Annotated in this window: 91 protein-coding genes and 3 pseudogenes (2 of these 94 running past the window's edge); 44 read left to right on the top strand and 50 right to left on the bottom strand. The window is 73.5% G+C overall.

The genetic code is table 11. The features are described from left to right. Positions 1–1265, bottom strand: partial view of a S1 family peptidase gene (locus D9753_RS02630; protein ID WP_121785533.1) — the 5' portion only. It extends 130 nt beyond the left edge of the window; the window shows 1265 of its 1395 coding nt (coding positions 1–1265); it begins with the start codon at positions 1263–1265; its stop codon lies beyond the left edge, outside the window. A gap of 321 nt (positions 1266–1586) precedes the next feature. Here D9753_RS02630 and D9753_RS02625 point away from each other — a divergent pair, with 321 nt between their 5' ends. Next, positions 1587–2765: a MalY/PatB family protein gene (locus D9753_RS02625; protein WP_121785532.1), complete on the top strand. Its 1179-nt coding sequence runs from the start codon at positions 1587–1589 to the stop codon at positions 2763–2765. A gap of 71 nt (positions 2766–2836) precedes the next feature. Beyond that, positions 2837–3223, top strand: a complete 387-nt coding sequence (locus D9753_RS02620) for a PPOX class F420-dependent oxidoreductase (protein ID WP_121785531.1) — start codon at positions 2837–2839, stop codon at positions 3221–3223. Positions 3224–3244: 21 nt separating this feature from the next. Here the strand turns inward: D9753_RS02620 and D9753_RS02615 are convergent, their stop codons facing one another. The 3 genes from D9753_RS02615 to D9753_RS02605 all read right to left on the bottom strand — a co-directional run bounded on the left by D9753_RS02615 (position 3245) and on the right by D9753_RS02605 (position 7671). Then, positions 3245–6010 carry an alpha/beta hydrolase family protein gene (locus D9753_RS02615; RefSeq protein ID WP_121785530.1) on the bottom strand — a complete coding sequence of 922 codons (2766 nt, stop codon included), beginning with the start codon at positions 6008–6010 and terminating at the stop codon, positions 3245–3247. Between the two features lie 334 nt (positions 6011–6344). Further along, on the bottom strand, positions 6345–6761 hold the full coding sequence (locus tag D9753_RS02610; protein WP_121785529.1) for a Zn-ribbon domain-containing OB-fold protein: 417 nt from the start codon (positions 6759–6761) through the stop codon (positions 6345–6347). A 163-nt stretch (positions 6762–6924) separates the two neighbouring features. After that, a complete protein-coding gene (locus D9753_RS02605; protein ID WP_121785528.1) occupies positions 6925–7671 on the bottom strand; it encodes a TetR family transcriptional regulator in 747 nt (248 codons plus the stop codon). 213 nt (positions 7672–7884) lie between these two features. Here D9753_RS02605 and D9753_RS02600 point away from each other — a divergent pair, with 213 nt between their 5' ends. The 3 genes from D9753_RS02600 (at position 7885) to D9753_RS02590 (ending at position 10389) form a co-directional block, all read left to right on the top strand. Further along, positions 7885–8733: an ATP-grasp domain-containing protein gene (locus D9753_RS02600; RefSeq protein ID WP_121785527.1), complete on the top strand. Its 849-nt coding sequence runs from the start codon at positions 7885–7887 to the stop codon at positions 8731–8733. Positions 8734–8866: 133 nt separating this feature from the next. Next, a complete protein-coding gene (locus D9753_RS02595; protein ID WP_121785526.1) occupies positions 8867–9661 on the top strand; it encodes a peptidoglycan-binding domain-containing protein in 795 nt (264 codons plus the stop codon). Between the two features lie 218 nt (positions 9662–9879). Next, the gene (locus tag D9753_RS02590) at positions 9880–10389 is read left to right on the top strand and encodes a flavin reductase family protein (RefSeq protein ID WP_121790861.1); all 510 of its coding nucleotides are present in this window, start codon (positions 9880–9882) and stop codon (positions 10387–10389) included. A 25-nt stretch (positions 10390–10414) separates the two neighbouring features. Here D9753_RS02590 and D9753_RS02585 read toward each other — a convergent pair whose 3' ends face one another. The 5 genes and pseudogenes from D9753_RS02585 to D9753_RS02565 form a co-directional block, all read right to left on the bottom strand. Continuing rightward, positions 10415–12877 carry a SpoIIE family protein phosphatase gene (locus D9753_RS02585; RefSeq protein WP_121790860.1) on the bottom strand — a complete coding sequence of 821 codons (2463 nt, stop codon included), beginning with the start codon at positions 12875–12877 and terminating at the stop codon, positions 10415–10417. A gap of 235 nt (positions 12878–13112) precedes the next feature. Next, positions 13113–13493, bottom strand: coding sequence for a hypothetical protein (locus tag D9753_RS02580; protein ID WP_205614036.1), 381 nt, complete (start codon positions 13491–13493; stop codon positions 13113–13115). Positions 13494–13881: 388 nt separating this feature from the next. Next, positions 13882–14799: a MurR/RpiR family transcriptional regulator gene (locus D9753_RS02575; RefSeq protein WP_163010600.1), complete on the bottom strand. Its 918-nt coding sequence runs from the start codon at positions 14797–14799 to the stop codon at positions 13882–13884. 76 nt (positions 14800–14875) lie between these two features. After that, positions 14876–16720, bottom strand: a complete 1845-nt coding sequence (locus tag D9753_RS02570; protein WP_121790858.1) for a phospholipid carrier-dependent glycosyltransferase — start codon at positions 16718–16720, stop codon at positions 14876–14878. Between the two features lie 203 nt (positions 16721–16923). After that, positions 16924–17584, bottom strand: a pseudogene (locus D9753_RS02565) (nucleoside/nucleotide kinase family protein). Between the two features lie 86 nt (positions 17585–17670). Here D9753_RS02565 and D9753_RS02560 point away from each other — a divergent pair. Continuing rightward, entirely contained in the window at positions 17671–18408 is a 738-nt protein-coding gene (locus D9753_RS02560) for an HAD family hydrolase (protein ID WP_121785524.1), read from the top strand. Next, positions 18405–20762: a glycoside hydrolase family 65 protein gene (locus tag D9753_RS02555; protein WP_121785523.1), complete on the top strand. Its 2358-nt coding sequence runs from the start codon at positions 18405–18407 to the stop codon at positions 20760–20762. Before D9753_RS02560 ends, D9753_RS02555 begins: the two co-directional genes overlap by 4 nt. Positions 20763–20889: 127 nt before the next feature. On the opposite strand, the gene D9753_RS02550 is transcribed toward D9753_RS02555, so the two are convergent. After that, positions 20890–21273 carry a BlaI/MecI/CopY family transcriptional regulator gene (locus D9753_RS02550; protein ID WP_121785522.1) on the bottom strand — a complete coding sequence of 128 codons (384 nt, stop codon included), beginning with the start codon at positions 21271–21273 and terminating at the stop codon, positions 20890–20892. Between the two features lie 171 nt (positions 21274–21444). On the opposite strand from D9753_RS02550, the gene D9753_RS02545 reads away from it, so the two are divergent. After that, the gene (locus tag D9753_RS02545) at positions 21445–22938 is read left to right on the top strand and encodes a hypothetical protein (RefSeq protein ID WP_121785521.1); all 1494 of its coding nucleotides are present in this window, start codon (positions 21445–21447) and stop codon (positions 22936–22938) included. Positions 22939–23242: 304 nt separating this feature from the next. Beyond that, the gene (locus D9753_RS02540) at positions 23243–23728 is read left to right on the top strand and encodes a DUF5709 domain-containing protein (RefSeq protein ID WP_121785520.1); all 486 of its coding nucleotides are present in this window, start codon (positions 23243–23245) and stop codon (positions 23726–23728) included. 103 nt (positions 23729–23831) lie between these two features. Here the strand turns inward: D9753_RS02540 and D9753_RS02535 are convergent, their stop codons facing one another. Then, a complete protein-coding gene (locus D9753_RS02535; protein WP_121785519.1) occupies positions 23832–24041 on the bottom strand; it encodes a hypothetical protein in 210 nt (69 codons plus the stop codon). 248 nt (positions 24042–24289) lie between these two features. Here D9753_RS02535 and D9753_RS02530 point away from each other — a divergent pair, with 248 nt between their 5' ends. After that, positions 24290–26125 (top strand): glycoside hydrolase family 15 protein, encoded by a 1836-nt coding sequence (locus D9753_RS02530; protein WP_121785518.1) that lies wholly within the window; start codon positions 24290–24292, stop codon positions 26123–26125. Positions 26126–26217: 92 nt separating this feature from the next. On the opposite strand, the gene D9753_RS02525 is transcribed toward D9753_RS02530, so the two are convergent. Beyond that, positions 26218–28956: a SpoIIE family protein phosphatase/ATP-binding protein gene (locus D9753_RS02525; protein WP_240468009.1), complete on the bottom strand. Its 2739-nt coding sequence runs from the start codon at positions 28954–28956 to the stop codon at positions 26218–26220. Positions 28957–29073: 117 nt separating this feature from the next. Further along, on the bottom strand, positions 29074–31644 hold the full coding sequence (locus tag D9753_RS02520; protein WP_121785516.1) for a SpoIIE family protein phosphatase: 2571 nt from the start codon (positions 31642–31644) through the stop codon (positions 29074–29076). Positions 31645–31930: 286 nt separating this feature from the next. Between D9753_RS02520 and D9753_RS02515 the strand changes: the two genes are divergently transcribed. Then, entirely contained in the window at positions 31931–33217 is a 1287-nt protein-coding gene (locus D9753_RS02515; RefSeq protein WP_276209411.1) for a hypothetical protein, read from the top strand. A 293-nt stretch (positions 33218–33510) separates the two neighbouring features. On the opposite strand, the gene D9753_RS02510 is transcribed toward D9753_RS02515, so the two are convergent. From D9753_RS02510 to D9753_RS37515, 4 genes are all read right to left on the bottom strand, one after another. Continuing rightward, on the bottom strand, positions 33511–33801 hold the full coding sequence (locus D9753_RS02510; protein ID WP_121785515.1) for a DUF1232 domain-containing protein: 291 nt from the start codon (positions 33799–33801) through the stop codon (positions 33511–33513). Between the two features lie 159 nt (positions 33802–33960). Continuing rightward, positions 33961–35172, bottom strand: coding sequence for a hypothetical protein (locus D9753_RS02505; protein ID WP_121785514.1), 1212 nt, complete (start codon positions 35170–35172; stop codon positions 33961–33963). Positions 35173–35614: 442 nt separating this feature from the next. Continuing rightward, on the bottom strand, positions 35615–36979 hold the full coding sequence (locus D9753_RS02500; RefSeq protein ID WP_121785513.1) for an FAD-dependent oxidoreductase: 1365 nt from the start codon (positions 36977–36979) through the stop codon (positions 35615–35617). Between the two features lie 190 nt (positions 36980–37169). Continuing rightward, positions 37170–38738 carry a C40 family peptidase gene (locus D9753_RS37515; protein ID WP_240468008.1) on the bottom strand — a complete coding sequence of 523 codons (1569 nt, stop codon included), beginning with the start codon at positions 38736–38738 and terminating at the stop codon, positions 37170–37172. A gap of 360 nt (positions 38739–39098) precedes the next feature. Between D9753_RS37515 and D9753_RS02490 the strand changes: the two genes are divergently transcribed. Both D9753_RS02490 and D9753_RS02485 read left to right on the top strand, forming a co-directional pair. Then, the gene (locus D9753_RS02490) at positions 39099–41168 is read left to right on the top strand and encodes a DUF1996 domain-containing protein (protein WP_121785512.1); all 2070 of its coding nucleotides are present in this window, start codon (positions 39099–39101) and stop codon (positions 41166–41168) included. Between the two features lie 152 nt (positions 41169–41320). After that, positions 41321–41959 carry a GNAT family N-acetyltransferase gene (locus D9753_RS02485; RefSeq protein ID WP_121785511.1) on the top strand — a complete coding sequence of 213 codons (639 nt, stop codon included), beginning with the start codon at positions 41321–41323 and terminating at the stop codon, positions 41957–41959. Between the two features lie 24 nt (positions 41960–41983). Here D9753_RS02485 and D9753_RS02480 read toward each other — a convergent pair whose 3' ends face one another. Then, on the bottom strand, positions 41984–42670 hold the full coding sequence (locus D9753_RS02480) for a lipoprotein (protein ID WP_121790855.1): 687 nt from the start codon (positions 42668–42670) through the stop codon (positions 41984–41986). Positions 42671–42938: 268 nt separating this feature from the next. On the opposite strand from D9753_RS02480, the gene D9753_RS02475 reads away from it, so the two are divergent. Beyond that, a complete protein-coding gene (locus tag D9753_RS02475; RefSeq protein ID WP_121785510.1) occupies positions 42939–44267 on the top strand; it encodes a lipase family protein in 1329 nt (442 codons plus the stop codon). A gap of 6 nt (positions 44268–44273) precedes the next feature. On the opposite strand, the gene D9753_RS02470 is transcribed toward D9753_RS02475, so the two are convergent. Then, the gene (locus D9753_RS02470; protein ID WP_240468007.1) at positions 44274–44915 is read right to left on the bottom strand and encodes a class I SAM-dependent methyltransferase; all 642 of its coding nucleotides are present in this window, start codon (positions 44913–44915) and stop codon (positions 44274–44276) included. A gap of 123 nt (positions 44916–45038) precedes the next feature. Here D9753_RS02470 and D9753_RS02465 point away from each other — a divergent pair, with 123 nt between their 5' ends. Continuing rightward, positions 45039–45506 (top strand): flavodoxin family protein, encoded by a 468-nt coding sequence (locus tag D9753_RS02465; protein ID WP_121790854.1) that lies wholly within the window; start codon positions 45039–45041, stop codon positions 45504–45506. A 114-nt stretch (positions 45507–45620) separates the two neighbouring features. Here D9753_RS02465 and D9753_RS36315 read toward each other — a convergent pair whose 3' ends face one another. Next, positions 45621–45800, bottom strand: coding sequence for a hypothetical protein (locus D9753_RS36315; protein WP_163010599.1), 180 nt, complete (start codon positions 45798–45800; stop codon positions 45621–45623). A gap of 2064 nt (positions 45801–47864) precedes the next feature. On the opposite strand from D9753_RS36315, the gene D9753_RS02450 reads away from it, so the two are divergent. Beyond that, entirely contained in the window at positions 47865–48641 is a 777-nt protein-coding gene (locus tag D9753_RS02450) for a bestrophin-like domain (RefSeq protein WP_240468006.1), read from the top strand. Between the two features lie 29 nt (positions 48642–48670). Here the strand turns inward: D9753_RS02450 and D9753_RS02445 are convergent, their stop codons facing one another. Next, positions 48671–49666: an acyl-CoA desaturase gene (locus tag D9753_RS02445; RefSeq protein WP_205614035.1), complete on the bottom strand. Its 996-nt coding sequence runs from the start codon at positions 49664–49666 to the stop codon at positions 48671–48673. Positions 49667–49914: 248 nt separating this feature from the next. Between D9753_RS02445 and D9753_RS02440 the strand changes: the two genes are divergently transcribed. Both D9753_RS02440 and D9753_RS02435 read left to right on the top strand, forming a co-directional pair. Further along, complete coding sequence (locus D9753_RS02440) at positions 49915–52083, top strand: acetoacetate decarboxylase family protein (RefSeq protein ID WP_121785508.1); 2169 nt, start codon at positions 49915–49917, stop codon at positions 52081–52083. A gap of 34 nt (positions 52084–52117) precedes the next feature. Beyond that, positions 52118–52378, top strand: a complete 261-nt coding sequence (locus tag D9753_RS02435; protein ID WP_121785507.1) for a hypothetical protein — start codon at positions 52118–52120, stop codon at positions 52376–52378. A 101-nt stretch (positions 52379–52479) separates the two neighbouring features. Here D9753_RS02435 and D9753_RS02430 read toward each other — a convergent pair whose 3' ends face one another. Then, entirely contained in the window at positions 52480–53082 is a 603-nt protein-coding gene (locus D9753_RS02430; RefSeq protein ID WP_121785506.1) for a TetR/AcrR family transcriptional regulator, read from the bottom strand. A gap of 159 nt (positions 53083–53241) precedes the next feature. On the opposite strand from D9753_RS02430, the gene D9753_RS02425 reads away from it, so the two are divergent. Then, positions 53242–54801: an MDR family MFS transporter gene (locus tag D9753_RS02425; protein ID WP_121785505.1), complete on the top strand. Its 1560-nt coding sequence runs from the start codon at positions 53242–53244 to the stop codon at positions 54799–54801. A 232-nt stretch (positions 54802–55033) separates the two neighbouring features. Here D9753_RS02425 and D9753_RS02420 read toward each other — a convergent pair whose 3' ends face one another. Then, positions 55034–56653, bottom strand: coding sequence for a peroxidase family protein (locus D9753_RS02420; protein ID WP_121785504.1), 1620 nt, complete (start codon positions 56651–56653; stop codon positions 55034–55036). A 78-nt stretch (positions 56654–56731) separates the two neighbouring features. Beyond that, on the bottom strand, positions 56732–58015 hold the full coding sequence (locus tag D9753_RS02415; protein ID WP_163010598.1) for a cytochrome P450: 1284 nt from the start codon (positions 58013–58015) through the stop codon (positions 56732–56734). 271 nt (positions 58016–58286) lie between these two features. Between D9753_RS02415 and D9753_RS02410 the strand changes: the two genes are divergently transcribed. After that, positions 58287–59534 (top strand): beta-ketoacyl-[acyl-carrier-protein] synthase family protein, encoded by a 1248-nt coding sequence (locus D9753_RS02410; RefSeq protein ID WP_121785502.1) that lies wholly within the window; start codon positions 58287–58289, stop codon positions 59532–59534. Positions 59535–59890: 356 nt separating this feature from the next. On the opposite strand, the gene D9753_RS02405 is transcribed toward D9753_RS02410, so the two are convergent. Next, positions 59891–60547: a GNAT family N-acetyltransferase gene (locus D9753_RS02405; RefSeq protein WP_121785501.1), complete on the bottom strand. Its 657-nt coding sequence runs from the start codon at positions 60545–60547 to the stop codon at positions 59891–59893. Positions 60548–60899: 352 nt separating this feature from the next. Beyond that, positions 60900–61673: an ATP-binding protein gene (locus D9753_RS37510; RefSeq protein WP_121785500.1), complete on the bottom strand. Its 774-nt coding sequence runs from the start codon at positions 61671–61673 to the stop codon at positions 60900–60902. 312 nt (positions 61674–61985) lie between these two features. On the opposite strand from D9753_RS37510, the gene D9753_RS02390 reads away from it, so the two are divergent. The 3 genes from D9753_RS02390 (at position 61986) to D9753_RS02380 (ending at position 64601) form a co-directional block, all read left to right on the top strand. Continuing rightward, positions 61986–62861, top strand: coding sequence for a helix-turn-helix domain-containing protein (locus D9753_RS02390; protein WP_121790852.1), 876 nt, complete (start codon positions 61986–61988; stop codon positions 62859–62861). Between the two features lie 63 nt (positions 62862–62924). After that, positions 62925–63740, top strand: a complete 816-nt coding sequence (locus D9753_RS02385) for an SAM-dependent methyltransferase (RefSeq protein ID WP_121790851.1) — start codon at positions 62925–62927, stop codon at positions 63738–63740. A 360-nt stretch (positions 63741–64100) separates the two neighbouring features. Further along, on the top strand, positions 64101–64601 hold the full coding sequence (locus D9753_RS02380; RefSeq protein ID WP_121785499.1) for a hypothetical protein: 501 nt from the start codon (positions 64101–64103) through the stop codon (positions 64599–64601). 66 nt (positions 64602–64667) lie between these two features. Here the strand turns inward: D9753_RS02380 and D9753_RS02375 are convergent, their stop codons facing one another. Beyond that, positions 64668–65759 (bottom strand): glycerophosphodiester phosphodiesterase family protein, encoded by a 1092-nt coding sequence (locus D9753_RS02375; RefSeq protein ID WP_121785498.1) that lies wholly within the window; start codon positions 65757–65759, stop codon positions 64668–64670. A gap of 149 nt (positions 65760–65908) precedes the next feature. Then, the gene (locus D9753_RS02370; RefSeq protein WP_121785497.1) at positions 65909–67057 is read right to left on the bottom strand and encodes a PP2C family protein-serine/threonine phosphatase; all 1149 of its coding nucleotides are present in this window, start codon (positions 67055–67057) and stop codon (positions 65909–65911) included. 248 nt (positions 67058–67305) lie between these two features. Between D9753_RS02370 and D9753_RS02365 the strand changes: the two genes are divergently transcribed. Genes D9753_RS02365 through D9753_RS02355 form a run of 3 tightly spaced genes read left to right on the top strand, consistent with a single transcriptional unit; the run spans position 67306 to position 68992 of the window. Continuing rightward, entirely contained in the window at positions 67306–67992 is a 687-nt protein-coding gene (locus D9753_RS02365; RefSeq protein WP_121785496.1) for a nucleotidyltransferase family protein, read from the top strand. Continuing rightward, positions 67989–68264 (top strand): BON domain-containing protein, encoded by a 276-nt coding sequence (locus tag D9753_RS02360; RefSeq protein WP_121785495.1) that lies wholly within the window; start codon positions 67989–67991, stop codon positions 68262–68264. Before D9753_RS02365 ends, D9753_RS02360 begins: the two co-directional genes overlap by 4 nt. Beyond that, positions 68261–68992: a metallophosphoesterase family protein gene (locus D9753_RS02355; RefSeq protein ID WP_121785494.1), complete on the top strand. Its 732-nt coding sequence runs from the start codon at positions 68261–68263 to the stop codon at positions 68990–68992. The genes D9753_RS02360 and D9753_RS02355 overlap by 4 nt, the downstream gene beginning before the upstream one ends. On the opposite strand, the gene D9753_RS02350 is transcribed toward D9753_RS02355, so the two are convergent. The 3 genes from D9753_RS02350 to D9753_RS02340 form a co-directional block, all read right to left on the bottom strand. Next, positions 68950–69498, bottom strand: a complete 549-nt coding sequence (locus D9753_RS02350; protein WP_394346676.1) for a hypothetical protein — start codon at positions 69496–69498, stop codon at positions 68950–68952. The two genes, D9753_RS02355 and D9753_RS02350, sit on opposite strands and share 43 nt — an antisense overlap. Before the next feature lie 213 nt (positions 69499–69711). After that, positions 69712–70701 carry an aldo/keto reductase gene (locus tag D9753_RS02345; RefSeq protein WP_121785493.1) on the bottom strand — a complete coding sequence of 330 codons (990 nt, stop codon included), beginning with the start codon at positions 70699–70701 and terminating at the stop codon, positions 69712–69714. A 163-nt stretch (positions 70702–70864) separates the two neighbouring features. Next, a complete protein-coding gene (locus D9753_RS02340) occupies positions 70865–71203 on the bottom strand; it encodes a hypothetical protein (protein WP_163010540.1) in 339 nt (112 codons plus the stop codon). A gap of 93 nt (positions 71204–71296) precedes the next feature. Between D9753_RS02340 and D9753_RS02335 the strand changes: the two genes are divergently transcribed. From D9753_RS02335 to D9753_RS36305, 9 genes are all read left to right on the top strand, one after another. Then, positions 71297–71500 (top strand): hypothetical protein, encoded by a 204-nt coding sequence (locus tag D9753_RS02335; protein ID WP_121785491.1) that lies wholly within the window; start codon positions 71297–71299, stop codon positions 71498–71500. 3 nt (positions 71501–71503) lie between these two features. Further along, entirely contained in the window at positions 71504–71863 is a 360-nt protein-coding gene (locus D9753_RS02330; RefSeq protein ID WP_121785490.1) for a hypothetical protein, read from the top strand. A 914-nt stretch (positions 71864–72777) separates the two neighbouring features. Next, positions 72778–73419, top strand: coding sequence for an HAD family hydrolase (locus D9753_RS02325; RefSeq protein WP_121785489.1), 642 nt, complete (start codon positions 72778–72780; stop codon positions 73417–73419). 99 nt (positions 73420–73518) lie between these two features. Then, entirely contained in the window at positions 73519–74706 is a 1188-nt protein-coding gene (locus D9753_RS02320; RefSeq protein ID WP_163010597.1) for a helix-turn-helix domain-containing protein, read from the top strand. Between the two features lie 384 nt (positions 74707–75090). Continuing rightward, positions 75091–75297 (top strand): hypothetical protein, encoded by a 207-nt coding sequence (locus D9753_RS02315; RefSeq protein ID WP_121785488.1) that lies wholly within the window; start codon positions 75091–75093, stop codon positions 75295–75297. Then, positions 75294–75659 carry a hypothetical protein gene (locus D9753_RS02310; protein WP_240468005.1) on the top strand — a complete coding sequence of 122 codons (366 nt, stop codon included), beginning with the start codon at positions 75294–75296 and terminating at the stop codon, positions 75657–75659. The genes D9753_RS02315 and D9753_RS02310 overlap by 4 nt, the downstream gene beginning before the upstream one ends. Further along, positions 75656–76129, top strand: a complete 474-nt coding sequence (locus D9753_RS02305) for a hypothetical protein (protein WP_121785487.1) — start codon at positions 75656–75658, stop codon at positions 76127–76129. Before D9753_RS02310 ends, D9753_RS02305 begins: the two co-directional genes overlap by 4 nt. 784 nt (positions 76130–76913) lie before the next feature. Further along, positions 76914–77357, top strand: coding sequence for a glycine-rich domain-containing protein (locus D9753_RS02295; RefSeq protein ID WP_121785485.1), 444 nt, complete (start codon positions 76914–76916; stop codon positions 77355–77357). A gap of 335 nt (positions 77358–77692) precedes the next feature. After that, positions 77693–77860 carry a hypothetical protein gene (locus D9753_RS36305; protein ID WP_163010596.1) on the top strand — a complete coding sequence of 56 codons (168 nt, stop codon included), beginning with the start codon at positions 77693–77695 and terminating at the stop codon, positions 77858–77860. 214 nt (positions 77861–78074) lie between these two features. Here D9753_RS36305 and D9753_RS36300 read toward each other — a convergent pair whose 3' ends face one another. The 7 genes and pseudogenes from D9753_RS36300 to D9753_RS02260 all read right to left on the bottom strand — a co-directional run bounded on the left by D9753_RS36300 (position 78075) and on the right by D9753_RS02260 (position 84557). Next, positions 78075–78464 (bottom strand): helix-turn-helix domain-containing protein, encoded by a 390-nt coding sequence (locus D9753_RS36300; protein ID WP_163010595.1) that lies wholly within the window; start codon positions 78462–78464, stop codon positions 78075–78077. 366 nt (positions 78465–78830) lie between these two features. Beyond that, positions 78831–80078: a cytochrome P450 family protein gene (locus D9753_RS02285; protein WP_121785483.1), complete on the bottom strand. Its 1248-nt coding sequence runs from the start codon at positions 80076–80078 to the stop codon at positions 78831–78833. 124 nt (positions 80079–80202) lie between these two features. Then, positions 80203–81414 carry a cytochrome P450 gene (locus D9753_RS02280; RefSeq protein ID WP_121785482.1) on the bottom strand — a complete coding sequence of 404 codons (1212 nt, stop codon included), beginning with the start codon at positions 81412–81414 and terminating at the stop codon, positions 80203–80205. Further along, positions 81411–82037, bottom strand: coding sequence for a GTP-binding protein (locus D9753_RS02275; protein WP_394346675.1), 627 nt, complete (start codon positions 82035–82037; stop codon positions 81411–81413). Before D9753_RS02275 ends, D9753_RS02280 begins: the two co-directional genes overlap by 4 nt. After that, positions 82018–82365 carry a DUF742 domain-containing protein gene (locus tag D9753_RS02270; RefSeq protein ID WP_121785480.1) on the bottom strand — a complete coding sequence of 116 codons (348 nt, stop codon included), beginning with the start codon at positions 82363–82365 and terminating at the stop codon, positions 82018–82020. The genes D9753_RS02275 and D9753_RS02270 overlap by 20 nt, the downstream gene beginning before the upstream one ends. 11 nt (positions 82366–82376) lie before the next feature. After that, positions 82377–82785 (bottom strand): annotated as a pseudogene (locus tag D9753_RS02265) (roadblock/LC7 domain-containing protein). Beyond that, positions 82782–84557 carry a sensor histidine kinase gene (locus D9753_RS02260; RefSeq protein WP_121785478.1) on the bottom strand — a complete coding sequence of 592 codons (1776 nt, stop codon included), beginning with the start codon at positions 84555–84557 and terminating at the stop codon, positions 82782–82784. Before D9753_RS02260 ends, D9753_RS02265 begins: the two are co-directional and overlap by 4 nt. 467 nt (positions 84558–85024) lie before the next feature. Here D9753_RS02260 and D9753_RS02255 point away from each other — a divergent pair, with 467 nt between their 5' ends. Continuing rightward, entirely contained in the window at positions 85025–86026 is a 1002-nt protein-coding gene (locus D9753_RS02255; protein ID WP_240468526.1) for a hypothetical protein, read from the top strand. A gap of 223 nt (positions 86027–86249) precedes the next feature. After that, positions 86250–89624, top strand: a complete 3375-nt coding sequence (locus tag D9753_RS02250; RefSeq protein WP_121785477.1) for a pyruvate carboxylase — start codon at positions 86250–86252, stop codon at positions 89622–89624. Positions 89625–89895: 271 nt separating this feature from the next. Here the strand turns inward: D9753_RS02250 and D9753_RS02245 are convergent, their stop codons facing one another. From D9753_RS02245 to D9753_RS02230, 4 genes are all read right to left on the bottom strand, one after another. Continuing rightward, positions 89896–90876: an SMP-30/gluconolactonase/LRE family protein gene (locus D9753_RS02245; protein ID WP_121785476.1), complete on the bottom strand. Its 981-nt coding sequence runs from the start codon at positions 90874–90876 to the stop codon at positions 89896–89898. A 159-nt stretch (positions 90877–91035) separates the two neighbouring features. Next, positions 91036–91491 (bottom strand): hypothetical protein, encoded by a 456-nt coding sequence (locus D9753_RS02240; RefSeq protein WP_121785475.1) that lies wholly within the window; start codon positions 91489–91491, stop codon positions 91036–91038. 142 nt (positions 91492–91633) lie between these two features. Next, positions 91634–92863 carry a carbohydrate-binding protein gene (locus tag D9753_RS02235; RefSeq protein WP_205614034.1) on the bottom strand — a complete coding sequence of 410 codons (1230 nt, stop codon included), beginning with the start codon at positions 92861–92863 and terminating at the stop codon, positions 91634–91636. 120 nt (positions 92864–92983) lie between these two features. Continuing rightward, positions 92984–95155 (bottom strand): glycoside hydrolase family 31 protein, encoded by a 2172-nt coding sequence (locus tag D9753_RS02230; RefSeq protein ID WP_394346795.1) that lies wholly within the window; start codon positions 95153–95155, stop codon positions 92984–92986. Positions 95156–96050: 895 nt separating this feature from the next. On the opposite strand from D9753_RS02230, the gene D9753_RS02225 reads away from it, so the two are divergent. Beyond that, positions 96051–97148, top strand: coding sequence for a GNAT family N-acetyltransferase (locus D9753_RS02225; RefSeq protein ID WP_121785474.1), 1098 nt, complete (start codon positions 96051–96053; stop codon positions 97146–97148). Between the two features lie 230 nt (positions 97149–97378). Here D9753_RS02225 and D9753_RS02220 read toward each other — a convergent pair whose 3' ends face one another. Continuing rightward, positions 97379–98383, bottom strand: coding sequence for a Ppx/GppA phosphatase family protein (locus D9753_RS02220; RefSeq protein WP_163010594.1), 1005 nt, complete (start codon positions 98381–98383; stop codon positions 97379–97381). Between the two features lie 277 nt (positions 98384–98660). Here D9753_RS02220 and D9753_RS02215 point away from each other — a divergent pair, with 277 nt between their 5' ends. Further along, complete coding sequence (locus D9753_RS02215) at positions 98661–101201, top strand: discoidin domain-containing protein (protein WP_121785473.1); 2541 nt, start codon at positions 98661–98663, stop codon at positions 101199–101201. 42 nt (positions 101202–101243) lie between these two features. On the opposite strand, the gene D9753_RS02210 is transcribed toward D9753_RS02215, so the two are convergent. Further along, positions 101244–102197: a helix-turn-helix transcriptional regulator gene (locus tag D9753_RS02210; protein WP_121785472.1), complete on the bottom strand. Its 954-nt coding sequence runs from the start codon at positions 102195–102197 to the stop codon at positions 101244–101246. 133 nt (positions 102198–102330) lie between these two features. Here D9753_RS02210 and D9753_RS02205 point away from each other — a divergent pair, with 133 nt between their 5' ends. The 3 genes from D9753_RS02205 to D9753_RS02190 all read left to right on the top strand — a co-directional run bounded on the left by D9753_RS02205 (position 102331) and on the right by D9753_RS02190 (position 106468). Further along, the gene (locus D9753_RS02205; RefSeq protein WP_121785471.1) at positions 102331–102675 is read left to right on the top strand and encodes an ANTAR domain-containing protein; all 345 of its coding nucleotides are present in this window, start codon (positions 102331–102333) and stop codon (positions 102673–102675) included. A 616-nt stretch (positions 102676–103291) separates the two neighbouring features. Further along, on the top strand, positions 103292–103741 hold the full coding sequence (locus D9753_RS02195; protein WP_121785470.1) for an Orn/Lys/Arg family decarboxylase: 450 nt from the start codon (positions 103292–103294) through the stop codon (positions 103739–103741). A 447-nt stretch (positions 103742–104188) separates the two neighbouring features. Then, the gene (locus D9753_RS02190) at positions 104189–106468 is read left to right on the top strand and encodes a catalase (protein WP_121785469.1); all 2280 of its coding nucleotides are present in this window, start codon (positions 104189–104191) and stop codon (positions 106466–106468) included. Between the two features lie 112 nt (positions 106469–106580). Here D9753_RS02190 and D9753_RS02185 read toward each other — a convergent pair. From D9753_RS02185 to D9753_RS02160, 6 genes and pseudogenes are all read right to left on the bottom strand, one after another. Next, positions 106581–108303 (bottom strand): annotated as a pseudogene (locus D9753_RS02185) (PP2C family protein-serine/threonine phosphatase). After that, positions 108287–109345, bottom strand: coding sequence for an ATP-binding SpoIIE family protein phosphatase (locus D9753_RS02180; RefSeq protein WP_205614032.1), 1059 nt, complete (start codon positions 109343–109345; stop codon positions 108287–108289). Before D9753_RS02180 ends, D9753_RS02185 begins: the two are co-directional and overlap by 17 nt. Continuing rightward, positions 109342–109788 carry an anti-sigma regulatory factor gene (locus D9753_RS02175; RefSeq protein WP_121785467.1) on the bottom strand — a complete coding sequence of 149 codons (447 nt, stop codon included), beginning with the start codon at positions 109786–109788 and terminating at the stop codon, positions 109342–109344. The genes D9753_RS02180 and D9753_RS02175 overlap by 4 nt, the downstream gene beginning before the upstream one ends. Beyond that, the gene (locus tag D9753_RS02170; RefSeq protein WP_121785466.1) at positions 109788–110168 is read right to left on the bottom strand and encodes an STAS domain-containing protein; all 381 of its coding nucleotides are present in this window, start codon (positions 110166–110168) and stop codon (positions 109788–109790) included. The genes D9753_RS02175 and D9753_RS02170 overlap by 1 nt, the downstream gene beginning before the upstream one ends. Next, complete coding sequence (locus tag D9753_RS02165) at positions 110165–111058, bottom strand: STAS domain-containing protein (RefSeq protein ID WP_163010593.1); 894 nt, start codon at positions 111056–111058, stop codon at positions 110165–110167. Before D9753_RS02165 ends, D9753_RS02170 begins: the two co-directional genes overlap by 4 nt. A 585-nt stretch (positions 111059–111643) precedes the next feature. Continuing rightward, positions 111644–112882 (bottom strand): acyltransferase family protein, encoded by a 1239-nt coding sequence (locus D9753_RS02160; protein ID WP_121785464.1) that lies wholly within the window; start codon positions 112880–112882, stop codon positions 111644–111646. Positions 112883–113587: 705 nt separating this feature from the next. Here D9753_RS02160 and D9753_RS02155 point away from each other — a divergent pair. Next, a complete protein-coding gene (locus tag D9753_RS02155) occupies positions 113588–114025 on the top strand; it encodes a Fur family transcriptional regulator (RefSeq protein ID WP_121785463.1) in 438 nt (145 codons plus the stop codon). A gap of 33 nt (positions 114026–114058) precedes the next feature. After that, positions 114059–115343 carry the 5' portion of a catalase/peroxidase HPI gene (katG, locus tag D9753_RS02150; protein WP_121785462.1) on the top strand. The gene runs 950 nt beyond the window's last position, so the window shows 1285 of its 2235 coding nt (coding positions 1–1285); the start codon lies at positions 114059–114061; its stop codon lies off the right edge, out of view.

The following is a 115343-nucleotide window of genomic DNA, read 5'->3' as shown; positions in this document are numbered from 1 at the left end:
TCCGTCAGCCGCGCCAGCAGGGTGCTGCCCTCGGACGTTCCGGTGACCGGCGCCGAGGTGCCCGGCGAGGCCGCGTTCGGAGCCATCGCGCCCTGCGCCGCGGAGGCCGACGGCGCGGGCGAGGGCGCCGAACTCGCACCGCCACCCGCACCGCCCGCGTCCTGCGCCGACACGAGCAGCCGCACACCGAGTGCCGTCAGCGCCTTGGTCACCGGCTGGAAGAACGTCGTCCCGCCCGCCGTGCAGTCCCCGTTGCCGCCCGAGGTGACCCCGAGCGCGATGCCCTCCGAGAACAGCGGGCCGCCGCTGTCACCCGGCTCGGCGCACACCGTGGTCTCGACGAGCCCGGTGACCGTGCCCTCCGGATAGTTGACGGTCGCGTTCAGCGCGGTGACCCGGCCGTCGTGCAGACCGCTGGTGCTGCCGCTGCGGAACACCCGCTGCCCCACCGTCGGATCGGCCACCCCGGTGATCCGCACGCCCTTCCCGCCGCCGGTCGCGACGACCCCGGCACCTGCGCCGGCCTTGCCGGAGGCGTACTGCACGAGCGAGAAGTCACTGCCGGGGAAGACACTGTTCACGGTGTTGCCCAGTTGCCGGTCACCCTGGCTGTCGGCGAACCAGGTGGATCCGGCGGGCCCGCAGTGGCCGGCCGTGAGGATGAAGTCGGACCGCCCGTTCGTGACGTTGAACCCCGCCGAGCAGCGACCGCCGGTCGACAGGATCGGCAGGGCGCCGTTCAGCCGCGTGGTGAACGCGCCCTTCATGCGCTCCATGTGCACGAAGCTCCCGATCCCCGCGGCCACCCGGGTCAGCCGGGACCAGTCACCGGCGGACACCGTGCGGTCCGCCCGCACCACGACCCGGTTGGTCCGGTAGTCCACCGCCCACGCCGTGCCCGGCACCCGTGGCGCCGAACCCAGCGACGCGGTGGCCGACTTCAGCTCGTCCATGCTGTGGGGCACGACCTTCGCCTCGGCCCCGGCCCGCCGCACCGCCCGCGCTGCCGCGTCGTCGGTCACCGCCACGACCGGCCGCCCGTCGGCGCCGACCCAGTCACCCGCCGTACGGGCGGTGCCGAGCCGCGCCACCAGGGCGGACCCGGTGTCCGTGGTGCCGCCGCCGGCGCGGAGCACTCTGGCGGAGCCGGGCGGTGTCTCGCTCGCCATGGCCGCCTGGGTGACCATCGCGCCTCCCAGGAGGAGTCCGCCGACGGCCGTCAGCCGTGTCAGTCGCCGGACGACCCGTCGTCGTGCGTGCCGCATGCATGGCTCCCGAAGCCGAACCCGAACGCACGCCACCCCTACCGGCAGCGCGGGGCACCCAGGTCGTCGGGGGCCCGCCCCTCCATACGGCCCCCGGAGCCACGGCGTTCACCCCCACCGACGAACTCCCCGCCCGGCCGGCGCCCGTGCTCCACCCCGCCGGCCACGACCATGTGCTCCGGCCACGATCATGTGCTCCGGCGCCGGCATGCACTCCGCGCCGCCATGGACTCCGCGCCGGCACCGACTCCGCCCCCCGGCCGCCCGTCCGTCCCGGCGGACCCGTTTCCGCTCACGCGCCGAGCCCCTATCTTGAGCCTCATGACCAGCATCCCGCACGGCACCCCCGGCGAGCCGGGTCCGCTGCGCACGCTCGGCCTGGAGCGGCTGCGACGCCGTACGAGCATGAAGTGGCGCACCTACCCCGACGACGTGCTGCCGCTGTGGGTGGCCGAGATGGACGTGCCGCTCGCCGAGCCCGTCGTCCGCGCCGTCACCGACGCGCTCGCCCTCGGCGACACCGGGTATCCGGCCGGCACCGCTTACGCGGAGGCCCTCGCCGTCTTCGCCGCCGAGCGGTGGAACTGGGACGGGCTCGCCGTCGAGCGCACCGCGATCGTGCCGGACGTGATGCTCGGCGTGGTCGAGATGCTCAAGCTGGTCACCGGGCCCGGTGATCCGGTCGTCGTCAACCCGCCGGTGTATCCGCCGTTCTTCCAGTTCGCCGAGCGCATGGACCGCCGGGTGGTGCAGGCCCCGCTCGACGCCGGTCTGCGCATCGACCTGGCCGGTCTGGAGGAGGCGTTCCAGGAGGCGGCCACCGGGCCCGGACGTGCCGCGTACCTGCTGTGCAGCCCGCACAACCCCACCGGGACCGTGCACACCGCGGCCGAGCTGACGGCCGTCGCCTCCCTCGCCGAGCGGTACGGCGTCCGGGTCGTCGCGGACGAGATCCACGCCCCCCTCGTCGCCCCCGGCGTCACCTTCGTGCCGTACCTCGCCGTGCCCGGCGCCGCCCGCGGCCTGTCCCTGTTGTCGGCGTCCAAGGGGTGGAACCTGGCCGGTCTCAAGGCCGCGCTCGCCGTCGCCGGACCGGAGGCCGCGGCCGACCTCGCGCGGCTGCCCGAGGAGGTGAGCCACGGTCCCAGCCACCTCGGCGTCATCGCGCACACCGCCGCCCTGCGCGACGGAACCGCCTGGCTGGACGCCCTGCTGGCCCAGCTCCGCGACAACCGGCGCCTGCTCACCGGCCTGCTCGCCGAGCACCTGCCGGCGATCCGCGCGTACCCCGCCGAGGCCACCTGTCTCGCCTGGCTCGACTGCCGGGCCCTCGGCCTCGGCGACGACCCCGCCCAGGTCTTCCTCGACCGCGGCCGGGTCGCCCTCAGCCCCGGTCCTCCCTTCGGTGCCGGCGGCGCCGGGCACGCACGCCTGAACCTGGCGACCTCGCCCGCGATCCTCACCGAGGGGGTGCGGCGGATGGCGGCGTCCCTGCGCTGAGCGGGCGCGCCCCGCCGGCCCGCCGTCCCGGGGCCTCCCCGGGCGGCGGACGGACTCCTAGACTGCCGGGCATGGACGACACGCGGCTCGACCGGCTCGGCTCCGGCAAGTACCTGCTGGTGACCAGCTACCGCAAGAACGGCACCCCGGTCGCCACCCCGGTGTGGGTGGTCCGGGACGGCGACACGCTCGGCGTGTGGACGGCCGCCGACAGTTGGAAGGTCAAGCGGATCCGGCGCCGCCCCGACATCCTCGCCGGACCCTGTGACGTACGCGGCAACCCAACCGGCGACCAACTGCCGGCCACCGCCGAGATCACCGGCCCGGAGACCACCGACCGCTACCGCGCCCTCATCGCCCGCAAGTACGGCATCCTCGGCCGGCTCACCCTGCTGGGCAGCCGGCTGCGGCGCGGCAGGGACGGCACGGTCGGCATCCGGGTGACCCCCGCCCGGTGAGGGCCACCCGCGACCGGCGTCCTACGACGCGTTGAGCACCGACCCCGACAGCTCAAGACCGCCGGACCGCGGCTTCCCGGTCTGCGGGTCGATCTGCCCGAACCGCACGGACTCCGCCTGCTCACGGACCCGGTCCTTCACCGTCGGCACGGTGATGTCGGCGCTGGTGTGCCCGGGCGCGATCTCCGCCCACAGGTACAGGCCGTCCACCTCGGACAGCGGACGCGCCGGATCGGGCGACGCCCCGGCCGTGTCCCGCAGCCAGCGCGCCGGGACGTCCTTGGTGGACAGCTCCGGCGCGGTCGCCCGTACGACCCCGAAGAACGCGCTCATGTCCACGTCGACCGCCTCCGACAGGGACACCCGCCACTTCAGCGTCTGTCCCTCGGTCACCTTGCCGGCGACGGGCGTCACGGTCATCGTGGGCGCCGGATCGTCGTCGTGGACGGTGATCCCGCCCCGGTAGGAGCCGACGACCGCCCCCCGCACCGCCTTCACCAGCACGTCGTACGACACGTCGGTGCCGTACCGCGTGTTGCCCTTCACCTGGACCGGTACGTCGACGCCCTGACCGCCCGGACGGACCGTCACCAGGCGGTCCTTGGCCCTGCCGGTGGCGGGGTCGACGACGTACACCCGCACCTGACCGCTGCCACCCGTGCCCGTGACCTGGACGGGCACCCGGTAGGTGCGCACGCCCGTGTCACCCTCGTCCACGGTCGTCCGGCCGACGTCCACGCGCGGCAGCGCGTCGGTGCGCACAGCGGGTGTCCCGGGCCGCCAGCCCCAGGCGTCCATCAGCCAGGCCCGACCGGACGCCGAACGCGGCGTCAGCTCCATGGACTTGACCGAACCCAGAGCGAGTCCGGCACGGGTCGCCGCCGTCAGCGGCACCCGGATCTCCCGCGCCCAGTAGGAGGCGGTCCGTTCACTGCCGGGCAGCCCGTCCACGTGGACCCGGCCGATCTTCGCCTTCCGGCCGGAGGCGTCGGTGAGCGACACGTCCAGCTCCGTACCCCGGGAGTTCGGGGGCACGAACAGCCGCAGCGCCAGCGCCTTGGACCCCGACAGGGACACCGGCTTCGCCGCGGTCACCCGGACCGGGGCACCGGCACGCGTCCAGTGCAGCGCGACCGCGTGCCGGCCGGCCTCCCGGTCGGTCGCCCACTGCGCGAAGTGCGGTGACTGCCCGTGCGCGCCCTGGCCGAGGCAGGCCTCGGCCGCGGTGGGCGACACCGCGTCGCACAGCCGGCCACCGGTCACCGACACGCCTGCGTCCGGCAGGAGACCGCCGCCCCGGCGGGCACCCACCGCGTGGCTCAGCACCCGCGCCGGGTCCGCCGACGGCGCCCGTTTCCCCGAGCCGTCCAGCAGCGGACGCACCCGGTCGTCCCCGGCGAGGAACAGCCGCGCGGCGGCGGCGATGTATGTCGAACCGGCCCGGTGCTGCTGGTCGGCGGTCAGCCGGGTCGCGGCCCGCTTGGCGCACACCGGGTCGCGCTGCCCGGGGTCGTCGGAGAAGTCGTCCTCGGCGGGCGCCGCGGCCTGGCCGGGCGTCCACTCGGAGTTGAAGAAGTTGTGGTTGGCGCCGATCACGTACACGGCGCTGTGCAGGGCGGTGCCGTTGCCGACCGTGCGCGTGCCGTCGACGTACACCTCGCCCTGGAGGTCGGAGACGTCACCGTCGCAGCCCGGCAGGATCGTCACCGACGGCACGTCGGGCACCGGGTTCTGCCCGAAGACGGTCGGACCGATGAGGACGGTGCCGCGGACCTTCCAGCGCACCGGCCCGCGGTAGCCGTCCTGGTCGGCGGGCGGCGGCGTGATGCTGTCCAGGGCAGCCCGGTTGACGCCCTCGCCGCCCCGCGAGTGGCCGACCAGCAGCACCCGGGACAGATCGGCGCGGGGTGCCTCGCGCACCACGGCCGGTGCCGTCGCGGGGTGTTCGGTCCAGTCGGCCCAGCGGGCCAGGTGCAGCCGCACCAGCGAGGACCGGGCCTGCGCGCCACCGTCCTCGGCGGCGTAGTCCTGCCCGTTGATGCCGTTGGCGGCGACCGACACGGTCATGTAGCCCTGGGAGGCGAGGAGTCGCTGGTCCCGCAGGTAACCGCGGTGACTGGGCACCGGCTCGGTGCCGGCCGGGCACGGCCAGTCCCCGGTGGTGTCGTCGCGGCCCTTGTAGCAGACGGAGTGGCGGCCGTGCAGGAACAGCGCGAGCGGGCGCTTCCCGGAGGCGCCGACCGGCGCGACGACCACCGCGCGCATCTCCACCGGCTTCGGGAAGCCCGGCAGGCGCACGGACTTCAGCGTGTACTCGCCCGTCCTGGTGCGGTACGAGCCGGGCTTGCCCGGGTCCACGCCGTTCGCGGGGAGCGGGGCCGGCAGCCGTGCCGCCGACGCGGTCCCGGCGCTGTCCCGCGCGTCCAACCGCCGTCCGCCGGACCAGACTTCCAGCCCGCTAAGCCCCGATGGCCGCCGTCCGTCGAGCGGCAGCCGGAAGGTCCGCCCGTCCGTGCCCGGCCGCGGCACGCCCAACAGGCGTCCGCCGGAGCGGAATTCGACCCGCGCGTCACCCATCGGCACCGGCCGGTCCGACCGCCACACCAGTTGCGGCGCCGGACCCCGGCCGGCCAGCCGCCATCCCGGCGGGAGCGGCCCGTCGTCCGCGACCGCCGACATCCCCTCCGGCAGACCTCGTTGGGGCTGCGCGACCGCCACCCCCGGAGATGCTCCCGCCACCGCGAGTAACGCGGCGGCGGCCACCCATATGTGCCGGGCACGGACCACTGTTCCTCCTCGGACCCCGACCTCGGGCGCCCGGGCCCGCCGGGACGCCCCTCGCCCCGGGAGGATGAACGGCGGAGGCTGCGGGTTGCCTGTGCGCGGGAGGTGATGGATCACATCAGGGACGGCGGGGCGCGCGGGTGTGTGCGGCGGGGGTGCCGAGGTGTGGGTGCGGCGGGGTCCGGAGGCGGCTACGACGGCTTCCGGTGCCGGTGCGTGTCACCGGCAGGGGGCCTGGGAGGGGCGGTGGCGGTGTGCGGCCGTCAGGTCCGAGTGCGGGGGCGGTCAACCGCGGGTGCCGGGTGCGTGTGCCCGGTGCCGCCGGGTCCAGGGGCCGTCAGGTCCAGGCCCGGTAGGGCTCGTCCAACAGTTGGAAGACCGGTTCACCGCGCACGGGGTCCTTCGCCGTGGACAGCCGGACCCGGTCCCCGCTGTGGATCCCGACCGGCGGTCCCATGACCCGGCCCCGCACGACGAATCCCTCGGCCATCTCGATCAGCGACACGTTGCGCGCCGCGGGCGTGTTGCGGTGCACCACGGTGGAGTGGCGGACCGTGCCGACGCCCTCGCTGCGCTCCGTGCGCAGTTCGCTGCCCTGGCACACCGGACACAGCAGCCGGTGGTACGTCGCCGTGCCGCACCAGGTGCAGCGCTGGAAGAGGATGGCGTCCTGGGAGTCCGCGGAGACGGGGTCGAGAACACCCGTCGCGGAACCGGCCACCGGATGCGCGGTGCTTGCTGAGTGGTGGTACACGCTGTCAACTCCCTGCGCTCGGCCGGAATCCGGGTGCACGGGGCGGACCGCGCACGTGGGTGCGCGGTTGCCGTGCCACCGCGCACGCCGACAGAGTATGGCACTCAGTGTCACTCGTAAAGGCACTCCGTACCCAGAATGGTGAGCGGCGGGCACGCCTGGGTCAGCCGCGGCCGAGCGCCGTCTCCAGTTCCTGGACCACCCGCCACAGCGGGGCGTCCCGGCGGGAGACCAGCACCACCACCTCGTCGGACCGTCCCGCCCGCTCATCCGACCCCGCCGGACCGGACCGGGCGGCCGCCACCGCGGTGTCCGCCGGCCGGCCGTACGTCCTGTGCACATAGCCCAGCGCGTGGTCCACCGCCGTGCCCGGATCGCCCGCGCCGTCCGACCGCAGCCAGGAACGCAGGGCGTTGTTGTGCGCGGCGACCACGGCGGCCGCGATCACGTCGGCCCGCAGGGTCCCGTCGGGCCGCCCGGCGAACCGGCCGCGCAGATAGTCGGCGAGGGCGCGCTCGTAGCGCCACACCACCGACAGCTCGTAGGCGCGCAGGCCCGGTACCTGCCGGGTGAGGCGGTAGCGCTGCACGGAGAAGGCCGGGTTCTCGGCGTACATCCGCAGCACCAGCCGGGCCGCGTCGCACACCCGCCGCACCGGCTCGTGCTCCGGGCCGCCCGTGCCGAGGAAGGCGGTCATGTCGGCCAGGCAGCGCTCGTGGTCGGGGAAGACCACGTCCTCCTTGGAGGGGAAGTAGCGGAAGAACGATCGCCGGCCGACGCCGGCCAGGGCCACGATGTCGTCCACGGTGGTCTGCTCGTACCCGCGTTCCACGAAGAGCCGGAAGGCCGCCGCCACCAGGGCGTCCCGCATGGGCGGCTTCGCGGCCGGCGCCGCGCTGCTGGAGCTCATGAACGGGAACGTAGCACCCGGAACGCTGCTGTGACACTCAGTGCAGCATCGGGGGTCTACTGGGGGAACTGAGTGCTTTCGCGGTGGACGGCCGGCCCGTGACGCACCGCGCTCGGGGCGGCTGACGGGGGCGGCCTCGAACGCCCGTGGCCTGCGGCGTAGCCTTTCTCCACCCCGCTGGCACCGGCCGCGCACGCCCCGAGGAGATCTCCCATGCCCGCCGCCCGCCCCCGCCTGCTCTACGTCACCGACCTGGCGTACCGGGCCCGCGGGCGCCGCTACTGCGACGAGGACATCCACCTCACCTCCCGGCTGCGCGCCCACTTCGACCTGGCCCTGTGCCACCCGCTGGACGCGGCGGCCCTGATGGCGGACCACGACGCCGTCGTCGTCCGCAACAGCGGCCCCGTCCTCGGCTACCCGCGTGAGTACGAGGCCTTCCGCGCCCGGGCGCTGGCCACCGGTGCCCGGGTGTACAACCCGCTCACCGGCAAGGCGGACATGGCCGGCAAGCAGTACCTCCTCGATCTGACCGCCGCCGGCTTCCCCGTCATCCCGACCGTCGACAGCGTCGAGGGCCTGCACCGGCTGCCGCCCGCCACGCGGTACGTGGTCAAGCCCAGGCTCGGCGCGGACTCCCTCGGCCTGCGGACCGTCCCCGGGAGCCGGATCGCCTCCCTCACCGCGAGCGACGTACTGATCCAGCCGCGCGTCGACTTCGTCCACGAGGTGTCGTTCTACTTCGTCGACGACGACTTCCAGTACGCCCTGTACGCCCCCGACCCCCGGCGCCGCTGGGAGCTGCGGCCCTACGCGGCCACCGCCGCCGACCTGGAGTTCGCCCGGCGCTTCATCGACTGGAACGACCTCGGACACGGTATCCAGCGCGTCGACGCCTGCCGTACGGACGACGGCGGCCTGCTGCTGGTCGAACTGGAGGACCTCAACCCCTACCTGTCCCTGGACGCGCTGCCGGAGGAGGCCCGGGACGCCTTCGTCACCGCGTTCACGGCGTCCCTGAACCGGTTCGTGCAGGCAGTGCCGAGCCCGGTCCTGGGGTGATCGGACGTCCGTGCCGTTCGCCGGACGGACGCGCGGCGGGGGAGGAGCGAGCCTGAACGGGTCCGCCGCGGGCCCCGTATCCCCGTGCGGGAACCGCGCGAGCCCCGTACCCGGGGGACGGAAGGAGAGCCAGGTGCCGACACCGCCCCACCCCGAACAGCCGCCGCCGGCAACGGAGTCGGAACCCATCCATGTGCTACGGCTCCGCCGCTTCGACGCCCTCGCCGAGCTGATGCGGGAGTTCCGGCCGGACCCGGTGACGTGGGAGCCCTCCGGCACGGCACCCGGCCCGCACCCGCCTCCCGCCGAGGAGGACACCCGGGAACTCCCGCCCGTGCCCTCGGCCCGTGCCCCGAAGGCCCCAACCCCGGACGTGTCCGGCCCCCGCCCGGCCCGTCCTGCGAAGGCCCCCACCCGGGGCGCGTCCGGTCCCGGCTCGGGACCTCCGGAACACCTTCGCACCGGACGTGCACACCTTCGCCGGGCCGTCGTAGGTGCCGCTGGTGGTGCCGTCGCGGCGGCCGCCCTCGCCGGTTTCGGCTGCGCCCTGCTCCTCCCCGGCCGACAACAGGCCGCCGCGGCTCCGCCGGCCGCCCCGCCGAGCACGGCCTCCGCGCCCACCACGGCCGCCCCACCCGCCACCGCGTCCGTCCCGCCGCCCGCCGCCACCGCGCCCGATCCCGACGGCCCCGGCACCCTCCGCCAGGGCGACACCGGACCCCCGGTCACGGAACTGCAGCGGCGCCTGCTGCGCGTCCCGGACGTCTACCGCGACGGCACCACCAGCGGCACCTACGACGCCATCCTCACCGAGGCCGTGGCCCGCTTCCAGCTCTGGTACGGCATCAGCGGCGACGAGAAGGGCGTCTACGGCGACGACACCCGCCGCGCACTGGAGTCACGGACCGGCGCCGGCGAGGAGTCATGAGCGGCACACCGGGAACAAGCAGCGACGGCCGCACCCTTGTCCACCGCGTCCACCGCGGGCCGGGGGACCGGGACCGGGCAATGGGGGCGGCAGCGCAGGACGGTGGGGCGGGACGGCAGCGGAACGGTATGGCGGACGGAGGTGCCGGGATGGACCGGGCGGACGAGGGTGCCGGCGTGGACGGCAACGGGCAGACGGACGGCAACGGCCAGGAGGGCATGGGCGGTCAGGGAGACGCGGAGCGCCAGGGGGACGTGGAGGACTTCTTCGCGCGGCTGGATCCCGACATGTGCGTGGTGACGGCGGTCGCGGACGGCGAGCGGGCCGGCTGCCTGGTGGGTTTCGCCTCGCAGTGTTCCCTGAAGCCGCCCCGGTTCGCCGTGTGGCTGTCCAAGGCCAACCGCACCTACCGGGTGGCCCGGGCCGCGCAGCACCTCACAGTCCATCTGCTCACCCGCGACCGACGGGACCTCGCGGAGCTGTTCGGCGGCGAGACGGGCGACGAGACCGACAAGTTCGCGGGGCTGGCCTGGCGGGAGGGGCCCGGCGGCACCGCCGTCCTGGCGGACGCCGCGGCCTGGCTCGTCGGCACCGTGCTCCACCGCACCGACGGCGGCGACCACGTCGGCTTCGTGCTCGACCCGGTCCAGTGGGGCACGGGACGGGAAGGACCGCTGCTGCGGCTCTCCGATGCCGTCACCATCGAGGCCGGCCATCCCGCGGACTGACGCCCCGGCGGCAGGGGCGGTACCGCTAGCCGCCCGCGGTCCCCGGCGTGTCCTGCGCGTCCTGCGCCGGCATGCGGATGTCGAGCACACACACGTCGTCCCGCCGCTCGTCCGCCAGCATCGTGGCGAGCAGCGCCTCCAGCGAGCCGGACTCGTCGCGGCCGTGGGCGCGCACCGCCGCGGCCAGCCGGTCGAAGCCCGCGTCGAGCCCCTCACCGGGACGCTCCACCAGACCGTCGGTGTACAGCAGCAGCCGGTCACCGGGTTCCAGACGCAGCTCCGCCGAATCGTAGACGGATGAGCCGGTCGCGCCGAGCAGCATGCCGCCGGGCCGGTCGAGGTAGCGCACCTCGCCCCGGCGCACCAGCAGCGGCGGCGGGTGCCCGGCCTGGGCCCAGGCCAGGACGTGTTCCCCGGGGTCGTAGCGGGCCAGGACCATGGTGGCGGTGGTCTGGCCGTCGCGGGAGTGCAGCAGCAGCCGGTTGAGCCGTGCCAGCGCCCCGGTCAGCGAGGAGCCGGTGCTGACCATGCCCTTCGCGGTGAACCGGAGCTGAGCCATGGTGGCCACGGCGCCGATGCCGTGGCCCGCCACGTCACCGACCACGAACAGCGCGTCGGAGTCGGGAAGCTCGATGGCGCTGAACCAGTCACCGCCGACGTGGACCCCGGCCTGCGCGGGCAGGTAGGCGACCTCGACGCGCAGCCCGGCCAACTGCACCGGCTTGCTGGGCAGCGGCAGCAGGGCGTGCTGGAGCCGCGCCGCCAGCGCCCGTTCGGCCTGAAGGATGCCGCGCTGGAGCAGCATCGCGCGCTCGCTCTCCACCAGCGCCAGCTCCGCGCTGCGCTGCGCGGTGAGGTCCTGCACGAAGCCGTGCACCTCGACGGGGGTGCCGTCGGGTGCCGTGACGGCCTCCGCGACCATCCGCAGATGCCTGACGCCCGCGGACGTCTCGACGCGGAACGGCACGTCGAAGGGGCGCGCGTGGCGTACGAGTCCGGCGATCGCGTGGGCCAGCGGGCCCGCGTCCTCCGGTACGGCCAGGCTGGGCAGCTTCTCCAGCCGGACCGGCCGCCGCCCGGGAGCCCGGCCCAGCACGGTGTACGTCTGCACGGCCCAGGAGATCTCCTGGGTGATCAGGTTCCAGTTGGCCCAGCCGAGGTTGCCGAGACGCTGCACGTCGGCCAGGCGCTGCTCCTGCCGGTCCACCCCGTCGTGCCGCAGCCAGGTCACCACCAGGCCGTCGCCCAGCGGGGCCGCCCGTACCGAGTAGGTGGCGGTGACCGGCACGCCGTCGATGACGTCCCGGTGGGCGAAGGGCTCGCCCTCGAACGGCACGCCGGTCCCGAGCGCCTGGAGGCAGCCCTGCCACAGCGGTTCCCCGGCGACCGACGGATAGCTCTCCAGGAGGTGGCTGCCGACCATGTCGCGGCCGGTCCGGCCGAACACGTCGACCGCCCCCGGGGTGGCGGCGTCGATGCGGTAGTCCGCCACCTCGCCGGAGGAGTCCCGCAGCGGGGTCAGCAGGGTGACCGCGCCCGGCAGCGCGTCGAACACCGCCTGCACGGTCCGGGAGACGCCCTCGGCCGCACGCTGCCGCGGGCCGTCGAAGGCCCGCAGCCGGCCCGCGCTCAGCCGGGCCATGGCCCGCAGCAGCTCCCGCTCGCGCGCGGTGAACGGCCCGCGGCGCCGACGCAGCACACCGAGGGCTACGGACGCCGCGTCCCCGGCCGGCACGGGCAGCCAGGCGCGGGAGAGCCAGCGCTCCGGGGGGCTGCCGATGATCTGGTACCGCTCGCCGTCCGCGGCGGGGTCCTCCAGCCAGCGCGGCTCCCCGGACCGCAGGACGTCCAGCGCGGCGACCCCGGTCACCGGCGGCACGTGACGCCACTGGGCGGCGACGGTGGTGTCGACGCCGGCGTGCCCGATCAGCCCGAGGCCGCCCTCGGGCAGCCGCTCGTAGAGCATCACCGCGTCTGCGCCCAGCTCGGGTGCGAGGTGTTCCAGGAGGCATTCGGCCAGTTCTTGCGGCGAGCCGACCCGGACCAGGTCCCGGCCGGCGTGCCCGAGCACCTCCGCGAGGTCCATCGTGCCGGCGGGCGGGGTCGCCCAGGATCCGGCACCGGCCGGTGAGGCGGGTGCCATGGTGCCGGGTGGGGCCGGAGCCGGTGAGGCCGGTTCCGTGGCGGCGGGCCGGCCGGGGCGCGGCAGGCCGCCCAGGGTGATCCAGCACTGTTCGAGGAGGGTGCGGTTGCCGTCCTCGGCCCGCCGCGTCAGCTCCGTCTGCGCGGCGTCCGGCGTGCACCCGGTGAGGGCCATCAGCACGCCCTTGGCCCGCTCCAGCACGGCGGAGGTCGCCGCCCGGTCCCGCAGCCGCTCCATCTCGGCACGCTGCCGGGCCACGACCTTGGCCAGCGCCGCCACATCGGTGCTGGTGCCGGGGGCCACCGGGGGTACGGGCTCGCTCGTCACGCGACGAGCATTGCACATCAGGGGCCGTTCGATCACTCGTCTGCCAGGTGCAGGTTCATGTGACCGTCGCACAAGATTTCTGACCGCGGGGGCGGGTCGAGCGAATGGGGGCGAACAGGGTCGGAGCAGGGGCGGAGGGAGGTGCGCAGGCCGATGGCGACGGGCGGACTGGCGAGGCGAGGAGCGGGGGGTGGGACACTCCTGAGCCACTGGCGCGAGCTGCGCGGACGGGCTCGCGGAGCGGGCGGAGGGGTCAGCGGCTCGTGCCGCGGGCGGCCAGTGCCTCGCTCACCACGCGCACGCTGCGGGCGATGTGCTGGAGCTGGAGGACCTCGGCGGCGTACATCTTGATCGTGTGTTCGATCACCGATTCCGGCAGCCCGAGCACCGGCAGTTCCGCCCGCGCGGTCTGGAGGGCGGTCCGTGCGACCCGGATCTCCTGCTGTACCTGGATCTGCGCGTGCCGGGCGAGCAGGACGGGGTGCCGGATGAGCGCCGGATAGCTGGAGTAGCGCGCGGGGATCAGTTCGCGCAGCCACTTGGCCGCCGAGCGTTCCCAGTCGTACGAGCCCGGAGTCTTGACCTGACAGGGCCAGTCGGGACTGATGCGCGTGCTGGTCAGGGGCATGATCATCGCTTCCGGTGTGCGGCGTCGGGAGGTGGTCGACGGGTTCGTGGCGGCCCCGGCCCAGGGGATGGCCGGGGCCGCCACGGGCGCCTCGCGCAGGCGACGCGCCCCGGAACGCCCCGGGCGCCGACGTGGGTAGGGGACGGCGGCTGGGGGTGTCCGTGCGGGGGCCCCGGGCGTCGGGTGCTGACCGTGCCCGGAGTCGGCCGGGTGCGATCCGTGAGCAGTATTTATATATGCGGTCCAGTTTGCAAGACGTATGAAAAAATTCATGCGCGGTCTGTGGCGAATCATCCCCGTTCGCGGGGTGGGAGACCGCAAGATCTTCACTTATGTGCGGCCCGCGCGGAAGGATCGGTCGCCGTACCAGCGCCGCGCCTGCGGGAGGACCGGTTCAGTCCCGGAGGAAGAACTGGTGGTGGTCCGAGAGCTGCTCGTACTTCTCCAGCCGGGCCTGGGTGCGCTCCGGATCGGCGTCGGTCATGGCCTGGAGCAGCGCGGCGGCCAGCACCCCGGGGGCGGAGTACGAGTCGAACACCAGCCGTGAACCGGTGCCGGTGGCGAAGGCGATGTCGGCCTCGTCGGCCAGCGGTCCGAGCGCCAGGTCGGTCACCAGGGCGACCCGCAGACCGGCACCGCGTGCCACCTTCAGGGCGTTGAGCGTCTCCTGCGAGTGCCGGGGCATGGCGAAGGCCAGCACCCAGCTCCCGCCGGCCTCGCGGGCCTGGAGCAGCGCGTCGTAGGCCACGCTGCCGCCCCGCGTCACCAGCCGCACGTCGGGGTGGATACGGCGGGCGGCGTAACCGAAGTACTCGGCGAGCGACACCGAGATGCGCAGGCCCAGCACGGTCAGCGGGGTGGACCGGGACAGCTCGCGGCCGGCGCGGATCACCCGGTCGGGGTCGGCGAAGTCGCGCCGCAGGTTCTCCAGGTTCTGGATCTCGGCGTCGACGGCCGCCTGGAGCTCGTTGGCCCGGTTCTCCTCGCCGGGCCCGCCGGCCAGGCCGCTCAGCGCGATCGACTGGAGCCTCTCCCGCAGCGCGGGGTAGCCGCTGAAGCCGACGGCGGCGGCGAAGCGGGTGACGGAGGGCTGGCTGACCCCGACCCGGTCCGCCAGCTCGGTGATCGGCAGGAACGCGGCTTCGGTGATGTGCTCGATCAGGTACTGGGCGATGCGCCGCTGTCCCGGCGACAGACGGGGCCCGTCGAACAGTTCCCGGAGCCGGGAGGTCGGGGAGGCCTCGGCCTCGGGCACGGTCTTGCCCGACGTGATCGCTGATGCCTGTGCGCGTGCCTGCTGCGGCGAGGGCACCGGTCGGCCTCCTTTGTCTGCCCGAGCACTCAACATAGCTCACCGACCCCGTGACCAGGGGGTTGAGCCAGCGGGCTCACCGCCGAAAGAGGCTGATGGAATGACCTACTTCGCCGGCCGGCCGGCTGCCGGCGATCAGCTCGGCGAGCCTGCCGCGCGCCTTGGCGACCGCGGAGTCGGACACCACCAGCAGTCCGCGCACACGCTCCGGCGGCACCCGGCGCGGATCGGCGGCGTGGATGCCGTAGTACGACGGCACTCCGCTGCCCTTGTACACCAGCCACACCCGCTCGCCCGGGTACCGCTGCCGGAGCCGGTCGGCGAGCCGGCCCAGGTCCTGTCCCCAGTCGACGTTGGAGTCGTGCAGCAGACGGTGCGTGTGCGCCGGGCCGCCGAAGGCCTCGTTCGCGTACGGCAGGTAGTACGGGAACGTCCGCAGCGAACTCACCGCCACGTACAGCACGAGCGCGCCGGTCAGGAACCCGCCCCAGCGCCTGCCCGCGCCCCGGTTCCGGTGCGGCACGGGCAGGCAGCCCGCCGCCACCGCGAGGAACATCGGCACGAACAGGGCGTACCGGGTGCCGAAGTCCCGCGCCCCGGTCATCGCCACCGCCAGCAGGACGAGGGGCGGCAGCAGCAGGTACGGCGCCGCGGGCCGCAGCCGCCGCACCGCCACGACCGCCACCGCGCCGGCCGCGCCCAGCGCCGCCAGCCCGAGCGGCGTCTTCACCAGCAGGGCGGCCGGCAGGTAGTACCAGAGCGAACCGGTGTACACGTGCCCGAACAGATAGCCCTGCCAGGGATAGTCCTCCAGCCCGAACTGCATCCGCATCCCCGCCCGGTACGCCTCGGGCACCGGCAGCAGGTCCACCAGACGCCCGCGCAGCCCGTGGACGGCCGGGACGGGCTCGGCGGGCGTGAACCGCAGCCAGGGATCGACGGCCAGATACGCGGCCCAGACGACGGCGAGCGCAACGAATGCCACGACGGCGGCACCCAGCAGCGCCGCCCCGACCGTCGGCAGCCGCATCCCGGACCATGCAAGAGCCTGCCGCTCCGGCCGGCCCGCCGGGGTCGGTCGGTCCGGCGGGGCCGGCCGGGTCGATACGGTCGGGCGGAAGGCCGGGAGAAACCGGCGCCGGACCGGGTCGGGCCTCGTGGCCTGAGCGGATCGGTGGGCGGACACCATGGACAGCGCCGCCAGCACCGTCAGTACCGGCACCGCCGGCAGCGCGCTCATCTTCGTCGCCACGGCCGCTCCCAGCGCGGCCCCGGCCGCCGGCAGGTACGGGACGGGCCGTCGCCGCGCCCGCCACACCAGCCAGGCCGACGTCAGCACGAACCCGGCCGCCGGCACGTCCAGGGTGGCAAGTGAGCCATGGGCGATCAGGTCGGGCGAGAAGGCGTACAGGGCGAGCGCCACGGTTCCACCCGCCGGGCCCGCCACCTCCCGGGCGAACGCGAAGGCGACCAGCCCGCACAGCAGGGTCAGCGCGATCACCGGCAGCCGCGCCCACAGCATCACCCGCCAGGGGTCATTGCCCGACTCGTACAGCAGATGCCGGCCCGCTTTCCCCTGGTCGGCGGTGTACGCAGGGTCGTAGTGCGGGTCCGCCACCGCCACCCCGGCCGCGATCAGGAGTTTCCCGAGCGGCGGATGCTCGGGGTTGTAGCGCACCCGGTGCGTGTGCAGGTAGTCGGTGGCCGTCGCCACGTACACGGGTTCGTCGATGGTGGGGGTCTGCCGCACCGCCGTGGTGACCATCGCCGCGGCCATCTGCGCCAGCAGCAGCACGACGAGGAGCGGCGTCAGCCGGCGCCCGTGCCTGCGCAGCCGGGCGTACCGGCCGACCGGAGCCCGCCGTACCGGCTCAGCGGCCGGAAGCCCGGGAGTGAGGACCAGGTGCTGTTCGCGCGTCATCGTCCGTCCCAGGGTGGCACCGGTCCGCGCGACGGACCGGTGCCCGCGGGCCCGGTCACGGTCCTGCCGGCGCACCGCTCCCGCCACCGCTGCACGAGTCGTACCGGCAGACTCTCCGCCGTGCCCACGGATACGGTCCGCGGCCCGTCGTGGTTCAGCCCGCCCGGCACGAACCGGCCGTACGGCCGGGACCCGGCCGGGTCTCAGGTCGCCGGGGGCCGCGGGGCGGGCAGGGCGGTGGCCGGCAGCAGCAGGTCCGCCCGTTCCCGCGTCGCCGCCACCAGGTCGGCGTTGCGCTGGTCCGTGCCCCGCACCCAGGCCACGGCAGCCGCCGTGGTCCTTGCCGAACTCCTCGTGCCGGGCGACCAGCCGGCGCACCCGCTCGTCCTCGTCCGTCTCGCAGAACCACACCTCGTCCAGGCACCGCCGCACCCGCCCCCACGCCCCCTCCCGCAGCAGCAGGTAGTTGCCCTCGGTCACCACCAGCCGGGCGGGCGGCACCGGGATCGCGCCCGCGACCGGCTGCTCCAGCACCCGCTCGAACGCCGGCGCGTACACCACCTCGCCGCTCTCCTCGCGCAGCCGCCGCAGCAGCGCCGCGTATCCGGCCGCGTCGAAGGTGTCCGGCGCGCCCTTGCGGTCCCGGCGGCCCAGCCGGTCCAGCTCGGCGTCGGCGAGATGGAAGCCGTCCATGGGCACGTGCACCGCCCACTGCGGATCGTCGCCGTTCAGGGCGTCCACGAGGCGGGCGGCGAGCGTCGTCTTGCCCGCGCCGGGACTGCCCGTGATGCCGAGCAGGGCACGCCGGCCGCTCCGGGACAGGGCGCGGGCACGGAGGAGGAGGTCGTCGAAGGTCAGGGACACACCGGGCAAGTGTGGCATCGCCCGTTCGCCGAACATGTGGCGTGCGCCACCCACTGGAGTGCTCCCGACGGGGAAGAGTCCTGGGTATGACTCAGCTCGGTCTGCCCGACACCATCCAGGCCTGTCTCTTCGACCTCGACGGGGTCGTCACCAAGACGGCCGTCGTGCACGCGGCGGCCTGGAAGGAGACGTTCGACGCGTTGCTGCGCGCCTACGACGGCGAGCAGGGAAGGCCGTTCGAGGACGCCGACTACGACGAGTACGTCGACGGCCGTCCCCGCGCCGACGGCGTCCGCGCCTTCCTCGACTCGCGCGGCATCCACCTGCCCGAGGGCGGTCCCGACGACCCTCCCGACGCCCGCACCGTCCACGGCGTCGGCAACCGCAAGAACGAGCTGCTGCTGGAGAGGATCCGCACCGGCGGCGTCGAGGCCTACGAGGGCACCCTGCGCTATCTGGAGGCGGTCCGCGCCCAGGGGCTGCGCACCGCGATCGTCTCCTCCAGCGCCAACTGCCAGGACGTACTGCGCGCCGTCGGGGCCGAGCACCTCTTCGACACACGCATCGACGGTGTGGTCGCCGCCGAGCGGAGCCTGCCGGGCAAGCCGAACCCCGACACGTTCCTCGCCGCCGCCCGCGACCTCGGCGTCGAGGCGTCCCGCGCCGCCGTCTTCGAGGACGCCCTGGCCGGCATGGACGCGGGCCGCGCGGGCGGCTTCGGATACGTCGTGGGCGTCGACCGGGTCGGCCAGACCGACGCGCTGTACAAGCACGGAGCCGACACCGTCGTGCGGGACCTCGCCGAGCTGGGAGGCCGGCGGTGATCACCGAGCGGTCGTACGCCGTCGAACCGTGGACCGTCCGGGAGACCACCCTCGACCTGGACGTCCTCGCCCAGAGCGAATCGGTGTTCGCCCTGTCCAACGGGCACGTCGGCTGGCGCGGCAACCTCGACGAGGGGGAACCGCACGGCCTGCCCGGCAGCTACCTCAACGGCGTCCACGAGGTGCACCCGCTGCCCTACGCGGAGGCCGGCTACGGCTACCCCGAGTCCGGGCAGACCGTCATCAACGTCACCAATGGCAAGGTCCTGCGGCTGCTGGTGGACGACGAGCCGTTCGACCTGCGCTACGGCCGTCTCGTCGCCCACGAGCGCGTACTGGACCTGCGCCGCGGCGTGCTGGAGCGGACCTGCGAGTGGACCTCGCCCGCCGGCTCCACCGTCCGGGTGCGCTCCACCCGGCTGGTGTCGCTGACCCAGCGTGCGGTGGCCGCGGTCGCGTACGAGGTGGAGGCCGTCGGCAGCCGCAGCCGCGTGGTGATCCAGTCGGAACTGGTGGCCAACGAGAGCCTGCCGCAGTCCGACGGCGACCCGCGCGCCGCGCGGGCGCTGAAGTCGCCGCTGGAGCAGGAGGACGGCTTCGCCGCCGGCAACCGGCTGCGGCTGGTGCACCGCACCCGGCGCAGCGGCCTGCGGGTCGCCGTCGCCGCCGACCACGTCGTCACCGGCCCCGACCGCACCACCACCCGCAGCGAGAGCGGCATCGACGTCGCCCGGCTGACCGTGACCTCCGTGCTGGAGCCCGGACAGACCCTGCGGGTGGAGAAGCTGGTCGCTCACGGCTGGTCCGGCGCCCGCTCGCTGCCCGCGATGGCCGACCAGGTCGACGCCGCGCTCGCCGCGGCCGGGCACGACGGCTGGCAGGGCCTGCTGAGCGACCAGCGGGCCTGCCTGGACGACTTCTGGGCCCGCGCCGACGTCGAGGTGGAGGGCGACGAGGAGATCCAGCAGGCCGTCCGCTTCGCCCTCTTCCATGTCCTCCAGGCCGGGGCCCGCGCCGAACAGCGCGCGATCCCCGCTAAGGGGCTCACCGGCTCCGGGTACGACGGGCACGCCTTCTGGGACACCGAGATGTTCGTGCTGCCGGTGCTCACCCACACCGCGCCGGCCGCCGTCGCCGAGGCGCTGCGCTGGCGGTACAACACCCTGGACGAGGCCCGCGAACGCGCTGCCCAGCTCGGACTCGCCGGGGCCGCGTTCCCCTGGCGGACCATCGCCGGCCCCGAGGGCTCCGCGTACTGGCCGGCCGGCACCGCCGCCTTCCACGTGAACGCCGACGTCGCCGACGCCGTCGTCCGCTACGTCGAGGCCACCGGCGACACCGCCTTCGAGCGGGAGACCGGCGTGGAACTGCTGGTGGAGACGGCCCGGCTGTGGCGGTCGCTGGGCCACCACGACCGGCACGGCGTCTTCCACCTCGACGGCGTCACCGGCCCCGACGAGTACAGCGCGGTCGCCGACGACAACACGTACACCAACCTCATGGCCCGGCAGAACCTGCGTGCCGCCGCCGACGCCGTCGAACGCCATCCGCGCGAGGCCCGGCGGCTCGGCGTGGACGAGGAGGAGAGCGCGGTCTGGCGGGACGCCGCCGACGCCATGCACCTCCCCTACAACGAGGAACTCGCCGTCCACGAACAGCACGCCGGGTTCACCCGCTACCAGCGCTGGGACTTCGCCGGCACGCGTGCCGACCAGTACCCGCTGCTGCTCCACTTCCCCTATTTCGATCTGTACCGCAAGCAGGTCGTCAAGCAGGCCGACCTCGTGCTGGCCATGTACACGTGCGCGGACTACTTCGAGCAGGAGTACGACGAGGAGCAGATCGCCCGGAACTTCGCCTACTACGAGCCGCTCACCGTGCGCGACTCCTCGCTGTCCGCCTGCTGCCAGGCCGTCATCGCCGCCCGGACCGGTCATCTGGACCTCGCCCACGCCTACACCACCGAGGCCGCGCTGATGGACCTGCACGACCTGGAGCACAACACCCGGGACGGGCTGCACATCGCCTCCCTCGCGGGCACGTGGATGGCGCTGGTCGCGGGTTTCGGCGGCATGCGCCGTGACGGCGACCGGCCCCGGTTCGCGCCGCGCCTGCCCGAGCGGCTGAGCCGCCTCGCCTTCCACGTCCAGTTCCGCGGGCGCCGGCTGCGTGTGGAGATCGGCGCGGACAAGGCGACGTACGCGTTGCTGGACGGGCCGCCGCTGACGATCCGTCACCACGGTGAGTCGCTGACGATCAGCACCGACGAGCCGGCCGTCCGGGCCATACCGCCGATGGTCCGCCGCGCCGCCCCGGAGCAGCCGGCCCACCGGGCACCGAACGGCGACGGCTGACCTGCGGTCGGCTGGCCGGGGCGGGGCGGGTCGTCGCCGGGTGCGGGTGGGCGGTGGCCGGTCGCGCGGTCCCTCGCGCCCCTTGGGGTGTCTGGCTCTGGCCTCGTTGGTCGGTCGGGGGCGGGTCTCAGTCGTCGTCGGGTGTGAGCAGCTCGCGCAGGGCGCGTTCGTGTTCGGGGCTGAGGCCGGTCACGAAGTGGCGGAGGGCGGCGATCGGGTCCGGGCCCCGGTCCAGGGCCTCGTGCATCGCCTGGGCGGTCAGCTCCGCCGCGTTCATCGCCGGACGGTACGCGCCGCGCCGCCCGTCGGCGTCCCGTACCACCAGCCCCTTGTCGTGGAGCCGTTTGAGGATGGTGTGCACCGTGTTGTACGCGAGTCCGCCGCCTATCCCGGCCTGGACCTCCGCCGGGGTCAGGGGCCGTTCGCCGGCCCAGAGGGCGGCCAGCACCTCGCTCTCCAGCGCCCCGGCCCTGCGCCGCCCCGCCCCGCCGCGGGCCCCTGTGCCAGCCATGCCCCAACCTTACAGCGCGTAGGGCCGTCGGCCGGATGGCCGTACCCACCCCGCGCGGGCGGCCCGGCCGGGCTAGCTTGGCGATGGCTTCCCGGCTCCGGGCCCGCCGTTACGGGCAGGTGCGCGCGGGGGAGCGGCCGTGAGGAAGCTGTAGGCGAGAAGCGGTGATCCATGACCGGCAGCACGGACGCCCAGCACGCCGGCGCGCGCCGCGCCGTACCCCCCGTGACCGCCGGTGGCCGCACCCGGGCCCGCGCCACCGCCCCGCTCGCGGCCGTCGCCGCCGTCTTCACCCTCGTCCAACTGCTCCTCGTCGGCCCCGGCACCGGCCTCGGCTGGGACGAGACGGTGTACGTCAGCCAGGTCGGCGCGCACGCCCCGGCCTCGTTCTTCAGCGCACCGCGCGCCCGGGGCGTCTCCCTGCTCGTCGCACCGGTCGCCGCCTGGTCGTCCTCCACCGTCCTGCTGCGGATCTACCTCGCGGTCCTCTCCGGCCTCGCCCTGTACCTGGCGCTGCGAGCCTGGCGGGACCTGTTCCCGGTCCGCGTCCTGGCTCTCGCCGGCGCCCTCTTCGCCTCCCTGTGGGTGACCCTGTTCTACGGGCCGCAGGCGATGCCCAACTACTGGGTCGCCGTGGGCGCGCTCACCGCCGTCGCCTGCTTCCTGCGTGCCGGGGCCGCCGGCGCCGGGACGGACCGGGCCGCCCTGGCCGGGCTGGCCGCGAGCGCGGCGCTCATGGCGTGGATGCGGCCGACGGACGCCGTCTGGGCGGCCCTGCCACTGCTCGCCCTCGGTGCGGCCCGACGCCACCGGCGGGCGTTGCCCGTGCTGCTGACCGGCCTGGCCGCGGGCGCCGCCGAGTGGGTGATCGAGGCGTACGTGCGCTACGGCGGCCTCGTCCGGCGGCTGGCCGACGGCTCGGCGATCCAGGGCGGCCTCGGCTGGCACCTCGCCGTCGTCGACCAGTTGCGCAGCCTCGGCGGCCGGACCCTGTGCCGGCCGTGCACCGGTGGCCCGCCCCACCCCGCCCTCACCGCCTGGTGGTTCGTGCTGCCGCTGCTCGCCGCGCTCGGACTGGTCGTCGCCGTCCGCGCCCGGCGCCCGGCGGCCACGGCGTTGCCGCTCGCCTGCGCGGCGACGGCCGCCTTCCCCTACCTGTTCCTGATCGGCTACGCGGCACCCCGCTTCCTGCTGCCCGCCTACGCCCTGGTCGCCGTCCCGGTCGCCGACGCGCTGGTCCACCTGACGACGGTTCCCCGTCCCTCCCGGCGCCCGGCCGTCGTGACGCTGGTCTGCGCCGGGCTCGCCGCCCACCTCGCCGTACAACTGGCGATCCTCGGGCACACGGCCGGCAACACCGCCGCCGCCCACCGGTCCTGGTCCCGCACCGCGGCCGAGCTGCACCGTCGGGGCATCCGCCCGCCCTGTCTGGTCACCGGCGACGACGCCCTCCCGGTCGCCTACCGGGCCGGCTGCTCCTCCGCCGCCACGGCCGGCCCCAACGCGAACGCCACCGACGACGGCATCACCCGCACCGCCCGGCGCGTGCCGGTCGCCGCGCTGGTGCCGGCGGAGGCCTCACCGCCCCGGTATGCCCGCGCCTGGACGTCCGTGCCATGGGGCGGCGGACGGCTCTACTACGTCGTCCCCGGACCCCGCCGCTGACGTCCGCCCGACCGCTCTCCCCGGCAGGGCGGGGTGCGGAGAAGGACCGTGGCGCGTTTTACCGCACATGGGTTGCATATGCGGCAGGCATGGCCCAAGGCTGGGTGGTGACCGCCTCTGGTTCCGCTCCGCCCCTCCCCGCCCCGCCGAGACCCAGTCCTCGGCCCGGCACCGCGTCCATGGCTCCTGACGCGGCAGGAGCGGATCAGGGGCGGTTCGGCACAGCCCGGGCGACGGTGGGGTTAATGATCCTCTTGCGGGTTACGCGGTGCAGGACCGCCCGTGAACCGCGAAGGAGGCGACCATGAGCGACCGGTCCGAGCAGACCCCCATGGCCGACGATGCCTACCAGCCCACCGGAACCAACGAGGAACAGGAGGACGCCGCACCCCTGGACCTTCAGGACGCGGTGGGCGAACGCACCTATGACGACATCCTCGATGAGGGCTACTCCCCGCCCGAACGCCCGCTGGGCGTCACCAAGCACGGCATCACCGCCGCCGAGCAGCACGAGGGGGAGACCCTGGACGAGCGGCTCGGCCAGGAGGTCCCCGACGTGACCCCGCCGGCCGGCGACGAGATCGGCGATCTGCCGGGCGGCGCGGGCGAGCCGGTCGACTCCGAGGCCGGCGAGACCCGCGCGGGGCGCCTGGTCGCCCCGGACGAGGGCGCCCACGCCGACACGGTCAAGGAAGAGATCGCCGAGGACGTGGGCATCGACGGCGGAGCGGCGGGCGCCGAAGAAGCGGCCGTGCACGTGATCCCGGACGACACCGTCCTGCCGGAGTGACCGCCGGCGCCCGCTCGCCTCACGCGCGAGACGACGGTACCGGCTGGGCGTTCCCTCGCCCGGCCGGTAGCGTCGTCCGTCTCCCTCGGTTCCCCGGACCGCCCTAGGGCAGCAGCTTCTCGACGGCCGCGGAGCCCTCGGACTCCAGCTTCTGCCGCGCCCAGTCGAGGTTCTTCGGCGTGACGTCCCTGCCCGCCGCCATCACCAGATCCTCGGGGGTGACGTCCCTCGGGGGAGCGGAGTGGAGCAGGGCGTCCGGGGTGCAGACGTCGTCCGACGACGACCGGGACTCTTCGGGTGTGGATGTCGACATGATGCCTCCTCCTCGGTCCGGATGACCGCATCCGTGCCGGTGCCTTTCGAACGGGGCACCCTCTCACCATTGCCCGCCTCGGCGCACCCTGCATCCGGAAAGCGCCGGGGGCGGCGAGGAAGCGCCTGCCCACGCCACACGAGCCCATTCGCTTCTAAGCTGGATAACACCCGTGAACGGGAAACGCCCGTGAGCGGGGGGACACCCGCATCGTGGGACAACGCCCGTACCGAACCGGGAGGCCGCCGATGGCCGAGACGCCGTTCCCCGAGGACGCGGCCCCCGGCCGCCGCTACCTCCCCATCGCCGACCACGGACTCATCGGCGACCTGCGCAGTGTGGCCCTGGTCGGCACCGACGGCACCATCGACTGGTACTGCTGCCCGTCCTTCGACGCCCCCAGCGTCTTCGCGGCGATCCTGGACGCCGAACGCGGCGGCCGGTTCGAGCTGGCCGCCACCGTGCCGGCCCGGACCAAACAGTTCTACTTCCCCGACACCAACGTGCTGATCACCCGGTTCTTCACCGAGGACGGCGTCGGCGAGGTGCAGGACTTCATGCCCGTCGGGACGGAGGGCTCCGAGACCGGCCGGCACCGGCTCATCCGGCGCGTGGTCTGCGTCCGCGGCACCGTGCCCTTCCGGGCGCTGGTCGCCCCCCGCTTCGACTACGGCGCCGCCCCGCACACCCTGCGCGCCCTGGACGGCATGGTTCTGTTCGAGTCGCCCGACCTGTCCCTGACACTCACCTCCACCACGGCCCTGGAGTACGACGACCGGGACGCGTGGGCCGACTTCAAACTCGACGAGGGCGACTCCACGGTGTTCGCCCTGGACCAGGCCGGCGCCCGGATCGCCCCGCGCGGCTGTGCCCACGCCGAGGCCGAGCACGAGTTCACCGCCACCGTCGCCTACTGGCGGCGCTGGCTCCACCAGTCCCGCTACCGGGGCCGCTGGCGAGAGATGGTGCACCGCTCCGCACTCACCCTCAAGCTGCTCACCTACGCCCCCACCGGCGCGATCATCGCCGCCCCCACCACCAGCCTGCCCGAACAGCTCGGCGGCGAACGCAACTGGGACTACCGGTACGTGTGGGTGCGGGACGCCGCGTTCTGCGTGTACGCGCTGCTGCGGCTCGGCTTCAGCGGCGAGGCGGAGGCCTTCATGCGGTTCGTGACCACACACATCAGCCCCGGCTGCGGCGACGGCACCGGACCCCTGCAGATCATGTACGGCATCGACGGCCGCGCCGACCTGCCCGAACGCGAGCTGCCGCACCTGGAGGGGCATCAGGGCTCCGCACCGGTCCGGGTCGGCAACGCCGCCGCCGGTCAGCTCCAGCTCGACATCTACGGCGCGCTGATCGACTCCATCTACCTCTACGACACGTGGGCCCAGCCCATCTCCAGCGGTCAGTGGGACGACGTGTGCCAGTTGGTCGACTGGGTGTGCGACCACTGGGACCAGCCCGACGAGGGCGTGTGGGAGACCCGCGGCGGGCGCAAGAACTTCCTCTACTCGCGGCTGATGTGCTGGGTCGCGATCGAGCGGGCCATCCGCCTCGCCAACCGGCGCGGCCTGCCCGCCGACCTGACCCGCTGGCGTCGGTCCCGCGACACCGTCTACCGCCGGATCATGGACCGCGGCTGGTCCGAGCGCCGGGGCGCCTTCGTGCAGTACGAGGGCGGCGACGTCCTGGACGCCTCCCTGCTGATGATGCCGCTCGCCAAATTCATCGCCCCCACCGACCCCAAGTGGCTGTCCACCCTGGACGCCCTCACCGACGACCTGGTCTCCGACTCCCTCGTCTACCGCTACGACCCGCAGGCCAGCCCCGACGGACTCCGCGGCGACGAGGGCACGTTCTCCATCTGCTCCTTCTGGTACGTCGAGGCGCTCGTCCGGGCCGGCCGCCTCGACGAGGCCCGCCTCGCCTTCGAGAAGATGCTCACCTACGCCAACCATCTCGGCCTGTACGCCGAGGAGATCGGCCGCACCGGCCGCCAACAGGGCAACTTCCCGCAGGCCTTCACCCATCTGTCCCTGATCAGCGCCGCCTTCAACCTGGACCGTGCCCTCGGCTGAACCCTCCTACGGCGCCCCCGCACTCGGCGGTACCGCCCTCGGCGCCCCCCCCACGGCACGCGCCCACCGGGTGTCCGCCGCGCCCGGCCCGTTCACGGAAGCGGCTGTTCCGCCCAGATGACCTTGCCCTGCGGGGTGTAGCGGGTGCCCCAGCGCTCGGCGAGCTGGGCGACCAGGAACAGACCGCGGCCGCCCTCGTCGGTGCTCCCCGCGTACCGCAGATGCGGGGACGTCGTGCTGCGGTCGGAGACCTCGCAGATCAGCGTGCGGTCGCGCAGCAGCCGCACCCCGATGGGGCCGCGACCGTAGCGGATGGCGTTGGTCACCAGCTCGCTGAGGATCAGCTCGGTCGTGAACGCCAGGTCTTCCAGGCCCCAGCCGGACAGCTCCCGGGTCACCGAGGCCCGTACCTCGGACACGGCCGCCGGTTCGGACGGCACCTGCCACTGCGCGACCCGGTCCCCGCCCAGCACCCGGGTGCGGGCCACGATCAGCGCCACGTCGTCGCTCGGCCGGGCCGGCAGCCGGTCCAGCACCGTACGGCAGGTGTCCTCCGGTGACGCGCCCGGCGTACGGAGCAGGGCGTCGCGGAGCAGGCCGAGCCCCTCGTCGATGTCCCGCTCCCGGTCCTCCACCAGCCCGTCGGTGTACAGCACCAGCCGGCTGTCCTCCGGCAGTTCCAGCTCCGCCGTCTCGAACGGCAGCCCGCCCAGGCCCAGCGGCGGACCCGCCGGCAGGTCGAGGAACTCCACGCTGCCGTCCGGGCGCGCCAGTGCGGGCGGCGGATGACCGGCCCGCGCCATCGAGCACCGCCGGGACACCGGATCGTAGATCGCGTACAGGCAGGTCGCGCCCGTGACCACGGCCGCGCCCGTCGCCGGGGTCTCGTCCTGGTCGATCCGCCCGACCAGCTCGTCCAGCAGAGCGAGCAGTTCGTCGGGCGGCAGATCGAGCGAGGAGAAATTGTGCACGGCCGTACGCAGCCGGCCCATGGTCGCCGCCGCGTGCAGCCCGTGCCCCACGACATCGCCGACGACGAGCGCGACCCGCGCGCCGGACAGCGGCAGCACGTCGAACCAGTCGCCGCCCACCCCGGCCTGGGCCGGCAGATAGCGGTAGGCGATGTCCAGCGCGCCCTGCTCGGGCAGGGTCCGCGGCAGCAGGCTGCGCTGGAGGGTCACCGCCATGCTGTGCTCTCGGGTGTACCGGCGGGCGTTGTCGATCGACACCGCCGCCCGTGCCACCAACTCCTCGGCGAGGGCCAGTTCCTCCGTGTCGAACGGCTGCGGCTTCTCCGACCGCCAGAAGGTCGCCACCCCCAGCACCAGACTGCCCGCCCGCAGCGGCACCGCGATCAGCGAGTGGATGCCGTACGCCAGGACCTGGTCGCTGCGTTCCAGGTCCTGCGCGCGCCAGCCGGGCGACGTGCGGAGCCGGGGCTCGACCAGCGACTGGCCGGTGACCAGGCTGCGGGCCTGCGGTGAGGTGGGCACGAACCGGATCCGGTCGCCGGCCGGGTACAGCGGGGCGTCCTTGCGGATGCCGGCACAGGCCGCACGGCGCAGCGCCGTCCCCGGCCGCGGCTCCTCCCCGCTGAGCACCGCGTCGAACAGGTCCACCGTCGCGAAGTCCGCGAACCGGGGCACCGCAAGCTGCGCCAGCTCCTCCGCGGTACGGGTCACGTCCAGGCTGGTGCCGATGCCCACCCCGGCGTCGTACAGCATGTTCAGCCGCTCCCGGGCCACCTCCGCGCGGCCGGACACGGCGCGCAGCTCGGTGGAGTCGCGCAGCGTCGTCACGCTCCCGGCCGGGCCGCCGCGCAGGTCGGTGGGCCGCTGGTTGACCGCCAGCAGACGGTCCTTGACCAGGTGCACCTCGTCCGTGGCGATCCGCCCGGAGGCCAGCAGACCGGCCGTCTCGTCGTCCAGGCCCAGCTCCAGCACATGCCGGCGCTCGGCGTCCTCGGGCAGGTCCAGCAAGCGGTGCGCCTCGTCATTGGCCAGCAGCAGCCGCCCGTCGCCGCCGACGATCAGCACCCCTTCCCGGACGGCGTGCAGCACCGCGTCGTGGTGCTCGTACATGCGGGTCATCTCGTACGGCCCGAGACCGCGCGTCTGGCGCAGCAACCGCCGGCTGACCAGGGCCGTGCCCGCGGTGGCCAGCGCGAGCGCCGCTGCCGCCGCCGCGAGCAGCAACGGGAGCTGCTGGTCGGCGGCCCCGCCCACGTGCGCGGTGGTGATCCCCGCGGACACCAGGCCGGCCACCTTGCCGGCCCGGTCCCTGACCGGGACCACGACCTGCACCAGCGGGCCGATGGTGCCGGTGATGTGCTCGGTGACCGTGCCGCCGGCGAGGGCCGGGGCGATCGTGCCGACGAACCTCCTGCCGATGCGGTCGGTCCTGGGATGGGTGTAGCGGACGCCGTCGGTGTTCATCACGACGACGAAGTCCACGCCGGTGGCCTTGCGGGTGGCCTCGGCGCGCGGCTGGAGCACGGCCGTGGGGTCGGGGGAGCGCAGGGCGGCGGCCGTGCCGGGCGCGTTCGCGAACGTCTCGGCCACGGCGAGGGAGCGGTTGGTCGCCTCGAGGTCGCTGTCGTGCCGCACCTGGAGGACCTGTGCCACGACGGCCGAGACGACCAGCAGGAGCACGATCACCACCTGGAGCAGGAACACCTGCCCCGCCACGCTGCGCCCCGACACCGCCGACCGCAGCACCCCCGGCCGGCTGCCGTCCGCGTCGTCCCCGTTCCGCGGCGGCCCCTGCGGTGCGCGCGGGTGCCCGAAAGAACGGGACGGCCGAGTCGCGGGCCGGCTGGGCAGTCGCACCATGTGCCCATGTCTACACTGCCCGGCGCCCTCAGGCGAGACCGTCACCCGGGCTGCCCACCGCTGGCCGGGAAGAGGGCCGCCGGGAGCGAGAACGGGGAGACGGCGGGGAAGGCGGGGTCAGCCGTGCGGTGGGGGTGGCGGGGTGGAGGCGGGCGGCCGGTCGTGCGGTGCGGGGGCCGGGCGACGGGCGGCGAGCAGGAGAGCCACGTCGTCGGGGCGGTCGGTGGCGTGCCGGGCGTTGGCCGTGAGCTGGTCGGCGACCCCGGTCAGCGACCGCCTGCCGGGCCGGCCGGCGTTCGCACCGGCCTGGGCGAGCGCCAGCCGGAGCGCGGTGATGCCGTCGTCGATGTCGGCGCCCGGCCGCTCCACGAGCCCGTCCGTGTACAGGGCGAGGATGGCGTCCGGCTCCAGCAGCACCTCGGTGACCGGGTACCGGGCGGCCGGATCCACCCCGAGGACGACACCGCCCGGGATGTCCAGCACGCGGGTGCTGCCGTCGGGAGCGCGCAACAGCGGCGGCGGATGGCCGGCCCGGGCGATCCTGGTCCGGCCGGTGACGGGGTCGAGGCGCAGATAGCAGCAGCTGGCGAACTGGCCCGGGTCCAGGTCGATCAACAGGAGGTTGGTGCCGCTCAGCACCTCGTCCGGCGGCCGGTCGCCCAGCGCGAACGCGCGGACGGCACTGCGTAGCTGCCCCATGGTGGCCGCGGCCTGCACCCCGTGCCCCTGCACATCGCCGATGACCAGCGCGAGCCCGTCCCCGGCACCGACCACGTCATACCAGTCACCGCCCACGTCCATGCCCTGCGTACCGGGCAGATACCGGCCCGCGGTCTCCACCCGCGGGTGCACCGACAGCCGCCGGGGCAGCAGCGCCTGCTGGAGACCGCGCGCCAGCGCCGCCTCGCTGTCGTAGCGCTGTGCCCGCTCCATCGCGTGCGCGATCAGCCCGGCGAGCGCGGTGAGGACCGTACGTTCCTCCGTGCTGAAGCCGCGTGAGCCCTCGAAGCCGAGGATGCAGGAGCCGACCGGCCGGCCGGAGGCGATCAGCGGCAGGAAGGCCCGGGCGCCCTCGTCGGCGTCGAGCGCGATGCCCGGGTAGGCGGCGGTAAGCTGCTGCATCGACTCGAAGAACAGCGGCCGGCCGGTGGTCAGGGTCTCCACGCCCGGCAGGTGCGCGTCCAGGCCGACCCCCTCGAACGAGGCGAGGAAGCCCTGCGGGAAGCCGGTCTCCCAGGCCAGGTACAGGTGGCGTTCCTGGAGCAGGTAGATGGCCAGGCGCCGGCCGCCGAACGCGGGCAGCAGCTCCTGCATGACGACCGCCGACACCTGCCGGGCGGTCACCGCGTCGGTCAGCGCGATGGCGAGAGCGATGGGCCGGTACAGCGGCGCCAGCGAGTGACCGGACGCCACCGTGTCCTCCGGGACGTGCGCCTCGGGGACCTCCCCCAGCGCGGTCTCCATACGGCTGGCCGGGACGAGTGTGCAGGTCAGCAGGTCCGGGCCGGGGTGTATCGACACGGCCAGCCACTCGCCCTCACCGGGCTCGCCCCGGTCACCGGCCGGCCGCCGCGCGTGGAAGTGCACCGGGTCCGGGGCGAGCAGCGCGCCCCGCAGGTGATCGTCGTACGGCGGCCCGGACAGCCACGGCATCGCCTCCCACAGCGCGCGCCCGAGCAACCACTCCCGCTCCCGGCCCGCGAACCGGGCCGCGGCCGGATTGGCGTACACGATCAGCCCCAGCCGGTCCAGGCAGAACACGCCCTGCGGCAGCAGGTCGGCCGCGCCGTCCGCGGAGGCCCCCGGGCCGGGGTCGAAGACCACCCCCCGGACCAGCCCGCGGACCGCATCGCGCCCCGCCGTCCCGCTGGCGCCGCCGGACGCCGGCCACAGATCGAGCAACCGCGGTGTGCCGTCCCGGGACCGCAGGTCCAGCGGGGTACCCGGCGGCGTCCCGGCGGCGGCGTCGCGCAGCGCGGCCAGGATGCGGTGCGCGTCGGCCGGGGCCACGGCGTCCGCGAGCGCCGCCTCCGTCCCCGTGAACTCGCCGGGGCGCAGGCCGAGCAGCGCGTGCAGCCGGTCGTCCGCGAGCACCTCGGAGGTCGCCGGGTCCCAGGTGAAGCGTCCCACGGCGGCGCGTGCGGCCTGGCTCGCGGGCGGCCGGACACCGAGCGGCTCCCCGTCCCAGGACACCGTGCTCTCGTCGCCGTCGGCCAGGGCCCGCAGGCCGGCGCCGAGGCCCTCGGCGAGCTGGGCGAGCTGGTCCCGGTCGAGGAGGTCGTCGAGGGTGTCCGCCACCGACGGGCGCAGCACCGTGAGGACGCCCAGCGGCTCGGTCCCACCCGGCACCGGCACGTGCACCGACCCGAACGGGAACGGCAGACCGGCCGCGAACTGTGGATACCGGCGCATGGTCTCCGTGGCGTTCGGCAGGACCACCGGCACGCCGAGCCGGTAGGCGTCGGCGACGGGGAAGGGACGGCCGACGTGCAGTCGCCACCAGGGCCTGAACAGCGCGCCGGGCAGCCCCACGAGCACCGCGAGGCGCAGCGTGCCCGGCGTGCCGGACCGCAGATACACGCCCGCCACCCGGCCGTCGGCCGCGCCGACCGCGCAGGTCGAGGCGTCGGCCAGCAGCGCGGCCAGCCGGGCCCGCGTACGGACCGCCCGCTCGCCGCTCCCGGTCATCGGTCCACCTCGTCCCGTGCGCCTCCGGATGGATGACATGGATGACACAGCAAGAATGCGCCACGACACACGCGGAACGCACCTGGGCGGGGAGGGCGCGGGGGACCGGAGCGGACCGCTTCGGCGGGGAGCCGCTCCACGTTCCGCCGCCGGGCCCGCCCGTGATCTCACACCTGTGCCCCGCCCGAGTGGCGGCGCCGGTGAGCCGCTTCTAGTAATGGACTCCTTGACGCCGAGACCGCACACGGGGCCAGGTGCGCGGTCGCGCCCTTCTCCTGGAGCCGAGATGACCACCCGCTCTTCGTCCTACCGTCCCGACGACTCGCTGATACCTCCGGCACCGGCCACCACAGGCGTACCCACGCCCGCTCCCCATCTCGTGACACGGCCTCCACGGCCTCCCGGAGAACCGCCCGCGCCACCCAGCGCGAACGACGCCGCGAACGTCTCCGTGTACGACGCCGCGAACGTCTCCGTGTACGGCGACCCCCTGCGCGACCTGGTGCACGCGGCCGTCGCCGACCGGCCGCTGGAGGACGTCGTCCGGCTCATCACCCTGCTGGAGGAGTCACCCGAGCACGCCCGGACCACGGCCGACGCGCTGCACGCGGTCGGGGTGGACCGGTCCGTTGAGGACGTCACCCGGCTGGTGGCGCTGCTGACCAAGCCGCCCCGGGGGAGCGACAGCGCCGACGAGGCGATCCGGGCCGCCGCCGAGCACCGCCCTCTGGAGGACGTGTCCCGGCTGATGCAGTTGCTGCACCGCAACCCGGTGGAACCGCACTGCGGGGAGGCGGTCGTGCGGGCGGTGGCCGAGCACCGGCCCGTCGAGGAGCTGGCCGAGCTGATCGGCCGGCTGGCCGCGGACCGCCGCAGCCGTGAGCGTCCGCTGCCCGAGCCGGCGCCTCCCGGGGCCGCCGACCCACGGCCCACGCCCGGCACCCGGGCACCGGGACCCGCGCCCGGGGGAGACGGCCGGCCCGCCGGAGACAGGCCGACCGAGGAGCGGGCCGCGGACCAACGGCCGTCGAAAAGGGAACCGGTCGGGAAGCCGGCGGCCGGGGAACAGAAGAATCCGGCAGGGAAGCGGACGGCCGGGGAGCGGCGGCCCGGGGGACGGAGGCAGGGGGAGCGGCAGGACGGGAACCGTGCCGGGGACGGCCGGGGGCCGGGGTCCCAGGCGTGGGCCGCGCGCGGTGCCGCGCCGCTGGTGCTGCTGTGCGGGGCGGCTCACGCCCCACGCTACTGGGCCGGACTGCCCCAAGGCGTGCTCGGGGCCACGCTGCTCGCCTCGGCGCTGTGCGGACTGCTGGCGCTGGCCATGACCGCGCGGGCGGCACCGGCCCGGCTCGTCGCGGCGACGGCCGCGGCCGGTGTCACGGCGGTGCTCGCCACGGGAGAGCTGCTCGGCGGACGCTTCGGCATGCCCGGCCCGGCCCGGCTGGGGGCGGCGACGCTGGCGCCGCCCTGGGTCGCCGGCATGACGGCCGCGGTCGCCGCACTCGCCGCGCTGACGATCGTGCTGACCACCCTGACCGCCGGCACCACCCGCCCGGCGGACGGAGGCCGATGAGCCGCCCCCTCCCGCACGGCCGACCACGCCGTGAGCCCCGCTCACCGGTCCGGCGAACCGCAACGAGGAGCCGGCCGCGACGTCGGCTGCGTCGGCTTCGGTTCGGCGGTTCCGCGCCTGTCGTCAGGGGGGCTTGGGTCGCTGCGTCGGCTTCGGTTCGGCCGTTGCGTGCCTGCCGCAACGGCGGCCTCGGAGCGGGCCGCCCCGCCCCACCATCCCCGCCTCGGTGGTCAGCCTCGCGTCAGGTTGCGCCGCACGCCCTCGGCGAGATGTTCGGCCGCCCCGGTGACCGGTCAGGGTTCGTACGGGCCGGGCGGCAGCGGCCGGGCGGCGCGCAGGCTGCGCAGCGCGAGGAGGAGGACGCCGATGTCGTCCAGGTAGACGGGGTCGGGCAGCAGGTCGGTCGGGAGCACGAGATACGCGACCGCCCCCCAGAACACCCAGCGCGGTCCCGTCGGCAGCCCGGCCTGCCGCAGCGTCCGCCGGGTCCGTACCAGCCGGACGAGCAGACCGACGGCGAGGGCGAGCAGCGCCGCCGCGGCGACGACCGCGATCACCAGCAGCAGGGTGCCGGACGTGTCCATGTGCTCTCCTTCCGCCTCCCCCGCCCCCTTCTGCCCTGCCACTGCCGAGCTACGCCGACCGACCGACCGACCGAGCCACGGGGACCGGCGAAGCCGTAGCAACCGCGGGAGGCGCCGCTGCCGGCACCGGTGCCGCCCGCCGTCGTGCCGTCCGTCGCCCTACTCGTCCTCGACCTTGCCGTCCACCGCCCTGCCGTCCACCGCCGCGCCGTCGGCCGGTGTCCCGTCCAGTGAGGCGCTCGCGGCGGATTCGGGCCGTTGCCGGCCCTTGGCCGTGAGCTTCAGCCGCTCGAACGTCCGTGTGAGCTGGTGCAGCGCGACCGGCGTCCGCACGGTGGGCCGCTGCTGCTGCGGCAGGGTGGGCGCGGGGACGTCACGGTAGGCGGACAGCGCCTCCAGCGCCTGCTCGGCGGCCTGCTTGTACAGATCCCGGGACTTGGTCATCGCCTCCAGCGCCTCGGCGTACATGGCGACGAGCCGCCGCTCGCGCTCCAGCTCCTCCTTGAGGGTCCTCAGGGTCCAGTTCTCGCGCAGGTCGGTCAGCGCCTCCTCGGCGCCCTGTGGCATGGGCCGGGACTGGGCGGTGAAGTGCCGCAGCGCCGCGACGAGTTCGGCCGGTTCCGACCCGTCAAGGAAGACGTTGCGCACGCTGTGCTCCCGGCCGTCGTAGTCCTTGGGCGCCGGGTCGGGGGGCAGCAGCACCGCGCCGCCGCGCGGCACCTCGACGCCGAGGTCCTTCAGCGCCCAGTTGACGGCGCGTAGCTGCTGCGGCGCGGCCCGGTGCTCCACCACGCGGTGTCGCAGGCCGGGCGGCAGCAGCCGGGTCAGGGGCAGCCGGCCCCGCTCGTCCGGGGTCATCGCCTCGTGCACGACCACGTTGACGCACCAGGACTCACGGGCCGCGTCCCGCAGCCGGCGCCGCATCTCCTTGTCGTCCGGAGGCAGCGCGTTGGCCTGCCGGAGGGGCAGGCCGGGGACGGTGGCGTGATGGTCCCAGGAGCCGTCGCCGGTCTCGTCCACGCCGCCCCCGGGCCAGAACAGCGTGGCGGGCGAGGGCCACGTGTCGTCCCATGGGCGTTCCGCCTCCGCGACGAGACGCCACTCGTGCTCCTGCGGCCGGCTCGGATGCGGTACGAGGGTGAGCCGGGCCCGTACGGTCACCGTGCCGGCGGCCCGCCAGCGCGCCTCGAAGATCCGGCCGGCCGGATCCTCGCCGGCGGGCGGCTCGGCGAAGTCGTCGATGTCCCCGCTCTCCTCGCGCCGGTGCAGGATGCGACGGACGACGTCCTCGGGGTCGGGGCCGGTGTGGCGGCCCCGGGCCGCCCAGACGGATTGCGGGATGGTGGCGCGGTCGCCGGCGGAGTTCGACATGAGCCAATCTGCTGATGGGGGCGGGTGCGCTCCCAGTATCACCGCTCGCCGGGGCGACATGTCGGCCGGGGCCCGGCGCCGCGCGCCACGGATGGGTGTGCGCCCGCGCACGGGGTGCGCGCCGTGCGCCCGGCATGCGCGCGGTACGCGTCACACGACCGTGGCGCACCCCGTGCCGGGCCGCCGCGTACGGCGTCCACAATGGACCGGTGAACGGGGCCCGCCCGTCCATCCGCTCAGGAGCAGGCCTCTTTCACCCTCGCGGCAGCGGTGGAACCGGTACGGGCAAGGACCCGCGCGGCTCCTTCGCCCGGCGCCTGCCACCGGTGCCGCAGCAGACGCCCTCCGCGCGGACGGCCAGGGACCGAGCGGCGCGGGGCCGAACGGTGCGGGGGCCGGCGCACCGGCACCGGCCCCTGACACACCCGACCGGGTGCGGTCCTCACGCCCCGCTGGCCCGCAGCATGTCCTCGCGCTCGACGATCTTCACCCGCTCGCGGCTCTGCGGCTCGCCCAGGGCGCGCTCGGCGGCGTCCAGCCGGTACCAGCCCTCCCAGGTGGTGAAGCGGACGTCGCGCCCGGCGAGGAAGGCGTCCACGGCCTCCGGCTCGGGCGTGGCCGGGGTGTCCAGGCGGCCGTTCGCGTAGTCGTCCAGGAGGTTGGCCACGGTCTCGTTCGCGTCACCCTTGGTGTGGCCGATCAGGCCGATGGGACCACGCCGGATCCAGCCGGTGACGTAGGCGGACCGCAGCGGGGTGCCGCCCTCCTCGATCACCCGGCCGCCCTTGTCCGGGACGGTGCCGGAGTCGATGTCCCAGGGCAGTTTGGGCAGCTTCTCGGAGAGGTAGCCGACCGCGCGGTAGACCGCCGTGACGTCCCAGTCCTTGAACTCGCCGGTGCCCTTGACGTTGCCGGTGCCGTCCAAGGCGGTGCGCTCGGTGCGCAGGCCGACGACCTTGCCGTCCTCACCGAGAATCTCCGCCGGTGACTCGAAGAAGTGCAGGAACAGCTTGTGCGGGCGGTTGCCGACGTCCCGGATCGCCCACTTCTCCAGGGTCTTGGCGACCATGTCGGCCTGCTTGTTGCCACGGCGGGTCCCGATCGAGCCCGCGTCGTAGTCGATGTCCTCGGGGTCGACGATGACCTCGATGTTCGGGGAGTGGTCCAGCTCGCGCAGCTCCATGGGGCTGAACTTGGCCTGCGCCGGGCCACGGCGGCCGAACACGTGGATCTCCACGGCCTTGTTGGTCTTGAGGCCGTCGTAGACGTTCGGCGGGATCTCGGTCGGCAGCAGTTCGTCGGCGGTCTTGGCCAGGATGCGGGCGACGTCGAGGGCGACGTTGCCGACACCCAGCACGGCGACCTTCTCGGCCTCCAGCGGCCAGGAGCGCGGGACGTCCGGGTGGCCGTCGTACCAGGAGACGAAGTCGGCGGCGCCGTAGGAGCCGTCCAGCTCGACGCCGGGTATCGACAGGTCACGGTCGGCCATCGCGCCGGTCGAGAAGATCACCGCGTCGTAGAAGGCTCGCAGGTCGTCCAGGCTGATGTCGGTCGGGTAGTCGACGTTGCCGAACAGACGGATCTGCGGCTTGTCGAGCACCTGGTGCAGGGCGGTGATGATGCCCTTGATGCGCGGGTGGTCGGGCGCGACGCCGTACCGGATCAGGCCGAACGGGGCGGGCATCCGCTCGAAGAGGTCGATGGACACACCGGGGTCGGCGGCCACCTCGGACTTGAGCAGGGCGTCGGCGGCGTAGATCCCGGCGGGGCCGGCTCCGACGATGGCTACCCGCAGGGGGCGCGGCATGATCAGGTTCCCTTCGAGCGTGAACGGCGACTCGAACAGGAAGCCTAAACTAAGGCAGACCTAAGTAGTTACAGGGGTCGGGTCTATGACCCCATAAGGCGATCTTATGGGTTGTCGAGAGCTGGCTTATGGCCCGGCTGCCGCCCATACGACGCACCCGGGCCCACTCGTCGCACACGCTTCACGCGGGTCACGCGGGCCGGACGACGCGGTGGATCGCCGCCTCCCCGGCCCCGTAGACCGACTCCTCGCGGATGGTCGACCCCGGTCCCGGAGCGTGCACCATCATCCCGTCGCCCACGTAGAGACCCACGTGCCGGTCGTCGTCGAAGAAGAGGACGAGGTCACCGGGTTCGGCGACGGCCAACGTGACCGGCGTGCCCGCCAGCGCCTGCTGGTGCGCGGCGCGCGGCAGCGTGACCCCGGCGGCTCTCCACGCGGCCTGGACCAGGCTGGAGCAGTCGTACGAACCCGGCCCGGTCGCGCCCCACACGCACGGCCTCCCGACCTGCGCCCGAGCGAACGCGATCGCCTTGGCGGCCCGCAGGACCCGGGAGTCGGTGCCGGGGAGGGGGGCGGGGGCGAGGGTGGAGGCGGGGGTCGGTGGCACAAGAGAGCCCAGGTGACCGAAGGCCGTTGACGGTGCCTCAGGCATCACCGGGACCCTGGGTGCCGCCGTTGGCGTGGTCCCGGGACCCGGCTGGGTGCCGGTGTTCCACGTGGTCCGCGCAGGCGCGGGCTGAACGGTACCGGCGGCCGACGCGAGCGGGGAGGTGTACCGGGTGAGCAGTTCGCGGGCCGAGGTGAGCTTGCGCAGGCTGTCGCCCTTGGTCACAGTGGGGGAGGGGCGGCCCGGCGCGGCACCGGGCAGTGTTCTGGGCGTCTGGACCCGGTTCGCCTGCGCGGTGGGCGGCGCGACGGCCGGGAGCAGGGCCGTCTCGGCGGCGCCGACACCGGCCGAGGCCTGCTCCGCGAAGCCCGGCAGGCTCAACGAGCCGCCTGTCGTCGCCGGTTCGGGTGTACTCCGGCCCGTCGATTCGACGGTGATCAACTCCGGGTATCCCGTGACGGGTTGAGGCAGCGCCGTATCGGGCGGTGCCGCCCGTCCGACCGCCGGCATCGCCGCCGGCCAACCCACCGCACCCCCTGTCACCGCACCCGCTGCCACCGGACCGCCCATCAGCTCGCCCATCAGCTCGCCCGTCGCGTGGCCGCCGCCCGGCTGAATGCCGGTACCCCCGGCCGCCCACGGGTTGCCGGCGGGCCCGCTCGTCAGCTCGCCAAGCGCCTGTCCGCCGCTCGTCAGCTCGCCCAGCACCTGTCCGCCGCCCGGCCGGCCCCCCGTACTCCCGGTCGGCAACTCACCGATCGCGCCTCCCGCGCCCCGCTCCAACGCCAGGGGCGTGCGTGCCGACGGCCCCGGGGGCAAGGCATCCCGAGCGCCGCCTGTCAGGTCACCTTCCCCGTCGCGCCCCGGGAGGCGCGTCGGAATGACCGGGCGGTCGGGCCGGCGGTCGGGGGGCAGTACGGCGGGGACGGTCGGGCCGAGTTTGGCGCGGGCCGCGTCGAACCACTGCCGGGCCATCGTGTCCAGTGCCGGTTCCGGGCGCCGCCCCGTCCGCTTGGCCAACGGGACGCCCCGCGAACGCCGCTGGGCGGCCATGGCCCGGGTCGCGTTGAAGTTCCCGGTCGCGTTCTCGGCCTGGTCATAGAGGGACTCGACCCGTTGGCGAACCTCGTCGCGGCTCTCCGGCGCCATGGAAGACGTGCTCCTTCCTCGCCCCGCAGGGCAGTTGGGCCGCTCGCCGGGACTGAGCCGGCCGGGCCGAGCGTCAACCTAGCCAACGTGTGTACCTCGTGTGAAGGTTGAGGTGTGAAATGTCCGATACGTATTCGTGATGTTCGCGACGACGTTCGAGTGGGAAGAGGCGGGTCTCGTGGTTTCCTGTGAGACTCCGGTGAATTCGCGCTTCCGTTGAACACGACGGCCCCGCCCTCCGTATGAAGCCGGGGAACACCATGCCCGACCGGCGAGCACACACAGGGGACGACCTTGGTACGCAACAGGCGCAGACGTCCGACCGGCGCACGACGCGCGACCCTCGCGGCGGTCGCCCTGATGCTGGGCGGGGCCGGCCTGGCCGCGGCGAACGTCTACGCGTCGGCCAGCGAGGGCTGGGGCGACGGCTCCGGCACGGACTCCACCGGACGCGTGCTGTCCACGGGCATGGCGACGATCGACTGCCCCGACGTCGGCAGCCGGCTGACGGCGGTGCCGGACACGGCCCGCCCGGACGTCGACCGTGAACTCGCCCTGCTCGACCAGCAGACCGCGGCGGCGTACCGGCAACTCCACCAGTATGGACAGAGCGGTGGTCAGGGCACCGGACCCAACGCCGACACGATCATGAACCCGCTGAAGGGGAAACGGTCCGCCGCCATCGGGCGCATCACCGACACCCTGGACCGGGCGGGGGAGCATCCGCAGGGCCTGGACGACCTGGCCGCCTGCACCCTGCGCCCCGGCGACACCGGCCGGCCCACGGCCACCCCGAGCGGCACCGGCCAGGGGCAGGACGGTACCGGCCAGGCCCAGAACGGGGCGGGCCAGGCCGGCAACGGGCCCGTCGTCTCCGACTACGCGGACATCACCGCCGTACAACCCGACGCGCCGGCCCCGTCCCCGGGCTCCGACGCCTCGCGCGGCACCTTCACCTCCGACTGCGGCGTCAACGCGAACGGCCTGTTCAACTCGGACAACGTCATCGTCGCCCCCGGCGTCTCCAACGGCGCCCACCACTTCCACGACTACATCGGCAACCAGGGCAACAACGCCTTCGCCGGCGACGACGACCTGGCGAAAGCCGCCACGAGCTGTGTCGATCAGGGCGACAGGTCCACGTACTACTGGCCGGTGCTGCGCCTCCAGAACGGCAAGCAGGAACGCGACGCGGGCGCCCCGGGCGGCGGTACGGAGGGCAACGCCGGCCAGATCGTCACCCCCAAGGCGGTGACGCTGACGTTCGTCGGCAACCCGCGCGGCAAGGTCACCGCCATGCCACGCCTGCTGCGTATCATCACCGGCGATGCCAAGGCCTTCGTCAACGGCCCCGGCAACGCCAACGCGTCCTGGAGCTGCACCGGCCACGAGGACCGGCAGTTGAAGGACAAGTATCCGCTGTGCCCGCAGGGCAGCGACGTCGTGCGCACCTTCCGGTTCCAGAGCTGCTGGGACGGCCGCAACATCGACAGCGCCAACCACCGCACCCACGTCGCCTTCGCCACCGTCGACGGCTCCTGCCCGGCCGGCTTCCGGCCGATACCGCAACTGGTGCAGCGCATCGTCTACGGCGTCGCCGCACCGAGCCTCACGGACGGCGGCCGTACGGTTCCCCTGTTCGCGGTGGACTCCTTCCCCGAGCAACTGCACAAGCCCGTCACCGACCATGGCGACTTCATCAACGTCTTCGACGAGGACCTGATGCGCGAGATGGTCGACTGCATCAACTCCGGCCGCACGTGCGGCCCGTCCGACGGCACGGGCACCGGCAACGGCAACGGCAACGGCAACGGCAACGGCAATGGCAACGAAGGCGGCAGCGGCAGCGGCGGTGGCGGTAGCGGTAGCGGTACGACCGTGACGCCCACGGCGACCTCCGGGTCCCCGGCGACCGCCGCCCCCGGTGGCGGGACCACGGCGGAACCCGGCGGGAACACCGCCACGAAGGCCGGCGGAGACACTTCCACGGAGCCCGGCCAGGACACCGCCACAGAGCCCGGCGCGGGTGCCACCTCGGCGCCGAGGGCGCCGGCCTCCCGCCCCGGTGAGGCGCCCAGGACCGAGGTGACGACCTCGCCGGCCCGCACCACCAAGCGGGACGGGGCGGGCGCGCCGGGCGGAGACGACCGGGCGGGCAAGGCCGCTCCGGGGGGTTCCGCCCCTTCCCGTGCCACGTCGGCCCGGCCGGCCCCGTCCGCGTCCCCGTCCGCACCCGCACCCGCGCCCTCGGCGTCGGACCAGGCCACCGCCGCCGGATACGTCCCGCCCGTGGCCGCGCAGGCCCCACCGCAGACGACCGGGGGCGGCCTGGCCGAGACCGGGGCCCACCTGTGGCCCGCGGCCATCGGCACGCTGCTCGCCCTCTCGGGCCTGTTCATGCTGATCCGCGCCCGCCGCCTGCCCTACTGACCGACGGCGACCCACCAGCCCATGACCCCCAGCACCTGACGACACCGTTCCGGCGGCCCCTGCGGCGGCCCACCTCCACCGAGGCGGGCCGCCGCGGCACACGCCGATCAATTCGCTTGTGGGAGCGCTCCCACTACGTTCAGGATGCCGGTATGCCCTCTCTTCGTCCGCATCCCGCGCCCGCGATCCGCCCCTACCGCCCCGCCGACCGCGAAGCCGTGGCCGACGTCTGTGTCCGCACCGCGCACAACGGAGGTGACTCCCGGGCGATATACCCCGACCCGCGGCTCATGCCGGCGCTGTTCGCGGAGCCGTACTGCCGCTTCGACCCGGACCTCGCCTTCGTGCTGGACGACGGCACGGGCCGGGCGGTGGGGTACGTCGTCGGAACCGCGGACACCGAGCGCTTCGTCAGGGACCTCCGGCGGAGCTGGATCCCCCGGCTGGCCGGCCGCTACCCGAAACCCACCGCGCCGCCCCGCACGCCCACCGAGGAGATGATCCACCTTCTGCACCAGCCGGAGCGGATGCTCGTACCCGAACTCGCCGGCTTTCCCGCCCATCTGCACATCGACCTGCTGCCGGACTGGCAACGTCGGGGGTACGGCCGCGGGTTGCTGCACACCTTCCTGGCCGCCCTGTCCGGGCAAGGTGTGCGGGCGGTGCATCTCGGTATGGTCACCGCCAACACAGCCGCCCGCGCGTTCTACGACCGGCTCGGCTTCCACGTGATCCCGGTCGCGGACGCCGGTTCCCTCACCTACCTGGGCCGGGAGACGACCGTGCGCTGAGCGCGCTGTGGGACGGCGTGGCCCTCAGGCGAGTCCGAGGGTCCGCTTGGCGAGGTCGTAGGCGGGCCGCATCGCCTCGTGCTCCTCGGTGTCCATGCCGCCGAGATGCAGGACGACCGGCCCGTCCGGCGTGCTGACCGCGAAGGCGCTCTCCTTCTTGGTCTCCTCCAAAATCTTGCTCGTGTAGAGGTACTCCACCTCCACGGCGGGGACGCCACCGCCGGTCGTGAAGGAGTGGTACTTCGCCTTGCTGACATTGTCCTCGGCGGCGACGAACGCGCGCAGCACGCCGCCGGCGTCGGCATCGCCCGTCCTGCCGGTCCACACGCGCAGGAAGCCGATGTTCCCGGCGGGCTTGGCGTCGATCTCGCAGGCCGCGGTGACCGGACCCTGCCGCAGAAGGCTGTCGGCGAGCGCCCCGCCGAGGTCGTCGTCGGGCTTCCCCGACGCCTCGGACAGCTCTTTCGCGGCGTCGATCGACTTGGCCTTCCAGTGCCGGGCGACGCCGAAGCTGACGGGCAGTTCGCAGGCGGAGCCGACGGCGCCGATCGTGCCACCGCTCGGACTCGCCTTGGCCGATGCCGATGCCGATGCCGATGCCGGCGTGCCGGACGCGCCCGGTCGGCCCTTGCCGTCCGTGCCGCCCGATCCGGCGCATCCGCTGAGCGCCGTCGCCAGCAGGGCCGTCCCTACGGCCGTCCCCACCGCCATGCCCACCGCTGTATTCCGCACGATTCCCGCGCCGCCCCTGATCCCCATTTTGACCTGCGCCTTCGCGTTCCCGATGTCCGGCGGGTCACTGTAGCCGAGCGGGCCGACACCGGCCCGCCGGTCAGGTGGCGCAGCCGTTGCTGACAACAAGTCAACATTACCCAACCGTGACCTCCGTGGGGCTACCGCCGGTAACTTACTCGAAAGTAAGGTCCCTGCCAGCCGCTCCGGAGCCCCCTGCCCCACCCCGCCGCCCAGGAGGTCCGTCATGTCCGTGCGCACCCGTGTGCCCGCCGCCCTCGCGATCGCCGTCGCCGCCTGCCTCGGCGCCCAGACCGCCGCCGCACTCCCCGCCACCGCCACGGACACCGTCGTGTCCCGCGGCGTCACCATCCCGGCCTTCTACACCCCGCCCACCGCGCTGCCCGCCGCCGACGGCACCCTCGTCCGCAGCGAGCGGCTGCCGCTCGCGCTGAGCCTGCCGGGCCTCGACGGACCTCTGCCCGGCCGTGCCACCCGGCTGATGTACAAGTCGACCGACTCCGCCGGGCAGCCGGTCGCGGTGACCGGCGCCTACCTGGAGCCGGCCGCCGCATGGAAGCGGGGCGGACCACGCCCGCTGGTCGCGGTGGCGCCCGGCACCATGGGCCAGGGCGACCAGTGCGCCGCCTCACTCGGCCTCGAACACCCGCTGACCCTCAACGGCCGTACGGTGTCCGTCGGTTATGAAGACCTGGCCATCTACCGCCTGCTCGCCGAGGGGGTGGCCGTCGTCGTCACCGACTACGCCGGACTCGGCGCGACCGACAGACTGCACACCTACGTCAACCGGCTCGACGGCGCCCATGCCGTGCTGGACGCGGTCCGCGCGGCCCGGAACCTGGCGGGCGCCTCGGTCACGGAGGTTTCGCCCGTCGGGCTGTACGGCTACAGCCAGGGAGGCGGCGCGACCGCCGCCGCAGCCGAACTCCAGCCCTCCTACGCCCCCGACGTCACCCTGGCCGGCACCTACTCCGGGGCGCCGCCCGCCGATCTCGCCAAGGTGACCGAGGCGATCGACGGCAGCGACCTGGCCGGTGCCCTCGGCTGGGCCGTCAACGGCTTCCTGGAGTCCGACCCCGCGCTCAGGCCGATCGCCGACAGGCACCTGAACGCGGCGGGCAAGGCCGCGCTGGCCGACCTGTCCACGATGTGCGTCGGCGACGCGATCCTCTCGTACAACTCCGCGCTCAGCACCGCCTGGACGACCGACGGGTCCTCCCTCGCCGACGTCGTCGCGGCCGAGCCCGCCCTGCGGGACTTCCTCGACCGGCAGCGCATCGGCACGGGCAGGCCCGCCGGTCCGGTGCGGGTGGCGACGGGGATCAACGACGACCTCGTCCCGCACGCGCAGGCCCGACGGCTGGCCGTCGACTGGTGCCGCAAGGGCACCGACGTCACCTATGTGCCGGTCGTCGCGCCTCAGTTGGGCCGGGCCCTGCTCAACCACTTCGCGCCGCTGCTCGCCGACCAGGGCGACGCCGTCGACTGGCTCACCGACCGGCTCGCGGGCCGGGCCGCCGGTTCCACCTGCCGGCTGCTGCCCCTCCAGCCCTGACCGGCGTCACGGCCCCTCGCGCCGGGCGTGCAGGAACAGCTGCGGTTCCGGTACGGCGTCCGGGTGGGCCGGCGTGAACACGGCGTGGTCCTCGGCCAGCACCGTCAGGCCCGCCCCGGCCACCAATTCCCTGAAGGCGCCGGCGGCGAAGCTCGTCACCCGCACCGGCTGCCCCATGAAGTGCCCCTCGACGTCCTCCCCGTCGAGGGGCACGGTGGCCAGTGCGGCCGGCCCGCCGGGCCGCACGGCGCGGGCCAGCTTCGCCACGACGGCGGCCTGCTCGGCGCGGGACATCTGGAGGAGCGGGAAGTACGCGCACACGGCGTCGAACGAGGCCTCCTCCAGCGGCAGTTCGCGGATGTCGGCGAGGCGGAAGTCCGCCGCGGGCACCTGCCGGGCGGCCAGCTCCGTCATCACCCGTGAGACATCCACGCCCAGCACCCGGTGCCCGGCCTCGGTGAGGGTCTGCGCGGTCGGCCGCCCCGTCCCGCTGCCCACGTCCAGCACCCTGCCGCCCGGCGGCAGCCGCTCCAGCAGCCACCGCAGCGACGCCCGGTGCGGCTCGGACCCGGCGAACGCCTCCTCGTAGGCGACTCCCAGCGCGTCGAACACCTCGGCGGCCGGTGCCCGGCGATCATCCTCCGCCACTCCGTCCCCTTCCGTCGCCGCGTACGGGCTGCCGGACAGCGTCCTACCCCGGGCGGGTGCCGGTGACGCCTGCCGGCACCCGGCGTTTGCGAGCAGCGGCAGGCGCACGGCAGGGTGCGGTGCGTGCCTACCTTGCTGATCGTCCATCACACGCCCTCACCGAACTGTCAGGCGCTGCTCGAAGCAGTGGTGTCGGGCGCGACGACACCCGAGATCGAGGGCGTCCGCGTCGTGCGCCGGGCGGCCCTGTCCGCCACCGCCTCAGACGTGCTCGAAGCCGACGGCTACCTGCTCGGCACGCCCGCGAACCTGGGCTACATGTCCGGCGCCCTCAAACACTTCTTCGACCAGATCTACTACCCGTGCCTCGACGAGACCCGGGGCCGCCCGTTCGGCTACTACGTCCACGGCGGCAACGACGTCACCGGAGCCGTCCGCGCCGTCGAGGCCGTCACCACCGGTCTCGCCTGGCGCCGGGCGGCCGACGCGGTGACCGTCACCGGCGAGCCGGGCAAGGATGACACCCAGGCGTGCTGGGAGCTGGGAGCCACACTCGCGGCGGGTCTGATGCCGGACGTGCCGGACCGCTGAGGCGGCCCGGCGCCGGCCGCGCGGCCACCGGAGTGATCCTCGTGCGGTTGTGCCCCGTGACCGGCGTGGGCCGAAGCACGCGGCCAGGCCGCTCTGTTAGTCCTGATCATGTGGTCATAGGACTACCAGGGAGGTGCTGGCGTGGCCCTCGGGGCACGTCTCGCCGTGGTCCTGCCGCTGCTCGCGGCCGTGTCCGGCGGACCGGTGGACCGCGCCGTCGCCGACGGCGCGGGTAGCCACGGGCTCGCCCTGGAGGTCGACACCGACACCCGGCCGGGTACCGGGGCGACCCATCCCGGCATCCGCGTCGGCCACCCGCTGCTGAGGACGTACCGGCTGTCCAACCGCACCGGAGCCGACCTGTACGACGTACGGGTGAACGACCCGGGGCTGCCGGGCGCCAGGATCCGCTGCCCCGGCGGCGACGACCGCCTCCCCATGCTCCGCGGCCTGGACTCGGCCACCTGCACCGCGTGGGCCAGCGCGCGCGAGGGGGTCTGGATCGCCGACGTCACGGCCGTCGGCCGCATCCCCTCCCTCGGCCAGGAATCGTGGGCCGCCGCCCGTTCCGGATACGCCGGCGTCGGCGGCCGGCCGGCGCTGTCCGAGACGGTCGAGACCGAGGTGGGGGTACCCGGCCAGCCCGTCGCCCCCGGCCCGGTCACCGTCCTCTACGACGTGTCCAACACCGGCAACCGTACGGTGTTCGACCTCCACCTCACCGATCCCGTGCTCCAGCCGCCCGGCATCGTCTGCCCGGCGGCGGGCGGTGACACCGTCCCGAGCCTCGACCCCGGGGACTCCGTGCGCTGCCGGGCGACCGTGGAGCGGCCTGCGGGCCAGTACTTCAGCGAGGGGCACGTGACCGGGACCGACCGGATCAGCACGCTCCGGCCCGACGGGTGCCCGAAGCGGCCGCCGCCGCTGAAGGCCGACGCGTCCGGCTCGTTCACGCTGTACCCGGCCCCGCCGCCACCCGTCCCGGTACCAGCGCCCCCCGCCCCGGCCCCGTCCCCACCCCCCGCGGTCCCCCCTCCCGCCCCACCGGCTCCGCCTCCACCCCCCGCCCCCGCACCACCCCCCGTGCCGGCTTCACCCCCGGCGCCCCCGGTCCTGCCCGTACCCCCCGGCGTCACCTTTCCCCCACCCCCCACCCCTGCCACCCCCCGGCGGGCCCGCACCCGTACCCGGCGTCCTCACACCCGGCACGGCACCGGGCACGGCCGCCGGAACAGCGGGGGGCGCTGCGGGCGCCGTGCCGGGTGCCGGTTCCGGTGCCGGGGCTGCCGCTGGGGCCGGGGGAGCCGGAGTCGTGGCCGGTGCTGGAGCGGGGGCCGGGGGAGCGGCGGCGGGTGGAGGGGCCGGTGCGGGTACGGCCGCCGGCGCTGGGGCAGGGGCAGGGGCAGGTGCGGGACCGGGAACGGGAGTGGGTACGGCTGCTGGGGCTGGGGCCGCTGGGGCTGGAACGGCCGCCGGTGCCGGAGCGGGTGCCGCAGCGGGAGGTGCCGGAGCGGCTACCGCAGCCGGTGCCGCGGCCGGAGCAGGTGGCGCAGCGGGTGCCGGTGCCGGTGCCGCAGCCGGGGCCGGTGCCGCAGCCGGGGCCGGAGCAGGCGGTGTTGCAGCGGGCACGGGCGCCGGAGCGGGAGCCGGTGGGGCCGTTGGTGCGGGTGCCGCAGGCGGCGCGGGGACGGCCGGCGCTGCCGCGGGTGCGGGCGCCGGTGCGGGTACGGCAGCCGCAGGGGGAGCGGCAGCGGCCGCCGGCACGGGAACGGGCGCAGCCGCCGGGGCAGGAACAGCCGCCGCAGGCGGCACGGGTGCTGCCGCCGGGACAGGAACGGGCGCCACGGCCGGCGAGGGCGGAGCCACCGGTGGTGAGGGCGCCGGCGGCGGGGCCACCGGTGGCGAAGCAACGGGAGGCGAAGCAGCCGGCGGCCGGTCGACGGGCGGTCAGTGGACAGGGGGCCAGTCCACCGGCGGTCAGGCGACCACTGGCCAGGGGATTACCGGTCAGGCGAGCACCGGTCAGGGAACGACCGGTCAGGGAACCACCGGCGAAGCGACCGTGCCGGGCCGGCCCCCGGGGCGGAACGCCCGGACGCCTCCCCGGCGATCGCGCAACCCGTCCATCATGGCCCGCTTCATCCGGCCCGGCGGCGGTCCGACCGGGCTCGGCCTGCTCGCCGTGCTGTTCCTGATGCTGATCCCCGCCGCCCTCGCCGCCGCCCCTGCTGGGCTCCCGGCGCGTCGGCCCGTGACCGCCCGTTGCCCACCCCCCCGACGCCCAGTACACACCCCGCCGCCCCTGACCCTCCACCCCTCACCCCCCGCCCCGCAGAACACCGACAGGAGACCGAGTCGATGATCGAGATCTTCGCCGTCGTGCTGGGGATCGCCGTGGTCGCCGCAGGCATCGTGGTGATCCGGCACCATTACTGGCCCCCCGCCCCGGACGCGGAACCCCGAGAGGACGTCGCCGAGTACATCTCCATGATGGTCGGCGTGCTCTACGCGCTGGTGCTGGGCCTGTCGATGGTGTCCGTGTGGGAGTCCCGGTCGGGCGCCGAGGGTCATGTGCAGGCGGAGGCGAGCGCCGCCCACCAGATCCGCCTGCTGGCCGCCGGACTCCCCGCCGCGCAGGCCGAACAGACGCGCGGTGCCGTCGACATGTACGTGCACACCGTCGTGTCCGCCGAGTGGCCCGCCATGACGAGAGGACAGCCGCCGGGCCGGCGCGGCTGGGACCTGCTGAACGACCTCCGGGCCGCGAGCCAGGTGCCCGTCGAAGCCACCCCCGCCCAGCAGGCCACGCTCCAGGAGTCCTTGGCTCAGCTCAGCACCCTGGACGACGCCCGGCGCGGCCGGGAGGCCGACGTGGGCAACAGTCTGTCGCCGGTGCTGTGGTTCGGGCTGATCGTCGGCGGTGTGCTCACGGTCGCCTTCATGTTCATGTTCGGGGTGCGCCGGAGCGCCACCCATGTGGTGATGGTGATGGGCCTGACGGGTCCTCATCACCTTCACCGTGCTGCTGGTCTACCAGCTCAACCACCCTTTCAACGGCGTGTTCGCCGTCGACTCCACCCCCTTCTCCCGCTACTTCCCCGCCACCTGACCACCAGCCCGCCCGTAAGCCCGTAAGCCCGTAAGTTCGTCAGCCCGTATGACCGTCAGCCCGCCATCCGGCCGTGCCTGCGCGGTGCTCGTCGTCCCGCCGCCTCCGTGGTCAGCCGGGCGGCGGTCCGCCGTCCGTCCGGCCAGCGCACGTCGTACGCCCAGCCCCACCGCTCGAACCGGGCGATGAGCCAGGCCGTGAGGTCGGGCTGGCCCGTCAGGCCGCCGTGCCGGGCACTGCCGGGGTCGGCGTGGTGCAGGTTGTGCCAGCCCTCGCCGAAGGTCAGCAGCGCCACCCACGGCACGTCCCGGGACTGGTCGCGGGTGCGGTAGTGCCGGGCACCGAAGGCGTGCGCGACGGAATTGACCGACCAGGTGACATGGTGGACGACGGCGTACCGCACGAGGCTCGCCCAGAAGAACGTGACCAGCGCGCAGTGCCAGTCGTGGGAGACCGCCAGGACCACAGCGGGCGGCAGGCCGAGGGAGACGACCGCGGTCAACGGATAGCAGCGGTCCAGGCGGCGCACGTCCGGGTCGGCGAGCAGATCGGGCGCGTAGCGCGGATGGTGCGAGCGGACGGGGGAGGAGAACCAGCCGACCTGGGCGTGCCACAGCCCCTTGGCCAGCGCTCGCCGGGTGGTGCCGTACGCCCATGGCGAGTGCGGGTCGCCCTCCTGGTCGGCGTACTGGTGGTGGCGGCGGTGTTCGGCCACCCACATGGTCACCGGGCCCTCCAGGGCGAGGCCGCCCGCGACACCGAGGGCGATCCGCAGCGGCCGTTTCGCCCGGAACGACAGATGGGTGAAGTGCCGGTGGTAGCCGGCGGTGATGCCCATGATGGACAGCGCGTACATCCCGGCGCCGAGGACCGCGTCGTACCAGCGTGGCCCCCAGCCGCCGGCCAGGGCGGCCGGCAGCGCCAGCGCCAGGACGGTGAGCGGGCCGACCACGAGGGTGAGCAGGTAACCGGTGCGCAGCGGCCGGCCGACCGGGACGGTGTCGGGGAGCGGGGGCCGCAGGCCCTCGGGGCGTTCGGCGGACGTGGTCACGACGCGCGCTCCACCAGTTGGGGGACCGGTGCCGTCGGGGGAGTGCAGGGGGTCATGTGCGGCGATTATGCGGCAGCCGTACGAGGTCACGGCCCAGGCTCGGCGGGCCGTACGGCACCCGTGCGCATCCTCTACCTGGATGGATGAAGGTGCGGGCCCGCTCGCCCTGGCCGACGATGGGGGCGAGGCCGCGCCCGCCGACGCGGCCCCGCACCTGTCCCCACGTCGTCGAGCCGAGGGAGCGTCGGATGCGAGCGGACGGCACCGCACCCGGACGGCCCGCGCCGGACGGTCAGGACGTCCAGGAACTGCTGCGCCGGTGCGCGCGGGAGGTGGTGGACGTCGCCGAGGGCATCCGCGGGGTGTCCGCACGGACCAGTACCGCCCTGTTCTCCCCGGACCTGGCCGCCTCCGCGCGCCGGCGCCCCCGCACCGGCCTCGCCGCCCGCTGGGCACTGCTGCGCGCCCTCACCAACAAGCAGGGGCTGGGCGGCTCGGCCATCACGGCCCCGAAGGGCGTGGGCCATGTGCTGGGCGCGGCCGGGGAGGTGCTGGGCCGGGAGAGCCTGGCCGCGCTGGTGGCTGTCGGCTCGCTGCGGCTGAGGATCGCCGCCGTGCTCATCGACCACCCCGAGTTCGAGCGCGATCCGGGCATGCGCCGGCTGACGGAGGCCGTCACCGCCGACCGGGACCTGGAGTCGGTGCGGGCCCTGCGCGCGCTGTTCCGGGACCAGGGGGCCCAGCGCGCGCTGTCCGGGCTGGCCCCGCTGATGGCCGAACTCCTCGCCATCCGCGCCCTGCTGGACGAGGACCCGCAGAACGACGAGACCGGCTGGGCGCTGGCCACCGGCCGTACGCTGTCGGCCGACCCGCTGCACGGCGTCAGCGCCGCCCGGCTCGCGAACCTGGACAAGGGCGAGGGCGCCGCCGAGGCCGTCGAGCTGACCGACCAGGAGAGGCAGGTCATCGCGCCGGAAGGCTCCTTCCTCGGTTTTCTGCGCAACATCGAGATGCTCTCCACCGACGGGCGGATCCTCGTGCAGAACGTACGCGGTCCGGACGGGGTCGTCCGTTACGTCGTCCAGGCGCCCGGCATGGCACCGGGCCGCCCGCGCAACGACTCCCCGCAGGACTTCGTCGGCGCCTGGCGCAACCTGTTCCTGACGGACTCGCCGTACACCCGCTCGATCCTCCTCGCCCTGGACGACTACGGCATCCCGCGCGGCGCCGACCTCGCGCTGATCGGGCACAGCGAGGGCGGGATCGCCCTGATGAACCTCGCCCAGGACGAGGAGTTCTGCCGCGCCTACCGGGTCACCCACGTCGTCGCCGTCGGCTCCCCGGTCGACAGCAAGCGACCCGCCGACCCGCGCACCCGGGTCGCCAGCATCACCAACCAGCACGACATCGTGCCCGTCCTCGACGGCCGTGGCGCGGGCTCCGCGTTCGACCCGCACCCCGGCTGGTACGAGGTCGACTACATCGGGCCGAGTCACGAGTTCCCGCTCTGCCACATGATCCACGAATACATCGAGCACCTCAGGACCGTGATCCCCGAGGCCCGGGAGCGCATCGACGACGCGCTCGCCCCCTACCGGGGCCCCGTCGTGCGCACCCAGGCCTACCAGCTCAAGGACCGCGCCAACCCGCCCGAGGGCTACCCCTTCCTCACCCTGCCCACCGCCTCCGTGCCCACCACGGCCGGCCCGGTGGACGTACCCGTGCGCTACTACGACTCCTCCGCCGCCCACCTGTGCTTCCCCGTCGACGCGGATACGGCCCGCGGCCTGCTGCCCGACGTCACCTGGCTGACCCCGAGCCGGCTGGGCCGGCGGGCCATGGCGGTGCTCTCGATGTACGAGCACCGCTGCACCACGATCGGCCCCTACACCGAGATCGTCCTCTCCGTGCTGGTCGACGACCTGTGGCGGCCCGGCCCCTACGACGCCGCCCTGGACCTGCTGCGCCGCGTCGACCTGCGCCGCACCGGCCGCTACGTCCTCTCCCTCGCCGTGACCAGCGAGGAGGCCCGCGTCGTCGCCCAGGAGATCTGGGGCCAGCCCGCGCTGCGGGTGACCGCCGAAGCCGACCTGATGGGCCGGCAGATCCGTGCCGGCTCCCCGGACCTCGGCATCACCGTCGACGGCCGCCTCGGCCGGGGCGTGCCCTGCCCCGAGGCCGACTGGATCCTCTACGGCCGCCGGGGCGGGAGCACGGTCCGTACCCTGGTCCGGGCCCACGGCAGGCTCCGTCTGCACCGCGGCGGCGGAATCGGACTGCGGCTGGACACCGCGGCGGCCGAGCCCTTCGCCGGGCAACTGCGCCGGCTCGGCATCGACACGGCCCGGCCCCTGTTCGTCCTGACCTGCCCCCAGTTCATGCTGCACCGCAGCGCCGGCGCCCTCCTGCCGCGCTGAGACCCCCGCACACCCCGCCGACCGGGAGTACGCCATGGTGACCGAGTCCCCCGGAGTGACGTCGTACGACACCGAACTCCTCGACCGCGCGGGCACGCTGCGGACGGACGCCGAGCTGATGGAGAAGTACGCGCGGCGGCTGCGCGCCACCGCCGCCACGCTCGGCGACTGCCCGGCGGCACCGGAGTGGAGCCTGACCACGCTGGAGCAGCAGGCCGCCGCCTGCACCACGGCGGCGGAGCAACTACGCACGGCTGCCGAGGCGTTGCACGCGCACGCCCGAGCCGCGGGCTGAACCCGCTCGGCGACCCCGCTGGTGCTGCCCCGCGGGAGTTCGTTGCGGGGTTGATCAAGCCGTCCTCGTTGCAGCGGCGTGCGGTGGGTGCGCTGTTGCTTTCAGACGCCTGGCCCGGCGGTCTCCCAGCCGTGTTCCAGGAGGTTGAAGGCGCTCTCGACGGCTGTGCGGGGATCGTCGCTCGCGCGGGCGAGGGTGGCGGTCTCCAGCGCGAAGTGGGCAAGTGCCGCACAGGTGGGGTTCCCCTGTGGGGCGCCGCTTGCCTCGGTGATGGCCTGGGTGAGCGCGCTCTCGTGCCGCATCCACATGCGGTGGGCGTACTCGCTCAACGCCGGGGTGGAGCGGATGAGTTCGAGGAACTGCGCCATTTCGGCGTCCTGGGAGATGTTCGCCCTGGCCAGCACGTAGTCCCGGAGCGCGGCCAGGATCGACTGTTCCTCGGGTCGTTGGTGGACGGCGTCGAGCAGGCTGGCCTCCCGGTCGGTGTCCATGTCGAAGACGAGCGCCTCCTTGCTGGGGAAGTGTTTGAAGAGCGTGGCGGTCGAGACGTCGGCGGCGTCTGCGATCTCGCGGATTCCCACGTTGTCGTAGCCGCGCTCCAGAAACAGGCGCAGTGCCGCGTCGGCGATGGCCTTGCGGGTCGCCGCCTTCTTGCGCTCACGGCGTCCCGGAGTCTGCGGTTCCCGGATCTGTGGGGCTCCCATGTCTGCACCTTATCCCGGAATGCGAGTCACCTCAAAAAGTAGAGCTGTTGCACTTTTGGAACTGTTGTGGTTCCGTGGAGCGGTCGCTGCGTGTGCTCCTGCCGGCCACCGGCCTTTCCGCTTCTCTTCCACCGCACATCCCTGAGGGAGTGATTCGCCATGTCCACATCTCCTGCATCCCCCGCCGCCCACCCGACAGCCGCTGCCGGTATTCCCAGGAACGTCCGCTGGGTGCTGCTCGGCGTCATGCTCGCGATGCTGCTGTCGATGCTCGACAACATGGTCGTGGGCACCGCGATGCCCACGATCGTCGGCGATCTCGGCGGTCTGGAGCACATCTCCTGGGTGGTGACCGCCTACACCCTGGTCACCGCCGTCACCACCCCGATCTGGGGCAAGTTCGGCGACCTGTTCGGCCGCAAACCCATGTACCTGGCCTCGATCGCCGTGTTCATCGCCGGCTCCGCGCTCTGCGGCGCCGCCCGGTCCATGCCCGAACTGATCGTCTTCCGCGCGCTGCAGGGCATCGGCGCAGGCGGCATCGGCGCGGGCGCCTTCGCCCTCATCGCCGCTCTGGTACCGCCGCGCGAACGCGGCCGGTACCAGGGCATGACCGCTTCCGTCATGGCGATCGGCACCATCGGCGGCCCGCTGCTCGGCGGCTTCATCACCGGACACTGGGGCTGGCGCTGGGCCTTCTACGTCAACCTGCCGCTCGGCCTGCTCGCCCTGGTGTGGCTGTGGCGAATGCTGCACGTACCCGCCCGGCGCATCACCGCGAGGATCGACCTGCCGGGCATCGCCCTGCTGACCGTCACGATCAGCGCGACCGTGCTGGCCGCGACCTGGGCGGGCACCACCTACGCGTGGGCCTCCTGGCAGATCCTGCCGCTGGGCGCCGTCGCCGTGCTCGGGCTCGCCCTGTTCGTTCTCGCGGAGCGGCGGGCCGTGGAACCCGTGCTGCCGCTGACAATCTTCACGGGCCACCGCAATTTCCCGCTGGCCACCGTCCTGCTCCTGGCCGCCGGCGTGGTCGTGTTCGGTGCGGGCCTCTACCTGCCGCTGTTCCAGCAGACCGTCCAGGGCGCCTCGGCCGCCGACTCCGGCCTGTTGCTGCTGCCCCTGATGATCCCCGTCGTGATCGTCTCCACCATCGCGGGCAAGATCATGTCCGCCACAGGCACGTACAAGATTTTCCCGGTCGTGGGCACCGGCTTCCTCACCGTCGGCCTCACACTGCTCGCGACCATGGGGACCGGCACGTCCCGCATTCTGACCTGCACGTACATGGCCCTTGTCGGTATCGGGCTCGGCCTCACCCAGCAGCTGGCCGGCACCATCGCGCAAAACAGCGTCGACATGCGCGACATGGGCGCCGCCATGGGCGCGGTCACCCTCTTCCGCACCCTGGGCGGATCCCTCGGCGTCGCGGTCTTCGGCTCCCTGTTCACCCGCGCCGTCCAGTCCCACCTGCCCGGCACCGGCGGCGGTACCGTGACCGACGCACACACCCTGGATCATCTGCCCGCCGGGGCCAAGGACGCCTACCTGAACGCGGTCACCAGCGGCACCCACCAGATTTTCCTCGGCGGGGCGATCCTGTGCGCGGCCGCGTTCATCGCGGCGCTGTGCGTCATCGAGACCCCGCTCCGCAAGGCACCGCCGGCCGGCACCCACAAGACCACCGTGACGGGCAAGGCGCCGGCAGCAACCCCTTGATCCACTGCCGTACCGCACACCTGCCGAGCAGGTGGGTGCGCGCCTACGGCGGCTGGCTACTTCCCTGACTCTGCGGTGCCGAGATGGGCCCGCTGCTGACCATCGCCTCGAACGAATGGGACGCCGGCGACGGCGGCTGGGCCCCGTACGAGGACCAAGCCCTCGCCGCCCCACCCTCCCTGATCCAGTGAGCCACGTGTGAAGTCCTACGCGGGCCCCACCCCCGGCCGGTTCAGCGGGCCGGGGACCGGGTGTCCGCCGCGCTCCGGCCCAGCGACACGAAGTAACGCGTCCTGTCCTCCGGCAGGTTGCGATGCAGCAGGTCGGAGAGGCCGCGGGTCTCGCGGACGATCCGCAGGCCTTCGGGGGAGAAGGTGTCGGGTGTGAACAGGCGGGGCGCCAACAGCGGGTTGTTCAGCGCCTCGGAGAACGCGTCGACGGAGATGACGCGTTCGAGCAGCCGCCCGAAGACGGCGCCGGGCTCCGGCTCCTCGGCGAACAGCCCGACGTACAGGTCGATCGCGTCGACGTCGCCGTACACGTCGAGCAGCGCCTCCTGGATCCGCGGGTCGCCGGAGATCTGCCGCGGGTCGGTGACCCGGGGGAAGCCGTAGTAGGCGCGGTAGTCGTTGTACGAGGCCAGCAGCAGGTCGCGGCCCACGGCGACGCTGTGCGCCTCCAGCGGCAGCAGCAACTCGTCGGTGTTGAACAGGCCGACCCGGCCCGCGGGTTGACGGGACAGGTCCTCGAACAGCGGGCCGAGGCCCCGGTCCAGGACCAGTTGCCCGTTGGCGACGGTCCGCTCCAGCGGCACCGCACGGCCCCCGAGGTCGTACGTGGACGGGACGAGGCTGTGCCAGCGGTAGACGAGGCTGAACTCGATCGTCGCCCAGTTCTCGCGGTGCCACGCCCCGCGGTCGGTGCGGACGGGATCGAGGACGAACGCGAAGTGGTACGGCGTGATGTGGTTGATGTACTCCTCCAGCATCACCCGGATCATCATCACGATCAGGGTGTTGCGGGTGGTCTGGAAGACACGTTCGTCGTCCCAGTCCGGATGCGCGTCGGCGAGGATACCGGCGACCCGGTTGTGCTCGCGCAGGAAGAGGACGTTCATCGCCATCGGCCCGATGTGGGCGTGCGCGCGCTCCCCGCCCCACGCGAACAGCGCGTCCACGTACGACTCGGGCACCTCCTCGAACCGGACCGGTCTGATCGCCCGGAACTCCTCCGTGATCCGGCCGCCCTCGCACAGGGCGGGCGGGAACTCGGCCCCGCCGATGATCCGGCTCTTCATCCGGCCGCCCTCGAAGGTGCGCAGACAGGCGGTGACCTCCTCGCGGTCGCCGTACAACTGGGACATGTCCAGGGTGTGCGGCGAGTCGGTGCGGCGCGGGTCGCCGGTGGCGGCGTGGCCGCGCAGGAAGCCGTCGGTGAACCACTGCGCGAACGCCGGCAGCAGCGCGGTCGACCGGGCGCAGCAGCGGCCCTCACCCTCCCGCCGGAACAGCTCGGCGACCCTCTCGGGCGCCGGCAGGCCCTTCGGCACCGCGGTCACGGGCGGCAGGTGCCGGCCCACCCAGGAGCGGTCGGTCAGGGAGTCCCAGGAGGTGTACGGGGCCTTGGTGCTCAGCGGGTTGGGACGCGGCGGCGCCTTCCGCACGGCCAGGTCGACAAGGGTGGAGTTGAGCCTGCGGTGCAGCCACCTGCTGTGCCGGGAGGCCTGCCAGGCCGGGGCGAAATGGGTCAGCAGGTGCGTCTCGAAGCGGTTGCGCACGCCGTCCCGGGACCTGTCCCTGGCCCCGGTTCGCGGCACGGACCGGGCCCGGGCTGAGCGAGACGTGACGGTCATGGGTCGTCCTCCGGTCGGTCGCGGGTCGCATGCCCGTGTGCGGATCCTGGTGCCGGCTCGTGGTCTCGCGTCCCCGTGTCAGGTCGTGGGCACCGCGGTGCGCCCGGAACGCACCCGGTAGTGCTGCGGGAACGGGGTGCCCGCGTAGTCCAGGGCGCGTTCGCCGCCGGGCGGCGGGCGGACACCGGGACGCAGCAGCACGCGCCGCACCAGTTCCGGCACGATCACCCGCGCCGCGTACCGGCCGACGCAGTCGTGGGCGCCGTAACCGAGGACCAGGTTGTGCGCGGGCGGGCGCCCGGGCCGGAACTCGGCGGGCGCGTCCACGACTTCCTCGTCGAACATCGCCGACGCGAAGCAGGCCAGCACCACGCTCTTGGCCGGGATCACCGTCTGCCTCGGCGTGCCCGCGGCCAGCACATGGTCGCGCACGCACAACCGGGGTGTGACCGGCACGAACGGGTGGAAGCGCAGCGCCTCCCACACATAGGCGTCGAAGCGGGCCGGGTCGCCGGCGCCCGCCGCCCGCTCGGCGTCGGCCAGCACGTCGGGGCGCACGGTCAGTTCCTTCAGCGCGGTGGCCGTGCACTGGGTGGCGTTCTGCTGATAACCCGCCAGATAACCGACCAGGTTGGCGTTGACCCGCTCGTCGTCGAAGCCGTACTCGTCGGGCAGCCGGGTGCGCAGCATCCGGCCGAGGACGTCATCGGGGCTGTCCACGGGGTCCTCGGTCCGGCGGCGTGCGATCAACTCGGCGACGTGGTCGTGCAGTTCGCGGCCGGCGGCCACCCCGGCCGCGTGGACCTCCGGGTCGCGGCCGGGGTTCACGGCGAACGCCCACTGCATCCGGCGGGTGCAGGAGTGCAACGTCTCCTCGTCGATGCCGGCGAAGCCCAGATAGGCGGCGGCGACCCGGGCGGCGGCCACGCGGGCGTAGTCCTGGACGAGGTCAAAGGTGTCCGCGCCACCGGCGGTCACCTCGTCCAGCACCGCGTCGGCGATCCGCGCGGTCAGCTCCCGCACCCGTGGCGCGTCCTCGGCGGCGAGCATCAGTTGCCCGTACCCGCGCTCGCGCCAGTGCACGCCGGCGCCGTCCCGGGCGAGGATGAACGGCGCCCCGAGCACGTCCTCCAGCACGGGCCCGAACACCCCCACGGTGAACGTCCCGGGCGCCGACAGCACCTCCAGGACGTCGGGGTGCCGGGTGACGAACACACCGACGGGTGTGCCGAACACCGGCCGGTGCGCGCGCAGCTCGGCGAAGAGGTCCGCCCTGCCGGTCGCCATGGCCTCCCGCAGCAGGGCCACCCGCTGCGGGACGTCGTCCTCCGCGATCGCGTCGTACGCGGCGAGAAAGTCCATGACGGCCATTCAGCCACCGGCCGACGGCCCTCGCACCCCGGACAGGCATTCGGGGCAGCGCGGCGTGCGCGCCGCCGCCAGCCCCGTCAAGCACGACGGGGACGGGCGTCCGGCCGCCGGGCGGCACTGACCTCCGGCGCCCCGCGCCGGGACCGGCGGGACCGGCGGGCCCGGCCCGATTCGCGCATCCGGGTGGTAGCGGCCCCCGTCCTGGGCCGAACGAGTTGCCGTGGCCCGTAACAGCCCCTCGCGGCACGGATAATCACGCCTCATGCAGCAGGTGAGAGCAGGCGTACGACGGGCTCCGGTCGCCGTCACCGGGCTGGGCCTCGTCACCCCGGCGGGCATCGGCCAGGACGCGGCCTGGACGGGCCTGTGCGCCGGGCAGTCCACCGCCGCGGCCGACCCCGCACTGGACGGGCTGCCCGTGGCCTTCTCCTGCCAGGTGCCCGGCCTGGACGCGGCCGGCCTGCTCGGGCACCGGCTGGCCCGCCGGCTCGACCGGTTCACGACCTTCGCGCTGCTCGCCGCCCGCGAGGCCGTCGCCGACGCCCGGCTCGCCCCGCACGGCTGGGACGGGGCCCGCGTCGGCGTGGTGATGGGAGTCGGCACCGGGTCCATGCAGGGCTGGCAGGCCGAGTTCGACCGGCTCGCCGACCGCACCCCCCAGCGCGTCTCCCCGCTCGCGCTGCCCCGCAGCGTGCCCAACATGGCCGCCGCCGAGATCGCCCTGGACCTCGGCGCGCTCGGCCCCAACATGGTCGTCAGCACCGCCTGCGCCTCCGGCACCAGCGCGATCGGTCTCGCCCGGGACTGGCTGCTGTCCGGCCAGTGCGACCTCGTTCTCGCCGGCGGCAGCGAATCCGCCCGGCTGCGGATGACCGCCGCCTGCTTCGCCCAGATGCGCGCCCTCTCCCGCCGTTCCGCCGCCCCGGACGCCGCCTCCCGCCCCTTCGACCGCGACCGTGACGGCTTCGTCCTCGGCGAGGGCGCGGGCGTCCTCGTCCTGGAGCGCACCGAGGACGCCCGCGCCCGGGGCGTACGGCCCACGGCGCTGCTCGCCGGGTTCGGATCCTCCTGCGACGCCCACCACTTCACCGCCCCGCACCCTGACGGCGACGGCGCCGCCCGCGCCGTGAGCGGCGCCCTCGCCGACGCCGGACTGGGCCCCGAGGACATCGACCACGTCAACGCGCACGGCACCGCCACCCCGCAGGGCGACGCCGCCGAGCACAACGCGCTGCACCGGGTCTTCCACCGGCCCCCGCCCGTCACCGCCCTCAAGGGCACCATTGGGCACGCCATCGGCGGGGCCGGGGCCATCGAGGCGGCCTGCACCGTCCTCACCCTGCGCCACCAACTGATCCCGCCCACCGCCAACCTGGACACCCTCGACCCGTCGATGGACCTGGACGTCGTCGCCAAGGCACCCCGGCGGCACCGCATACGAGCCGCCGTCAGCAATTCCTTCGGCTTCGGCGGCCAGAACGCCGTCCTCGCCTTCACCGCCGTCGACTAGCCCGCCGCCTCCGGCCGAGAAAGGTCGCCACCGGCGCACGGCGCACGGCTCAGCGGACCCGCTCGGCCGCCGCGCGAGTGAGATGCCGACGCGGCGCGGAGGCGTCCCCGCTCCGGCCCGCGCCGGCCGCGGCCGGCAGCGCACAGCACTCCTTGGGGCGGCATTTCGCAGCATAGGTCTGCTTCGACGCCCGGGCACGACGGCTACGGCCGACCCGCCCCGGCACCGGGGCCGCCCGTCCGTTCCGGCCGCACCGCGCGGCCCCCGGGTCGGCCTGTGGTCAGTGGCACGCGGACGGCGTCGGGGCCGTCCGCCCGGGCCGGCGGCTTCGCGCGGCACCCCGGGTCGGTCCGTGGTCAGCGGCAGCGGGAGGCCGCGGGGGTGTCGTGTCGGTGCCAGACGCTGGTGATCACTCGGCCGTTCGGGAGAGCGTGCCGGAGCGGGCCCTCGTCCGGGACGAAGCCGGCGCGGGCCAGGGCGCGGCGGCTCGCGGTGTTCCCGGTCTCCGCCCCGGCCCGGACCGTGGCCAGGCCGACATGGGTGTGGGCCAGTTCGGCGCCCGCGCGGAACAGCTCCGCCCCCAGCCCCTGGCCGCGGCAGCCCGGCGCCAGCCAGCCGCCCATCTCGCCCGCACGTTGCTCCAGTTCGAGGGCACCGGCGTAACTGAGGTCGGACCTGCGCACGCACACCAGCAGCAGGGGGTCGTCCGGTCCGGGCGCGTACGGCTCGGCCAGGCCGTGGGGGATCCGGCGGCCGTCGTCCCCGGCCGGCCGCCACGCCAGCAGCTCCCGGCGGATGTCGGGGTCGGGCACCACCTCGTCCGCCTGGGTGCCGAGCCACCGCTGCGCCTCGGCGTCCGCGCTCGCGGCGAGCGCCGCCACCACGTCGAGCCGGGTCCGGGGCGTGAAGAGCAGCAGGCGCTCGGTGGCCAGAACGTGCCGGCCGGGCGCGCACCGCCCCGGCACGGGCAGTCCGCGGGTGGCCGGGCCCCGGCGGAACAGCGACCAGACCATGGAACCCCCGGTGACGGCACACGGCGGTCCAGGGCCCCGCAGGGGCCACGCGCCGCCGCCGGTGCGGACGATCCGCACCGGCGGTGAATCTAGCGGGTGGGGGACGGATGCCGTGGTGGTCCGGTGTTTTGCGGACCGGGTGGCGCTGGCGGTGGCGGCGGTGGCGGGGCCGGGTCCGCGCGGAGCGGGATGTGGCTCAGGTGGGCTGTTCCTGGGATCCGGGCCTCGGGCGGGCGCGGGTCCAGGACGGGTCGGCGGCCGAGGTGGGGGTGGGGGTGGGTGCGGTGTGGGGCATGGGGGTCCTTCGGACGAGTGGGGGACGGTCCTTGGGCGTGTCCGCGGGGTGTGGGGGTCAGGCGCGGCCGGACGGCAGTTCCGCCCAGACGACGCGGGCGCGCCGGCCGGGGACGGCCGCCACACCCCAGTCGTGGCTCAGCGTGCCGACCAGGAGGAGGCCGCGCCCGTGCGGGTCGTCGGGGCCGGGACGGCGGACCGCCGGCAGGGCCGCGCCGCCGGCCTGGTCCTCGACCTCGATCCGCACCCGGTCCGCCGTACCGAGCAGGCGGCAGCCGATCCAGCCGGCCGCGTGCACGAGGGCGTTCGTGACCAGCTCGGAGACCACCAGGACCACGTCGTCCCGGGCGTCCTCCGGCATGCCCCAGGCGGTCAGCAGGTCCCGTACGACATGGCGGGCTGTGCCCACGGCCGTCGGCAGAGCCGGCAGATCGAAGGCGGCGGTACCACAGTGGTCCGGGGCCGCCGGGTCGAAGGCGGCGGTTCCGCAGTGGTCCGGGGCCTGTGGACCGGAGGCGGCGGTGCCGCGCTGGTCCGGGGGCGGCGGGTCGAAGGCGGCGGTGGTGGGGAGGGCGGCCCCGGAGGCGAGCCGGTCGGGGCCGTTCGGCCCGGGGAGTCGACCGGGGCGCTCGCCTCCGGGGCCGGGGATGCGGGCCGGGGCGGGCAGTCGGCACAGGGACTGCCCGCCGTCCGGTACCCGGCAGGGGGGTGTCGCGGTGTCCGCCGCCCGGTGCTCGGGCGGGGCCGCGGACAGGAGCAACGGCGCCTGCTCCCAGGGAAGTCGGTCCGGTCTCCGGTCGTCGGGCGGTCGGGGGAGGGAGGGCGGAGCCATCGCCGTGCGCCTTTCGTGGCCTCGCTTGTCGGGGAGGGGTGTCACCGTCGGTCCGGCCGCGGAGCAGCGGGCGGCACACCGCCTCCCTGGAGGCCGTGGTGCGGCCCGTCTCCCCCAAGCCGGCCGCATCGCCCGCTCCTTGGTCGACCGGAGCGGTGGGCCCACTCTGGCACCTGCCAACAACACCTCGCAACCAGCAAGTTGAAATTTGCAAGTAGCCAAGTGCATGCTGCATTCGTCAGAACGTGATCGAATGGGCAGGCAGACCGATCGCGGACGAAAGTGATCCGGGCACCGGACGAGGGGGTGGGCGTGACCGCGGAGACCGACTGGGGCGGCGCCCCCTCCGTGCTGCGCATGATCCTCGGCAGACAGCTCGAGGAACTGCGCACCCGGGCCGGACTCGGTTATGCCGAGGCGGGGGCGGCGATCGGGGTCAGCCACTCCACGATCCGCCGCATGGAGGCCGCGAAGGTGGCCCGGCTGCGGCTGGCGGACGCCGAGAAACTCCTCCGGGTCTATGGCGTCACCGACCAGGAGGAACTCGACACGTTCCTCCAGTCCGTGCGCGAGGCCAACAAGCGCGGCTGGTGGCACACCTACCGCGACGTCATGCCCGACTGGTTCGCCGCCTACCTGAGCCTGGAACAGGCGGCGAACCAGATCCGCGTGTACGAGAACCAGTTCGTGCACGGCCTGCTGCAGACCGAGGACTACGCGCGCGCCCTGCTCACCGCGGCCAACCCGCACACGTCCGCCGAGGCCACCGAACGCCGGGTCGCGCTGCGCATGCGCCGCCAGGAGCTGCTGGCCCGGCCGGCACCGCCGCGGCTGTGGGTGGTGATGGACGAGACCGTGCTGCGCTGGCCCGTCGGAGGCCCCGAGGTGATGCGCGCGCAGATCGACCACCTCGTCGAGGTCAACCGGCTGCCCCAGGTCACCGTGCAGCTCATGCCGTTCCGCAACGGACCCCATCCCGCCCTGCGGGCCGGCGCCTTCCACCTGTTCCGCTTCCGGGCCCGCGAACTGCCCGACATCGCCTGCCTGAGCGGACTCGTCGGGGCGGTCTACCTCGACAAGGCCGAGGACGTGGTGGTGTACCGGGAGGCCCTGGACCGCCTGGGCGCGCAGGCAGCGCCCGCGCGGAAGACCGAGGCTCTGCTCGGCGCACTGCGCAAGGAGTTGTGATCCGATCCCGTGACGCGATTCCCCGCCCCCCGCAGACCCACCGACCGAATGGGAGACACGGCGTTGCCCGACGACGGATGGCCGGCCGACCGGATCGACACCGAGAACGCCCACTCGGCCCGGATCTACGACTACATACTCGGTGGCAAGGACTATTACCCCGCCGACCGGGAGGCCGGTGACGCGATGTCCCGGGAGTGGCCCGCGCTCCCGGTGCACATGCGCGCCAACCGCGACTTCATGAACCGTGCCGTGCGCTGGCTCGCCGAGGAGGCGGGCGTGCGCCAGTTCCTGGACATCGGCACCGGCATCCCGACCTCGCCCAACCTGCACGAGATCGCCCAGGCCGTGGCCCCCGGGTCCCGGGTCGTGTACGCCGACAACGACCCGATCGTCCTCACCCTCTCCCAGGGCCTGCTCGCGAGCGCCCCGGAGGGCCGGACCTCGTACATCGAGGCCGACTTCCGTGACCCGTCCGCCATCCTGGACGCCCCCGAGCTGCGCGAGACCCTGGACCTGAGCCGGCCCGTCGCGCTCACCGTCATCGCGATCGTCCACTTCATGCTGGACGAGGACGACGCGGTCGGTGTCGTCCGCCGGCTGCTGGAGCCGCTGCCGTCCGGCAGCTATCTGGCGATGTCCATCGGCACCGCCGAGTTCGCGCCCGAGGAGGTGGGCCGCGTCGCCCGCGAGTACGCGGCCCGCAACATGCCGATGCGGCTGCGCACGCTCGACGAGGCGCACGCGTTCTTCGAGGGCCTGGAACTGGTCGAGCCGGGCATCGTCCAGGTGCACAAGTGGCACCCCGACGGCACCGGCGAGAAGGGCATCCGGGACGAGGACATCGCTATGTACGGCGCGGTCGCCCGCAAGCCGTGACAGACCCGGGGCCGGGGTCCGACCCACCTCCCGGACCCCGGCCCCGCCCCGCCCGTACGACGGGCCGGGCGGGCGCCCGGCCGACCCCGTGAGCCCTCTCCGCGACCACCCGGGTGACCCGGCACGTGCAGGCACCGCCGCCGCGCCGGCCGTCCCCGCACCGCCGCCGCGCCGGCCGTCCCCGCTGCGGTCGCGGTCCGGCGGTCCGGCCGGCCGGTGAGCCGCCGTGCCGGCTCGGCCCACGAGAGATGGCCGAAACCGGCGCGCGGGCAGCGGAACCAGGCCGGAGCAAAAGAGGTCTTACGGTCCGTCGGCGGCCGGGATCGGTCCGGTCGCGAAGAAACCGGGGGAATGAGAAACATGTCCGTCCGCAGCCGTAAGACCCTCCTCACCGCCGCGGCGCTCACCGCGGGCCTCAGCCTGGCCGCCGTGACGCCCGCTCTCGCGGGGATGGGCGCGAGCCACACCACTCGCGCCGCCGCCGTGTCGTCCGCCCAGGGCGACCCGCGCAACGCCACCCAGCACGTGGCCGACTTCTACGGCGCCTACATCGACGCCGTCTGGGCCACCGACGACCCCACGGCCGCCGCGAGCGCGAAGGCCCTGCGCGGTTTCCACCTCTCCGCCGCCGCCAAGAAGGCGGTCGCCGCCTACGAGAAGAAGGAACACGCCGACGGCATTCTCTTCGCGCAGAACGTGCCGGTGAAGTGGAAGGTGGCCTACACCGGTTCCGGCGCCGGCCATGCCACCAGCCGGGTCACGCTCACCTGGAGCGACGGGGCGCACCCCACGGTCAGCCGGATCGACGTCCGGTCGGACCTGAAGACCCTGAAGATCACCGGCCTGAAGCCGGTCGGCTGACCGGCGGCACCGGGCGTGCGGCCCCGCCCCGCCCCATTCGGGGCGGGCCCCACGCCCCCGCACCGGTCAGCCGCGGCCGTGCGGAAAGGCGGGCCGCGGCAGCCGCATGCCGCGAGCGGCCATGATCCGCCGCACCCGGTCCGGGTAGTCGGTGATGATCCCGTCGACGCCCAGGTCCATCAGCGCCTCCACCGTCGCCGGGTCGTCACAGGTCCACGGCACCACCTTCAGCCCGCGGGCGTGCGCCTCCGTGACCATCGCCGCGTCGGAGTAGAACCGGAACCCGGGGTCGCCGACCTTTCCGCTTTGCGGGAAGCCGTAGTTGGGGGAGAGGGCCGTGACGCCGGGAAGCGTCGCCGCCGCCCGGACGAAGTCCCCGCCGTAGTCGTCCGCGTCGATCCCGCCCAGCCACGGGGACGCGCCCGGCCGACCGACCTCCAGGAAATCGTGGTTTGTCAGCGCCACCAGCGGCCACTTCGGTGCCAGCCGGTGCATCACCCTCAGCGCGCCCCAGTCGAAGGACTGGACGGTGACCTGGCGCCCGATGCCCGAGCGGTGGATCTCCTCGTACACGCGGCGGACGAACACCTCGCGCGGCGCTGTCTGTTCGGGCGCGCCCGCCTCCACCTTGGTCTCGATGTTCAGCGTGACCTGCCGCGCGTGATAGTGCTTCACCAGGTCCAGGACGTCCCTCAGTTCCACCATCCGGAAGCCCTTGACGACCTCCTGCCCGGGAAAGCCGGGCAACTGCCGGTAACCGCAGTCGAGCGTGCGAATCTGAGCGAGTGTCAGGTACTTGATGTACTTGCCGACGTACGGGTACGCCGGGTCGCCCGGCGTGACCGGGCCGGTGTCCCGGCACTTGACGCCGCTGATCTGCCGGTCGTGATTGACCACGACCCTCAGGTCCCGGGTCACCTGGGTGTCCAGTTCCAGCGTGGACACCCCGAGCCGCATCGCCTTGCCGAAGCCCTCCAGGGACTCCTCGGTCGTCAGGCCGAGGCCACCGCGATGCGCCTGGAGGTCGAAGCGCGCCGCCGGAGGGCCGCCCGGCACGGCCCGCGCGGCCACCGGCGACAGCAGCGCCGGCACCAGCGCCAGACCGGCGAGCAGCTGCCGTCCGGACGAGCGTCGTACGGGCAGGCGTCGTAAGGGCATCGGGAACCTCACTCCGGTGGGGGCGCATCCACGGTGTCCACCGTCGGACACGGGGGCCGGAAGGCGCGCCGCAGATTCTCGCAACGCCGCGGCGGGGCGGGCCACCCTCCGGGGCGAACGTTGGCGCAAGGGGGGTTGAACGCGGGCCCTCAGCCGTGCCGGACCGCGTCGCCGCCGTGGCCGTGGTGACGATGGCGTTCGGCGGGGGTGCGGTGCAGGGCGATGAGCGCGGCGTCGTCACCGAGGCGCCCGCCGGCATGGGCCAGCAGATCGCGCCGCAGATGGTGCATCAGTGCCTCGGGGCTCTCGTCGGTCCAGCGTGCGACCCGGTCGGCGAGGGGATAGAACCGGCCACGGTCGTCCCGCGCCTCCACGACCCCGTCGGTGTACAGCAGCAGGGTGTCGCCCGGCTCGAAGGAGAAGACGTCCAGCGTGTGCTCGTCACCGGCGTGCACCCCGAGCGGCGGCGACGGGTGCAGGCTCGGGACCGTGACGACGTGACCGGGGCTCAGCAGCAGCGGCGGCGGATGGCCGCAGCTGGTCATCCGGGTCACCGGGTCCCGGTCCGGGATCTCCACGAGCAGCGCGGTGGCGAACCGTTCGCCGGCCTCGTCCGGCGGGTCCAGCTCGGCGGCGTAGCGTGTGACGCTCTGGTCCAGGGAGCCGGCCAGCTCGGCCAGCGCGATGTGCCGGTGGGCGCTCTCCCGGAAGGCGCCGAGCAGCAGGGCCGCCTCCCCGATGGCGGACAGGCCCTTGCCGCGGACGTCACCGATCAGGACGCGGACCGCGCCGCCGGACCGGGTCACCGCGTACAGGTCTCCGCCGATCTGTGCCTCGTCCTCCGCGGCCAGGTACAGCGACGCGATCCGCAGCGGGCCGCTCTGCTCGGGCAGCGGCCACATCAGGACGTGCTGAGCGGCCTCGGCGACCGTACGGACCTGGGCCAACTGGGCCTGCCGGCGCTCGCGCAGGGCGCTGTACAGAACGGTGAGCACCACCAGGACCGTAAGGGTGATGATCTGCACGATGTGGTTCGTGGTGCCGAGCCCGCCGTGGGTGATGCCGATCACGATCTGCGCGGCCACCGCGAGCGCCCCGATGCCGGCGGTGGTCCGGGGCCCGGCGAACGAAGGGGTGAGCGCGGGCGCGATCACCAGCGCCGGCCCCAGGTGGACGTCGTACGGGGTCCGCATGTCCGTCACGGTGATCACCACGATGAGCGCGACCGGCAACAGCAGCAGCGCGTGGACCGACTGCCACGGTCGCCGCGGACCCGCGCGCCCGAGCCGGAATGCCATGCCTACCAGCGTGCTCCCGGCCCGGTCGAGCGGCCACTCGCACCGGGGGAGCGGACCGGGCCGACATCCCTCACCGGGGGAGCGGATCCTCGTTCCCGGGCGCGTCCCCGCCGCCGGGACCCCGGCGCCCGCGGGGGAGGGCTGAACCTTGCGGTGGTGCCGTGTCGGTGGCGGCACGCCGGGTACCCGTACGACCCCTGGAGCCCGATCAGGCCGGCCCGGGGCGGAAGGTGCCGAATGGAGAGATCATGACGCACAACGGGGAGGAAGCCGTGCCCGTCCGGAGCCCGGAGGCCTCCGGGCTCCGCCTGGCCATGGACAGGCCGGACCAGCAGGCCGGGCCCGCTCGGGAGCCCGCGGACCTGCCGCACGACCGCAGCCAGGCGATCCTGGAGGCCGCCAAGCAGATCGGCGCCCTCCTCAAACGGGCGGGCCACCCCTTCGCACTGGCCGGGAGCGTCGCCGTCTACGCCCACGGCGGCAGCCGCTATCTCCAGCACGACGCCGACTTCTGCGTACTGCCCGACGACGCCGACGCGGTGGCCGCCACCATCCGGGAGGCCGGCCTAGCCGTGCTCACCCCGCCGGAGGACTGGCTCCTGAAGACCACCTGCCACGGGCAGAACGTCGACATCATCTTCTCACTGGCCCACCAGCCCGTCACCCGGGAGATGCTGGACCGGGCCCATGTGCTGCCGGTCGACTCGGTGCTCATGCCCGTGCTGTCCCCGACCGACCTGATCCGCAGTCTGATCAGCGCCTTCTCGGAGCACTACTGCGACTTCGGGTCGGTCCTGCCGGTGGCCCGCGCCGTCCGCGAGAAGGTCGACTGGGAGGAGGTCCGCGCGGTCTGCGGCGACCAGCCCATGGCGGCCGCCTTCCTCTTCCTCCTCGAACGGCTGAACGTCATCGACGCCCAGGAGGGGCAGCCATGACCGAGACCAGCCCGCCCCCGCCGACGGCGGGGAACCTGGACTACCGCGTCGCCCACCTCGCCGAACACCTGGCCTCCGGAAACCTCGGGGAACTCGGCGTCCGGCTCGAGATGCGCGGCGAGGCCGTCCTGCTGACCGGCACCGTGCCGTCCACCCAGTGCCGGGACGAGATCCTTCGGCTGGCCCGTGCGGAACTGGCGGGTCACCCGGTCCACTGCGACCTGCTCGTCGCCGGCACCGCCTCGCCCGACCACGGAGAGGACCTGACATGATCCGCGTCGCGGCCGTCGGGGACATCCACATGGGCCCCGAGAGCCAGGGCACCCTGCGCCCCTCCTTCGAGACGCTGCCCGAGTGCGCCGACGTCCTGCTGCTCGCCGGCGACCTCACCCGGCACGGCACACCGGAGGAGGCCGCCGTCGTCGCCCGGGAGATCAAGGACCTCGGGGTGCCGGTCGTCGCCGTACTCGGCAACCACGACCACCACGACGAGCGCCCCGAGGAGGTCTCCGCGATCCTGCGGGACGCGGGCGCGCACGTCCTGGAGGGGCAGGCCACCGTCGTGGGTGCCGACGGCGCGCGGATCGGGGTCGCCGGGACCAAGGGCTTCGGCGGCGGCTTCGTCGGCCGCTGCGCCGGGGAGTTCGGCGAACCGCTGATGAAGGAGTTCGTGCGCTACACCCGCCGGTGCGCCGACGGTCTGCACGGCGCGCTGAAGGACCTGGAGCAGCAGGACTGCGACGTGCGCATCGCGCTGACCCACTTCTCACCCGTGCCGGACACCCTCGCCGGGGAGCCCCTGGAGATCTATCCGTTCCTCGGCAGCTACCTGCTCGCGGAGGCCATCGACACCGGCGGCGCCGACCTCGCCGTGCACGGCCACGCCCACGCCGGCACCGAGCACGGGATGACCAGCGGCGGAGTCCGCGTCCGCAATGTCGCCCAGCCGGTGATCGGTCAGGCTTTCCACGTGTACCACCTGCCGGGCCGGGAGCCGTGACCCGGGACTCGCACCCGTACGGCCGGCCGGCGTGAGGCGGGGCGTGGTCGCTCAGCGGCCGTGCTCGGCAACGCGCGGCCGGTCACGTCGCTGTCCCGCGCCGTCAGCGTCAGCGTCCCCGGCACCGGCACCGGCTCGCCGCGACGGCGACCAGCAGGCCCGCGCCGATCGACCCGGCGACGATCAGCCCGCCCGCGACCGGGCGCCGCGAGCCCCGGCCACTCCATCAGCAGGCCCAGCAGCGGGGGCCCGCCGAGGCTCCACGTGCCGACGCTGCTCCACACGCCGAGCACCCGGCCCCGCAGACGCGGCGGCGGATCGGTCTGGAGCACGGCCGTACCGGCGGTGTCCGAGAGGGACTCAACGACCGCCATCGGCAGCACCAGCACCAGCAGCAGCACGGCCAGCGACGGCGACAGCCCAGCCACCGCCTGGAGCAGCGCACCCGCCATCGCGAGCAGGCCCACGGTCCGCACGGACGGCCTGCGCAGCCGCGCGCCGAGCACCGCGGCGAGTGAAGCCCACGGCGGGCCGGACCGCGGTCACGGGGTGCGGGGCCCGGTCCCCGCACCCCGCACCTACAGCCCCCCGCGCTCCCAGCGCCCACGGCCACCTGCGCTCCCGATGCCCCGCAGTCACGGCCCGCGCTCCCAGCGCGCCGCACCCACGGCCCCCAGTGCCCCTGCCGCCCCGCACTGCGGCGTCCCGCAGCCGTCGGGTCAGCGGTTGACCGTCCGCATTCCCGCCTCGTCGTACCGCTCGCCCGCCGCCTCCGGCAGTTCGGCGTCGATGCGGGACAGGTCGTCCTTCGTCAGCCCGATGCCGGCCGCGGCGGCGTTCTGCTCCAGATAGGCGCGCCGCTTGGTGCCCGGGATCGGCACCAGGTCCTCGCCCTGGGCCAGCACCCAGGCGATGGCAAGCTGGGCCGGGGTGACGTCCTTCTCCGCGGCGATCTCCTTCACCTTCGCCGCCAGCCGCAGGTTCGCCTCCAGATTGGTGTCCGTGAAGCGTGGGTTGGTGCGGCGGAAGTCGTTCTCGTCCAGCTCCTCCGGCGAGGAGAAGCGGCCCGCGAGGAAGCCGCGCCCCAGCGGCGAGTACGGCACGAAGCCGATGCCCAGCTCGCGGCAGGCCGGCAGCACCTCGGCCTCGACGTCCCGCGACCACAGCGAGTACTCGCTCTGCACCGCGGTGACCGGGTGCACGGCGTGGGCGCGCCGGATGGTCTCCGCGCTCGCCTCGCTCAGCCCGATGTACCGCACCTTGCCCTCGGCGACCAGCTCGCCCAGCGCGCCGGCCGTCTCCTCGATGGGCACGTTCGGGTCGACCCGGTGCTGGTAGTACAGGTCGATGTGGTCGGTGCCGAGCCGCTGGAGCGAGCCGTGGACCGAGCTGCGGACGTGCTCGGCCGAGCCGTCCTGCCGGCCGACCGTACTCATGTCGCCGGGGACGGCGTCGTCCATCCGGTAGTTGAACTTCGTGGCGATCACGTACGCGTCGCGATTCCCCCTGACCGCCTCGCCGACGAGCGACTCGTTGGTGAGCGGCCCGTACATCTGCGCGGTGTCGAGGAAGTCGACGCCGAGGTCGAGGGCGCGCCGGATGGTCGCGATGCCCTCTTCCCGGTCGGTGGAGCCGTAGAAGGCGGACATCCCCATGCACCCGAGCCCGATGGCCGATACCTGGAGGTCCCCTAGCCTGCGCTGCTGCATGGGAGATCCCTTCCTGCACACTCGATGGTCGTTTCCGCACGGCACGAGGGCCTTCCTCCATCTAGCGACGGATTACGGCACCCGGCATCCCGTACGGGACGCCGGGTGAGCTGCTCTCCCGTACCGGGTGTCCGCGACGTTACGAGCTGGAGCGCGCTCGAAGTCAAGCCCGCTCCGCGCCGGGCTGCGGACGGAGCCGCACGGGCAGCTCGAACAGGTCGTTCTGCGTGACGACCGGCTTGTTGCGCAGTTCAGTGGCGGGCACCGCCAGGTCCAGGCCGCGGACCGTGCCCGGACGAAGCAGGACATGTACAACGCGGTGTGGGACATCGACGACATCGCCGCCGGGTCCAGCGAGGCGAACGCCGGCAACAAGAGCTGGCAGCGGCAGACCTACCTCAAGGGCACCTTCGAGAACACCGTCCGGCTGCTCACGATCGGAGGCCTCCCAGACCGCGGCCATCATCAGGCTGGCCAGCCTGATCGGCTCCGGCGTGGACACCGCCACGATCGTCAGCGCCGTACAGGAGGCTGTCGCGGACGCCGTGGTCAAGGTCAGCGTGGACGTCACCGGCAGCGGGCGGAGGCCTGAGCGATGAAGGTGTCCCGGTACTGGAAGGCGGTCGTCGCCGGCGCGGGAGCCGCGGCGGCCGCCGTGCAGGACGGCACGGTCACCGCGGCCGAGACCGTCACCGTCGTCCTGTCCGTGCTGGGCGGCCTCGGCTTCACCTGGGCGGTGCCCAACCGGCCGCAGGCCCCCGCGGCGCCGCCTGCCGCTGAGCCGCCGCAGGCCCGCTGACGCATGCCTCCCCTGACCGGTGAGCCGTCCAACGGTGAACTCGGGCGGCTCATCGGTGCGCTGCAATCGACGCTGGACAACCGGTTCGCCGAGTTGAACAGCCGCCTGGACAAGATGGTGTCGCTGGACGTCTACACGATCCAGACGACGCACGTCGAGCAGAGGCTTGCCCAGCTTCAAACGGAGAACCAGCGGAGTATGGACGCCATCGCCAAGCTGGAGGACGACTTCGAGGCGTACCAGCGGGAGGAGGCCAAGCGCCGAGACGCGGAGCGGCAGACGCGCCTCTACCAGCTGATCGTGCCGGTGGCCGTCTGCCTCATCTCCAGCGTCATCGCTGTCTGGGCGGTGGTGGCCAAGTGAGCGACCCCAAGCACCGTCCCAAGCCGTCGCGGCGGCTGTCGCTGCCGCGGGCCGAGGCCGTCATCGCCGGGATGGCCGTCGTCCTGTTCGCAGGCCTGGCCCTGCTGGTCATCCAGTTCATCGGGCTGCACCAGGAGCTGAGGACTGCGAACCACGCCCGGGACGCGCTGGCGGCGCAGGTCGAGCGGCTCGGAGCATCCCCTGTGGCAGGGCCGCCGGGCAGCCGCGGCGAGCCCGGCAAGAGCGTCGTCGGTCCCAGCGGCCCGCCCGGACCACCGGGATCGTCAGGCTCGCCAGGGGAGGACGGCAAGGACGGGCCGCACGGCCGGGACGGCAAGAACGGCAGCGACGGCAAGGACGGCGCGCCTGGAGCGCCCGGCGCCTCCGTGACGGGCGCCGCCGGTGCTGCCGGCCCACCGGGCCGCCTGGACCACCCGGGCCGTCAGGGCCACCGGGACCCGCAGGGCCGGCAGGGAAAGACGGGACGGACGGCAAGGACGGCCGGGACGGGCAGTCCTGCCCCGACGGGTACAGCCTCCAGACGCCACCGGACGACCCGGATGCCCTGGTCTGCCGGAAGGATGACACACCGCAGCCCAGCGACAGCGGCTCACCGACGGCCCCGCAGGCCCTCGGACTCGACCCGCAAGGCCGCCAGTACGCCTGAACAGTTACAAGACCTCCCGTCGCCTTCGGGCGGCGGGATCTTTCGCATGTCCGGAGTCTTGTATATTCCGGCCAGGTTGGCGCATTGTGGTCACCCACCGCCTCACCGGAGTCCTCCCCATCCGGCCCTCCCGGGGGCGGTGGCGTGCCGCCCCTTGCTCCCAGGCGGAGGACCGATGCGTGGCGCCCGCCGCCCCCTCAATAGGCGGGTGCCACGCCGGCGCCGCGGTGTCCGTAGGCTTCGCCGCGTGATTGAGACCATCGTTTTCGACGTCGGAGAGACGATCGCTCGCGACGACCGGTACTGGGGATCTTGGGCTAGCTGGCTTGAGGTCCCCCGCCACACCCTGTCAGCGCTCGTGGGCGCGGTCGTGGCGCGCGGCCTGGACAATGCGGAGGCGCTCCGGCTTGTGCGGCCCGGGATCGATATCGAGGCGGAGTACCGGGCCCGGGAGTCAGCCGGCCAGGGCGAGCACCTCGACGAGGCGGATCTCTATGAGGACGTACGACCGGCCCTCGCCGCGCTCCGCCAGGGCGGCGTCCGGGTTGTCATCGCGGGTAACCAGACGGTTCGCGTGGGGCAGTTGCTGCGTGGGCTCGACCTGCCCGCAGACGTCATCGCCACGTCGGCGGAGTGGGGAGTTGCCAAGCCGCAGCCGGAGTTCTTCCGGCGGGTCATCGAGGTCGCGCAGGCCTCAGCGGAGCGAATCGTGTACGTGGGTGACCATCCTGCCAACGACGTTCACCCGGCGCGGGCAGCCGGCCTGCGGACGGCCCATCTGCGGCGCGGCCCGTGGGGACATCTGTGGGCTGACGACCCGGAGACCATCGCGACGGCCGACTGGCGCATCAGCAGCCTCATGGAGCTGGTGGACATCGTGGGTGGTTGACAACAGCGAAGCGTCCCCGCCGTGTTGGCGGGGACGCTTCGCGTACGCGCGGCGTCTGACGCGGGTACCGTTCGGAGTGGATGCCCGAACGGAGACAGTATGCCCGCAATTACCGACGGGGGAGTAGGCCGGCGGATCGCCTACTACCGAAGCGTCGTCCGTCCCAAGATGACACAGCAGGAACTGGCCAATGCCGCCTGCGTCGCCCTGGGCACGATTCGCAAGATCGAACGGGGCGAGAGGGGTGTCACGGACGACACCCTTCAAGCGATCGCCGATGCTCTCGGAGTTGATCCGGCCCGACTGCGCCACGACCGAGGCCCCGCTCACTCGCAGGCGCGGGACGCCCTCCCGGCCCTCTCGGCGGCCATCGCCGCCTACGACTGCCCCGAAGACGGGCCGGTGCGGCCGATCGTCGATCTACGTTCCGCAGTCGACACAGCTGTGCAGTGGAGGCTCGGCTCCCAGTACACGCGCATCGTCCGTGACCTCCCGAACATGCTCGCCGAGTTAACCCGTGCCTTCCACACTGCGCCGGAGGCCGAGCGTGCTGAGCTGGCGCAACTCCTGGTGAGCGCCTACCGCTCCGCGGATGCGGCTGCCTACAAGCTTGGTGCACACGACCTGTCCGCCCGGCTGGTTGAGCTGATGCGGTGGGCGGCGGCCGAGGCGGCCGAGCCACTGCTGGTGGCATCGGTGGCCTACGTACGTACCGAAACCTTCTTCGCGGCGCGCGCCCACGCTGCTGGCCTGCGTGCTCTCCGACAGGCCATCGACGCTGCGCCCGCACCGTCGACGGCAGCAGCGCGCGCAGCTCGCGGTTCGCTTCACATGAGGGCCGCTGTCATCGCTGGCCGAGCCAAGGACGCCGACGCGGCCACCGAGCACCTCGGGGAAGCTGAGCAACTCGCCAGAGCCGTCAAGGAGGACGTCTACAACGGCACCGCGTTCGGCCCCGACTCCGTCCGGATCCACCAGGTGTCCGTGGCCGTCAGCCTTGGGGGTGATTACGTCGGCACGGCGCTGGACGTGTCTCACGAGTGGAAGCCGCCGGCGAGCCTGCCAGCTGAGCGTCGGTCCGGTTTCTACATCGAGCTGGCCCGCGCCCAGCTCTGGGCGGGCATGCCCGACGGCGCGTTCGAGTCGCTGAAGGTCGCCCGGAAGATCGCACCCCAGCACACCCGTGACCACCCGTGGGTCCGGGAAGATGCCTCCAGGTTGCGGCGACTGCGCCGCGCCGACTCTGAAACTCTCACGTCCTTCGCTGAGTGGTGCTCTGCCACCTGAGTAGCACGCGTTCCCAAGTACCCCTAGCCGGGGTACTTGTGGCGCTCCCTCACCCCCACCATCTGTGACACGCGCAGAACCCACAGATGGGAACGGGATGCAGGAAGCACGTTCGCTCACTCCCGCGGTCGTCGACCACCGGGTGAGCGTCGTTCGCCTTCACGGCGAGGCGTGCTTCGACTGCGGAGCTGTGAACCGGCCCCTGCGCGCGGCGGGTGAAGTAGTTGTCCTCGGCGCCAACCGCGTCTGGCAGGTCCGCTCATGCGGCTGCCGACCCGTGACGACGCAGAGGCGCCCGCCCTCGGGAACTGCCAAAGAGGACCCGGCGACCGCGCGAACGGCCCCGGGCATGGCCAACGCTCGAACCAGCGAGGGAGCGCCGACATGATGAACGGTACCGCCCGACCCCAGGCCCGCACACGGGGCCAGAACATGACGATGCGCGTCTACGCCGTGGACCGCTACGGAACGATCACCCAGGACCGTGGCACGGTCACCGTGACGCCCGGGAACCAGCCGCTGCCCCTGAGCACCGCGTACCCGCCGTGCTCGTGCCCGCGGCACCGGTCCGGACAGGCGGTGCGCCCGTGAACGCCTCGCTGAGGCCGAGCAGCGACACGACCCCGGTCGCCATCGCGACTAGGCACGACACCGTGGCCCTCCTGGCGCACATCCCCCTGCCGCCCCTGGACCTGCTGTCCGACGCCCGGGCGCGCGGCGCGCAGTGCATCTGGGGCGGAGAGCCGCTCACCACCGCAACGGCCATCGACCTCGGCGAGCGCGTGACCAACGACGCCCACTGGTTCCCCCGCGCCTGCCTGCGCTGCACGCGCAGCGCCGTACGGGCCGCGCGTAACTCCCATCCCGGTCAATGCGAGCAGTGCGTGGACGGCACCGCGCTGTGTGAGACACGCCATGCCCTGCATGACCTCCTGCTGGAGCTACGCCGATGACCGTGCAGATCGCCGAGGAACTGGCACGCCTGCACCGGCTCATGAGCTGGTACGACGTGCCGCAGCAGCTGCCGGCGACGGCCCTCACCGGCGAGGCCTGCGTCTGGTGCTCGACGCCGGTCGGCAGCACGGACGTGCAGCTGGAGCCGACCGAGATCCCACGGCGGGGATGCGCGGGCTGCTACACCGCCCGGCTCGCCTGGTACGTCAGCTGGTACGACTGGCACCTGCACGTCCAGACGTGCACCGCCTGCCAGCAGCGGCAGGTCTGCTACGTCGGACACGGCCGGCGCGTCCTGCACGAGCTGACCATCGGCCCGGCCGACAGGGATGCCCCGGTCTGCATCGTCTGCGTCAAGGCGCCGTCGGCCGTCGACCTGGTGGTCCCTGTGCGGTGGGAGGGTGACGCCCGGCTGTACCTGGGGTACGCCCATGCTGGGTGCGCGAGCGGCCGGTGGGCCGCCCGGTGACCGGCACCGGCATCCGCCCCGTGCAGTACTGGGATGGCACCCCCGTCCCGTTCATCACCGCCTGGTCCAAGGACCGGATTCCAGCGCAGCCACTGACCGCCACTCACGGCCGTGGAGGCACCGGCCTCGACTTTCAGGACGAGGTCAGCTAACTCCCGTGCCCGGCGGGCCGACACGCCGGCCATGGACCCGATCCTCGCCTTGGTGCTCGCAAGGACGCCCCGCGCTGACGCACCCCCATGGCGGCCGCTCCGGGTCAGGGCCGCACCGCACAAGCCCCCGTCGTATCGCGGAATCGGAAGCCGCGGCACGGCGGGTGACGCCCGCCCCGTCGCAGGGTCCGGAAGCCCCCGGCGGGGCGGGCACCTCAAGGAGAACAGGACGATGGACGCTACCGACGACAGGGCACTGCCCGTCCCGCCACCCTTCATGTTCGGGTGCGGCGAGTGCACGGCACTGCTGGTCAGCCTTGCCAAGCAGATCAAGCGGGACGCGGGCTTCGTTGACGCACAGCTCATGGTGGCCAGGCACATCGTCGAAGCCCACCCGGACGATGTCCCCCCCGCCGCATACCCGCGGCTGCGACCAGTGCCCCAGCTACGCCCGTCGCCAGGACGACGCGGATGCCTGGGCGGAACACCGGGCCCGCGACCTGTTTCTGCCGAAAGGCGTTGCCAGGCTGCTGTAGCCGATGGCGTGCCCCAAGAACTCCGGCCCCTGATCCGTCCAGAGACGAGGGGCCGGGCCCTAAGAGAAACACCCAAGGACAGAGAGGAACTTCGGAATGACAGTGGCTCCTGAGAGGCCGGTCGCTCTGCGGTGCGGCCAGGACCTCGTGACGCCTGCGCTGTTCGAGCGGCTGACCGACTTCTGCGCGCAGGAGTACGGACTGGAGCGCGGCGTCGCCGCACGCATCCAGGACCAGGCCATCGCCATGTGCTACACGATGGGCGTCACCCGGTCCGGCGACACCATGGCGCCGTCGGCGGCGGTCGACCCCGGCTGGCACACCTTCATGCTCCACACCGAGGAGTACGCCACCTGGTGCATGGAGCAGTTCGGCTACTTCCTGCACCACCGGCCCAACAGCAAGACGCGCACCCGCGGCCTGATGACCAACACGGTCGACAAGATCCGCGCGCAGGGGTTCGAGGTCGACGACCGGCTGTGGGGGACCGCAGCCGAGTGCAACCCGCCGACCTGCTGCGGCGACGGTCCCTGCTGCTGATGCCGGCCACTGTCAGTGGCAGCCGCTAGAGTCCGGCCCCACGATCCGGGCTTGTAAGTACAAATTGGGAGTTTTCATGGCGACCGCTGAAGCTGCCAAGGGCCGCGGCCGGGTGACCGTCTTCAGCATGTTCGGGCCCGTCTTCGCCTACGCGAGCAGGCTCGTAGACGGCCAGCAGCTCGCCTTCGTCGGCCCGCTCACGCCGGGCGTCTCGTGGCGCAGGCTGTGGGCAGATCGCCGACCGGTGCTGCCGCGAAAGGGACACCGAGGCGGAGAAGGCTCGGTGGATCGTCACGCAGGCCAACCGCTCGTTCATCTGCGGCAGCGACGTCGTCGTGAAGCTCCCCGAAGCCGACTGGGAGATGGAGGCCGGAGGCTGGCAGGTGGACATCGGCACCTGGTGCAACCAGAACGTGCTGGTGACCGGGAACTTCGCTGTGCCGGTGCTCACCGACGAACAGATCGCGCCGAAGCCGACCGCCTATCCCCACTACGCGGACTGACGCCCCGACCACTCTCACTCTCGCGAAGGTCAAGTGGTCGAGACGCCGGGCTCCCGACCCATGGAAAGGAGGGGAACATGACGCCGATCGTAGTCGCAGCCAGGTTACCCGCGCTGCGGTGCATTGCTGCCCGGTAAAGAGCCGGGCAGCGCCAGAGCGGCCCCGCTCGTCTGCTCCCCTCGTGGCGGATGGGCGGGGCCTTCTGTTGCTCAGGTCAGCGCGTGAGATCGGAGACCGGCGTGCCGAGAGTCGCGGCGATCTTCAGCAGGTCGCTGTATCGGGCGTCGGTTTCACCCGACTCGATGCGCTGGAGGTGGCTGCGGCTCAGGCCGGTGGCTTCACAGAGGGATTCCTGCGTGTGGTGGGCGGCGGCTCGTCGGTCGCCGATGCGTTCGCCCAGCTCGCGGCGCTGCTCATGGTCATATGTCAGCGTCAGCCCAGATGCTTTTACTGACGGTTCGTCAGAGAGGCCGGGTGGCTCTGTTGTCCGCCCCGCGGTGGTCCCGGAAGGCCATGGCGGGGCGGGCACAGGATGGGCGATGCGCCCCCGCCGGGACGGTTCACCCGGGGTGTGTTCGGCGCGGCCGGTGAATATGCCAGCCACACCCTTCCGAATCCTGGGTTCCGGTAGCAAACTGCTACTGTTCCACCAGCCCCGCCGCGCGCGCAGGTCCGGAAGCCTTCCCGCGCGGCGGGGCTTTCGCGCGTTCGGCGGGCCGACGTGAGCTGTCATCCCAGTTCTAGTGGTGTTTTGTATTTCATCCCGATGGCCGATACCTGGAGGTCCCCTAGCCTGCGCCTCTGCATGGGAGATCCCTTCCTGCACACTCGATGGTCGTTTCCGCACGGCACGAGGGCCTTCCTCCATCTAGCGACGGATTACGGCACCCGGCATCCCGTACGGGACGCCGGGTGAGCTGCTCTCCCGTACCGGGTGTCCGCGACGTTACGAGCTGGAGCGCGCTCGAAGTCAAGCCCGCTCCGCGCCGGGCTGCGGACGGAGCCGCACGGGCAGCTCGAACAGGTCGTTCTGCGTGACGACCGGCTTGTTGCGCAGTTCAGTGGCGGGCACCGCCAGGTCCAGGCCGGGGAAGCGGGCGTACAGGGCGGGCAGGGCGACCCCCGCCTCCAGGCGGGACAGCGCGGCGCCCGGGCACACGTGCGGACCGTGCCCGAAGGAGATGTGACGGGTCGACGGCTCGCGGGTGATGTCGAACTCCCCGGCGGTCGGGCCGTGGGCCTGCTCGTCGCGGCCGATCGCGCCGTACGACACGATGAGCGCGTCCCCGGCCGGGATCACCCGGTCGCCGACCGGGACGTCCTCGGTGGCGAACCGGATCAGGACGTGGGAGGTCGGGGTCGCGTGGCGCAGGGTCTCCTCGATCACCGCCGGCCAGTCGGCCCGGCCGGACAGCACCAGGTCCCGCTGGTCGGGGTGGGTGGACAGGCCGACGACGGCGTTGACGATCAGCGAGATGGTCGTCTCGTGGCCCGCCGCCACCATCAACTGCAGCGTGGAGACGATCTCCTCGTCGGTGAGGCGGTCGCCGTCCTGAGAGGCGAGGATCAGCGCGCTGGTCAGGTCGTCGCCCGGCTCGGCCCGCTTCGCCGCCACCGCCTCCGTCATGATTCCCGCCAGCTCGGTGAGGGTCGCCACGACCTCGTGCGGCGGGGTCTGCGTGGAGAAGAACCTCTCGAACAGCACTTTCAGCCGGGGCAGCCGCGCCTCCTCGATGCCCATGAGGTCGGCGATGACGTACATGGGCAGCGGGTAGGCGAACGCCGCCTTCAGGTCGACGGTCGAGCCGTCCGTGGGCAGCGCGTCCAGCAGGTCCTGGGTCAGCTTCTCGATCCGCCCGCGCATCCGCTCCACCCGGCGCGGGGTGAGCGCCTGCGCGACCAGCGTGCGCAGCCGGCGGTGGTCGGCGCCGTCCACCGTGAGCATGGAACGGCCCGGGTTGGCCAGGCCGATCAGCGGCCAGTCCGCGGGGATCTCGCCCCGCTGCCAGGCCCCCCACACATTGATGTCCTTCACCAGCCGCGGATCGGTGAGCAGCGCCTTCGCCTCGGCGTGGCGGGTGACGGCCCACACCGGGACGCCGCCGGGCAGTTCGACGGCGGCGAGCGGGCCGGCCGCGCGCAGCGCCGCGCTCTCGGCGTCCAGGTCGGTGACGAAGGGGTCGAGGGCGATACGGGATGCTTCGGTACCGGTCGTCATCGTGACGTGCCTCCCAGGGCGGGGTCGGGGTACTGCGCCGGTCCCCGGGGCGAGCCCCGGACCCCCCGTGGAACAGCGGGCCGGCCGAGGCGGCGCGGGATCACAGGGCGGGTACGGCGCAGGATCACAGGGCGGGTACGGGGGTGAACCGGACGGGCAGCCTGGTCAGGCCTCCCAGCCAGGGCGAGGGCCGACGGGTGAGGGACTCGGCGGGCACCGCCAGGTCGATGTCCGGCAGCCGGTCCAGGACCACCTCGATGCCGGTCCGCGCGATCACCTCGGCGATCTCCTGCGCGGGGAACGGGCAGCGGTGCTCGCCGTGGCCGAAGGAGAAGTGCGCGTTGTTGCCGCCGGTCAGCGCGGAGGCGTCGGTCCGCACCTGCGGATCGGAGTTGGCGCCCTGGAGGCCGAGCAGCAGCAGATCACCGGCCCGGATCCGCAGGCCGCCGAGGTGTGTGTCCCGGGCGGCCCAGCGGCCCGCCACGTTCTGTGTGGGCGTGTCCTCCCACAGCACCTCGTTCATCGCCTCGGCGACGCTGTGCCGCCCGCCGAACAGCGAGGCGGCGAACCGGTCGTCGGTGAGCATCAGCCGCAGCGAGTTGCCGATCCAGTCGGCGGTCGGCTGGTGGCCGGCCGCCATCATCACCATCAGGTCCTGCATGATCTCGTCGCCGCTGAACCCGCTGTCGTCGGCGAGCATCCGGGAGACCACGTCGTCGGCGGGCTCCTTCGCGCGGTCCGCGAGCAACCGGCCCATGGAGGAGGCCAGATGGGCCTGCCCCGCCAGGGCCCGCTCCCGCCCGTCGATCATGTCGTTCAGGGCGGTGACCAGCCCGGGGCCGTCCTCGTCGGGGAAGCCGTACAGCCGGGCCAGGACCCGCACCGGCAGCAGCATCGCGTACTGCGCGACCAGATCGGCCTCGCCCTCGGCGCACAGCGCGTCGATCAGCTCATCCGCGAACCGCTCGGCGTGCTGCCGCAGTTCGGACGGGTCGACCGCCTCCAAGGCGTTGCCGACCATCGCCGCGCGCTGCCGGTGCCGTTCGCCGACGGTGTAGAGGATCGACGGCTGTCTGCGGCCGATCATCGGCAGCAGCGGCCAGTCCGCGGGGATGTTGTCCCACTGGTTCCACAGGTCCGAGTCCCGGCTGAACAGCGCCGGATCACCGGTGACCTGGTGCAGTTCCCGGTATCCGAGGACGAGCCAGGCCGGTATGTCGCCGTCGAGCAGCACCGGTACGACGGCGCCGTGGTCGCGCCGCATCTCCCGGTACAGACGGGCGGGTTCGGTCTGGAACCGGGGTCCGCTGAGCGGGACGGCATCGGGGGTGGTCACACGAACTCCTGTCGGGGCAGGCCCGTCCACGCGGACGGGTCGGCGTACCGGTTCTTCACGTGCTGCACCAGGGTGATCAGCACCTGCTTGCCCGACTCCCGGGAACGGGCGTCGCAGTCGACCAGCGGCACGCGTGGGTCCAGGTCGAGGGCCTCGCGGACGTCGTCGCCGGCGTGGACCGGGCCGCCGAAGTCGTTGCAGGCCACGATGAACGGCGTGCCGTGCTGCTCCAGCCGGTCGATCGCGTACCAGGAGTCGTCGATGCGGCGGGTGTCCACCAGCACGACCGCACCGAGTGTGCCGGAGAACAACCGGTCCCACAGGAACCAGAACCGCTCCTGGCCCGGCGCGCCGAACAGGTACAGCACGTTGCGCGCGTCCAGGGTGATCCGGCCGAAGTCGAAGGCGACCGTGGTGGCGGACTTGCCGCGCACCTGGCGGATGTCGTCCACCGCCTCACCGGCCTGGGTCATCGTCTCCTCCGTGGTGAGGGGACGGATCTCGCTGACCGAGCGGACCAGCGTGGTCTTGCCGACGCCGAAACCGCCCACGACCACGATCTTGAAACCCTGGTCGGCGGAGGCACCCAACGGGGTGCGGGCGTCAGAGGTTGCGGAGTCCAACGAGCACCTGCTCCAGGATGTCGGGGTCGGTTATGGCCGGCCGTTGCGGATGACGTGCGCTGACGCGGCCCGCCGCGAGCAGGTCGCACAACAGCACCCGGGTGATGCTCACGGGCAGCCGCAGCTCGGCGGCGATCTCCACCACCGAGGTGGGGGACCGGGTCAGCTTCAGGATCGCCACGTGCTCCGACTGCATGCCGGCCACCGGCTCCGACTCGGCGACCACGAGGGTGACCAGGTCGAAGGGGGTGTCGGAGCCGGTTCCGCTGCGTCCCTGGGTGAGGGTGTACAACCGGTCGGGGGCGTCGTCCCGGCCCGGCCGGTTCATGCCCGGACGGCTCATGAGGTACGGGGCGGAGCGGTCAGGTAGGCGCCGAGCTGCTCGACCAGTTCGCTCATGTTGTGGCCGACGACCCCGGCGTCCGCGTCCTCCGCGGAGATCACGGCCAGATGGGCGCCCGCACCCGCCTCCACGATGAACAGCACCCCGCCGTAGAACTCCGCCATCGCGGAGCGCACGCCCCCGCTTCCGTCGCCGAACTCCACGGACGCGCCGTGCGACAGCGACTGGATGCCGGCCGCGATCGCGGCGAGCTGGTCGGCCTGGTCGACACTCAGCTCCGGCGTACGGCACAGCTTCAGCCCGTCCCGGGACAGCACGAGCGCGTGCCGGGCACCCGGGGTCCTCTCCAGCAGGCCTTCCAGGAGCCAGGTGAGCTTGTCGTCGGCGGGTGGTCGGGCCGGTCATGAGGTGGAGTCGCCTTCCGGGTGCTGGTGCTGGTGCTGATGGGAGGAGGTGGTGGGGGAGCCCGGACCGGCGGTGCCCTGCGCGGAGCCGGAGGCGTGGTGGTCCTGGACCGGGAGTGCGGCGGGGTCGGCCGGCGCGGGGGCGGCGGTGTGGTGGCCCTGGGCCTGGGACGGGACGTGGCCGGCCGGCGCGGTGGTGTGGTCGTCCGGTGCGGGGGTGGGGGTGTGGTGGTCCTGGGGCGGGTCCTCGGTGCCCCCGTCCCGTGCGGGGGCCCGGTCCGCGGGTGTGGGCGCGGGGGCGGCCGGGGCGGGGCCGGGACGGTGGGTGCCGGGTGCGGACGGCCGTACCGCCTGGCGGAAGCTGCTGAAGCGGGCGGCACGGGTCCTGCCCTCCTCGGCGCCCGGTGCGCTGCGGGCTCCGGCGGCGCCGTGCGCGGACCGGGCGCGTTCCGCCTCGGCGAGCGTACGTCCCCGGCGCCGTCTGGGCAGCCCGGCCGGGCCCTCCTGCGGCGGTACGGCGGGCTCGTGGACCGGGGAGGCGTCCACGGCGGCCGGCGCCTGTGCCCGCACAGGCGGGCCGTTCTGCGGGCGCGGGGTCGGAGCGGCGGGGGCGGCCGGTGTGGCCGGTCCGGCCGGGGCGGGGCCGGTGAGGATGTCCTGCGGGATGAGCAGCAGCACGCCCGTGCCGCCCCGCGCCGACGGCCGGAACGACACTTTCAGGCCGTGTTTGCGGGCCAGCCGGCCGACCACGGCAAGCCCCAGCCGTGTACCGGTCAGACCGCCCAGCTCCGAGACGTCACCGGAGACCGCCCGCTCGGCGCGGCGTAGCTGCACCTCGCCCATCACCAGCCCGCTGTCCTCCACGGAGACGATGGCGCCGGCCGGCACCTCCTCCACGTAGACATGGACCTCCGCGTTGGGCGGCGAGAAGTTCGCAGCGTTGTCGAGCAGTTCGGCGAGGGCGTGCATCACGCCCTCGGCGGCGTGCCCGGCGACGGCGGCCTCGCTGGTCGAGTGCACCCGCACCCGCCGGTACCCGGCGATCCGGCCCATCGCGCCGCGCAGGATGGACTCCATCCCGATCGGCCGCGCCCACCGCCGGCCCGACCGGGCCCCGGTGAGGACGGCGATGGAGTCGGCGAGCCGGCCGGCCTGCGCGGTACGGTGATCGAGCTGGAGCAGGTCGGCGAGTACGTCCTCGCCGGTGTGCCGTTCCTCCATCGCCCGCAGGTCGGCGAGCGTGGCCGTGGCGAGCGCCTGCATCCGCGCGGCGGCGTTGGAGGTCGCGGAGACCGCGGCGGCCCGCTCCCGGCGGGCCCGGTCCAGCTCCTTCGACAGCCGGGCGTTGTCCTGCCCGAGCCGGTCCAGCTCGCGCGCGGCCTCCTCCTCCCGGCGTGCGCGTTCGGCCGCGAACGACTCCGTGAATTCGGTCCGCTGCCGGCCGAGTTCGTCGATGAGGCGCTGCTGTTCCTGGCGCGCCTCCTCGGTCGTGCGGGCCTGCTGCTGGAGCAGTCGACCGATGTCCTGGGTGGCGTTCTCCAGCCTGCGCCGGGCGTTCCGCGCGGTCCGCAGGGCGTGCGCGGCCGTGGCCACCGCCGCGCTGAGCAGGACCGCCGCCGTGCCGGCGCCCCAGGCGAGCGGGGTGCGCACCGAGCCGGGAGCCACCGCCACGGCCGTGCAGACCACGAGCGCCGACAGCACTCCCGTCAGGGCGAGGGCGGACACGAACGTGCGGAGGGAAGGTCGTTCGCCGGGATGGCTGGGCGCGGTCATCGGTCCGGTCTGGTCCTCGCGGCAGATGCGGGCAGTGGGGCTGGGAGACGTGCGGTCGGGAGGCGTGCGGCTGGTGCGTGGTGACACCGGTGGTGAACTGGCGGTCACTATACGAGAATTCGTGATCGAAACAGAAAGGTTCCTTGTCTGTTCCGGGAACTGGACGGTCATAGACGTGTGTTCAGCGGGAACGGGACGACTCGGATGCGTTCCGGCCGCCCGCCCGGGTCGCGCCCGCGGCGGTTCTTGACGCCCGCCCCGCCACTGAACTGTCATAGGCCGACCCCCGGGGCTACGGGGGTACACGGGAGGGGCGGGTCGGCCGGGGGAGATCCGTACACCTTTACGATGACGCCTGAAACGGACGCAGGACGGACAAACGCCTCGCCCCGCCGGACCACCGGGAGCGAGGTGAAAGGGGCGATGGAGATGACGGGGGAAGCGAAGGCGATGGGCTGCCGTGCCTCATGACCACTGAACCGCACGCCGGGCGGCCCCACCGGCCGCTCGTGCGGCTCGCCCGGTTCACCGGGCGCACGCTGCGGGGCGAGTGGCGGGCCATCGTCGTCGATCCCGTGCGGCAGCTCGTGCGGCGCGGACTGTCCGGGCTGCTGCTGGCGTTCGTCGCCGCGTTCGGTGTCGTCTTCTTCCACGACATCGCCCAGCACCCCACCGGGGCGATGTGGGTGCGGTGGCTCGGCGGCGTCGAGGCCGACCTGCCGCTGTGGCTGTCCCTGGCACGCACTCCCGTGTCGCTGTACGTCCCCGCCCTCGATCTGCCGGTGTGGGCGGGCATCACCCAGCTCTTCCTCGCCTTCGCCTGGGCCGAACTGACCCTCGGCCGGGCCCGGACCCTCGCGATCGCCTACGCCACCACCCTGGCCGGCACGCTCACCGCCCGCCTGATGATCGCGCTGGGGCCGGGCTGGTGGGGGTTCGGACTGCCGCCCGAGGCCGGGCACGTCCTCGACACCGGGCCGTCCGCGGCCGTCGTGGGCCTGTTCACCTATCTCGCGGTGATCCGGCGCGCGCCGGTGGTGTTCACGATGACCGGCGGCTCGATGGTGTGGGAGTCCATCGCCGTACCCAACCTGGCCGGCCGGGAGCACCTGGTCGCGGTGGGCGGGGCGATCGTCCTGGGGCTCCTGCACGGCCGCGGCGAGCGGCTGCGCGCCGCCGTACGGTCCTGGCCGCCCGCGTGGCGAACCGCTCACCCGCCCACCCGGCCCCCGACGGCCCCCGCCCCCTTTCTCGCCCGCACCGCCGCCCCGACTCCCGGCCGCACCGCCACCCCGGCCCCCGTCCCCGCGCCGCGCCCCGGCTCCGTCCCCGCGCCGAGCCCCAGCCCGGATACCGCACCCGGCCCCGCGCCGACCCGCCCCGTGCCGGCCCCCGTATCCCCGCCCGCCACCGCCGACCGCCCCGGAGCCGCCCGGCCGAAGGTTCACGCGCCGTTCCTCGATCGCTAGGGCCCGCGGCTGCTGTACCGGGCCGCAGGCTGCTGTACTGGTGATGTGGTGACCGCCCCCGGCGGGGCGAGGCGGCGCGCCCGTGTGGCGTCGCCCACCCCGTCGATGTGACGGTTTTCGCACCTCGACCCGCGCGGACACCCCCTAGGGTGGCCGCGAGATACGGCAGGCGTGGCCGACACCAGGGTGTTCGTCGCCGGCAGGCAGCTGAAGGGAATCCAGGATGTTCCGCAAGGTGCTGGTCGCCAACCGTGGAGAGATCGCGATCCGCGCGTTCCGGGCGGGCTACGAACTGGGCGCGCGCACCGTCGCCGTCTTCCCGCACGAGGACCGCAACTCACTGCACCGGCTGAAGGCCGACGAGGCGTACGAGATCGGCGAGCCCGGGCACCCCGTACGGGCCTACCTCTCCGTGGAGGAGATCGTGGCCGCCGCCCGCCGGGCCGGCGCCGACGCCGTCTACCCGGGATACGGCTTCCTGTCCGAGAACCCCGAACTGGCCCGCGCCTGCGAGGAGGCGGGCATCACGTTCGTCGGCCCGGACGCGGCCACGCTGGAGCTGACCGGCAACAAGGCCCGCGCGGTCGCCGCCGCCCGCGCCGCCGGAGTGCCCGTACTCGGCTCCTCCGCACCCTCCACCGACGTGGACGAACTGGTGCGCGCCGCCGATGAGGTCGGCTTCCCCGTCTTCGTCAAGGCGGTCGCGGGCGGCGGCGGACGCGGCATGCGCCGCGTCGCGGAGCCGGCCCAACTGCGCGAGTCCATCGAGGCCGCCTCCCGCGAGGCCGCCTCCGCGTTCGGCGACCCGACGGTGTTCCTGGAGAAGGCCGTCGTCGACCCGCGCCACATCGAGGTGCAGATCCTCGCCGACGGCGAGGGCGAGGTCATCCACCTGTACGAGCGGGACTGCTCGGTGCAGCGTCGCCACCAGAAGGTCATCGAGCTGGCCCCCGCGCCCAACCTGGACCCGGGCCTGCGCGACCGGATCTGCGCCGACGCCGTACGCTTCGCCCGCGAGATCGGCTACCGCAACGCCGGCACCGTGGAGTTCCTCCTCGACCGCGACGGCAACCACGTCTTCATCGAGATGAACCCGCGCATCCAGGTCGAGCACACCGTGACCGAGGAGGTCACCGACGTCGACCTGGTCCAGGCCCAGCTCCGGATCGCCGCCGGCGAGACCCTCGCCGACCTCGGCCTCGCCCAGGACACCGTCACCCTGCGCGGCGCCGCCCTCCAGTGCCGCATCACCACCGAGGACCCCGCCAACGGCTTCCGCCCCGACACCGGCCGGATCAGCGCCTACCGCTCGCCGGGCGGCTCCGGCATCCGGCTCGACGGCGGCACCACCCACGCCGGTACGGAGATCAGCGCGCACTTCGACTCGATGCTGGTCAAGCTCACCTGCCGGGGCCGGGACTTCCAGGCCGCGATCGGCCGGGCCCGGCGCGCGGTCGCCGAGTTCCGCATCCGGGGCGTGGCCACCAACATCCCCTTCCTCCAGGCCGTCCTGGACGACCCCGACTTCCGGGCGGGCCGGGTCACCACCTCCTTCATCGAGGAGCGCCCGCACCTCCTGACGTCCCGCTCCTCCGCCGACCGCGGCACCAAGCTGCTCACCTACCTCGCCGACGTCACCGTCAACAAGCCGCACGGCGCCCGGCCCGACGTGCTCGACCCGCTGACCAAGCTGCCGGCGCTGCCCGCGGGCGAGCCGCCCGCCGGATCGCGGCAGCGCCTGGTGGAACTCGGCCCCGAGGGCTTCGCCCGGCACCTGCGGCAGTCGCCGACGATCGGCGTCACCGACACCACCTTCCGCGACGCCCACCAGTCCCTGCTCGCCACCCGGGTGCGAACGAAGGACCTCCTCGCCGTCGCCCCGGCCGTCGCCCGCACCCTGCCCGAGCTGCTCTCCCTGGAGTGCTGGGGCGGCGCCACCTACGACGTCGCGCTGCGCTTCCTCGCCGAGGACCCCTGGGAGCGGCTGGCCGCCCTGCGCGAGGCCGTCCCCAACATCTGCCTCCAGATGCTGCTGCGCGGGCGCAACACCGTCGGCTACACCCCGTACCCGACCGAGGTGACCGACGCCTTCGTACAGGAGGCCGCCGCCACCGGCATCGACATCTTCCGCATCTTCGACGCCCTCAACGACGTCGGCCAGATGCGTCCCGCCATCGAGGCCGTACGGGAGACGGGCACGGCGATCGCCGAGGTCGCCCTCTGCTACACCGCGGACCTCAACGACCCGGCCGAGCGGCTCTACACCCTCGACTACTACCTGCGCCTCGCCGAGCAGATCGTCGACGCCGGCGCGCACATCCTCGCCGTCAAGGACATGGCCGGCCTGCTGCGCGCCCCCGCCGCCGCCAAGCTGGTCTCGGCGCTGCGCCGGGAGTTCGACCTGCCGGTGCACCTGCACACCCACGACACCGCGGGCGGCCAGCTCGCCACCTACCTCGCCGCGATCCAGGCGGGCGCCGACGCGGTGGACGGGGCGGTGGCCTCCATGGCCGGTACGACCTCGCAGCCGTCGCTGTCCGCGATCGTCGCCGCCACCGACCACTCCGAGCGGCCCACCGGCCTGGACCTCCAGGCCGTCGGCGACCTGGAGCCGTACTGGGAGGGCGTCCGCAAGATCTACGCCCCCTTCGAGGCGGGTCTGGCCTCGCCGACCGGCCGTGTCTACCACCACGAGATCCCCGGCGGCCAGCTCTCCAACCTGCGCACCCAGGCCGTCGCCCTCGGCCTCGGCGACCGCTTCGAGGACATCGAGGCGATGTACGCCGCCGCCGACCGCATCCTCGGCCGGCTGGTCAAGGTCACCCCGTCCTCCAAGGTGGTCGGCGACCTGGCCCTGCACCTGGTCGGCGCCGGCGTCTCCCCGGATGCCTTCGAGGCGACCCCCGACCGGTTCGACATCCCCGACTCGGTGATCGGCTTCCTCCGCGGCGAGCTGGGCACCCCGCCCGGCGGCTGGCCGGAGCCGTTCCGCACCAAGGCGCTCCAGGGCCGGGCCGCGTCCAAGCCCGTCCCCGAGCTGTCCGCCGAGGACCGCGACGGGCTGGCCAAGGACCGCCGGGCCACCCTCAACCGGCTGCTGTTCCCCGGCCCGACCCGTGAGTTCGACACGCACCGCCAGACCTTCGGCGACACCAGCGTGCTGGACAGCAAGGCGTTCTTCTACGGCCTGCGCCCGGGCAAGGAGTACGCCGTCGACCTGGAGCCCGGCGTCCGGCTGCTGATCGAGCTGCAGGCGGTCGGCGAGGCCGACGAGCGCGGTCTGCGGACCGTGATGTCCACGCTCAACGGCCAGCTCCGGCCCATCCAGGTCCGCGACCGGGCCGCCGCCTCCGACATCCCGGTGACGGAGAAGGCCGACCGCGGTGACCCCGGCCATGTCGCGGCGCCCTTCGCCGGCGTGGTGACCCTCGCGGTCACCGAGGGCGACGAGGTGGCGGCCGGTGCCACGATCGCCACCATCGAGGCGATGAAGATGGAGGCCACGATCACCGCCCCGAAGGCCGGCCGGGTGTCCCGCCTGGCCATCAACCGCATCCAGCAGGTCGAGGGCGGCGACCTCCTCGCCGAACTGACCTGACCGCACCGCCCCGCTGCCCCGGCCGGTCACCGCCCGGCCCCGCCGCCGCACGGCCCAGCCGGGCCCCGGCCGCCGTCGGGCACCGAGTCCGACCGGGTACCGAGTCCGACCAGGTACCCCCGAGTCCGACCGGGTACCGTCCCGACCGAACCCGGTATCCGGCCGGATTCCGTATCCGGCCGGGTACCGGGCCCGCTCCGTACCGGCCCGGTGGCCGGCCGTGCGCCGCGGGCTCGGCACCGGAGCGGCACCGGCGTGTGCCGCTCGTCGGCTACCGGTGGTCGACGAGGTGACGCAGGCGGGCCAGGAGCAGGTTGGGGTCCCGCCGGGTGACGTACGCGCCGCTCGGCACATACACGGTCCGGCCGCGCACGGCCACGGCGGTCGGGTTGGACAGCCCGTCCTGTGCGGTGAGCACGGTCGTCGCGGTACCGTCCGGGCGGACCAGGAGCACCCTGCTGCCGGCGTTCAGCGCGGCGAGCACGCTCCTGCCCTGCCCGGGGAAGGCGAAGTCGTCGATGTCTTGGAGCCCGGTGGCGCGGATCTCGACCGGGCCGGCGGAGCCGTCCGGGCCGACGGGGACGCGCAGCAGCGTGCCCCGGTCGCTGTTGGACACCCAGACGGCACCGCGCTGCACCTTGATGCCGTTGGCGCCGAAGCCCGAGGCGGGCGGCGCGGGGAGCGGGGCGAGCGCCGTGTCCGTCGTCCACTCCGTGGCCGTTCCGCCGGCCTGCGGGACGCTCCAGACCGTGCCGCGCACCGAGTCGGCCGCGTACAGCACGCCCAGGCGCTCGTCGAGGGCCAGCCCGTTGGGCAGCCCGTCCGCCGGCAGCGCCGCGATCCGCTGCGGCGCGCCGCCGGTGGGGGAGAGGCGCCAGATGCCGGTGGCGCTGGTGCCGGTGGCGTAGTTGACGTACAGCGTGCCGTCGTGGGCGCGCGCGATGCCGGTGACGACGGCGCTGTGCATGAGCGGCGTCGCGGGGTTCGCCACGGCGGGCAGGGTCGCGAGGATCCGGGTCTGCCCGTCGGGGGTGACATGGGCGATCTGCCGGGCGAGGGCGAAGGTCAGGTCGGCGGAGCCGTCGGGTTCCAGGGCGATGTTCTCGGGTGTCTGCCGGGCGGCCGGGTCGAAGTGGGCGACGACGCGCGCGGCGGTGACGACCGGGTCGGTGCCGGGTGCGGGCGCCGCGGTGACCAGGCCGAGCGCGAGCACGGCCGTGGCGGTACCGGCCAGGCGGGGGAGCGGGGGCATGTGACCTCTTTTCGGTCGGCGCGCGGGGCGCCGGCGTGCGGGGTCACACCACCATGAGGGGGTGCGGGCGGCCGGGGAGGGGAGCCGGGGCCGGGACGTCGCCCACGCGGCCCACCTCCCGGCACCGGACGCGGCGCGCCCGGGTGACGGCCGGCCGTGTCAGTCCCAGAGCGGGTACGTCATGACCCGCTGGAAGCCCTCCGGGAGGGCGCCGGTGTAGGTCAGGCTCATCCGGGTGTAGTGCCGGACACCGGGGTCCTTCTTCCAGGGCTGGGGGTCCTCCAGCCGCACGGTCACCGCGTAGCGCCGGAACGTGCCGGCGGCGCAGTAGGGCTTGCAGTCGTTGAGCAGGTTCACGCCCGCCGCGGTCGCCGCCTGACCGCTCCATCGCGACCAGCGCAGTCCGGTGAGGCGGCTGTTGCCGTCGCCGCAGGCCAGGATGAAGTCGGTGGGGCGGACGGTGCGGTGCCACAGGCAGTCGACGAGGACGGGCTTGGGGTGCGCGGCCGACCGGTGGACCGCGGGCGGCGCACTCGCCGAGGCCGTCGTCACGGCCGCTGTCAGCAGTACGCCTGCCGCCAGGGTGACCGTCGTTCCCATCACTGATCCGCGCATGGCCGCTCCCACCCGTCGTGCTGTGTCCGACCGGCGTGCACTAGACGCTACGACCGTCCCGCCGTTTGCACCAGTCCCGCAGGTGGGGGCGGGTACCGGTGGCGTTCCGACGCCCCGCCCCGAGGTCCGGCACGTCAGGCCCTCAGCAGGCGCCCTCGTCCTGCCAGGCGCCCCACTCCGAGGCGCCGGGCACCTCGTTCTGGGTCCACCACTTGGCCTTCCAGTTGTGCTTGTTGTACGAGACCTCGTTCCCGGCCGTGTAGACCGCCGCCGCGCTCCAGGCGGTCTTGCAGGAGGTCGGGGTGGGGGTCGGGGTGGGTGTGGGCGTCGGGGTCGGGGTGGGGGTGGTGCTCGGCGGGGTGGCGCCGGCGAACTTCACCGAGTACTTGGCGAAGTCCCAGGAGTTCTGGGCCACGCTGGAGCAGGTCCCGGACGTACGGCCACCGTTGTCGGCCGGGGAGCACTGCCGGTCGCGGTTCAGCGACCAGAACGTGAACCGGTCCATGTTGTGGCTCGTGGCGTAGTCCAGCACGGTCTGGAAGTCGGCCTGGGTGAAGTACTCGCCGGTGTCGCTGCGGCCGTTCATGCCCGAGAAGCCCTCGTGGGCGTAGGCGGCGGTCGCCTGGTTCCAGCCGAAGGTGGACTGGAGAATGGAGTTGAAGTTGGTGAGCGCGCCGGTCTGGCTCGCCGCCCCGTTGAAGCCGCCGTCGAACGGCATGATGGAGAAGTTGTTCGGGGTGAAGCCCTGGGACTTGGCCTCCAGGAGCATCTGCTTGCCGAACCAGCCGGTGCCGTCCGCGGTGCCGGCCGTGGTCACGGAGACGTACAGCCCAGGGTTGTTCTGCTGGAGGATCTTGGCGGCGCCGATCTCGTTCTTGATCGCCGCGGTGTTCTCGTACTCCGGCTCCTCCAGGTCGAAGTCGATGGCGTGCAGGCCGTACTTGGTGATGACCTGCTGGTAGGCCGCCGCCGTGGAGGCCGCGTCCGCGCATGCCTGGCCGAGCTTGGTGCCGCCGTACCCGCCGATGGAGACGGAGACGTCACCGCCCTTGGCGCGGATGGTGTTGATCACCGACTGTACGGCCGTGTCCGAGGAGACGGACGACGTGCCGCCCCAAGTGGGAGTGCAACCACCGCCGTTCGGGGCGAGAATGAAGGCAAGCTGGAAGGCCTTCAGGCCGGTGGCGTCCATGATGCCGGCCGGGTCCGGCGGGTCGTTGTCCAGCGGCATCAGGTAGGGGGCGGCGGCGTACCAGCGGTTGCTGAGTGCGGCCGTCGCGCCCGAGGCGCTGCCGGCGACCAGCGCGGTGCTGCCGGCGGCGGCGAGCGTGACGGCTGCCGCCGCGCCCAGACATGCCCGAAGACGTCTCATGCGTGCCTCCAGAGGGTGGGGACCCGGGAACGGGGAGCCCCACCCTCTGGGAGTGGTCGCGGCCACGTCAATAAGTTGGACTAGACCAACTTGCTCTTTGGACTAGACCATACGATTTCTTTACCTGTTGTCGACCAGGCGCACCGTGAACCCGCGGCCGAGCGGCAGCCTCGCCGTGGTGACGGTCGTGACATGACTGCCGGCGTCGTACGACCAGGCCCCGCGCGGCAGCCGGTGCCCGTCCAGCAGGATCCGCGCGGGTGCCGTGCCGCCGTGCACGGTGAACCGGTACGACCGGGCGGCCACCTTGCCCGCGTACTGACCCCTGCTCGCGCCGACCGTCACGGTGGTGCCCCGGGCGCCCTCGCGCAGCGACACCCGCTGGGTGGCCGCGGCGCCCTCGGCGAAGTCACGGGTGACGCCGTCGTCCTCGTACAGCGTGTAGTGGCTGGTGCCGTGTGCGGCCGGGTAGAGGTCCCAGTCCAGTTCGTGTCGGTCGCGGGTCTGCCAACTCGTGGTCCCCTTCGGCCACATGGGCACGATCGCACCCTCGCGGACGAACAGCGGGAGGGTGGCCAGCGGCGCGTGGTAGCCGTCGACCGTGGTGGGGCCCCGGTAGGTGCGGCCGGTCCAGTAGTCCGTCCACGTGCCCTTCGGCAGGTAGATCCCGTCGCGGGTGTCGGCGTTCTCGTAGACCGGCGCGACGAGGAAGTCCGGGCCGGACAGGAACTCGTACGCCGCCCGCGCGCCGAGCGTGGCGGGGTCGTCCGGGTACTCCAGCCACAGCGGGCGCACCGCGCCCACACCCGACCGCGCCGCCTGGGCGGACAGCGTGTACATGTACGGCAGCAGGCGCTCCTTGAGCTGGAGGTAGCTGCGGTTGACGGAGGTGTACGGCTCACCGTCGCGCCAGGGCTGCTGATCGGCGGGCTTGCCGGTGGTGATGTCGGTGGCCCAGCCGTCCATCGTCATGACGGCCGGCAGGAACGCCTTCCACTGGAGGTCGCGGGTGTACATGGTGGCGTCATGGCGGTAGATGCTGCCCACGTCACCGGTGTTGTAGGCGATGCCGGACAGGGTCGCCCCGGCGTACGTCGGGATCTGCCAGCGGATGTAGTCCCAGGACAGCTTCTGGTCGCCGCTCCACAGCACCCCGCAGCGCTGGGCTCCCGCCCAGGACACCGGCAGCCACACGAAGCCACGGGCGTCGCTGTTGTCCTCGATCCCCCGCTTCGCGGCGTCGCAGGCGTCCAGCGCGAACCGGTAACCGTTGCCCACCCAGGCCACGTCCAGCTTGGCCACCCGCTGGCCGGCCCTGACCTGGTCGGCGAGTGCCCCGATGCCGTCCTGGGTCCACAGGCCGAGCTGGGCGTGGTGGTCCCCGAGGCCCTTCCCGGTCTGCTCCAGGTTCTCGTACCCGCAGCCGTACCCGTCGTTGACCAGCATCCAGCCGAGCGGCATCCCGTTCGCGGTGTACCCGTCGGCGGTCTTCAGCGCGTCCAGGGTGTGCCGCTCGCCCCGGTTGGCGTTGTGCAGGTAGCAGTCCGAGTCGCCCGGTTCCAGGCCGTACACGGGCGGCATGAAGGGCTTGCCCACCAACGACGTGTACTCGCCGATGACGTGCCGGGCGTCGCCGAGGAAGTAGTAGGCGTCCAGGCGCCGTTCCTGGTGGCCCGTGGTGACCGGCGAGCCGAAGGTGTACACGCCCGGTGCGAAGGTGTTGCGGAAGACGCCGTAGCCCGCACTGGAGAGGTAGAACGGCTGGGAGTTGTTGTAGCCGCCCTCGTTCCAGTCGAAGCCGTTCGCGACGTGGATGGTCCGCCCGCGGTGCGAGAAGCCGCCGTTCTGCTCGCCGCCGCCGAAGAACTGCTCGTCCGCGCCGCGGACCAGGCTCTGCCGCATCCCGCCGGTCGACCAGCGCAGCGGCTTGTCCTCCTGCCAGATCCGGGTGCGGTCGTCGGGCTCGTACAGCCCGAACCGCAGCGGCTTCTTGTACACGCGCAGCACCGCCTCCGGGGACCGGATGCCGTAGTAGTCGCCCGCGTCGAAGGACGAGGTGTGCCGCTGCCGGGCCGGCTGCCCGCGCACGATGGCGGTGCCGGCCGGATCGCTCAGCGAGCCCGACGGATCGGCCTGGAGCCGCAGTTGGCCGCCCGTCAGGAAGTCGGCGCGGGCCGTGAGCCGCCCGGCCCCGATGGTGTAGCGGCCGTCGCCGCCCGAGAAGGAGGTGAGGTCACCGGCGTCCGCCGTGGCCGGCAGATAGGCGGTCCCCGTGAAGGAGTTGTCGTGCACGTCGTACGGCACCACCACGACCTGGTACGTCCCCGACGCCCGCGGGATCACCGCGGCCTCGGGGTCGGCGGTGCCCGCGCCGGACGCCACCTGCCTGCCGTGGTCGTCGTAGACGTACAGGTCGAAGTCGTCCGAGGGGTGCTCCCAGCCGACCGACAGCGGGACACCGCCCTCGGGGTTGTCGTCCCAGTAGCCGTCCGGCACCGAGACGGTCAGGTCGAAGCGGTCGCAGACCCTGTCGTCGGGGTCGTCGGCGACGCCGGGGCAGTTCTCGGGCCCGGCGCCGGTGCCCTTGGCGTAGACCGGGCTTCGCCAGGTGACGCTGCTGTGGGCCGCGTCGAGCACCGCGCCGGACACGGTGGGGGTGGCGTGGGCGGGGGCCGGAACGGCCAGCGCGGTCCCGGCCAGGGCGGTCGCCAGCCCCAGCGGTATCCAGGCCGGCCACGGCACACGGTGTCGGAGTCTTCGCACGGCGGAACAGCTCCCCTCGCACCTTCACGGACTGGACAGTTCGTACGCGGCGCTGCTCGAAGACGCTCGGAAATGCCATCGATCGAGCAGTTTCACGCACGCAGCGTCGGCGTTGCTCCAGGTTCATGTCAATACCGCGGTGCCGCGCCGCGTTCCGTGGCGGACCTCGGTCGCCTGAGGCACCCTTGACAGACTGCGTACTGTTTCGCCAGGTTCGAGCCATGTCCCACGGTTCGGAATCCGGCCGGGGAAGGGGCACGCGCGGCGGGGGAGCGCGGTCCCGGCAACACTGGCAGGACGCGCCCGGCGCGTCACGGGGGGAGGGGTCGCATGCGGTCCATGAGCCACCATCCACACGCCTCACCGGCCCGTGCCGCCTCCGGTACGCCGCTCGGCGAGCCGGCCGAGGGGCGGGCGAACTGACGTGGCGCTCACCGACGCGGACATCACCGTCCACAGACCCGGTGAACTGACACCCGGCCTGCGCGAGGCCTGGCACCGGGCGATGGACGAGTCACCCGAGTACGCCAACCCCTTCCTGGCACCGGAGTTCGCCGCCGGGGTCGGCCGGTTCCGGCCCGGGGTACGGGTGGCGGTCCTGCGGGAGAGCGGGGAGCCGGCCGGCTTCTTCCCCTATGAGCGGGGGCCGTTGGGCACCGGCCGGGCCGTGGGGCTCGGCCTGTCCGACTGCCAGGCCCTCGTGCACCGGCCCGGAGTCACCTGGAACGTGCGGCAGTTGCTGCGGGCCTGCGGGCTCAGCATCTTCGAGTTCGACCATCTCGTCCGGGAGCAGACGCCGTTCGAGCCCCATGTCACCGGCACCTTCGCCTCACCGGTGATCGATGTGAAGCCCGGCGACGGCACCTACGCGCAGTGGCTGCGCGCGACGTACCCCGGGCTGGCCAGGACGACGCTGAAGAAGGAACGCCGGCTCGGCCGGGACGTCGGCGACGTCCGGTTCGTCTTCGACGAACGCGACCCGGAGGCGCTGCGCACCCTCATGCGGTGGAAGTCCGCGCAGTACCGGAGGACCGGCCGCATGGACCGGTTCTCCCGGCCGTGGATCGTCGGCCTGGTGGACCACCTGTTCCGCGTCCGCGAGGAGCACTTCACGGGGGTGCTGTCCGTGCTCTACGCGGGCGACCGGCCGGTCGCGGCCCACTTCGGACCCCGGTCGGGCACCGTGCTGGCCGCCTGGTTCACCGCCTACGACCCCGCACTCCCCTCGTACTCGCCCGGCCTGATGATGCATCTGCGGACCGCCGAGGCCGCCGCCCGGCACGGAGTGGCCCTGGTGGACCTGGGGCGCGGCGACAAGGAGTACAAGGACTGGCTCAAGACCCGCGAACTCCGGGTCGGCGAGGGCTTCGCGGCCCGCCCCCACCCCGTCGCACTGGCCCGGCGCCTGTGGCGACGCCCGGTACGCGGCCTGCGCAACACGGTACTGGCCCACCCCGGGCTCCGCGAACCGGCCGACCGCCTGCTGAGAACGGCCGGCGCATTGCGCACCCACACCCGCTGAATTACCACTACGGCCGTGCACGTCCCGGGAACGGGGACTCCTGGCAGGGCTGAGCGGACCACCGAGGAACGGGCCGCCCGCCGGCCACCGACCGGTCAGGGGAACCGGCCGGACATGAGGCAGGGACCGCCCGTCGGCACCGCGTCACGAGGGCGGACCCGTGACGCGCGGGGTGCCCGCCACCCCGTCAGTTGATGCGAACGCGCCGCGCCGAAGCGTTCGGCGCACCGTCACGCGGACGGTGTCGCGATGCGCAGGGTCGTCGTCGGGGGCGGGGTCGTCGTGTCGGTGGTGTCGGTGATGTCCGTCCACCAGTCCGCGCCGTCCTCGACGTAGCGCAGCAGGACACCCTCGCGGATCGCCCAGGGGCAGACGACGGCCCGGGGCAGGCCCATCAGCTTCAGCGCCGTGTGCCCGACGACCGCCCCGGCCAGGCTCTGCGCGGCGCGCGGCGCGGAGATGCCGGGTAGCTGGGCCCGCTCGGCGGCGGGCAGCGAGGCGAGCGCGTGCACCGCCTCGCGCAGATCCCGGCACGCCAGCTCACGCTCGACGAACGGGCCGTACCGCCCGGGCGCGGCCCCGCACAACCGGGCTAGCTGCTGGAACGTACGGGAGGTGACGGCAGCGGTGCGTGGCCGCTCCCAGCGGATCCGCGAGGCGACGTCCCGCAGTTCGTGGCGGATCCGGCGGCGCAGCTCCTTCAGCTCGCCCGGTCCCGGCGGATCCTGGACCAGGTGCTCCCGGGTCAGCCGGCTCGCGCCGAGCGGCAGGGACGCGGCGAAGTCGGGCAGCCGACCCCGCCCGAACGCCACCTCCAGCGAGCCGCCGCCGATGTCGAGCAGTGCGAGCGGACCCGCCTTCCAGCCCAGCCAGCGGCGGGCCGCCAGAAAGGTCAGCTCGGCCTCGGTCTCACCCGGCATCGTGCACATGCGGATCCCGGTCCCGGACGCCACCCGTCGCAGGACGTCCGCCCGGTTCGGGGCGTTGCGCACCACCGTGGTCGCGAAGGCCAGCGGGCCCGCCGCACGCCACCTGCGAGCCGTGGCGCCCGCCGCGGCCACCGCCTTCACCAACTGGTCCACGGCCTCGTCGGCGATGGTGCCGTCCGTGCCGGCGTGCTCGCACAGGCGCAGCTTCCACTTGACGGTGTGTACGGGCAGCGGAACACCGCCCTCCACGTCTGCGATCACCAACCGCACCGTGTTCGACCCCGCATCCACCACGCTCACCCGCATGGCCGAGGAGTACCCGTTCAACCGCCGGTCATCCGTGCCACGGGGGGCGTGCCGGTGCACGGGGACCGCGACGCGTGCGTCGGGCACGGCTCGCGCGGCCGTCCGATCCGGGCCGCGAGCGCGGGGCGCACCGGCGTCCGACGTGGTGATCGCGGCACGGTAGTTGAATGATGTGGTGTCGGAAGGCTTGTGGGCGGCTTGACTCATCACTTAAATCAAAACATGAACTAAGCCGCGGGGTCAGCCGCTTGACCCCCGAGCCGTCTGGAGCCGCCGCATGAGACTGAGATCCCTGGGCGTCGCGCTGTCCGCCATGGCAGCGCTGATCGCCCTCCCCGCCACACATCCCTCGGCCGCCGCGGCCGAAACCCCCTTGTCGCAGGGGAGGACGGCCACCGCGTCGTCCGAGGAGAACAACGGCACCACCGCCGCCCTGGGCGTCGACGGCGACACCGGGACCCGCTGGTCCTCGGCCGCCGGCGACGACCAGTGGTTCCAGGTCGACCTGGGCGGCACCGCCACCGTCACCCGGGTGGTCCTGAACTGGGAGGCCGCCTACGGCAAGGACTACAACGTCCAGATATCCGGCAACGGGAGCACCTGGACCGACCTGAAGTCCGTCACCGGCTCCGACGGCGGCCTCGACACGCTCGACGTGTCCGGGCAGGGCCGCTACGTACGGATGCTCGGCGTGCACCGGGCCACCTCGTACGGCTACTCCCTCTGGGAGTTCCAGGTGTTCGGCAGCACGAGCGGCAGCGGGTCCGGCTGCGGCACCGCGAACGCCGCCCAGGGCAGGACCGCCACCGCCTCCTCCACCGAGAACGCCGGCACGCCCGCCTCCGCCGCCTTCGACGGCAGCACCACGACCCGCTGGTCCAGCCAGGCCGCCGACCCGCAGTGGCTCCAGGTCGACCTCGGCTCCGTCCAGGACCTGTGCAAGGTCGACCTGAACTGGGAAGCCGCCTACGGCAAGGATTTCCAGCTCCAGGCCTCCGCCGACGGGCAGAGCTGGAGCACCCTCAAGACCGTCACCGGCGCCACCGGCGGCACGGCGTCGTACGACGTCAGCGGCTCGGGGCGGTACGTCCGGATGCTCGGCACCGCTCGCGGCACAGGCTACGGCTACTCGCTGTGGGAGGTCGCCGTGCACACCGGCACCACCGGTGTCCCGCCGGTCCAGGGCGGCGGCGACCTCGGCCCCAACGTCATCGTCGTCGACCCCTCCACCCCCAACCTCCAGCAGAAGTTCGACGACGTCTTCGCCAAGCAGGAGTCGGCCCAGTTCGGCAGCGGCCGCTACCAGTTCCTGCTCAAGCCCGGCACGTACAACGGGATCAACGCCCAGATCGGCTTCTACACCTCGATCTCCGGACTGGGGCTGAACCCCGACGACACCCGGATCAACGGCGATGTCACCGTGGACGCGGGCTGGTTCAACGGCAACGCCACCCAGAACTTCTGGCGTTCGGCGGAGAACCTCGCCATCAAGCCGTCGAACGGCACCGACCGCTGGGCCGTCGCCCAGGCCGCGCCGTTCCGCCGCGTCCACGTCCAGGGCGGCCTCAACCTCGCCCCGAACGGCTACGGCTGGGCCTCCGGCGGCTACATCGCGGACTCGAAGGTCGACGGCACGGTGGGCCCGTACTCCCAGCAGCAGTGGTACACCCGCGACAGCTCGGTCGGCGGCTGGAGCAACGGCGTGTGGAACATGACGTTCTCCGGGGTCCAGGGCGCCCCGGCGACCAACTTCGACAACGGCCCGTACACCACGCTGGACACCACCCCCGTCTCCCGGGAGAAGCCCTTCCTCTACCTCGACGGTGGCGCCTACAAGGTGTTCGTGCCGGCCAAGCGCACCGGCGCCCGGGGCGTCTCCTGGCCGGCCGACGCCGGCACGGCCCTCCCGCTCGACCAGTTCTACGTCGTCAAGCCGGGCGCCACGGCCGCCACCATCAACGCGGCCCTCGCCCAGGGCCTCAACCTGCTGTTCACGCCCGGCGTCTACCACCTCGACCAGACCCTCGACGTCACCCGCGCCGACACGGTCGTCCTCGGACTCGGTCTCGCCACCCTGGTCCCGGACAACGGCGTCGACGCGATGCACGTCGCCGATGTCGACGGCGTCAGGCTCGCGGGCTTCCTGATCGACGCGGGCTCGGTCAACTCCGACACGCTCCTGCGGATCGGCACGCCCGGCTCCACCGCCGACCACTCCGCCGACCCCACCACCATGCAGGACGTGTTCGTCCGGATCGGCGGCGCCGGACCCGGCCTCGCCACCAACTCGGTCGTGGTGAACAGCAACAACGTCATCATCGACCACACCTGGCTCTGGCGCGCCGACCACGGCAGCGGCGTCGGCTGGAACACCGACCGCGCCGACTACGGCCTGCGGGTCAACGGCAACGACGTCCTCGCCACCGGCCTGTTCGTCGAGCACTTCAACAAGTACGACGTCTACTGGTCCGGAGAACGCGGCCGGACCATCTTCTTCCAGAACGAGAAGGCGTACGACGCCCCGAACGCCGCCGCCGTCACCCACGACGGCATCACCGGCTACGCGGCCTACAAGGTCGCCGACACCGTCACCACCCACGAGGCCTGGGGACTGGGCAGCTACTGCAACTACACGGCCGACCCGTCCATCGTGCAGGCCCACGGCTTCCAGGTGCCCACCACCTCCGGCATCCGGATGCACGACCTGCTGGTGATCTCCCTCGGCGGCCAGGGCCAGTACGCCCACGTCGTCAACAGCACCGGCGCACCCACCTCGGGGACCGGTACCGTCCCGTCCAAGGTGACGTCCTTCCCGTAGACCGTCCCGCGTCCCGGGTGGAGTCCCCGCCCGGGACGCCCGTCAGCCGTCGGAGAGCGACTCGTGCGGAGTCCGCCGGAAGGTCTGCCGGTAGAGGGAGGCGAAACGGCCCGGATGGTGGAAACCCCAGCGGGCCGCGATCGAGGCGACCGTCGTCCCGGTGCCGGGATCGGCGTTCACCAGGTCCTGATGAGCGTGCGCGAGCCGCACCCGGCGCAGATGGGCGAGCGGTGTCGTGCCCAGATGCCGGCGGAAGGCGTACTGGAGCGCGCGCACCGTCACATGGGCCGCGGCGGCGATGTCGGCGACCGTGACGGGCTGGTCGGCGTGGTCGTCGATGTAGGCGAGCGCGCGGCGCAGCATCGCCGGGTGCGCGTCGTGCCGGTCGGCTCCGGTCGGCTCGTCCAGAGCCGTGTTGGGGAACGCGGCCAGGACGCTCGCCGCGAGGTGCTGGGCGGCCGTGGCGGCGATCAGCGGCTGGTCCGCGATCTGGGGGTCGGACAGCACATGGTCGCGCAGATGGGCGATCGTACCGCTCAGTTGGCGGGCCGCCGCGGCCGAGCGCGGCCGGTGACCGGTCAGCCGTACCGGCGGCGAGCCGGCCGGGCCCGCGGCCACCTGGGCGAGCAGCGCCGGGTCCAGCATGGTGACGTTGTAGCGGGCGTGGCAGATCCGCCCCGTGTACGGCAGGTCCGGCGGCGCGAACAGCACCACGTCACCCGGTCCGAAGGTGTCCTCGACCCCCCAGAAGCCATGGTCCCGCACGGTGCCCTCGTGCACCACGCCCAGGCAGATCCGGCCCAGCGGGGACACGGAGTAGCTCATCTCGAAGTCGAGGGCGAGTTCGTCGACGCTCACCGAGGACAGCCCGGCGCGGTGGACGCTGACGTGGCCGGAGCCGGGAGTGGCGCTGGCGATGCGCATCCTGGCGTAGGCCCGGCTGAGGAAGTCCTCCGTCACCTCCAGGTCGTCGCTGTCGAAAGTGAGGGATTCCATACCCGCCCACTTGCCCCTTAATCGCCTGTTCATGTGCCGTCTGACCAGCGATTTTTCGTTTTCGGTACACCGTCCCGCAATGTTGTTCGCCCGGCGGCTGTTTGGGACGGGGCCCGCTGCACAGGGTGATCGCATGATCGGATGTGACGAGCAGGCGGACCGGACCGACGCGCTGCGGGAGGAGGTCGGCCAGCTACGTCAGGCCCTCGTCTCGCACGCGCTGGTCGACCAGGCGATCGGTGTGGTCATCGCCGCGGCCGGTCTGCGCCCGCAACAGGGCTGGGACGTGCTGAAGCACGTGTCGCAGCACACCAATACCAAGATGCGGGAGGTGGCACGCTGCCTGGTGGAGTGGCCCTCCTCCGGCCGGCTGCCGGACGCGATCCGCCGGGCGCTGCCCGCCGCCCTGCGGCAGGTGCGTGCCGCCGCCGACGGACCGGGCGAGGAACGCGAAGTACGGCGCACCGCGCCGGGCTGAGCGGGCCCCACCGCGGCCCGCCGCCGGGCCGCGCGGGTGTATACGGGCAGCCCGCAGCCCGGCGCAGGCCCTCCCACGCGCGCCCGCGCACGTTCGCGTCCCGCAGCACGTCCACGGCCGTGCAGGCCGGCGCCTCCAGCACCGCCGGCAGGGCACGGCGGGCCCGCTCCGACGCCGCCGCCCGGGCGAACTCCGGTGTGCCCACCGGCGTCCTCCCGGCCCGGGCAGGGCGTCGTACTCCAGGGGAACGCCACCACCGGCCCGCCCCGGCCCGAGCGCGCCGTGCACGTGGTCGGCAGGCCCGCGGTCTCCCGTCGTACCTCGAACCCCGCGCGTTCCGGCTCGCCCGTGAGCAGCGCCGCCGCCCGGTGCTCGGCGAACGCGGTCCGGGTCGGCGTGCGGGGCCGACGCCACGGCCCACAGCGCGTCCGCGCGCCGCGCGACCTCCTCCCGGACCCGGTGCTACAGCGGCACAAGTCCTCCTGCGGTTCGGCGGCGTGTGGGCCGTGTGCCGGAGCCGGGTTCCACCGAACGGCTGCACCGGCCCGGCCGGGTTTGGGCACGGCAGTGGGTGCAACACGGTGTACGCGGCACCGACCAGCTCAGGAGGACAGCCATGGATCACCCACGTGTACCCGTCCTGGAAGCTCCGCGGGAGTTCCTGCGACGCGGGGACGTGGGGTTCGGGCCACCCGGGCACACACAGGGCGGCGGGGCCGATCCCCGCGTGGCCGAGATCCTCGGCATCGACGTCTTCCGCTCCGACATGCTCGGCCTCAACGGCCTGGACGACCGCCGCCGGTCCCAAGGTGCGCCGGAACAGGCGGTGCTGCCCCGCGACGCCTTCTTCGGCCCGGCCGAACAGGTGCCCGCCGAAAAGGCCGTGGGCCGGATCGCCGCCGGGACGATCAGCCCCTGCCCGCCGGGCGTGCCCGTCGAGGCGCCGGGCGAGGTGATCACCCCGGAGGTCCTCGATCGTCTGCGCAGCGGCCTTGCCCACGGCTTCCTGATCTCCTACGCGGCGGACCCGACCCCGGAGACCGTGCGGGTCACGGCACGCCCGTGACCCGTCGGCCCCCGGGCCCGCACCGGCCCGTCCCGGACTGCGCGAACCGCCCACGGCGCCTAGGGTGGCGTACGCGGGCGGAGCGGTGCGCGCCCGTTCGGGGCCAGGGACCCCGCCCTGCCGGCGGACTCATCGTCGGCGGGCAGGCACGTGGCCCCGCTGATGGTCCCCGGGTCCGGACCAGCGCGTCCGGCGGGCCCGCCGTCCCGGCAACTCGACAAGAGACGGCCCGGCTTCACCCCGACCGGAGATCTTCGCGATCGCCGGTTTCGGACGCCCCGGCCCGGGGACCCCTGTCCGCAGGCCCCTACGCCCCCTTTCCCGGGCTTTTCCCCCGCCGGTGCCTGCCGCCGGCCGCAGGTCCGGGCCACGACCACCGCGCATCGGACACCCGCCCGCCCCGGGTAGTGGCGGGACCGTCCGTGACCAGTGAAGGAATTGGTGTTGATGAGCGAGACGAACCCCCTGAAGCGAGCGGCGGACAAGGTGGCCGACGCGCTCCAGAGCGGGCCCACGGGCCCGGAGGACGGCATCCCCGGCAAGCCGGGGGCCGAGTCGCCGTCGGTCGCCGAGCCGACCGAACCCCGTGAGCCGCTGCCCCCCAAGCCCGACCAGGGCGGCCCGGCCACCGTCTCGCCGACGGGGCAGCCGACCGGCGCCGACCAGGCGCGGACGGCCCAGAGCGGCAGCTACCTGACCGACGCCCAGGGCGTCCGGCGGTACGACACCGACCACTCGCTCAAGGCGGGCCCCCGCGGCCCGGTGCTCCTCCAGGACCACCACCTGCGGGAGAAGGTCATGCACTTCGACCACGAGCGCATCCCCGAGCGCGTGGTCCACGCCCGCGGCGCCGGCGCGCACGGCGTGTTCCGCAGCTACGGCACCGCGGCCAACGTGACCAAGGCGGCCTTCCTCGCCGAGGACGTCGAGACACCGGTGTTCGTCCGCTTCTCCACCGTGCTCGGCTCCCGGGGCTCCGCGGACACCGTCCGTGACACCCGCGGCTTCGCGACGAAGTTCTACACCAGCGAGGGCGTCTTCGACCTCGTCGGCAACAACATCCCGGTGTTCTTCATCCAGGACGCGATCAAGTTCCCGGACGTCATCCATGCCGGCAAACCGCACCCCGACCGGGAGATCCCGCAGGCCCAGAGCGCCCACGACACCTTCTGGGACTTCGTCACCCTGCACACCGAGGCCACCCACCACACCCTGTGGAACATGTCCGACCGGGGCATCCCCCGCTCGTACCGCACGATGGAGGGCTTCGGCGTCCACACCTTCCGCCTGGTCAACGCCGCCGGCGAGACGACCCTGGTGAAGTTCCACTGGAAGCCCAGGCTGGGCGTGCACTCCCTGGTGTGGGAGGAGGCGCAGATCGCGGGCGGCGTCGACCCCGACTTCCACCGCCGCGACCTCTACGACGCCATCGAAGCGGGCGCCCACCCCGAGTGGGAGTTCGGCATCCAGACCTTCCCCGACACCCCCGACCAGACGTTCGAGGGCATCGACCTGCTGGACCCGACCAACATCGTGCCCGAGGAACTCGCCCCCGTTCAGCCCATCGGACTGCTCACGCTCAACCGCAACCCGACGAACTTCTTCGCCGAGACCGAACAGGTCGCCTTCCACGTCGGCCACCTCGTCCCCGGCATCGACATCACCGACGACCCGCTGCTCGCCGGCCGTCTCTTCTCCTACCTCGACACCCAGATCACCCGGCTGGGCGGCCCCAACTTCCCGCAGATCCCGATCAACCGGCCGCAAGCCCCCGTCAACGACATGCTCCGCGACGGCTTCCACCAGACGGCCGTGCACCGGGGAGTCGCCCCCTACCGGCCCAACTCCCTCGACGGCGGCTGCCCGTTCACCGCGGGCGCGGACATGGGCGCCTACATCGAGACGCCCGTACGGGTCCCGGAGGCGGCCAAGGTCCGTGAGGCCCCCGAGTCGTTCGGCGACCACTACAGCCAGCCCCGTCGGTTCTGGCTCAGCATGAGCCCCGTCGAGCGCGAGCACATCATCGGCGCCTACACCTTCGAACTCGCCAAGTGCTACGAACAGGCCATCAAGGAGAGGGCGTTGCAGACCCTGGCGAACATCGACCCGGAGCTGTGCGCGGGCGTCGCCGCCGGCCTCGGACTGCCCGCCCCCGAGCCCACCGAGCCCCTGGCCGACGTCGAGCCCAGCCCCGCCCTCTCCCAGGTGGGCCGGATCTGGCCCGCCGACGGCCGGATCATCGGCATCATCACCGGCCCCGACGGCGACCTCGACGGCGTCCGCGCCGTGCGCCAGGAGGTGCTGGCCGGCGGCATGGTCCCGCTCGTGGTCGCACCGGCCGGCGGCACCCTCGGCGACGGCGACGACGCCCTGACCGTCCAGCGGACCTATGCCACCGCCCGTTCCGTGGAGTTCGACGCCCTCCTGGTGGCCGGCACGCCCGGCGTGGGCGCCGACGCCTACGGAGCCCGCGACGCCAAGGCGGGCCGGCCAACCGTGCAGCAGGCCACCCCCGACCCGCGGGTCGGACTGCTGCTGGCGGAGGCGTACCGGCACGGCAAGGCCATCGGCGCCACCAGCGGCGGGCAGAGCGCGCTGGAAGCGGTCGGTATCCCGCTCGACGCGCCCGGCGTCGTCACCGGCGACACGGCGAGTGCCGTGCTCCAGCAGCTCACCGGACTGCTCGGCGGCCACCGGGTCTGGGAACGCTTCCCGTCCGCCGCCTGACGCGCCGACGGCCCCTCGGTGACCACGGGTCCGCCCGCGGGTCACCGAGGGGCCGTACGCGACGACACCCCGGCATCGCCGGGGGCCGCGACAGCGCCGGCCCGAGGACCGGTCACTCCTGAACGTCTTGCGCTATGTCCTGCCCGATGTCCTGGGTGGTGCGGCACAGCAACAGGCAGATGTCGTCGTCGTGTTCGGAGTCGTGCAGCATCGGCTTCAGCACCGAGTCGGCCGCCGCGTCCAGATCCTCCAGCTCCAGCTCGCCGAGCGCGCCCATCGCCTGGGCCAGCCGGTCGATGCCCGCGTCGATCCCCGCGGACCGCCGCTCCACCAGACCGTCCGTGTACAGCGCGAGAGTGGAACCCGCCGGCAACTCGACGGTGTACTCCTCGTACTCGTACGGCATCGGCACCCCCAGCATGATCCCGGGTCTGGCGTCCAGCACCCGTACCTCGCCCCCGGGGCCGCGCGCGAGCGCGGGCGGATGCCCGGCCGCCGCCCAGACCACCCCGGGCTCGCCGGGGGTGAACCGGGCGATCGCACACGTCGCGTACAGCTCCGGCTCCTGATGGCGCAGCATCCGGTGCAGCAGGGTCAGGATCCGAGCCGGTCCGTTGCCCTCGACGGCGTAGGCGCGCAGCGCGGTGCGCAGTTGGCCCATGATGACCGCCGCGCGCAGCCCGTGACCCGTGACGTCGCCTATCACCGTCAGCACACTGCCGTCGGGCTGCGGGAACGCGTCGTACCAGTCACCGCCGATGTTCAGCCCGTACGTCGCCGGCAGGTAGCGGGCGGCCAGCGCGAGACCCGCGGTGTCGGGCAGCTCGGTGAGCTGGGCCCGCTGGAGGGCCTCGGCGACGTCCCGGTGCTGCTCGTAGGCCCGGGCGTTGTCCAGGGCGATACCCGCGCGCCGGGCCAGTTCCAGCAGCATGACGGTGGTGTCCGCGTCGAAGCGGTCGCCCGGCGCGGACAGTGTCAGCACGCCCCGCACGGTGCGCGCGCCGAGCGGCAGGCACAGCAGCGGCCGGTCCGGGGACAGCGGCGAGGCCGGCAGGTCGTCCACGCCCGGCAGCCCGCCGGGGTGGGCGCCGGCGTGCTGCGGGCGGCCGGTACGGGCCGCGGTCACCGTGGCCGCCGCCCGCTCGCCCGGCGGGGCCTCCTCGTCGTCCACGAACCAGGTGTCGACGTGCCGGGCGTACTCCGGGACCAGCAGTCCGGGCAGCCGGCGCAGGATGTCCTCGTGGTCCAGGGAGGCGTTGAGGGCCGCGCTGGCATCGGCCAGGAAGGTCAGCAGCCGACGGGCGTTCTCCGCCTCCGCGCGTGCCGCCCGCTCGGCCTCCAGGTACTCACGCTGCGCCAGCGCCGCGGCCTCCAGCTCGGCGTGCAGCGCCAGGACGCCCTGGTTGGTCTGGTGCAGCTCCTCCCGGTGGAAGCGGACCAGTCCCTCCGCCTCGTCCAGGTGCGCCAGCAGACCGGCGGCGGCCTCGTCGGCGTCCAGCAGTGCCTCGGCGAGCACGATGTCACCCGGCCCGGGCAGCGGCCCGGCCACGGACTCGGGGCAGGCGAGGGTGTGCTGCCAGGGCTCCGGCCCGTCGAGCACGAACCGCAGCGTCCCGCCCGTCCCGGCAGCCCCGGACGGCTCGGCGGTCACTCACCGTCAGCTCCGCGGGCCCCACACCGAGGCCGCCGCGCAGCCGGGTGCCGAGCGCGGCCAGGAACCGCGCGCGGTCGAGCGCGGGCACGCCCGCGTCGGCGGTGAGCCGTGCGAGCAGGGCACGGACGCGGGCCGCGTCGGCGGCGGAGGCGATGGTCCAGGCGTCAGAGTCGGCTGTCATGAGGGTCGTTCCGGCGGTCGGGGGCCAGTACGGCCACACTGGTGTCGTCGCGTGCGGGGCGGGCGGGACTGCCCGCTTCCCGCAGGATCGCCGCCGCCACCACCGACGGGTCGTGGGCGAGCAGCCGGGGATCCTCCGGCGGCGTCCAGCGGCTGGGCAGCCCGTCACTGTGCACCACGAGCAGACTGTCCCGGCGCCACGGCAGCCGGCGCACGGGGACGTGCGCCGGGAAGTACGCCCCGACGATCCCCGGCTGGGCGACGTGCGACGCCCAGCCGTCCCCGGTACGCACCCGGGCGGCGACGTTCCCGACGCCGGCGAGGGACAGTTCCGCACGGTCCGTGTCCACCTGTGCCACCGTGACCGCCGGGCCCCGGGTCGGCCGCAGCGCCACGTGCAGCCGGCGCAGGATCTCCGCCGGCGGCAGGTGCGCGGCGCGGCGTAGTTCCGCCTTCGCCGCCGTGGACGCGTGGGCGGCCTTCGGACCGTGCCCGAGACCGTCGGCGAGCAACAGGGTCACCAGGCCGCCGGAGCGCACCCAGCCCCAGGCGTCACCGCACACGTCCGCCTGGGAGAGCGCGGTCGTGATCCCGCCCGCCGGCACCGGCGGGACCGCGGTCCCGCCGGTGCCGGGCTCCGGGTCGATCCGGGCCGTCGCCACCGTCCCACGGCCCGGCAGGCTGTACAGATGGAACGCGTTCGCGCTGCGCAGACAGCTCCCCAGGCCCGCGCCGAGCGAGCCGGCGGCGGTGGAGCAGCCGTCCCGCAGGACTGTCTCGGCGTCCGCGAAGCCCGGCCCGTGGTCGAGCGAGAACACCTGGACCGACGTGCCCGCGCCGGCCGGCGACGCCACGAGGTTCACCACCATCTGCCCGCCGCCCGCGTGCCTGAGCAGGTTGGTGGCCAGCTCGGTGGCGACCAGCTCCGAGGCGGCGGTGCGCGCCGGGTCGAGGCCCGCCTCCGCGCACGCCTCCTGAGCCGCGGTCCGGGCGTCCCGGACCCGCGTGGAGTCGTGCACCGGGACCTCCCACACCCGGCTCATCCCAGCACCGGACGTGACGCGGGAACCTGGGCCACCCAGGCGACGGCCGTGACGGTCGTGCCCCGGCCGGGTTCGGTGTCGACGCTGAACTCCTGCACGAGCCGCTTCGCTCCGCTCAGTCCGAGTCCCAGACCGCCGCCGGAGGTGTAGCCGTCGGTCATGGCCAGTTCCAGGTCGCGGATGCCGGGACCGCTGTCGATGAAACGCATCCGCAGCCCGCGGCTCCGGCCGTTGTCCAGGGGCGTGATCTCCACCCGTCCGCCACCACCGTGCACCAGCGTGTTGCGGGCCAGCTCGCTCGCCGCAGTGACCAGCTTGGTCTGCTGCACCAGACCGAAACCGAGCTGCGCCGCGCACTGCCGCACCTCCTGACGGACCCAGGCCAGATCCGCGTCCGAGCCGATGGGCAGACTCGTCGCGGGCGCCTGGCCGGACACCTGCATCAGCTCCTCCCCTGGGACAGCAGTTCCATGGCACGGTCGACGTCCAGGGCGGTGACCAGTCCGGGCAGCGCGAGCCCCAGCTCGACCAGGGTGATCGCCACGGCGGGCCGCATGCCGGCGAGCACCGTACGGGCCGCCAGCAGCCGGGCCGTGGAGGCGATCTCCGCGAGCACCCGCCCCAGGAACGAGTCGACGATGTCCACACCGGAGATGTCGAGCACCACGCCGGTCACCCGGCTCGTGGCGATGCGGCTGGTGATCTCGTGCTGGAGCTGTTCGGCCATGCCGTCGTGCAGCTCGCCCTGCAGGGAGACGAGCAGGACGTCGCCCAGAGCGAGCACCGGGACCTGGGGGGAGTGAAGGGGAGTGGGCTGGCTCACCGGGCGCTCGCACCCGCGTCCGCACGGGACACCTCTATGCCCTGCCGGCCCAGCGCGTACGCGAGCGCGTCGGACAGCGAGGCCCGGGTGAGTACCGAGCCGAGGTCGATGCCGAGCTGCACGATGGTCTGCGCGATGGCCGGGCGGATCCCGGAGACGATGCATTCGGCACCCATCAGGCGTGCCGCGGCGACCGTCTTCATCAGGTGCTGCGCGACGAGCGAGTCGACGGTCGGCACCCCGGTGATGTCGAGGATGGCGTACCGGGCGCGCTGGTCGACGATGGCCTCCAGCAGCGACTCCATCACCACCTGGCTGCGCGCACTGTCCAGCGTCCCGATCAGCGGTACGGCGACCGTGCCCTCCCACAGTTTGATGACCGGGGTGGCCACTTCGAGCAACTGCTGCCGCTGCCGCTCGATCAGCTCCGCGTTCGCGTCCAGCGCCGTCTCCAGCACCACCAGGCGCAGCGTCCCCATCAGCAGGGTCAGCGCCAGCACACTCTCCTGGACGTGCGGGGCGGCGGGGTCGGTGAACTCCTCGCGCAGCAGCTCGACCGCGGGTGCGCGCAGCGCGGCGACCTCGTCGGCGATCTGCGCCGGGGTCGATCCGGTACGCGTCCGGGTGTGCGTCATCCGGCCCAACTGGTCGCGCACCGCCGCGCACCCGGGCGCCTCGATGTCCTCCAGCCGACCGCTGACGGCCACCTCGGACAGCGCGTCCACCACGGCCCTGCACGCCTCGACCGCCTCGTCGCGGGAGACGGTGAAGACCGAGCGGAACAAAGGGGCGTCGGCCCAGCGCTGGGCGATCCGCTCCCTGCGCCGTTCCAGGAAGGCGCTCACCACCTGCGGCGCCGATCCGGCCACGTCCTGCTCCGGCACTCTCATGCTCTCCTCTCGCACAGTCAGGTGCCGACGCCGGTCGGCCGGCTCCCCTGAGCCGCTCATCGCCGACCGCCCACCGTAGCCCTCGGTGTCCGACCTGGCCAAACCCTCGGGCGGCCACAGGACCACGTTCCCCTCCGCACCGGAAGCGGCGGTACCGGGACGTCGTTCCGGCCGCCGTCACGCCGTCGCTCAGGGCGCCGGCGATCGTTCCCCCGCCCCCGTCACCGGCCGGGAACGGGAGCGGTGACCGGGGCGCGCCCCGGCACGCGACGGCACAAACCGGCGGTGGGCGGAGGCGGCGGCGGACGAGCCGGCGTCCGGCCCCCGGCTCACCCCGGTGTGTTTCCCGCGCACGTCGACACGGCTCCTTCCGTGTGATCGAGCGGTACCGGCGCGTCGGTGTGTACCGCCGGGCCGATGTCGGGTGCCGCCTACCCCGGAACCCGCCGGGCTCTCCTCGCTGTTGCCGACGTCACCCACGCGTGCGACCGGCTCCCGGCCGCCCGCAGGGGACCAGCGCGGAGGAACAGGACGACTCGCCGAGCACCGGCCCCGAATGCCGACCCCGGCCGGCGACGCCGTCAGTCACGCCCCGGCACCGCCGCCTCCCGGCAGACCGGTACCGTCTCCGGACGCGGTCCGGACAGGGAACACCGCCTCCGGCTGTCCTGCCGGCACCGCTTCCGGCTCCGGCGACGGGATCGTCTGCGGGCGCCGGGCCGGCCGGCGGCGCAGCAGCAGCCGTCTCGCCGGGCGCTCCACCCCCTCGTACAGCGTCCAGGAAAGGGCCAGCGCCACGGCGAACGCGGCCGTGGTGACGGCCGTACCGGTCAGGACGCCGAAGCGCGGCTTCGTACCCAGCACGCTCGTGGCGGCCCGCAGCACCAGCAGATGGATCATGTAGAAGGCGAACGACAGCTCCCCGAGCCGCACCATCCGCCGGTGGCGCCACAGGGACGGCAGCCCGTGCAGGTCCGCGACGGCCGCCGCGGGGATCAGCAGGGCGAACCCGGCGATGGTGCACACGGTGGCGGAGTAGCCGGGTGTCACCTGCGGGACGAGGAAGTAGCCGATGACCGCGAGGGCGAGCGACGCCTCCAGCCCCGGCCCGCGCCAGCGGCCGAGCAGCACCAGCCGCGCGGTGACCGCGCCGAGCACGAACTCGGGCAGCCGCGCGGCGGGCAACGAGTAGACCGACCGGTCCCACCAGTGGTGGGCCTCCGCCCAGGCCAGCACCATGACCGCGGCCACCGACAGTCCGCCCAGCGCGGTCGAGCCGCGTGCGCCGAGCCGGCGCAGCAGCGAGATCAGCGCCGGGAAGGCGGCGTAGAAGAACGCCTCGCAGGCCAGGGACCAGCTGACCGGGTTCAGGGTCTGCCACCACGGGCGCCACCAGGAGTGCAGCAGCAGCGCGTTCGCGAGGGTCTGGTGCGCGGTCGGCCTTGCCTGGTGCGTCAGCGTGTGGGCCATGACCAACGCGACGGCGAGGGTGACCAGGTGCACCGGGTAGACACGGGCGATACGCCGCCGCCAGAAGGCGAGGGCGCGGTCGCGGGGCCGGGCCGACCAGGTCAGTACGAATCCGGACAGCAGGAAGAAGAACGACACTCCGGAGGCGCCGGCGCCGAACCCCCAGGACACCAGGCGGCCACCGGTACCGCCGAAGTAGCCGAAATTGTGCACATGCAGTCCGAACACCAGCAGCGCCGCCATCCAGCGCAGGCCGGTGAGCGAGGGCAGGGAGGGCTGCACGGCCGGTGAGGAGAGCCGGACGGTCGGGGCGCCGCTACTGGCGGGTGGCGTCCGGGTCGTCGCCGTGGTCATCGCATCACCTGCCGCAGGGAATTCGCGTGGGGCATGAAAGGGACCTTTGCCCGTCCACCCCCCGCCCATCACGCCGCATGCCGAACTTCACACGGCTGCCGAACGACCGGCCACCGTGCGGGCCAGGGCCGGCGGGACCGGCCGCACCCACGGGAGGGAGAACACCCATCGCGGTGTCGGGCGCCTGTCGGGGTGTCAGGCGCTCACCGGGGTGTCGGGCCGGCCGTGGGCTCGGGCGCTGAGCGTGGGCCCGGGCCGGCCGTGGGCTCGGGCGCTCACTGCGGTGGCGGACGCCCATTGCGCTGTCGGGCGTTCGCCGTCGTGGCGGGCGCTCGCCGAGAGGCCGGGTGCTCGCCGCGGTCGCGGGCGTCGCCGGACTTTGGCTTCCCGCGCTTCCGTGAAAGCTGCCGCGCAGTCGGTCCACCCGCGTCAGCCGCCGCGCAGTCGGTCCCCCCGCGCGGCGGCCGGCCGCAGGGAAACCGGCCGTCGCGCTGAGCGATCTGACCAGCCGGCCCGCCGCCCAGGCAGCGCGACGCGGGCCGCCGTCACGCGCAGGCCGGGTTCTCGGACGTCCCGCGCGAGGGCGCCGGCTCACCCGTTCGGAGGACCGTGGCCGGGAGGCGACGTTCCGGTGCCGGTACACGGCCAGAATTGCATCGTTCGTTTTCTTGAATCTCTCGTGTTTATGCCGGTAGGTTCAGTGCCATGACCGCCTCCCCGGCCCCGACCACCGCCGGACAACTCCGCGGTGCTGGCCTGCGCGTGACGGCGGCCCGCGTCGCGCTGCTGGAGACCGTCCGGGACGGCGACCACCTCGGCGTCGAGGCGATCGCCTCCGGAGTCCGCGAGCGCGTTGGCCACATCTCTCTGCAAGCCGTCTACGAGGCTCTGCACGCGCTGACGGCCGCGGGTCTCGTGCGCCGGATCGAGCCGGCCGGCCATCCGGCCCGGTTCGAAGGGCGCGTGGGTGACAACCACCACCACATCGTGTGCCGGTCGTGCGGCGCCGTCGCCGACGTCGACTGCGCCGTCGGCGACGCGCCCTGCCTGACCGCCTCGGACGACCGCGGCTTCGCCATCGACGAGGCCGAGGTCGTGTACTGGGGCACCTGCCCCGACTGTTCCACCGGCCGCAGTTCCTGAGCACCACGTTCCGCACAGTTCGGAAGGATTGCCATGACTGAGAACCACGACGCGATCGTCACAGACGCGAAGGCGGACGGGGCGGGCGGCGGTTGCCCCGTCGCCCATGACCGTGCCCTGCACCCGACCCAGGGCGGAGGCAACCGTCAGTGGTGGCCGGAGCGGCTCAACCTGAAGATACTTGCCAAGAACCCGGCCGTGGCGAACCCGCTCGGTGAGGATTTCGATTACGCCGAGGCGTTCCGTGCTCTGGACCTCCCGGCCGTGAAGCGGGACATCGAGGAGGTGCTCACCACCTCCCAGGACTGGTGGCCGGCCGACTTCGGTCACTACGGCCCCCTGATGGTCCGTATGGCGTGGCACAGCGCGGGCACCTACCGCATCAGCGACGGCCGCGGCGGTGCCGGCGCCGGCCAGCAGCGCTTCGCCCCGCTGAACAGCTGGCCCGACAACGTCAACCTTGACAAGAAGGCCCGCCGCCTGCTGTGGCCGGTGAAGAAGAAGTACGGTCAGCGGATCTCGTGGGCCGACCTGTTGATCCTCGCCGGCAATGTGGCCCTGGAGTCCATGGGCTTCGAGACCTTCGGCTTCGGCGGCGGCCGTGAGGACGTGTGGGAGCCGGAGGAGGACGTCTACTGGGGTCCGGAGGCCACCTGGCTGGACGACAAGCGCTACACCGGCGACCGTGAGCTGGAGAACCCGCTCGGCGCCGTCCAGATGGGCCTCATCTACGTCAACCCCGAGGGCCCGAACGGCAATCCGGACCCGCTCGCCGCGGCCCGCGACATCCGCGAGACGTTCGCCCGGATGGCGATGAACGACGAGGAGACCGTCGCCCTGATAGCCGGCGGCCACACCTTCGGCAAGACCCACGGCGCCGGCCCCGCCGACCACGTCGGTGCCGACGTCGAGGCCGCCGGTTTCGAGGAGCAGGGCCTGGGCTGGCGGAACAGCTACGGCACCGGCAAGGGCGCCGACACCATCACCTCCGGTCTGGAGGTCACCTGGACCGCCACGCCGACCCGGTGGAGCAACGGCTTCTTCGACAACCTCTTCGGCTACGAGTGGGAGCTGACCGAGTCCCCGGCCGGCGCCAAGCAGTGGCGGCCCAAGGACGGCGCGGGCGAGGGCACGGTCCCGGACGCCCACGACCCGTCGAAGAGGATCGCCCCGGCGATGCTCACCACCGACCTCGCGCTGCGCCTCGACCCGGTGTACGAGCCCATCTCCCGCCGCTTCCACGAGAACCCGCAGGAGTTCGCGGACGCCTTCGCCCGCGCCTGGTACAAGCTCACGCACCGTGACCTGGGCCCGAAGT

Source organism: Streptomyces dangxiongensis, assembly GCF_003675325.1.
Lineage (GTDB): Bacteria > Actinomycetota > Actinomycetes > Streptomycetales > Streptomycetaceae > Streptomyces > Streptomyces dangxiongensis.
This window is presented reverse-complemented; position numbering and strand designations above follow the sequence as displayed.

Coding starts and splice junctions, on each gene's coding strand:
- D9753_RS02625 (WP_121785532.1), top strand. CDS start 1,587: ATGACCAGCATCCCGCACGGCACCCCCGGCGAGCCGGGTCCGCTGCGC.
- D9753_RS02620 (WP_121785531.1), top strand. CDS start 2,837: ATGGACGACACGCGGCTCGACCGGCTCGGCTCCGGCAAGTACCTGCTG.
- D9753_RS02605 (WP_121785528.1), bottom strand. CDS start 7,671: ATGAGCTCCAGCAGCGCGGCGCCGGCCGCGAAGCCGCCCATGCGGGAC.
- D9753_RS02600 (WP_121785527.1), top strand. CDS start 7,885: ATGCCCGCCGCCCGCCCCCGCCTGCTCTACGTCACCGACCTGGCGTAC.
- D9753_RS02590 (WP_121790861.1), top strand. CDS start 9,880: ATGGGCGGTCAGGGAGACGCGGAGCGCCAGGGGGACGTGGAGGACTTC.
- D9753_RS02585 (WP_121790860.1), bottom strand. CDS start 12,877: ATGTGCAATGCTCGTCGCGTGACGAGCGAGCCCGTACCCCCGGTGGCC.
- D9753_RS02580 (WP_205614036.1), bottom strand. CDS start 13,493: ATGATCATGCCCCTGACCAGCACGCGCATCAGTCCCGACTGGCCCTGT.
- D9753_RS02570 (WP_121790858.1), bottom strand. CDS start 16,720: ATGACGCGCGAACAGCACCTGGTCCTCACTCCCGGGCTTCCGGCCGCT.
- D9753_RS02560 (WP_121785524.1), top strand. CDS start 17,671: ATGACTCAGCTCGGTCTGCCCGACACCATCCAGGCCTGTCTCTTCGAC.
- D9753_RS02550 (WP_121785522.1), bottom strand. CDS start 21,273: ATGGCTGGCACAGGGGCCCGCGGCGGGGCGGGGCGGCGCAGGGCCGGG.
- D9753_RS02545 (WP_121785521.1), top strand. CDS start 21,445: ATGACCGGCAGCACGGACGCCCAGCACGCCGGCGCGCGCCGCGCCGTA.
- D9753_RS02540 (WP_121785520.1), top strand. CDS start 23,243: ATGAGCGACCGGTCCGAGCAGACCCCCATGGCCGACGATGCCTACCAG.
- D9753_RS02535 (WP_121785519.1), bottom strand. CDS start 24,041: ATGTCGACATCCACACCCGAAGAGTCCCGGTCGTCGTCGGACGACGTC.
- D9753_RS02530 (WP_121785518.1), top strand. CDS start 24,290: ATGGCCGAGACGCCGTTCCCCGAGGACGCGGCCCCCGGCCGCCGCTAC.
- D9753_RS02525 (WP_240468009.1), bottom strand. CDS start 28,956: ATGGTGCGACTGCCCAGCCGGCCCGCGACTCGGCCGTCCCGTTCTTTC.
- D9753_RS02520 (WP_121785516.1), bottom strand. CDS start 31,644: ATGACCGGGAGCGGCGAGCGGGCGGTCCGTACGCGGGCCCGGCTGGCC.
- D9753_RS02515 (WP_276209411.1), top strand. CDS start 31,931: ATGACCACCCGCTCTTCGTCCTACCGTCCCGACGACTCGCTGATACCT.
- D9753_RS02510 (WP_121785515.1), bottom strand. CDS start 33,801: ATGGACACGTCCGGCACCCTGCTGCTGGTGATCGCGGTCGTCGCCGCG.
- D9753_RS02505 (WP_121785514.1), bottom strand. CDS start 35,172: ATGTCGAACTCCGCCGGCGACCGCGCCACCATCCCGCAATCCGTCTGG.
- D9753_RS02500 (WP_121785513.1), bottom strand. CDS start 36,979: ATGCCGCGCCCCCTGCGGGTAGCCATCGTCGGAGCCGGCCCCGCCGGG.
- D9753_RS37515 (WP_240468008.1), bottom strand. CDS start 38,738: ATGGCGCCGGAGAGCCGCGACGAGGTTCGCCAACGGGTCGAGTCCCTC.
- D9753_RS02490 (WP_121785512.1), top strand. CDS start 39,099: ATGCTGGGCGGGGCCGGCCTGGCCGCGGCGAACGTCTACGCGTCGGCC.
- D9753_RS02485 (WP_121785511.1), top strand. CDS start 41,321: ATGCCCTCTCTTCGTCCGCATCCCGCGCCCGCGATCCGCCCCTACCGC.
- D9753_RS02480 (WP_121790855.1), bottom strand. CDS start 42,670: ATGGCGGTGGGGACGGCCGTAGGGACGGCCCTGCTGGCGACGGCGCTC.
- D9753_RS02475 (WP_121785510.1), top strand. CDS start 42,939: ATGTCCGTGCGCACCCGTGTGCCCGCCGCCCTCGCGATCGCCGTCGCC.
- D9753_RS36315 (WP_163010599.1), bottom strand. CDS start 45,800: ATGGGTCGCCCCGGTACCCGGCCGGGTGTCGGTGTCGACCTCCAGGGC.
- D9753_RS02450 (WP_240468006.1), top strand. CDS start 47,865: ATGATCGAGATCTTCGCCGTCGTGCTGGGGATCGCCGTGGTCGCCGCA.
- D9753_RS02440 (WP_121785508.1), top strand. CDS start 49,915: ATGCGAGCGGACGGCACCGCACCCGGACGGCCCGCGCCGGACGGTCAG.
- D9753_RS02435 (WP_121785507.1), top strand. CDS start 52,118: ATGGTGACCGAGTCCCCCGGAGTGACGTCGTACGACACCGAACTCCTC.
- D9753_RS02430 (WP_121785506.1), bottom strand. CDS start 53,082: ATGGGAGCCCCACAGATCCGGGAACCGCAGACTCCGGGACGCCGTGAG.
- D9753_RS02425 (WP_121785505.1), top strand. CDS start 53,242: ATGTCCACATCTCCTGCATCCCCCGCCGCCCACCCGACAGCCGCTGCC.
- D9753_RS02420 (WP_121785504.1), bottom strand. CDS start 56,653: ATGACCGTCACGTCTCGCTCAGCCCGGGCCCGGTCCGTGCCGCGAACC.
- D9753_RS02415 (WP_163010598.1), bottom strand. CDS start 58,015: ATGGACTTTCTCGCCGCGTACGACGCGATCGCGGAGGACGACGTCCCG.
- D9753_RS02410 (WP_121785502.1), top strand. CDS start 58,287: ATGCAGCAGGTGAGAGCAGGCGTACGACGGGCTCCGGTCGCCGTCACC.
- D9753_RS02405 (WP_121785501.1), bottom strand. CDS start 60,547: ATGGTCTGGTCGCTGTTCCGCCGGGGCCCGGCCACCCGCGGACTGCCC.
- D9753_RS37510 (WP_121785500.1), bottom strand. CDS start 61,673: ATGGCTCCGCCCTCCCTCCCCCGACCGCCCGACGACCGGAGACCGGAC.
- D9753_RS02380 (WP_121785499.1), top strand. CDS start 64,101: ATGTCCGTCCGCAGCCGTAAGACCCTCCTCACCGCCGCGGCGCTCACC.
- D9753_RS02375 (WP_121785498.1), bottom strand. CDS start 65,759: ATGCCCTTACGACGCCTGCCCGTACGACGCTCGTCCGGACGGCAGCTG.
- D9753_RS02370 (WP_121785497.1), bottom strand. CDS start 67,057: ATGGCATTCCGGCTCGGGCGCGCGGGTCCGCGGCGACCGTGGCAGTCG.
- D9753_RS02365 (WP_121785496.1), top strand. CDS start 67,306: ATGACGCACAACGGGGAGGAAGCCGTGCCCGTCCGGAGCCCGGAGGCC.
- D9753_RS02360 (WP_121785495.1), top strand. CDS start 67,989: ATGACCGAGACCAGCCCGCCCCCGCCGACGGCGGGGAACCTGGACTAC.
- D9753_RS02355 (WP_121785494.1), top strand. CDS start 68,261: ATGATCCGCGTCGCGGCCGTCGGGGACATCCACATGGGCCCCGAGAGC.
- D9753_RS02345 (WP_121785493.1), bottom strand. CDS start 70,701: ATGCAGCAGCGCAGGCTAGGGGACCTCCAGGTATCGGCCATCGGGCTC.
- D9753_RS02335 (WP_121785491.1), top strand. CDS start 71,297: ATGAAGGTGTCCCGGTACTGGAAGGCGGTCGTCGCCGGCGCGGGAGCC.
- D9753_RS02330 (WP_121785490.1), top strand. CDS start 71,504: ATGCCTCCCCTGACCGGTGAGCCGTCCAACGGTGAACTCGGGCGGCTC.
- D9753_RS02320 (WP_163010597.1), top strand. CDS start 73,519: ATGCCCGCAATTACCGACGGGGGAGTAGGCCGGCGGATCGCCTACTAC.
- D9753_RS02315 (WP_121785488.1), top strand. CDS start 75,091: ATGATGAACGGTACCGCCCGACCCCAGGCCCGCACACGGGGCCAGAAC.
- D9753_RS02305 (WP_121785487.1), top strand. CDS start 75,656: ATGACCGTGCAGATCGCCGAGGAACTGGCACGCCTGCACCGGCTCATG.
- D9753_RS02295 (WP_121785485.1), top strand. CDS start 76,914: ATGACAGTGGCTCCTGAGAGGCCGGTCGCTCTGCGGTGCGGCCAGGAC.
- D9753_RS02285 (WP_121785483.1), bottom strand. CDS start 80,078: ATGACGACCGGTACCGAAGCATCCCGTATCGCCCTCGACCCCTTCGTC.
- D9753_RS02270 (WP_121785480.1), bottom strand. CDS start 82,365: ATGAACCGGCCGGGCCGGGACGACGCCCCCGACCGGTTGTACACCCTC.
- D9753_RS02260 (WP_121785478.1), bottom strand. CDS start 84,557: ATGACCGCGCCCAGCCATCCCGGCGAACGACCTTCCCTCCGCACGTTC.
- D9753_RS02255 (WP_240468526.1), top strand. CDS start 85,025: ATGACCACTGAACCGCACGCCGGGCGGCCCCACCGGCCGCTCGTGCGG.
- D9753_RS02250 (WP_121785477.1), top strand. CDS start 86,250: ATGTTCCGCAAGGTGCTGGTCGCCAACCGTGGAGAGATCGCGATCCGC.
- D9753_RS02245 (WP_121785476.1), bottom strand. CDS start 90,876: ATGCCCCCGCTCCCCCGCCTGGCCGGTACCGCCACGGCCGTGCTCGCG.
- D9753_RS02240 (WP_121785475.1), bottom strand. CDS start 91,491: ATGCGCGGATCAGTGATGGGAACGACGGTCACCCTGGCGGCAGGCGTA.
- D9753_RS02235 (WP_205614034.1), bottom strand. CDS start 92,863: ATGAGACGTCTTCGGGCATGTCTGGGCGCGGCGGCAGCCGTCACGCTC.
- D9753_RS02220 (WP_163010594.1), bottom strand. CDS start 98,383: ATGCGGGTGAGCGTGGTGGATGCGGGGTCGAACACGGTGCGGTTGGTG.
- D9753_RS02215 (WP_121785473.1), top strand. CDS start 98,661: ATGAGACTGAGATCCCTGGGCGTCGCGCTGTCCGCCATGGCAGCGCTG.
- D9753_RS02210 (WP_121785472.1), bottom strand. CDS start 102,197: ATGGAATCCCTCACTTTCGACAGCGACGACCTGGAGGTGACGGAGGAC.
- D9753_RS02205 (WP_121785471.1), top strand. CDS start 102,331: ATGATCGGATGTGACGAGCAGGCGGACCGGACCGACGCGCTGCGGGAG.
- D9753_RS02195 (WP_121785470.1), top strand. CDS start 103,292: ATGGATCACCCACGTGTACCCGTCCTGGAAGCTCCGCGGGAGTTCCTG.
- D9753_RS02190 (WP_121785469.1), top strand. CDS start 104,189: ATGAGCGAGACGAACCCCCTGAAGCGAGCGGCGGACAAGGTGGCCGAC.
- D9753_RS02180 (WP_205614032.1), bottom strand. CDS start 109,345: ATGAGCCGGGTGTGGGAGGTCCCGGTGCACGACTCCACGCGGGTCCGG.
- D9753_RS02175 (WP_121785467.1), bottom strand. CDS start 109,788: ATGCAGGTGTCCGGCCAGGCGCCCGCGACGAGTCTGCCCATCGGCTCG.
- D9753_RS02165 (WP_163010593.1), bottom strand. CDS start 111,058: ATGAGAGTGCCGGAGCAGGACGTGGCCGGATCGGCGCCGCAGGTGGTG.
- D9753_RS02160 (WP_121785464.1), bottom strand. CDS start 112,882: ATGACCACGGCGACGACCCGGACGCCACCCGCCAGTAGCGGCGCCCCG.
- D9753_RS02155 (WP_121785463.1), top strand. CDS start 113,588: ATGACCGCCTCCCCGGCCCCGACCACCGCCGGACAACTCCGCGGTGCT.